Source organism: Rosenbergiella sp. YN46 (assembly GCF_036620675.1).
Classification (GTDB): Bacteria; Pseudomonadota; Gammaproteobacteria; order Enterobacterales; family Enterobacteriaceae; genus Jejubacter.
Genome location: NZ_JAZHEE010000013.1, coordinates 1 through 104,010, shown reverse-complemented (window position 1 = coordinate 104,010; position 104,010 = coordinate 1). Strand labels below are relative to the sequence as shown.

At 56.2% G+C, this 104,010-nt stretch carries 94 protein-coding genes and 1 pseudogene; 61 read left to right on the top strand and 34 right to left on the bottom strand.

Annotation, left to right across the window (positions count from 1 at the left end):
- Positions 1 to 62: 62 nt before the first annotated feature.
- Complete coding sequence (locus V3W49_RS11860) at positions 63 to 758, top strand: EAL domain-containing protein (RefSeq protein ID WP_500145674.1); 696 nt, start codon at positions 63 to 65, stop codon at positions 756 to 758.
- Positions 759 to 1,337: 579 nt separating this feature from the next.
- On the opposite strand, the gene V3W49_RS11855 is transcribed toward V3W49_RS11860, so the two are convergent.
- On the bottom strand, positions 1,338 to 1,487 hold the full coding sequence (locus V3W49_RS11855) for a biotin/lipoyl attachment domain-containing protein (RefSeq protein WP_500145673.1): 150 nt from the start codon (positions 1,485 to 1,487) through the stop codon (positions 1,338 to 1,340).
- Between the two features lie 587 nt (positions 1,488 to 2,074).
- On the opposite strand from V3W49_RS11855, the gene V3W49_RS11850 reads away from it, so the two are divergent.
- The 3 genes from V3W49_RS11850 to V3W49_RS11840 are packed head-to-tail and all read left to right on the top strand — an operon-like array spanning position 2,075 to position 5,381.
- Complete coding sequence (locus V3W49_RS11850) at positions 2,075 to 3,334, top strand: MASE1 domain-containing protein (protein WP_500145672.1); 1,260 nt, start codon at positions 2,075 to 2,077, stop codon at positions 3,332 to 3,334.
- Between the two features lie 2 nt (positions 3,335 to 3,336).
- Entirely contained in the window at positions 3,337 to 4,629 is a 1,293-nt protein-coding gene (locus V3W49_RS11845) for an MFS transporter (RefSeq protein ID WP_500145670.1), read from the top strand.
- Positions 4,629 to 5,381 carry an Lnb N-terminal periplasmic domain-containing protein gene (locus tag V3W49_RS11840; RefSeq protein WP_500145669.1) on the top strand — a complete coding sequence of 251 codons (753 nt, stop codon included), beginning with the start codon at positions 4,629 to 4,631 and terminating at the stop codon, positions 5,379 to 5,381. The genes V3W49_RS11845 and V3W49_RS11840 overlap by 1 nt, the downstream gene beginning before the upstream one ends.
- A gap of 5 nt (positions 5,382 to 5,386) precedes the next feature.
- On the opposite strand, the gene V3W49_RS11835 is transcribed toward V3W49_RS11840, so the two are convergent.
- Together V3W49_RS11835 and V3W49_RS11830 are read right to left on the bottom strand one after the other, a co-directional pair.
- The gene (locus V3W49_RS11835) at positions 5,387 to 6,514 is read right to left on the bottom strand and encodes an MFS transporter (protein WP_500145668.1); all 1,128 of its coding nucleotides are present in this window, start codon (positions 6,512 to 6,514) and stop codon (positions 5,387 to 5,389) included.
- Between the two features lie 136 nt (positions 6,515 to 6,650).
- A complete protein-coding gene (locus V3W49_RS11830; protein WP_500145667.1) occupies positions 6,651 to 6,941 on the bottom strand; it encodes a pentapeptide MXKDX repeat protein in 291 nt (96 codons plus the stop codon).
- A 139-nt stretch (positions 6,942 to 7,080) separates the two neighbouring features.
- Here V3W49_RS11830 and V3W49_RS11825 point away from each other — a divergent pair, with 139 nt between their 5' ends.
- The 5 genes from V3W49_RS11825 (at position 7,081) to lpxP (ending at position 11,254) form a co-directional block, all read left to right on the top strand.
- Positions 7,081 to 7,794, top strand: a complete 714-nt coding sequence (locus V3W49_RS11825; RefSeq protein WP_500145665.1) for a response regulator transcription factor — start codon at positions 7,081 to 7,083, stop codon at positions 7,792 to 7,794.
- Positions 7,791 to 9,263 carry a sensor histidine kinase gene (locus tag V3W49_RS11820; RefSeq protein WP_500145663.1) on the top strand — a complete coding sequence of 491 codons (1,473 nt, stop codon included), beginning with the start codon at positions 7,791 to 7,793 and terminating at the stop codon, positions 9,261 to 9,263. Before V3W49_RS11825 ends, V3W49_RS11820 begins: the two co-directional genes overlap by 4 nt.
- Positions 9,264 to 9,603: 340 nt before the next feature.
- Entirely contained in the window at positions 9,604 to 9,816 is a 213-nt protein-coding gene (gene cspG / locus V3W49_RS11815; protein WP_500145661.1) for a cold shock protein CspG, read from the top strand.
- Positions 9,817 to 9,821: 5 nt separating this feature from the next.
- The gene (ymcF, locus tag V3W49_RS11810; RefSeq protein WP_500145688.1) at positions 9,822 to 9,995 is read left to right on the top strand and encodes a cold shock small protein YmcF; all 174 of its coding nucleotides are present in this window, start codon (positions 9,822 to 9,824) and stop codon (positions 9,993 to 9,995) included.
- Between the two features lie 335 nt (positions 9,996 to 10,330).
- Positions 10,331 to 11,254 carry a kdo(2)-lipid IV(A) palmitoleoyltransferase gene (lpxP, locus tag V3W49_RS11805; protein ID WP_500145660.1) on the top strand — a complete coding sequence of 308 codons (924 nt, stop codon included), beginning with the start codon at positions 10,331 to 10,333 and terminating at the stop codon, positions 11,252 to 11,254.
- 4 nt (positions 11,255 to 11,258) lie between these two features.
- Here the strand turns inward: lpxP and V3W49_RS11800 are convergent, their stop codons facing one another.
- The 3 genes and pseudogenes from V3W49_RS11800 to V3W49_RS11790 all read right to left on the bottom strand — a co-directional run bounded on the left by V3W49_RS11800 (position 11,259) and on the right by V3W49_RS11790 (position 14,049).
- Complete coding sequence (locus V3W49_RS11800) at positions 11,259 to 12,389, bottom strand: GGDEF domain-containing protein (RefSeq protein WP_500145659.1); 1,131 nt, start codon at positions 12,387 to 12,389, stop codon at positions 11,259 to 11,261.
- Between the two features lie 124 nt (positions 12,390 to 12,513).
- A pseudogene (locus V3W49_RS11795) lies at positions 12,514 to 12,756 on the bottom strand (transposase); the annotation flags it as partial.
- A gap of 174 nt (positions 12,757 to 12,930) precedes the next feature.
- On the bottom strand, positions 12,931 to 14,049 hold the full coding sequence (locus V3W49_RS11790; protein WP_500145658.1) for an LA_2272 family surface repeat-containing protein: 1,119 nt from the start codon (positions 14,047 to 14,049) through the stop codon (positions 12,931 to 12,933).
- Between the two features lie 858 nt (positions 14,050 to 14,907).
- On the opposite strand from V3W49_RS11790, the gene V3W49_RS11785 reads away from it, so the two are divergent.
- Both V3W49_RS11785 and V3W49_RS11780 read left to right on the top strand, forming a co-directional pair.
- The gene (locus V3W49_RS11785; protein WP_500145657.1) at positions 14,908 to 15,072 is read left to right on the top strand and encodes a hypothetical protein; all 165 of its coding nucleotides are present in this window, start codon (positions 14,908 to 14,910) and stop codon (positions 15,070 to 15,072) included.
- 292 nt (positions 15,073 to 15,364) lie between these two features.
- A complete protein-coding gene (locus V3W49_RS11780; RefSeq protein ID WP_500145656.1) occupies positions 15,365 to 17,761 on the top strand; it encodes a glucose/quinate/shikimate family membrane-bound PQQ-dependent dehydrogenase in 2,397 nt (798 codons plus the stop codon).
- A gap of 95 nt (positions 17,762 to 17,856) precedes the next feature.
- On the opposite strand, the gene V3W49_RS11775 is transcribed toward V3W49_RS11780, so the two are convergent.
- Positions 17,857 to 19,323 (bottom strand): catalase, encoded by a 1,467-nt coding sequence (locus V3W49_RS11775; RefSeq protein WP_500145655.1) that lies wholly within the window; start codon positions 19,321 to 19,323, stop codon positions 17,857 to 17,859.
- A gap of 198 nt (positions 19,324 to 19,521) precedes the next feature.
- Between V3W49_RS11775 and V3W49_RS11770 the strand changes: the two genes are divergently transcribed.
- From V3W49_RS11770 to V3W49_RS11725, 10 genes are all read left to right on the top strand, one after another.
- Positions 19,522 to 20,811 carry an alpha/beta hydrolase gene (locus tag V3W49_RS11770; RefSeq protein ID WP_500145686.1) on the top strand — a complete coding sequence of 430 codons (1,290 nt, stop codon included), beginning with the start codon at positions 19,522 to 19,524 and terminating at the stop codon, positions 20,809 to 20,811.
- Between the two features lie 69 nt (positions 20,812 to 20,880).
- Positions 20,881 to 21,360 carry a MarR family winged helix-turn-helix transcriptional regulator gene (locus tag V3W49_RS11765; RefSeq protein WP_500145654.1) on the top strand — a complete coding sequence of 160 codons (480 nt, stop codon included), beginning with the start codon at positions 20,881 to 20,883 and terminating at the stop codon, positions 21,358 to 21,360.
- 284 nt (positions 21,361 to 21,644) lie between these two features.
- A complete protein-coding gene (locus V3W49_RS11760) occupies positions 21,645 to 22,769 on the top strand; it encodes an amidase family protein (protein ID WP_500145652.1) in 1,125 nt (374 codons plus the stop codon).
- A 55-nt stretch (positions 22,770 to 22,824) separates the two neighbouring features.
- Positions 22,825 to 23,406, top strand: coding sequence for a nuclear transport factor 2 family protein (locus tag V3W49_RS11755; protein ID WP_500145651.1), 582 nt, complete (start codon positions 22,825 to 22,827; stop codon positions 23,404 to 23,406).
- Positions 23,378 to 24,679: an aromatic ring-hydroxylating oxygenase subunit alpha gene (locus V3W49_RS11750; RefSeq protein ID WP_500145650.1), complete on the top strand. Its 1,302-nt coding sequence runs from the start codon at positions 23,378 to 23,380 to the stop codon at positions 24,677 to 24,679. Before V3W49_RS11755 ends, V3W49_RS11750 begins: the two co-directional genes overlap by 29 nt.
- Positions 24,676 to 25,152, top strand: a complete 477-nt coding sequence (locus V3W49_RS11745; protein WP_500145649.1) for an aromatic-ring-hydroxylating dioxygenase subunit beta — start codon at positions 24,676 to 24,678, stop codon at positions 25,150 to 25,152. The genes V3W49_RS11750 and V3W49_RS11745 overlap by 4 nt, the downstream gene beginning before the upstream one ends.
- A gap of 15 nt (positions 25,153 to 25,167) precedes the next feature.
- On the top strand, positions 25,168 to 25,908 hold the full coding sequence (locus V3W49_RS11740; protein WP_500145684.1) for an SDR family NAD(P)-dependent oxidoreductase: 741 nt from the start codon (positions 25,168 to 25,170) through the stop codon (positions 25,906 to 25,908).
- Between the two features lie 10 nt (positions 25,909 to 25,918).
- Positions 25,919 to 26,878, top strand: coding sequence for a PDR/VanB family oxidoreductase (locus V3W49_RS11735; RefSeq protein WP_500145648.1), 960 nt, complete (start codon positions 25,919 to 25,921; stop codon positions 26,876 to 26,878).
- Between the two features lie 91 nt (positions 26,879 to 26,969).
- Complete coding sequence (locus V3W49_RS11730; protein ID WP_500145646.1) at positions 26,970 to 28,289, top strand: MFS transporter; 1,320 nt, start codon at positions 26,970 to 26,972, stop codon at positions 28,287 to 28,289.
- 36 nt (positions 28,290 to 28,325) lie between these two features.
- Positions 28,326 to 29,549 (top strand): flavin reductase, encoded by a 1,224-nt coding sequence (locus V3W49_RS11725; RefSeq protein ID WP_500145645.1) that lies wholly within the window; start codon positions 28,326 to 28,328, stop codon positions 29,547 to 29,549.
- Here the strand turns inward: V3W49_RS11725 and V3W49_RS11720 are convergent.
- On the bottom strand, positions 29,530 to 30,345 hold the full coding sequence (locus tag V3W49_RS11720) for a sulfite exporter TauE/SafE family protein (protein ID WP_500145644.1): 816 nt from the start codon (positions 30,343 to 30,345) through the stop codon (positions 29,530 to 29,532). The genes V3W49_RS11725 and V3W49_RS11720 overlap by 20 nt on opposite strands.
- Before the next feature lie 109 nt (positions 30,346 to 30,454).
- Here V3W49_RS11720 and V3W49_RS11715 point away from each other — a divergent pair, with 109 nt between their 5' ends.
- From V3W49_RS11715 to V3W49_RS11695, 5 genes are all read left to right on the top strand, one after another.
- Positions 30,455 to 31,228, top strand: a complete 774-nt coding sequence (locus V3W49_RS11715) for an AraC family transcriptional regulator (protein WP_500145643.1) — start codon at positions 30,455 to 30,457, stop codon at positions 31,226 to 31,228.
- 324 nt (positions 31,229 to 31,552) lie between these two features.
- Positions 31,553 to 32,716: a polysaccharide export protein gene (locus V3W49_RS11710; RefSeq protein ID WP_500145641.1), complete on the top strand. Its 1,164-nt coding sequence runs from the start codon at positions 31,553 to 31,555 to the stop codon at positions 32,714 to 32,716.
- Entirely contained in the window at positions 32,704 to 33,165 is a 462-nt protein-coding gene (locus V3W49_RS11705) for a low molecular weight protein-tyrosine-phosphatase (protein WP_500145640.1), read from the top strand. The genes V3W49_RS11710 and V3W49_RS11705 overlap by 13 nt, the downstream gene beginning before the upstream one ends.
- 81 nt (positions 33,166 to 33,246) lie before the next feature.
- Positions 33,247 to 34,794 (top strand): GNVR domain-containing protein, encoded by a 1,548-nt coding sequence (locus V3W49_RS11700; RefSeq protein ID WP_500145639.1) that lies wholly within the window; start codon positions 33,247 to 33,249, stop codon positions 34,792 to 34,794.
- On the top strand, positions 34,776 to 35,327 hold the full coding sequence (locus V3W49_RS11695; protein WP_500145683.1) for a polysaccharide biosynthesis tyrosine autokinase: 552 nt from the start codon (positions 34,776 to 34,778) through the stop codon (positions 35,325 to 35,327). Before V3W49_RS11700 ends, V3W49_RS11695 begins: the two co-directional genes overlap by 19 nt.
- 35 nt (positions 35,328 to 35,362) lie before the next feature.
- On the opposite strand, the gene hemB is transcribed toward V3W49_RS11695, so the two are convergent.
- Positions 35,363 to 36,340 carry a porphobilinogen synthase gene (hemB, locus tag V3W49_RS11690; protein WP_500145637.1) on the bottom strand — a complete coding sequence of 326 codons (978 nt, stop codon included), beginning with the start codon at positions 36,338 to 36,340 and terminating at the stop codon, positions 35,363 to 35,365.
- 188 nt (positions 36,341 to 36,528) lie between these two features.
- On the opposite strand from hemB, the gene adhP reads away from it, so the two are divergent.
- A complete protein-coding gene (adhP, locus tag V3W49_RS11685) occupies positions 36,529 to 37,542 on the top strand; it encodes an alcohol dehydrogenase AdhP (RefSeq protein WP_500145636.1) in 1,014 nt (337 codons plus the stop codon).
- A gap of 80 nt (positions 37,543 to 37,622) precedes the next feature.
- Here adhP and V3W49_RS11680 read toward each other — a convergent pair whose 3' ends face one another.
- Both V3W49_RS11680 and V3W49_RS11675 read right to left on the bottom strand, forming a co-directional pair.
- On the bottom strand, positions 37,623 to 38,021 hold the full coding sequence (locus tag V3W49_RS11680) for a helix-turn-helix domain-containing protein (RefSeq protein WP_500145635.1): 399 nt from the start codon (positions 38,019 to 38,021) through the stop codon (positions 37,623 to 37,625).
- 120 nt (positions 38,022 to 38,141) lie between these two features.
- On the bottom strand, positions 38,142 to 38,564 hold the full coding sequence (locus V3W49_RS11675) for a MarR family winged helix-turn-helix transcriptional regulator (protein ID WP_500145633.1): 423 nt from the start codon (positions 38,562 to 38,564) through the stop codon (positions 38,142 to 38,144).
- A gap of 472 nt (positions 38,565 to 39,036) precedes the next feature.
- On the opposite strand from V3W49_RS11675, the gene V3W49_RS11670 reads away from it, so the two are divergent.
- Genes V3W49_RS11670 through V3W49_RS11660 form a run of 3 tightly spaced genes read left to right on the top strand, consistent with a single transcriptional unit; the run spans position 39,037 to position 41,311 of the window.
- Positions 39,037 to 39,639, top strand: a complete 603-nt coding sequence (locus V3W49_RS11670) for a non-oxidative hydroxyarylic acid decarboxylases subunit B (protein ID WP_500145632.1) — start codon at positions 39,037 to 39,039, stop codon at positions 39,637 to 39,639.
- A 1-nt stretch (position 39,640) separates the two neighbouring features.
- Entirely contained in the window at positions 39,641 to 41,068 is a 1,428-nt protein-coding gene (locus tag V3W49_RS11665) for a non-oxidative hydroxyarylic acid decarboxylases subunit C (protein WP_500145630.1), read from the top strand.
- Between the two features lie 21 nt (positions 41,069 to 41,089).
- Positions 41,090 to 41,311: a non-oxidative hydroxyarylic acid decarboxylases subunit D gene (locus tag V3W49_RS11660; RefSeq protein WP_500145629.1), complete on the top strand. Its 222-nt coding sequence runs from the start codon at positions 41,090 to 41,092 to the stop codon at positions 41,309 to 41,311.
- Positions 41,312 to 41,352: 41 nt separating this feature from the next.
- Here V3W49_RS11660 and rdgC read toward each other — a convergent pair whose 3' ends face one another.
- On the bottom strand, positions 41,353 to 42,264 hold the full coding sequence (gene rdgC / locus V3W49_RS11655) for a recombination-associated protein RdgC (protein WP_500145628.1): 912 nt from the start codon (positions 42,262 to 42,264) through the stop codon (positions 41,353 to 41,355).
- A gap of 278 nt (positions 42,265 to 42,542) precedes the next feature.
- On the opposite strand from rdgC, the gene mak reads away from it, so the two are divergent.
- On the top strand, positions 42,543 to 43,454 hold the full coding sequence (mak, locus tag V3W49_RS11650) for a fructokinase (RefSeq protein ID WP_500145626.1): 912 nt from the start codon (positions 42,543 to 42,545) through the stop codon (positions 43,452 to 43,454).
- Between the two features lie 27 nt (positions 43,455 to 43,481).
- On the opposite strand, the gene sbcC is transcribed toward mak, so the two are convergent.
- A complete protein-coding gene (gene sbcC, locus V3W49_RS11645; protein ID WP_500145624.1) occupies positions 43,482 to 46,625 on the bottom strand; it encodes an exonuclease subunit SbcC in 3,144 nt (1,047 codons plus the stop codon).
- Positions 46,622 to 47,824, bottom strand: coding sequence for an exonuclease subunit SbcD (sbcD, locus tag V3W49_RS11640; protein WP_500145622.1), 1,203 nt, complete (start codon positions 47,822 to 47,824; stop codon positions 46,622 to 46,624). Before sbcD ends, sbcC begins: the two co-directional genes overlap by 4 nt.
- 340 nt (positions 47,825 to 48,164) lie before the next feature.
- Between sbcD and phoB the strand changes: the two genes are divergently transcribed.
- From phoB to malZ, 5 genes are all read left to right on the top strand, one after another.
- Positions 48,165 to 48,854: a phosphate response regulator transcription factor PhoB gene (phoB, locus tag V3W49_RS11635; RefSeq protein ID WP_500145681.1), complete on the top strand. Its 690-nt coding sequence runs from the start codon at positions 48,165 to 48,167 to the stop codon at positions 48,852 to 48,854.
- A 23-nt stretch (positions 48,855 to 48,877) separates the two neighbouring features.
- Positions 48,878 to 50,170 (top strand): phosphate regulon sensor histidine kinase PhoR, encoded by a 1,293-nt coding sequence (gene phoR / locus V3W49_RS11630; protein WP_500145620.1) that lies wholly within the window; start codon positions 48,878 to 48,880, stop codon positions 50,168 to 50,170.
- A gap of 365 nt (positions 50,171 to 50,535) precedes the next feature.
- Positions 50,536 to 51,852, top strand: a complete 1,317-nt coding sequence (gene brnQ / locus V3W49_RS11625) for a branched-chain amino acid transporter carrier protein BrnQ (protein WP_500145618.1) — start codon at positions 50,536 to 50,538, stop codon at positions 51,850 to 51,852.
- Positions 51,853 to 51,917: 65 nt separating this feature from the next.
- Positions 51,918 to 53,270, top strand: coding sequence for a proline-specific permease ProY (gene proY / locus V3W49_RS11620; protein WP_500145617.1), 1,353 nt, complete (start codon positions 51,918 to 51,920; stop codon positions 53,268 to 53,270).
- Positions 53,271 to 53,405: 135 nt separating this feature from the next.
- Positions 53,406 to 55,268, top strand: a complete 1,863-nt coding sequence (gene malZ / locus V3W49_RS11615; RefSeq protein WP_500145616.1) for a maltodextrin glucosidase — start codon at positions 53,406 to 53,408, stop codon at positions 55,266 to 55,268.
- Here malZ and acpH read toward each other — a convergent pair.
- Positions 55,226 to 55,807 (bottom strand): ACP phosphodiesterase, encoded by a 582-nt coding sequence (gene acpH / locus V3W49_RS11610; RefSeq protein ID WP_500145614.1) that lies wholly within the window; start codon positions 55,805 to 55,807, stop codon positions 55,226 to 55,228. The two genes, malZ and acpH, sit on opposite strands and share 43 nt — an antisense overlap.
- A gap of 98 nt (positions 55,808 to 55,905) precedes the next feature.
- On the opposite strand from acpH, the gene queA reads away from it, so the two are divergent.
- From queA to secF, 5 genes are all read left to right on the top strand, one after another.
- Positions 55,906 to 57,003: a tRNA preQ1(34) S-adenosylmethionine ribosyltransferase-isomerase QueA gene (gene queA / locus V3W49_RS11605; RefSeq protein ID WP_500145612.1), complete on the top strand. Its 1,098-nt coding sequence runs from the start codon at positions 55,906 to 55,908 to the stop codon at positions 57,001 to 57,003.
- Positions 57,004 to 57,340: 337 nt separating this feature from the next.
- Complete coding sequence (gene tgt, locus V3W49_RS11600; protein ID WP_500145611.1) at positions 57,341 to 58,468, top strand: tRNA guanosine(34) transglycosylase Tgt; 1,128 nt, start codon at positions 57,341 to 57,343, stop codon at positions 58,466 to 58,468.
- Positions 58,469 to 58,489: 21 nt separating this feature from the next.
- On the top strand, positions 58,490 to 58,822 hold the full coding sequence (yajC, locus tag V3W49_RS11595; RefSeq protein WP_138095984.1) for a preprotein translocase subunit YajC: 333 nt from the start codon (positions 58,490 to 58,492) through the stop codon (positions 58,820 to 58,822).
- Positions 58,823 to 58,849: 27 nt separating this feature from the next.
- Positions 58,850 to 60,697 (top strand): protein translocase subunit SecD, encoded by a 1,848-nt coding sequence (gene secD, locus V3W49_RS11590; RefSeq protein ID WP_500145610.1) that lies wholly within the window; start codon positions 58,850 to 58,852, stop codon positions 60,695 to 60,697.
- Between the two features lie 10 nt (positions 60,698 to 60,707).
- Positions 60,708 to 61,679, top strand: a complete 972-nt coding sequence (gene secF / locus V3W49_RS11585; RefSeq protein ID WP_500145608.1) for a protein translocase subunit SecF — start codon at positions 60,708 to 60,710, stop codon at positions 61,677 to 61,679.
- Positions 61,680 to 61,753: 74 nt separating this feature from the next.
- Here secF and V3W49_RS11580 read toward each other — a convergent pair whose 3' ends face one another.
- Entirely contained in the window at positions 61,754 to 62,611 is an 858-nt protein-coding gene (locus tag V3W49_RS11580) for a nucleoside-specific channel-forming protein Tsx (protein WP_500145679.1), read from the bottom strand.
- A 286-nt stretch (positions 62,612 to 62,897) separates the two neighbouring features.
- Positions 62,898 to 63,473: a SadB/YajI family lipoprotein gene (locus V3W49_RS11575; protein ID WP_500145678.1), complete on the bottom strand. Its 576-nt coding sequence runs from the start codon at positions 63,471 to 63,473 to the stop codon at positions 62,898 to 62,900.
- Positions 63,474 to 63,631: 158 nt separating this feature from the next.
- On the opposite strand from V3W49_RS11575, the gene nrdR reads away from it, so the two are divergent.
- From nrdR to pgpA, 6 genes are all read left to right on the top strand, one after another.
- Positions 63,632 to 64,081: a transcriptional regulator NrdR gene (gene nrdR, locus V3W49_RS11570; protein WP_138095988.1), complete on the top strand. Its 450-nt coding sequence runs from the start codon at positions 63,632 to 63,634 to the stop codon at positions 64,079 to 64,081.
- Between the two features lie 5 nt (positions 64,082 to 64,086).
- Positions 64,087 to 65,196, top strand: a complete 1,110-nt coding sequence (gene ribD / locus V3W49_RS11565) for a bifunctional diaminohydroxyphosphoribosylaminopyrimidine deaminase/5-amino-6-(5-phosphoribosylamino)uracil reductase RibD (RefSeq protein ID WP_500145607.1) — start codon at positions 64,087 to 64,089, stop codon at positions 65,194 to 65,196.
- Between the two features lie 300 nt (positions 65,197 to 65,496).
- Positions 65,497 to 65,967, top strand: a complete 471-nt coding sequence (gene ribH / locus V3W49_RS11560; protein WP_500145605.1) for a 6,7-dimethyl-8-ribityllumazine synthase — start codon at positions 65,497 to 65,499, stop codon at positions 65,965 to 65,967.
- Between the two features lie 19 nt (positions 65,968 to 65,986).
- On the top strand, positions 65,987 to 66,406 hold the full coding sequence (gene nusB / locus V3W49_RS11555) for a transcription antitermination factor NusB (RefSeq protein ID WP_500145604.1): 420 nt from the start codon (positions 65,987 to 65,989) through the stop codon (positions 66,404 to 66,406).
- Positions 66,407 to 66,464: 58 nt separating this feature from the next.
- On the top strand, positions 66,465 to 67,442 hold the full coding sequence (thiL, locus tag V3W49_RS11550) for a thiamine-phosphate kinase (RefSeq protein WP_500145602.1): 978 nt from the start codon (positions 66,465 to 66,467) through the stop codon (positions 67,440 to 67,442).
- On the top strand, positions 67,420 to 67,929 hold the full coding sequence (pgpA, locus tag V3W49_RS11545; protein ID WP_500145600.1) for a phosphatidylglycerophosphatase A: 510 nt from the start codon (positions 67,420 to 67,422) through the stop codon (positions 67,927 to 67,929). The genes thiL and pgpA overlap by 23 nt, the downstream gene beginning before the upstream one ends.
- 39 nt (positions 67,930 to 67,968) lie before the next feature.
- Here the strand turns inward: pgpA and V3W49_RS11540 are convergent, their stop codons facing one another.
- The 4 genes from V3W49_RS11540 to xseB form a co-directional block, all read right to left on the bottom strand.
- The gene (locus tag V3W49_RS11540; RefSeq protein ID WP_500145598.1) at positions 67,969 to 68,943 is read right to left on the bottom strand and encodes an aldo/keto reductase; all 975 of its coding nucleotides are present in this window, start codon (positions 68,941 to 68,943) and stop codon (positions 67,969 to 67,971) included.
- A gap of 61 nt (positions 68,944 to 69,004) precedes the next feature.
- Entirely contained in the window at positions 69,005 to 70,870 is a 1,866-nt protein-coding gene (gene dxs, locus V3W49_RS11535; RefSeq protein WP_500145597.1) for a 1-deoxy-D-xylulose-5-phosphate synthase, read from the bottom strand.
- 22 nt (positions 70,871 to 70,892) lie between these two features.
- Positions 70,893 to 71,792 carry a (2E,6E)-farnesyl diphosphate synthase gene (gene ispA, locus V3W49_RS11530; protein ID WP_500145595.1) on the bottom strand — a complete coding sequence of 300 codons (900 nt, stop codon included), beginning with the start codon at positions 71,790 to 71,792 and terminating at the stop codon, positions 70,893 to 70,895.
- The gene (xseB, locus tag V3W49_RS11525; RefSeq protein ID WP_500145593.1) at positions 71,792 to 72,034 is read right to left on the bottom strand and encodes an exodeoxyribonuclease VII small subunit; all 243 of its coding nucleotides are present in this window, start codon (positions 72,032 to 72,034) and stop codon (positions 71,792 to 71,794) included. The genes ispA and xseB overlap by 1 nt, the downstream gene beginning before the upstream one ends.
- 393 nt (positions 72,035 to 72,427) lie before the next feature.
- On the opposite strand from xseB, the gene thiI reads away from it, so the two are divergent.
- The gene (gene thiI / locus V3W49_RS11520) at positions 72,428 to 73,876 is read left to right on the top strand and encodes a tRNA uracil 4-sulfurtransferase ThiI (protein WP_500145591.1); all 1,449 of its coding nucleotides are present in this window, start codon (positions 72,428 to 72,430) and stop codon (positions 73,874 to 73,876) included.
- A 114-nt stretch (positions 73,877 to 73,990) separates the two neighbouring features.
- On the opposite strand, the gene yajL is transcribed toward thiI, so the two are convergent.
- Together yajL and panE are read right to left on the bottom strand one after the other, a co-directional pair.
- The gene (gene yajL / locus V3W49_RS11515; protein ID WP_500145590.1) at positions 73,991 to 74,584 is read right to left on the bottom strand and encodes a protein deglycase YajL; all 594 of its coding nucleotides are present in this window, start codon (positions 74,582 to 74,584) and stop codon (positions 73,991 to 73,993) included.
- A complete protein-coding gene (panE, locus tag V3W49_RS11510) occupies positions 74,547 to 75,458 on the bottom strand; it encodes a 2-dehydropantoate 2-reductase (RefSeq protein WP_500145589.1) in 912 nt (303 codons plus the stop codon). The genes yajL and panE overlap by 38 nt, the downstream gene beginning before the upstream one ends.
- 134 nt (positions 75,459 to 75,592) lie before the next feature.
- Between panE and V3W49_RS11505 the strand changes: the two genes are divergently transcribed.
- A complete protein-coding gene (locus tag V3W49_RS11505; RefSeq protein WP_500145588.1) occupies positions 75,593 to 76,084 on the top strand; it encodes a YajQ family cyclic di-GMP-binding protein in 492 nt (163 codons plus the stop codon).
- Positions 76,085 to 76,117: 33 nt separating this feature from the next.
- Here V3W49_RS11505 and V3W49_RS11500 read toward each other — a convergent pair whose 3' ends face one another.
- From V3W49_RS11500 to V3W49_RS11465, 8 genes are all read right to left on the bottom strand, one after another.
- Positions 76,118 to 77,488, bottom strand: coding sequence for an MFS transporter (locus V3W49_RS11500; RefSeq protein ID WP_500145586.1), 1,371 nt, complete (start codon positions 77,486 to 77,488; stop codon positions 76,118 to 76,120).
- A gap of 147 nt (positions 77,489 to 77,635) precedes the next feature.
- Positions 77,636 to 78,523, bottom strand: a complete 888-nt coding sequence (cyoE, locus tag V3W49_RS11495) for a heme o synthase (RefSeq protein WP_500145585.1) — start codon at positions 78,521 to 78,523, stop codon at positions 77,636 to 77,638.
- A 10-nt stretch (positions 78,524 to 78,533) separates the two neighbouring features.
- Complete coding sequence (locus tag V3W49_RS11490) at positions 78,534 to 78,863, bottom strand: cytochrome o ubiquinol oxidase subunit IV (protein WP_500145584.1); 330 nt, start codon at positions 78,861 to 78,863, stop codon at positions 78,534 to 78,536.
- Complete coding sequence (locus V3W49_RS11485) at positions 78,863 to 79,471, bottom strand: cytochrome o ubiquinol oxidase subunit III (RefSeq protein ID WP_500145583.1); 609 nt, start codon at positions 79,469 to 79,471, stop codon at positions 78,863 to 78,865. The genes V3W49_RS11490 and V3W49_RS11485 overlap by 1 nt, the downstream gene beginning before the upstream one ends.
- Positions 79,461 to 81,452, bottom strand: coding sequence for a cytochrome o ubiquinol oxidase subunit I (cyoB, locus tag V3W49_RS11480; RefSeq protein WP_500145582.1), 1,992 nt, complete (start codon positions 81,450 to 81,452; stop codon positions 79,461 to 79,463). The genes V3W49_RS11485 and cyoB overlap by 11 nt, the downstream gene beginning before the upstream one ends.
- 4 nt (positions 81,453 to 81,456) lie before the next feature.
- Complete coding sequence (gene cyoA, locus V3W49_RS11475) at positions 81,457 to 82,428, bottom strand: cytochrome o ubiquinol oxidase subunit II (protein WP_500145580.1); 972 nt, start codon at positions 82,426 to 82,428, stop codon at positions 81,457 to 81,459.
- 436 nt (positions 82,429 to 82,864) lie between these two features.
- The gene (gene ampG / locus V3W49_RS11470; protein WP_500145579.1) at positions 82,865 to 84,349 is read right to left on the bottom strand and encodes a muropeptide MFS transporter AmpG; all 1,485 of its coding nucleotides are present in this window, start codon (positions 84,347 to 84,349) and stop codon (positions 82,865 to 82,867) included.
- A gap of 51 nt (positions 84,350 to 84,400) precedes the next feature.
- Positions 84,401 to 84,979: a lipoprotein gene (locus V3W49_RS11465; protein ID WP_500145578.1), complete on the bottom strand. Its 579-nt coding sequence runs from the start codon at positions 84,977 to 84,979 to the stop codon at positions 84,401 to 84,403.
- A gap of 287 nt (positions 84,980 to 85,266) precedes the next feature.
- On the opposite strand from V3W49_RS11465, the gene bolA reads away from it, so the two are divergent.
- The 11 genes from bolA (at position 85,267) to V3W49_RS11410 (ending at position 99,411) form a co-directional block, all read left to right on the top strand.
- Entirely contained in the window at positions 85,267 to 85,587 is a 321-nt protein-coding gene (bolA, locus tag V3W49_RS11460) for a transcriptional regulator BolA (RefSeq protein WP_138096011.1), read from the top strand.
- A 418-nt stretch (positions 85,588 to 86,005) separates the two neighbouring features.
- A complete protein-coding gene (gene tig / locus V3W49_RS11455) occupies positions 86,006 to 87,304 on the top strand; it encodes a trigger factor (RefSeq protein WP_500145576.1) in 1,299 nt (432 codons plus the stop codon).
- Between the two features lie 293 nt (positions 87,305 to 87,597).
- Positions 87,598 to 88,221 carry an ATP-dependent Clp endopeptidase proteolytic subunit ClpP gene (clpP, locus tag V3W49_RS11450; RefSeq protein WP_500145575.1) on the top strand — a complete coding sequence of 208 codons (624 nt, stop codon included), beginning with the start codon at positions 87,598 to 87,600 and terminating at the stop codon, positions 88,219 to 88,221.
- 137 nt (positions 88,222 to 88,358) lie between these two features.
- A complete protein-coding gene (gene clpX, locus V3W49_RS11445) occupies positions 88,359 to 89,636 on the top strand; it encodes an ATP-dependent protease ATP-binding subunit ClpX (protein WP_500145573.1) in 1,278 nt (425 codons plus the stop codon).
- Between the two features lie 176 nt (positions 89,637 to 89,812).
- Positions 89,813 to 92,167, top strand: coding sequence for an endopeptidase La (gene lon / locus V3W49_RS11440; protein ID WP_500145571.1), 2,355 nt, complete (start codon positions 89,813 to 89,815; stop codon positions 92,165 to 92,167).
- A gap of 223 nt (positions 92,168 to 92,390) precedes the next feature.
- The gene (gene hupB / locus V3W49_RS11435) at positions 92,391 to 92,663 is read left to right on the top strand and encodes a nucleoid-associated protein HU-beta (RefSeq protein WP_500145569.1); all 273 of its coding nucleotides are present in this window, start codon (positions 92,391 to 92,393) and stop codon (positions 92,661 to 92,663) included.
- A 228-nt stretch (positions 92,664 to 92,891) separates the two neighbouring features.
- A complete protein-coding gene (gene ppiD, locus V3W49_RS11430; RefSeq protein ID WP_500145568.1) occupies positions 92,892 to 94,763 on the top strand; it encodes a peptidylprolyl isomerase in 1,872 nt (623 codons plus the stop codon).
- A 151-nt stretch (positions 94,764 to 94,914) separates the two neighbouring features.
- Positions 94,915 to 95,259 (top strand): helix-hairpin-helix domain-containing protein, encoded by a 345-nt coding sequence (locus V3W49_RS11425; protein WP_500145566.1) that lies wholly within the window; start codon positions 94,915 to 94,917, stop codon positions 95,257 to 95,259.
- 153 nt (positions 95,260 to 95,412) lie between these two features.
- Positions 95,413 to 95,814 (top strand): YbgC/FadM family acyl-CoA thioesterase, encoded by a 402-nt coding sequence (locus V3W49_RS11420; RefSeq protein ID WP_500145676.1) that lies wholly within the window; start codon positions 95,413 to 95,415, stop codon positions 95,812 to 95,814.
- Positions 95,815 to 95,978: 164 nt separating this feature from the next.
- Positions 95,979 to 97,262: an HlyD family secretion protein gene (locus tag V3W49_RS11415; protein ID WP_500145564.1), complete on the top strand. Its 1,284-nt coding sequence runs from the start codon at positions 95,979 to 95,981 to the stop codon at positions 97,260 to 97,262.
- On the top strand, positions 97,252 to 99,411 hold the full coding sequence (locus V3W49_RS11410; protein WP_500145562.1) for a peptidase domain-containing ABC transporter: 2,160 nt from the start codon (positions 97,252 to 97,254) through the stop codon (positions 99,409 to 99,411). Before V3W49_RS11415 ends, V3W49_RS11410 begins: the two co-directional genes overlap by 11 nt.
- A 294-nt stretch (positions 99,412 to 99,705) precedes the next feature.
- Here V3W49_RS11410 and queC read toward each other — a convergent pair whose 3' ends face one another.
- A complete protein-coding gene (queC, locus tag V3W49_RS11405) occupies positions 99,706 to 100,401 on the bottom strand; it encodes a 7-cyano-7-deazaguanine synthase QueC (RefSeq protein ID WP_500145560.1) in 696 nt (231 codons plus the stop codon).
- Between the two features lie 61 nt (positions 100,402 to 100,462).
- A complete protein-coding gene (locus V3W49_RS11400) occupies positions 100,463 to 102,163 on the bottom strand; it encodes an SgrR family transcriptional regulator (protein ID WP_500145559.1) in 1,701 nt (566 codons plus the stop codon).
- Positions 102,164 to 102,260: 97 nt separating this feature from the next.
- On the opposite strand from V3W49_RS11400, the gene cof reads away from it, so the two are divergent.
- Positions 102,261 to 103,082 carry an HMP-PP phosphatase gene (cof, locus tag V3W49_RS11395; RefSeq protein ID WP_500145557.1) on the top strand — a complete coding sequence of 274 codons (822 nt, stop codon included), beginning with the start codon at positions 102,261 to 102,263 and terminating at the stop codon, positions 103,080 to 103,082.
- Positions 103,083 to 103,237: 155 nt separating this feature from the next.
- Here cof and V3W49_RS11390 read toward each other — a convergent pair whose 3' ends face one another.
- Positions 103,238 to 103,366, bottom strand: coding sequence for a SymE family type I addiction module toxin (locus V3W49_RS11390; RefSeq protein ID WP_500145556.1), 129 nt, complete (start codon positions 103,364 to 103,366; stop codon positions 103,238 to 103,240).
- Positions 103,367 to 104,010: the final 644 nt, after the last annotated feature.

The following is a 104,010-nucleotide window of genomic DNA, read 5'->3' as shown; positions in this document are numbered from 1 at the left end:
GGTCTGACGCCGGATGAATCAGAACGATTGTTCTGGAAAAACTCTAAAGCTGTGGCCAGTTTTTGTTGACCACTACAGATGGTGATACATTGGTTGGGTGTGAAGTACTTTTGCGAGTGAGAAATAGTAAAGGATGTACATCACCTATCTCGTACATCAAGTATCTTGAAAGTAGTGATTACATGAATTATATCTCAAGAAAAATGCTCAGGGATGTAGCAGATTTCTTTGTAAGCCACGACAATAATCTGCCGGATAACTTTTATTTTTCGTTCAATATATTTGCTCCACAACTTAACTCTAAGGAGCTGGTTCAGGACATGATATTATTTTGCGAAAGGTTTAAAGGTAAGGCTGGTCTGGTTCTGGAAATCGTTGAGCGTGGAACCTTGCAACTGGATGAAGAGACTATGGACATCATGGAAGAGCTAATGAGTAAAGGGATCCGTTTTGCGATTGATGATTTTGGCGCAGGAACATCTTCCCTCAAATACATTGAGCATGTTGGCTTTTCTACCATTAAGATTGACCGTGAATTAACATTGTCTTCCGGTAATACACTTATTTATCAGAAAGTTATCGATGCTATTGTGGCGCTTTCTACACAGCTTGGCCTTTCGGTAACGGCCGAGGGCGTAGAGAATCCTGTTCAGCTTGAACAGTTACATAAAGCAGGGGTTAACTCTATGCAAGGATACTATCTGGCAAAGCCCATGGAAATGCCAAAATTTATAGAGATGTACCTGCGCTATGAATAACAATATATCTCCAGGAGAAAACGACGTAGATTATGGCCGGTGTTGTAGGATAGTGGGATAATCGTTCCTGTGCCGCTCACCTTTGATGTGAGCCGGTCACTATGTAGCAATAGCTTCTCAGGTGTGAGATGTCATAGACATTGCAGGTTAATGGCTAAGAGAGAAAAATATGACTTTAGCCCCCCTTGCTGCTGTACACTTTTTCCTCCCGGATACCGGTTCCGGACTGTTTCCGGGGAAATGCTATTTTTTAGTAATACGGGGCTTTTTCATGGTGCAGTTGCCTCTTTGTGATATGAAAAACAGAGCGGAGTTTTTGGTTTATCCCGACACTGTTTGCAGGGAAAAAAGCAGTGGGGCAACAGGCAACAGCGCCCGGAAGGGCGGGTGCGTAGTGACATAAGATTTATCCACTATGGTGTTTGTGGTAGCTTTCCGGCGTGGTGCCGGAAATTTTGTTAAGCATTCAGATAAACGCCGGGGAGGCGGCTCTGGCGGCTGTTTCTGACTTCTTCGCTGCTGAGCAGCGATGTTCCAGGATGGGCGCGACGCTTCGCCATTTCTCTCATCTGATTCATTTTAGCCCGCGCTGAACGTAGAACGCAGCGCGGCCTCCATCTCCGCTACCGATACGGCATAGTTGCCAAACGGCGGATCGCCTTTATGGGCATACTGGTTGTCCTTCACGTTAAGATGCAGCAGGCGCCCGCCAGCCTGGAGCTTGACCATATCGGCGCGAATTCGACCATCGCGGGGCCATTTTTGCCCGGTTTCACGCTGCCTGGCCAACTACAGCGAGGTTACAAAATAAGAGCGTAAAAAACATCTTCTGAATACTGTTCATAATAATGTGTCGTTATATTAAGAAAGTTTCCGTGGCCGGATAAGTATCCACGGCCACCAGGCTATAAAGCGTGAAGTAAAATAAAGGGTGGTGCCATATTTTATTCCAGAACGGGGCGACAGCAGATATGCAATTATTAGCCAGACGATGCAGCCAAAAAATGAGGGTGAAAAACGAAAGGGAATGACATTCCAGGCAGAATGTAATCACACATTTTTACTGACTATTTAATATTCAGGTTCAGGATATTTCCCGGTAACGGAAAGGCTTCTGACCGGCGGAAAGCAGTATGCCACGGCTATATCTGTCGATATAACGAAATGGCAATAACCCATACCGAAAAGCAGACAAGATGATTCGCAAAGCTAAAAGCGTAACGGTTTTTTCAGCGCGCAGGCGCCCACCCATGACGGATGTTCTAAGCTTAATGTCGCGATAGCCGTTTCCCTTAAGCCTGTTACTGGAGGCTGATGTGTCTTCCTGGCGTCTGTACTTATCGATGATTATCTGGTGTGTGCTCTATTTTGCTACCGGGTATCTTTCTCTGTATCTGGATGACCCGGTTAGTCGGGTCTCTTTTGTCTGGTTTCCGGCCGGTATTGCGGTTAGCGCATTTTTAATTGTCGGTCGCTCTTACTGGGCGGCGCTTTTTATCGCGCTGTTTATGGTGCGCACGCTGCTGGATGTGACGACGCGTCACAGTCTGGAAACCTCGCTGATTCATTCCGCCATTTCACTAACTAACGATGTCGCTATTGCATGGTGTGTGCGACGACTGGCCAGACCCAACGATCGACTGCATGGCGTGCTGATCTGGCTGCTGGCGACGCTGGTGGTCAGCGCCATCGCCGCGTTGCTGGGCTGCGGCTGGCTGGCTATGCGTCATGAGATTGATTTCCGTCAGACGCTGTGGATTTGGTGGGCTGCTAACGTCGTCGGCACCATTCTGCTAACCACAATCGTGATGGGGCTGTGCTGGCAGCCGGAGCCCTTTACCCCGGGAAGGTGGCTGGTGGGCGGCCTGCTATGGCTATTGCTGTGCGCCAGCGCGTGGTATGTGTTCCATCAGCCCATCGTCGGCCCGCGCGGCCAGGCGGCGTTGTTCGGCCTGGCCTGTATTCCGGTGGCGTTGACGATCGCGATTCCGGTGCTTGGCGGCAACCGGATGGGGGCGTTTTCTCTGCTCTGTTTCAGCGCCATTGTGCTCTACTACTCCTGGCATCGGCTCGGGCCGTTTTTCATCCCCGGGCTGCGCCATGGCGAACCGCTGTTACTGGCCCAGTGCTATCTTTCCGGCACGGCACTGCTGCTAAGTTTCGTCTACATACAAAAGCGCATTGTGGCGGACGGGCGTATGCGACAGCTACAGGGGCCAGGCCATGGCAGGGCGACCTACTACCTGGAGCCGCAAAGCGGGCGCCTGACCTGGGATGAAAACCTGAATACGCCGCTCAGCCAGCAACTTTCGGCGATCGAGCGGGCGGATCAATTACTGGCGTTGCTCTCCCCCGGGGAGCGCGAAGCGATGCAGGCGCGCTGGCAGGCCGCCCGGCGCGGCGAGTCGACTGACGAGATCTTTCATTTCCACCTGATTCTGACGCCGCCTCATCGGATCGGGCTGCAGGAAAGTAAGCTGGTTGCGTTACGTGGGCCCGGAGGAATGGCGCTGGTTGGCTACTGGGAGGAAGCGCCGCACAGCAAGATCTCTATTCACCGACCCCGGGAGGCCTGACGATGCTACAGCTTGCACTGTTACTGACCGGTGCCGGTTTTGTCCGGCGCAATGCGCCGCTATTGGGGATTCTTGGACTTCTGTGGGGTGGGTTAGGGGGTGCGATTTTTATCGACGGATTGCAGGGAGAGCGCCATTTTCCGCTGCATATCTTCGGTGGGCTACTGCTGGTGGAAAGCCTGGCGACTCTGCTGCTGGCGCCGGGCGGCGTGGGTACCCAGAAGGCAGTGCTTTACTTTAAAGGTAGTATCTTCTGTTTTGTCGCGCTGCTGATCCTTTCCGGGCGAGAGAGCAGCAATGTGCTGTTGGCTATCGTCTTCGGGTTTGCCTTTTTTATTACCGGCCTGTTTATGATGGCCTCCGCCTGGGTGGTGCGCTATCGACACTGGCGGCAGGCTTTTTGCGGCGGTTTCGCCCAACTGCTTTTCGGACTGTTTCTGTTCTTTCCTTATCCCACTCATCACCACGGTACCGTTTCGCAGTTTATCGGTATGATCATGATTCTCGGTGCTCTTCAGTGCCTGCGTCTGGCGCTGCGCGCTTTCCGGTTACGGGACGGGGTGTCGGTGTTTATGCTGCTGGCTCCCGGCGGGCTGCTGCCTGAACAGCAGGATACGCCCGAAGAGCCGCTACCGGCACCGGCAGCCGCCGGCGATACGCTGATCGTGCATATCTGGACGCCGGAAGGTTCGGCGGCCAGCCCGCCGGTGCCGCGCCCGCTGTTTAACCGCTATATTGCGGCGGTCGATGCTAGCGGAGTGATCTCCACCGGCCATGCGGCGCTGGAGATGCCGCCGGATCTCTATATCAGTCTCTATCCGGCTGAAGATATCGATCGCTCGCCATCGGAGTTTTTTAACACCCTGAAGGCGATTCAGGAAAACAATGTGCTCGGGCAGTTTCAGAAGAGCTACCCCAGCGAGGCGGCGGCGTGGTGCGAATCGGATCGCAAAGTCGTCTTTCGCGACTTTAATCCGGATGCGCTGCGCCGATACTGGGCGGGCTACCGCCAGGTGGAGATCTATAATCTGACCTGGCGTAACTGTTCCAGCAGCGTGGTGTATGGCCTGGAAGCGGCGCTGGATGGCGTGCTGGCACGACGCTGCGGCTGGCTGGGCTTTTTGCGCCTGTTTCTGATTCCGGAATTGTGGATCGCCGCCCAGTTGCGCAAACGTGCCACCACCATGGCATGGACCCCAGGGCTGGCGCTGGATTATGCCCGGGCGCTGCACGCTATTGTGCATCCGGTACGGTTGTCGTGGTTTCGGCGCCGTCGTCAGGATGAAGCGCCCTGATGGTGCGCCGCTCGGTCGCTCCCTGGCTGGCGGAGTATGAGCGGTTGGCCACCGTCCGCTGGCTGGATAGCGATCGTTTTCAGGTGCGTGATGTGCGTAACTTTCGCTATCGCGGCGTGGGGAAACCGCTACCGGCCTGGGACGATCGCCTCTTTCGGCTGAGCGAAGCAAGCCAGACCGATCTGGTGCTCTCATACTGGGGCGGTAACGCTATCGCGCACGTTTTTCTGAGCTTTGGATTTAGTAACGGTGAGTGGCTGGCGATTTCGATTGAAACCCGGCGTCGGCAGAATCAACCCTGGTCGGCTTTTGGCGGCTTCCTGCACAACTATCCGGTGGTTTATGTGGTCGCCGATGAGCGTGACCTGATCGGCGTGCGTAGCGATGTGCGTCGGGAGCGGGTCTGGATTTATGAACTAACGCTAACGCAGGAGCAACGTCAGCGGCTGCTGCGCGACTATCTGCAACGCATTCAGCAGGTGAATGCGCATCCAGAATGGTACAATACGCTGTTCAATAACTGTACGACCAATATTTTACGTCACGGTCGGGCGGTTTCTTCGGCCGTAAAATATGACTGGCGGATCCTGCTGAGCGGCTATGCCGATCGCTATTGCTATCGTATGGGATTGCTGGATACCCGGCTGCCGTTTAAGAGACTCAGGCAGAATAGCCGCCTGATGCGCCCGACAGACGCCATTATCGATGGTCATTTTTCCCGGGACATCCGGCGCCAGCGGGGACAGCCCTGAGGCTGTCAGTTAACGTCCGGCGCCGCCTGTTTGCGTAATGAGAGCGCCGCGAACAGGGCACACAGCAGGGCGGTCAGCCACGGCAAACCGTGGGTAGTGGCTTCCATCGCAGCGCCACCCAGCAGTGGCCCCATCAGGGCGCCAGCCCCCCAGGCCACCGACATAGTGGCATAGATACCCGCCAATTGAGCGCCGCGAAACTGCGACCCTACCCAGGCGATAGCGACGGTATAGATGCCGACAAAGACGCCGCCCCAGATAAACAGCAGGCAGTAGGCCAGTAGCGGCGTTGTCAGCAACAGCGGCCAAATCAGGGCGCCGACAGCGGAGATAACCGCCAGCACGCTTATCAGGCGGCGGCGATCCACTTTATCCGCCAGCCAGCCCAGCGGCAGCTGGAGCACGATAGCGCCAAACATCAGCACTGAAATCAATAATGTCGCCCGGGATTCGCTCCAGCCCAGATTCATGGCGTAGAGCGACAGGAAGTTCATGCCAGCCACTTCGATCGCCGCATTCAGAGCGGTAGCCACTATCGCCAGGAAGGCCAGCCGCAGGCTCTGACGCAGACTGGTGGGGGTTATCGCATCGCCTGGTTGGCGGGGCATTCCGGCTCTGGCGATAAGCAGTATCGCAGCCAGGGCAATTAACGTACCGACCACAAAAGGGCCAGCGCTGTCGCTGCCCATGAGCGTCAGAATCAGCGGGCCGGAGGCGAAACCCAGCGACAGCCCGGCGGTATACAACGCTATGGTTTTGCCCCGCGCCTGCTCGACGGTGGCGTCATTCAGCCAGGTTTCGGTCAGCACCATGATGATTTCGGTGAAGATACCCAGCCCGAAACGCAGCGCGAACCAGACTGGCACCGGGGTCCAGGGAAACAGCAAAAACAGCAGGGCGATGGCCGACAGTGAAACGCACATCAACGTCAGCGGCGAGAAACGGCGGAACAGTCGTGGCAGCAGAGGGGCGATAGCGAACACCCCCAGGGCGTGCATGGCGGCGTTCAGGCCGATGCTGGTTTCGCTGTAGGCTTTATCGGCCAGTTGCAGGGCAATCAGTGGTGCGCTCAGGCCGTATGTCAGACCGAAGACCGACACGGAAAAGATGACGGCCAGAATGTGTTTATTCACCTGAAGCATCCGTATTTGATCCTGTCTGCTGAGGGGCGATAGGAAAAGTCACTGTAGTATAGAGCGCTTTTTAACGCGGCGCCGGGCAGAGCGCGACGCCGTGGAGGAGAGAGGGAATAACTGAGGGGGGAGGGGGTCAGCCGCCTGATTTCGCGTCGTTCATGACATCGCGCTGCTTCAGGGCGTCTTTCTTCATCATCTTATCTCCCTGCATCTTTTTCCCCTGCTTTATATCGTCATTTTTCATCATGCCGTCATGGCTCATCTTATCGCCACGCTTCATCATGTCGTCATGACTCATCTCCGGTTTTTTCATGGCGTCGCTTTGATTCATCGGTTGTTTTGCCACGCCATCGGCAGCCAGTGCGTTGGCGGCGCCCATCAACAGGGCCGTGGCGGTGAACGGGGCTATCAGCATTTTTTTCATGGTTCATCTCCTGTGGGTTGTCGTGGAGCAGTATGGCGGGTGGGTGGTCGCCGAATCCTCACGGAGAGTTAAATAAAATGTGATAACTTGCGATCCCTACGCCGTGTAGACTGAAGGGATAAGACTCACGGAGAGCTTCATGGACACCGCTAAAAAGATCTTGATCGTGGAAGACGATGCCGATATTGCCCGGCTCCTGCAGCTGCATCTGAGATCCGAAGGCTATCAGATTACCCACGCCGCCGACGGCGTTCAGGGCATGGCGCTGCTGGATGAAGGCGACTGGGACGCGCTGATTCTGGATCTGATGCTGCCCGGCGCCGACGGGCTGGATATCTGCCGTCACGCCCGCACCATGACGCGCTATACGCCGATCATCATCATCAGCGCCCGCTCCAGCGAAACCCACCGGGTGCTGGGGCTGGAGTTGGGGGCTGATGATTATCTGGCCAAGCCCTTCTCGATGCTGGAACTGGTGGCGCGGGTTAAGGCGCTGTTCCGGCGCCAGCAGGCGATGGTGAACAACCTGCGTATGGATGCCGGGATCCTGTACTTTGGCGAACTGATCATTAATCCTCTCTCGCGGGAAGTGAATCTGGCGGGGAGCCCGGTGGAATTAACGCCGCGCGAATTCGACCTGCTCTATTTCTTTGCCCGTCACCCTAATCGGGTATTTTCGCGCCTGGAGCTGCTTAATCAGGTGTGGGGCTACCAGCATGAAGGCTACGAGCATACGGTGAACACCCATATCAATCGCCTGCGCATTAAGATTGAAGCCAGTCCAGCGGAGCCGCAGCGGATTCTGACGGTCTGGGGCAAAGGCTATAAGTTTCACGCGCCGGGGGCCTCATGAACTTTCTTACCCGACGCATGACGCTGACCGGGCGCCTTACCTGCGTCTTTACGCTGCTGCTGGCGCTGTTCGCGTCAGGGCTGCTGGGGCTTCAGCGTTATTCAAATGAACGCTATACCCAGGCCATGGTGCAGGAGCTGTCGGCGGGGCTGGCGACCCACATTGCCGACAGTTATCCGCTGCTGAGCGGTCAGGGGGTAAATCAGAATTCACTCCGTTCGCTGTTCGATCATCTGATGGCGGTGAATCCAAGCGTGGAAGTGTATCTGCTGGATAAAGCAGGGCGCATTATCGGTGATGCCGCGCCACAGGGGCATGTTCGTCGCAGACAGGTGGATATTGAACCCATTACCCGGTTTCTGTCCCGGCCCCGCTATCCGCTATATGGCGACGATCCGCGTAGCCCGGACGGCCGCAAGGTGTTCAGCGTTGCACCACTGCGTTATCAGGGGCAGCTTCAGGGATATCTGTATGTGATCCTGTTGGGAGAAGATTACGCCCGGTTACGTAATGGAGCCGAGCACGGCTCGCTGCTGACGCTGGCCGGCGGCGCGACGCTGCTGGCTATTGTGCTGCTTGGCGTGCTGACGGTACTGGCCTTTAGCTGGGTAACTCGCCCGCTGCGCCGCCTGTCGACCCGGGTACGAAGCCTGGAGAGCGGCGGACTGGCCGGCATGCAGGCCGTTGCCGCTCAGGCGCCACCGGATGCGGGAAGCGCCGACGAAATTCAGCAGTTGCAGCGCGGAGTTATCGCCATGGCAGAGAAGATCGCCGCCCAGTGGGAAAGTCTGGCGCGTCAGGAACAGCAGCGGCGTGAATTTATTGCCAATGTTTCCCATGATCTACGCACGCCGCTGACCGCGCTGCATGGTTATCTGGAGACGCTGCTGGTGATGTCTGGTTCCCTTAGCGAGGAAGAAAAGCGCCATTACCTGGAAACGGCGCTGGCGCAAAGCCGCAAGGTCGGGACTTTGGCCCAGTCGCTGTTTGAACTGGCGCGCCTGGAATATGGCGTGGTGAAACCGCAGAAGGAACGGTTCTCGCTGCCGGAGCTGGTTCAGGACGTATTTCAGAAGATGGAGCTTACAGCCCGGGCGCGTGAGCAGCAACTGGTGCTGGATATTGTCCCTGATTTGCCGATGATTAACGCCGATCTCGGAATGATCGAGCGCGTTCTGACCAATCTTATCGATAATGCGTTGCGTCATACGCCGGAACGAGGCACCGTCAGCGTTCAGCTGTGGCGGGAAGCAGGCAGGGTGCTGGTTCGGGTGAGCGATACCGGGCCTGGCGTGCCGGAAGCGCTTAAAGCCACGCTGTTTTTGCGCCCGTCGCTGCTGAATCATCAGCGTCTGACTTCGGGGGGGCTGGGGTTAATGATTGTGCGCCAGATGTTACAGTTGCATGGTAGTGATATCCGGTTGCTGGAAGGGCCGGGCGGGCGCTTTGAATTTGGCTTTCAGATTTAAGCCCGCTTTGTTATGTATACTGTGCCGCCGTTGTGTAAAGAGTTACGCCTTTTATTCGCTTATTTTTTTTGCCAGTATGCTGTTTTTTATACCTTTGATGACGGGAGCGGCGTATTTTTTATGTAAATATTTCGATATAGCTTGTGTTGGTTAGGCTTGTATGCGTTAATGACCATGTCGGTTTGATACTCAGATAACATCTCAAGTCGTTTATAAAGCAGTCCTCATTTCTATAGAGTACCCGTCAGGTATCCTTCTTTTTGAGTCCCTCTTTAAGCACTGATTCATGTCTGTCATTCAGACCATTATATGCCGGAAGGCTCATTAATAAGGTAACAACATGTCTGATAAAATTACTGGTATCGTTAAATGGTTTAACCCGGATAAAGGGTTTGGTTTTATCACCCCGGATAACGGTAGCAAGGACGTTTTCGTCCATTTTTCTGCGATTCAGAGCAATGAATTCCGTACTCTGAATGAAGGCCAGCAGGTTGAGTTCTCTATCGAGAACGGCCAGAAAGCCCCGGCCGCTGCTAACGTGGTGCCGCGTTGAGTCTGATGTTACGCTGTCCGTGCTGTCACGGTTCCCAGTTTAGGACATCGCACTTCGATGTTTCTGAAAGAAACCCGTACGGCGCTAAGTGTATATTCTGTAAATCGGTGATGATCGCGGGTATCCGAAGTGATTTTCGGAATAATCCAACCACAGTCTGTTACAGACATACGCGCTAATTTGGCGATCAATACCTGGAAAAGCCTTCATATTTTTATGAGGGCTTTTTGTCATGTACGTTAAAAAACCATAAGACTAAAAATAATCGGTCTGGAATGATTAAAAAACGCAGTTTTATGCTGACGACAGCTGTGCTGTAAAGGTTTTTACAAAAAACGACGTAAATAGCAGAAGAATCTTATGGGGCGGATAAATAATGAAGAAAATGTGGATACGTGTCGATATATTATTTTTCCGATAGCGAACTCTCATTAATAAAGGCAGTCTGAAGAGTGACGAGGCGATTTACTACGTTGCCTCACCTGTACTGAACTGCTGTCGCAGAAGGTAATTTATGAATCAAACCCAGCGATTTTCGATGGCGTATCTCCACCCGCGTTACTGGTTAACGTGGTTCGGGCTGTTTTGCCTGTGGTCCCTGGTGCAACTTCCTTATCCTGTCCTGACCCGTATCGGAGCCTGGGCGGGGCGTAACTCGCGTCGTTTTTTACGCCGTCGCGAAGATATCGCCCGACAAAATATCGCGCTGTGCTTTCCCGATCTCGGCCCCAGCGAGCGTGAAAAGCTGATTACTGATAATTTTATCTCTCTTGGTATGGCGCTGGTGGAAACCGGTATGGCGTGGTTCTGGTCGGATCGCCGCCTGCGTCGCTGGTTTGATGTTGAAGGGCTTCATAACCTGATGGCCGCCCAGCGCGGTAATCGCGGCGTACTGGTGGTCGGCGTTCACTTTATGTCTCTGGAGCTGGGCGGTCGCATGATGGGGCTGTGTAAGCCGATGAGCGCGGTATATCGGCGCCATAATAACGCGCTGCTGGAATGGGCCCAGACCCGTGGGCGGATGCGCTCTAATAAAAAGATGATCGACCGGCGTCATCTGAAAGAGATAGTCGGAGCCCTGAAGCAGGGGGAAGCGGTGTGGTTCGCACCGGATCAGGACTACGGCGCAAAAGGCAGCAGCTTTGTACCGTTCTTCGCCGTTCCCCGGGTGGCGACTACTAATGGTCCCTTTGTGATTTCACGCCTGTCGGGTGCCGCCATGCTGACCATCACGCTGATTCGCAAGCCGAAAGGCGCAGGCTACCGGCTTATTATCGAACCGGAGCTGGAAGGTTTTCCGAAAGAGGACGGCGTGGAAGCGGCTTCCTGGATGAATCGGGTGATCGAGCGTGAGATTATGCGCGCCCCCGAACAGTATCTGTGGATCCATCGCCGCTTTAAGACCCGTCCGCCCGGCGCCGCGTCGCTTTACGTCTAGTCGGTTACTGCGTCGCCCGTGAATTGAAAGCGATTCGGTCACGGCCGGCGCGTTTGGCGTTATAGAGTTGACGATCGGCCGCTTCCAGAAGCTCTTCCAGCGCCATTTCTGGCTGTCTGCGGGCAATGCCCACGCTTAACGTCACCCAGGGGGAGACGTCCGAACCTGAATGAGGAATCTGTGCCCCCGCCAGGTTCTGACGAATGCGTTGCGCAATCGCCTGCGCCTCTTCATCTTTTTCACACAGCGCCACCACAACGAACTCCTCGCCGCCGTAACGAAATGCGGCATCTTCCGCTTTGCGCAACGATGCTTCAATACAGCGCGCCACCCTCACCAGGCATTCGTCGCCCGCCACGTGGCCGTATTTGTCGTTGTACTGCTTAAAGAAATCGATATCCATCACCAGCAGGAACAGTTGTCGCTTCCCATCGTTACTGCGTTCACTAACGTAATCCTCCAGGCTGCGCCGATTGTAAAGGCCGGTCAGGGCGTCGAAGTGCGCCAGTCGGGTCAGCTTTTTTATCAGCAGACTCTTTTCGTATTCGCTGCGCCGGGTGCGCTGATACCACTCCAGCAGGATATAGCGGGCGGAATAGACCACCAGCAGAATAATAACCATGCCCAGGTTTTGTAACAGATCGAAACGATGATCGGACAGATACTCGCCGTAGATTAGCGAAAGCACCACCGGTGTACAGAGCAGCAGCAGCAGGGAGGTGGACATATAGAAGGTGATAACCGCCGGCAACAGTATGATGGCGGCCAGGGTCAGCGTGAGTAGCGGTGTGGCATAGTGCAGCAACAGGTTAAAGAACACCAGGGCCCAGCCGACGCCGAAGATCAATACGATGGCGGGAAGCACCTTCGGATACAGATCGTCATTAATACGCGGATGGATTTTGAGCGCGGCGATCAGGTTCAGGGCGGCAAACAGCGCAATGAACAGCGTCAGGGCATTAACCCCGGCCGGCTGGCTCATTGGCGTGCCCTGTTTGAGATCGTGTAGCAGCAGCCAGCCGCTAAACAAAATGTTCAGCGCCAGAAACCAGATATAACCTCGGGTCGCCGTGATGGAGGGGGTGCTGTCGTCTTGCCTGCCGTTCAAGTCGCGCCTCTGCGATTGCTTCATCATTTTCTGATTTATTGTAACCGCTACTGTACTAAGTGCGACTTATTAGTGAGTTATTGAAAATTTTCTCTCGTCAGGCGTTCCGGTTCCTGCACGACGGCTTTTCAGGGCATCCTGATCCTGCTCAATTGACCCAGTTTGTCAGCCAGCTTCGGCTTATTTGTGGATAGCGGCTGTCCCAGACAGTGGCGAACCCTTCCAGCGCCTGTAAGTCAGCTTCTTCTGTGGGGGCCCGATAGATAGTTTTCAGGCCGCGGGTGACCGCCTCGCAGCCCTTCCAGGAGGAGAACCGTAGACTGTTGCGCACCATATGCACGATGCATAACGGGATACGAGCTTCCGGGTACACTGTGTTGATGGTGTCAGAAAATGTGCGAGAGATGTATCGAGAGCTATTGTTTTGGTATCTGCGCTCTGCTGTAGCCAGTTACCCGGTTAAGTCGTTCCCCAACTGACTTAACCTTCGATCAAACCGCCCCTTGGGGGTTTTCTATATACAAAAAAAAGGGTCTGTATAACAGACCCTTTCTCGCTCGTCGGCCAATCAGAATGAGCGATGGAAGTTAACGATCGGCAATACCGGCACCGCGGCGTTTGTCGCCACGTTAATGACACCAATCTGCAAACCTTCCAGATGTTTGGTGGCGTTGATCAGACCAAACTGGAAGCTGGTGCTGTCGGCATAGTTAATGATGCCGATATCGCTGGTGCTGTCGCCGGCAGAGACGTTAATTCCCCCCAGGTTAAGGCCTTCAACGTTATGTGAAACGTTGATGCCGCCCAGGTTCAGACCGGTAACATCGCCGCCGTTAAAGTTTACCGCGCCCAGATTCATACCCTGAACGTTGTTGGCTACGTTAAAGCCGCCCATATTGAAACCGACCATATCGTTGGTGCGGTTGATGGCGCCAAAGTTGAAACCGGTGGTGTTTTCAGACCAGTTGATGGCGGTGATATTGGCGCCTGTGGTATCGCCGGATTTGTTGATCGGCGCAACGTTCAGGCCGGTCAGATTGTTAGAGACGTTGACTGCCGCTACGTTCATCCCGGTAATATCGCCTTCGCTCCAGTTTGCGATAGCGCCTGCATTCAGTCCTTCCACGTTGCCGGTGTGGTTAAAGACGCTGATATTGGTGCCGTAGGTGTCTTGTTCAGTCCAGTTGAAGGGGCTGACGTTGACGCCATAGACCGAGCCGGTGCTGTAGTTAGCGATACCGCCAATATTCAGGCCGTTCACGTCGCCGTTGGTGGTGACCGCGGCCAGGTTAACGCCGTTAACGTTCTGTGCGCCGCTGTATATGCCCAGGCTGGCGCCGGCCAGAGAGCCCAACTGGTTGGCGATGCCGATGTTCAGGCCGTTGTCGTAGCCGCCGTGCCAGTTGAACAGGCCGATTGCGGCACCGTTCATACCGTTACGGATGTGGGAACCGGCCGCGGCGCCAATCTGCAGGCCGTTAAGCTGATCCATTTCGGTGTAGCCCAGGAGCGGCAGATCGAAGCCATTTACCGTACCGGTCTGGCCGTAGAACAACGCTCCATGGAAGCCGTTGACTTCAGTATCATCAGGAAGATTATTAAAGGATGATAACTGCAAAGGCGTTGCATAGCTCGCTGCGGAAAACATCGCGCATGACAGTAATAAACCTGGTATAGAAAGTTTCATTTTTTATCCCGACTTGCTTGTGATTCAGTAAATTATCCGGTCGGTAGGCTTTTAGAATGCCGGATAATATCGATTTATTCACCGTCATAAATTAGCAATTGATGCTGATTTATGAATGGTCACAAATAAGTTGAATCCTATTCCGATAAGCTTGATGGTTATTAACTTACTGTTTTTCATATGTTTATCTTTGCAAAAAGTGCTTCTAAGTAGCGCGTGCATAGAACGATTTTATTTTTTTATTGTCAGGCTTGAGCAATTTTTATTTTTTGGGGTGACGAGCGTTTAGTTTATTTATTTATTTCCAACGAATATTTTATTAATGATTGTTATTTTTTTTATTTGTTTTTCTTGAGGTGTTTTTTTTTGCTGTCTGTTATAAGGAGGGGATATTGAGGTTAAAATAGAGCAGAGCCTGCTAAATAGCTGGCTGAAAAATTCAGAAAATCCTTTGAGGACTCCAGGCCGGGCGCGAATAAAAAGCCGGATAGTTACCTATCTGAATGATTTGTTAAGAAAATTTAATGACTTTTTTGCCCGGAAAACGCCCTGAGTAACAAGCCAGATATTATTCTGAATATACGTTCAGACTGATTTCATTCGTTCTTCTTTTGCCGGCCTGCTGCGGCGATAAAAAACGGAGAATAGTCTTAATTTAGTCTGTCCGGCTGCATTATCAGACTCTGCGCATTTATCTTCGCGTTGATAACAGGGTGGCAAATCAGGAATAGATGAGACGGATTGCGGCTGGCGGCGTTGTTAAGCGTCAGCACTATATGCTACAGACCGGAAAGTTATTCTCCGGGAATTTTACCGGTGCGCCTGCCTGAATCCTTTGTGACAGGAAAATGCGCGCTTTTGCTGAACAGTGTCGGCCCGGCCGCGCCTCATATCGCCTGGCTTTCCGGCTGGCGTAAGCAACGGATCAGCCTGCCGCACCTGGCGATCCGCTGCCTGTTGCCTTTGCTGCTGAATATCCCCACTAAGCCGAGTAGGGGCATAGCGACTCGCCTCACATCCTGACGCCTGGGCCTGGATAATTAATTTCGGACAGTAAAAGAAAGGCGCGATTTGCCCCCCCTTTTCATTGCATCACGCTTTGTGACTACCTCTTTATCGTTGCCTTGACGTGCGGACTTGTCACCTGATTGGCTAAAAAATTAACATTGCGCCCCCATCGATCGCACGAAAAAGGAATAATTTTGAAAATAAAAATATACAATAGATTTACATTTCTTTGACTTGTAAAACACCAGGTAAACAGGCGCTGCTTTTTTAGCCGCCTGCATTTGTTTCACTCGATTTGGAGTCTCTGATGAGCGCAACAAGGCCATCTTCTCTTTTTTGGCTGCGGCTTGCAGCAATAGCGAGCCTGATACTGGGCCTGGCTTCGGCCTTTGGCGGTATCTGGTTGCTGAGCCTGGGCGGCTCGGCCTATTTTTTAATTGCTGGATTACTGGTTATCGCGACCGGTGTGCTGTTGCTGAAAGGCAGACGCAGTGCACTGTGGCTGTATGCATTAATGCTGTTTGGCAGCACCCTGTGGGCGCTGTATGAAGTTCGTCTGGACTGGTGGCAGCTGCTGCCGCGTCTCGACATCTGGTTTGTCCTGGGACTGCTGATTGCCCTGCCTGTTGTCAGCCGTCATCTGGGCACTTCCGACCAGCGTGGCGCGGGGGTAAAAACCCTGTGGGGCGCGTTGGCGATTACGCTGGCGGTTGGCGTGGTCAGCCTGTTTACTGACCCCTACAGTATCAACGGCAGTCTGGAGCGTCAGGCCGCCCTGGCTGAAAATGCGGCGCCGGCGCAGCCCGACGGCGACTGGCAGCAGTGGGGCGGCGACCATTTTGGTCAGCGCTACTCTCCGCTGAAACAGATTACGGCGGATAACGTCAGCAATCTGGAAGTGGCCTGGAGCTATCGTACCGGCGACATGCCTGGCGATATCGATCCGGCGGAGATTACCGATGAAAATACTCCGCTGAAAGTGGGCAATATGCTCTATCTGTGCACTCCGCACAGCAAGGTGATTGCACTGAACGCTACTACGGGTAAGGAAGTCTGGAAGTTCGATCCGAAAATTAAGAGCGACAACGGCAGCTTTAAAGGATGGGAGCATATGACCTGCCGCGGCGTCTCTTACTACGATCTGAACGATAATGCGGCTGGCGCCCGGAATGCGGACGCGCAGCCGAAAATGTGTCAGCGTCGTCTGTATCTGCCCACTGCCGATGGTCGCCTGATTGCGCTGAACGCCGATGACGGTAAAGTGTGTCGCGACTTCGGTCATCAGGGGGCTGTGAATCTGCTGACCGCTAATCTGGGGGGCACCAACCCGCCTGGCGGCTACTATTCCACTTCGCCGGCCACCGTAGTCGATGGTCTGGTGATTATCGGCGGTCACGTTAGTGATAACGTTTCTGTCAACGAACCATCCGGCGTAGTGCGCGCATTTGACGCCCGCGACGGGCACCTGGTCTGGAACTGGGATGCCGGTAACCCGACGGAAACCCGCCCGTTGCCGGAAGGCCAGCACTATACGCCGAACTCCCCCAATATGTGGTCGGTAATGAGCGTCGATCCCAAACTGGGTCTGATCTATCTGCCGTTGGGCAACCAGATGCCTGACCAGTGGGGCGGTAAACGTACCCCGGAAACGGAAAAATACAGTGCTGGCGTCGTGGCGCTGAACGTGAAGACCGGTCAGCCGGTATGGAACTATCAGTTCACTCACCATGACCTGTGGGATATGGACGTGGGCGGCCAGCCGACCCTGACCGATATCAAGACCAAAGACGGGGTGAAACCGGCGCTGGTCGCTTCGACCAAGCAGGGCAGTATTTATGTCCTCGACCGTCGCAATGGCGAGCCCATTGTGCCGATTACCGAAGTACCGCGTCCGGCCAGTAATGTGGAAGGGGAGACAGCATCGCCGACCCAGCCGCTTTCGGCGCTGAACTTTACGCCGGATCCGCTGAAGGAATCCTCGATGTGGGGAACCAACCCCTTCGATATGCTGTACTGCCGCATTAAGTTTAAGTCGCTGCGTTATGAAGGCACCTTTACGCCGCCGTCGACTCAGGGCTCTATCGTTTATCCGGGGAACTTCGGGGTGTTTGACTGGGGTGGCGTTTCCGTCGATCCCGAGCGTCAGATAGCCTTTGTTAACCCGAGCTACATGGCTTTCTACGATACCCTGATTCCGGCTTCCGAAATCAACGCGGAAGACAAGGCTGAAAGCGAAACCTCAGGCGTTCACAAAAACACCGGCGCGCCTTATGGCGTAACCATGTCGCCGCTGCTGACGCCGTGGGGCATTCCCTGTCAGTCTCCGCCGTGGGGCTATGTGGCGGCGGTCGATCTGACCACTCACAAGGTTATCTGGAAGCATAAGAACGGTACCGTTCGCGACTCCGCGCCGCTGCCGATTCCGATGCCGCTGGGCGTACCTTCTCTGGGCGGTCCGATTGTTACCGCCGGGGGCGTCGGCTTCCTGAGCGGAACTCTGGATTACTACATCCGCGGTTACGATATGCGTAACGGTAAAGAGTTGTGGAAGGCCCGTCTGCCGGCAGGCGGCCAGGCAACGCCGATGAGCTATAAAGGCTCAGATGGTCGTCAGTACATCGTCGTGGTTGCAGGTGGTCATGGTTCGCTGGGCACTAAGCTGGGCGATTATGTCGTGGCCTATGCGCTGCCGGAGAAAAAATAAGGTCTGACGGTGCCGTAAGGCATTAACAGAACGCCTGAATGCTAAAGGCCAGGATGTCACCCATCCTGGCCTTTTCGTATTAATGAACGCTTGCGTCAGGGTTGATTGCGGGCAGCTTTAACCTTCTGTTCAATACGATCGCCGATATTTTTATCGATATTGCGCCAGTATTCGAAAGCGCGCGACAGCACCGGTTCTTCCACGCCGTTCAGCAGATGACCGCTGACGTTGTTAACCAGACGTTCGCGGGCGGCGTCATCCATCACCTTATTGACCAGAATATTGGCCTGGCCGAAGTCGTCGTCATCTTTACGCAAGGTATAGGGCTGGCGCACCATCTGCCCCTGGGACTCCCACACGGCATCTTCCGGATAACGCTGACCGTCTGCGACGGGGCCGCCCTTCGAGTTCGGCGCGTAGACAGGATCGGACACCGGATTGATGCGCATAGCGCCATCTTTACTGTAGCTGTTAACTGGTGCTTTCGGGGTGTTGACCGGAATCTGCTTATAGTTAACGCCCAGGCGATGACGGTGGGCGTCGGCATAGGAGAATACGCGGCCCAGCAGCATTTTGTCGGGACTCAGACCTATGCCCGGCACCAGGTTATTAGGCTCGAAGGCCGCCTGTTCAATCTGGGAATGGTTATCGGTAGGATTCCTGTCCAGCACCATCTTGCCGACCTTAATTAGCGGATAGTCGCTGTGCGGCCAGACTTTGGTCAGGTCGAAAGGGTTGTAACGATAGGTTTCCGCCTCATGAAACGGCATGATCTGCATATACAGCGTCCAACTGGGGAAATCGCCTTTCTTAATGGCGTCGTACAGATCCCGGGTATGGTAATCCCCGTCCTGGCCGGCCAGCAGGTCGGCTTCGTCCTGGGCCAGAAATTCCACGCCCTGGTCGGTTTTGAAGTGATATTTAACCCAGAATTTCTCGCCGCTGGCGTTCACCCACATATAGGTATGACTGGAATAACCGTTCATATGGCGCCAGCTTTTCGGGATCCCGCGATCCCCCATCAGCCAGGTGACCTGGTGCGCCGATTCCGGTGACAGAGTCCAGAAATCCCACTGCATATCGTGATCGCGCAAATTATTGTCGGCGCGTCTCTTCTGAGAACGGATAAAGTGCTGAAACTTCATGGGATCGCGAATAAAGAACACCGGAGTGTTATTCCCGACCATGTCGTAATTGCCTTCGCTGGTGTAAAACTTAATGGCAAAGCCGCGCGGATCGCGCCAGGTGTCCGGGCTACCGCGTTCACCGGCAACGGTCGAAAAACGAATGACCAGATCCGTTTTGGCGCCAGGCTGGAACAGCGCCGCTTTGGTGTAACGGCTGACGTCCTCGGTCACTTCAAAGTAGCCGAATGCACCGCTGCCTTTGGCATGAGGCTGGCGTTCCGGAATACGTTCCCGGTTAAAGTTTGCCATTTGTTCAATAAGATAGTGATCCTGCAATAGCAGCGGGCCATCCGGGCCGACGGACAGCGAATGTTCGTCGCTGGCGACAGGTATGCCTGCATCGGTCGTCGTGGGTTTGCGGTTATCATTGCTCATTGCATGCTTCTCCGACTTGTTTCTGGTGTGTGCAGAGAATAAGCGTAGCGTATAAATTCCCTATTGGTTGTGGGGCATGGGAGAAATGGGTAAATCGATCAATCGTCTTATCGACAGGGGGCCATAGTGCGGCGTAGCGGATTGATTAAGTGGGGACGGCGCCTTTTGCTGCTCTTTCTGGGGCTGCTGGCGGGCGCCATGATTGGCCGAATCTACGATACTGAACGCGGCCCGGCGCTACAACCCTGGCATACGCTGGTACCGCAGGAGATGACGGCCGACCAAATCGATCGAACCGACTGGCAGGGCTATGTGGCGACGGAAGAGCGACTGTTTCGTGAAGTGGACGGTAAGCTTAGCGTGCGGCTCCCGGCGGAGAGCCGCACGCTGTTAAATCGCTATTACCCGGGAAGCCTGGTCTGGCCTGAGCGCTTTTCCCACAACTGGAATCGCTCCTGGATAATGAGGCCGGATGGTAAGGTACGCGGCGCTGTTGTGCTGCTGCACGGTCTGACGGATTCTCCTTATAGCCTGCGTCATATTGGGGAGCGCTATCGGAAACGGGGATATGTGGCGGTGGGAATACGGCTTCCGGCCCACGGTACCGTACCGGGAGCGCTAACCGATGTGGAATGGCCGTCGTGGATGGCCGCTGCACGCCTTGCGGTACGAGAGGCAACGGCACAGAGCGGCCCCGGTTTGCCCCTGCATATCGTGGGTTACTCCAATGGCGGGGCGCTGGCCATGAAGTATGCGCTGGATGCGTTGCAGGATAAGCGGCTGCGCATGCCTCAGCAGATCGTGCTGATTTCACCAATGATCGGCATTACCCGTTTTGCCCGCTTTTCCGGTCTGGCGGGCTGGCCCGCTATTTTCCCGGCTTTTGCTAAAGCCGCCTGGCTCGATATCGTGCCGGAATATAACCCTTTTAAATATAACTCGTTTCCGGTTAACGGCGCCCGTCAGTCCTGGCGCCTGACCCGGGCATTACAGCAGGAGCTTCAACAGGCGGTGCGCGACAACCGGCTGGCAGGGTTGCCGCCGGTACTGACCTTTCAGTCAGTGGTGGATTCCACGGTACGCAGCCAGGCGGTGGTGAGCGGTCTCTATCGTTACCTTCCGGCTAACGGCAGTGAACTGGTGCTCTTCGATCTGAACCAGTCGGCGCTGTTTCGTCCGCTGCTGAGCGAAGCGTCGGCTTCTGCGCTTTCCCGGCTGTTGCCTCCTCCACCCCGGCGCTATGCTACAGCGATCAGCTTTTCGCTGTCGCACATTGCTTTGCCGTTTCCGGTAACGGATTCGCTCTACGGTAGCCAACCGGCGTTGCCGGATGAGTATGGTATCAGCCTGGGAACGGTCGCTCTGCGCGGTGAAACCCAGGTGTTGATTGTCGAGATGAGTACGCTGATGCGGATCGCCTCGAATCCGTTCTTTCCCTGGATGATGAAAAGAATCGAACACCGTATTCCGCAGGGGCCGGATGGATAACATTGTCTTTCACCCAGGCGATTAGCTACTATCAAGGCTGTTCTGAGAACCGCGGTAATGGAACCGGGAATGGATATAAAGAAAAACCGTTTCGATTCGGATATGGATGCAGGCCATGAGCACCGCTTCTATCGTGAAGAGTATCCCTTTTTCTGGATTGTGAATGTTCATGCCCGCTACAGCCAACTGCTGGAAATTGAGCTGAAAAAAGTCGGGCTGGATGTTTCACGCTTTCGGGTGCTGACCCTGGCCTGGAAATATCGCACCGCTACGGTCAGCCAACTGGCGGAGTATGCGGTGATCAAAATGCCTACGGTGACTAAAATCCTGGCGCGCCTGCGTCAGGACGGGCTGGTGATTACCCGCGCCAGCGAGGCGGATGGTCGTGTGACTGAAGTTCTGCCAACGGCGGAAGGGATCGCCAGAGCGGAACAGGCCAATGAACTGGCCAGCGCGATTTTTCATCGCTCATTTAAGGGAATACGCCCGGCGCAGGTAAATAAAATGAATCAGACGCTGGCGTTGATCCTGTCTAATCTCAGCGACTGAGCTCGCTGTTCCTCCCTTCCTGAGAGCGATTTTTTTTGCTTTTTTATGCAGAGAAATCGCGCATTCTTATCCATGAAACATTTATAAATACCGCTTTTTTTATCCGGTTTATTTTTCTTATTTTATTGATTTTTATTATTGTTTTTTGATTTTTCTCTGTGATTGTGATTTGCGCTGTATATTGAATTTATATGATACAAATCACTTGAATTTTCAAGTAATATGCTCAAAAATGAATCTGACTAAAAAGTGACGGCGATGACCGCACGAACAGGACAGACAATATGAGCAAACTCAATCGCACTCCCTGTACGCCACAGGGCTACATTGCTACTGGCACCATCGGCGACGGTGACCTTACCTTTGCGGTGAAGGACACGCTGGATGTCGCCGGTTATCCCTCCCGGGCAGGCAGTCTGGCGCTGGAAAACGCCCCGCCTGCCGCTCGTCATGCCCGGGTGGTGGCCCAACTGCTGGCGGCTGGCTGTCGGCTTACCGGCAAGACCACGCTGCATGAACTGGCCTTTGGCGTTACCGGCATTAACCCCGGAGCAGGAACGCCCGTAAATTCCCTCTATCCCCGCCTGATTCCCGGAGGATCCTCCAGCGGCTCCGCCACCGCGGTCGCCAGTGGCAGTGTCGATTTCGCCATCGGCACCGATACCGGTGGCTCCGTGCGTATGCCTGCCGCCTGCTGTGGCGTCGTGGGACTTAAACCCGGTTTTGACCGCGTCTCCCGTGAAGGCGTGCTGCCTGCCGTCAGTTCCCTTGATTGCGTGGGGTTTTTCACCCGCGACCTTGCCACGCTTGACGCGGTGCTGGAGCGCCTGGGTCTGGAGGATTCCGCTGCGGAAGATGGGCCGCTGACTCCGGTTTTTATCCGCGGCCAGGCGCTGCCGGAGATCGATTCTCTGCTGCTTAAACGATTGGGAGACAACGTTGAAACGGCGGCGCTACTGGGGCTGGCTGCGGCGCATGAAGCCGGTCTGCACATCATCAGCCACGAAAACTGGCTGGCGTTTTCCGGGCTGTGTGACCATCCGGCGCTGTCGCCGGATGTGCGTCAGCGCATTGCCGGCGGTGCTGAGGTCACGCCCCGGATGCTGGCCAGGGCAGAAGCGGTGCGTGTGGATTTCAGCCGTGAGGTTGATGCGCTGCTGAAACGTCATAGCTTGCTGCTTTTGCCTGCGTTGCCCGCACTACCACCAACCCTTGAAGAAGCACGGGATCCCCTGGCCGCAGTGACGCTAACCCGGCTGTTGCGACCATTCAATCTGAGTGGCCATCCGGCGCTGGTTATTCCGGCGGGTGAGATCGACGGGCGCCCGGTAGCGCTGCAAATCGTTGCGGCCAGGGGGCAGGAAAGGATGCTGGTAGGCACTGCCGGGCGGCTGTTGCGCCAGCGTTAATTACCGCGATTCGTTAACCGACTGATTCGGGCGATAAGCCTGAAGGGGGATCCCTATGCCTGAAATATGTCACCAGGCCCTGCTGGACAGGCTGGTACGCCTTGAAGCGGAGCAGTCTGTACGCTGGATCATCAGCGAATACATGCACCTGTGCGACGCGCTGGACAGTTCGCAGACCGTGGCGCGTATTGCCGCACTGTTTTGCGAAGATGCGCTCTGGGAAGGGGTGGGAAAACCTTATGCCGAACGGTTGGGGCGCCACCAGGGGAGAGCCGCCATCGCTGCCATGATGGGCAGCTACATACGCCAGCCCGCTCACTTCACCACCAATGTTCATTTCCTGTGCTCGGAGCAGATTCAGGTTGACCAGAGTGCTCAGGGGGCCACAGGGCGCTGGAAGATGCTGCAAACCTCCACCTTTCATAGCGGTATGTCGCACCTGAACTGCGCCGAATTAGTGATTCATTTTCGCCGTTGCGCGGACGATAAGTGGCGCATTTGTCACTTTACGACCCGCAATTTGTTTAGTCGCCCGGTGGATTACTGGCATGCCGATCGGACATTTCCCGTGCCGCGCAGTACGCCGCCGTTCCAGTCAGGAGAAAACGATGGAAACGATACCCGTAACGAATATTGACCCCGGTCTGAGCCACAAAGCGATTGCCGGACTGGTACGCCACGATAGGGTGCATACCTCGCTCTATACTTCTCCGGCGCTGTTCGAGCTGGAGATGGAACGTATTTTTTCCCGTACCTGGGTGTGGGTGGCCCACGAAAGCGAAGTACCGGAGCCCGGTAGTTTTAAGTCTTCGTTTGTCGGCACCCAGCCGGTGATTGTGGTGCGCGATCGCAAGCGCAATATCAACGTGCTGCTTAACCGCTGCCGCCACCGCGCCGCCACGGTCTGCGAACACCGCCGCGGCAAGACCAACAACTTCGTCTGCCCCTATCACGGTTGGGGCTACGGACTGGATGGCAGTCTGCGCGGCGTACCGCATCCTGAAAGCTATGGTGACGCCCTGGATAAAGCCGAACTAGGCATGGTGCGGCTGCGTACCGAAAGCTATGGCGGCATGATCTTCGCGACTTTTCAGGAAGATATCGCGCCGCTTAGCGATTTTCTGGGGCCAGCGAAGAAGTGGATCGATCTGTTTATGAAGCAGGGGGCCGGTTATCCCATTCAGGCCACTCAGGCGCACCGTTTTCGCTTTCCCGGCAACTGGAAAATCCAGCTGGAAAACACCACCGATGGCTACCACTTCCCCATCGTGCATAAGTCGTTCCTGAGCTCGGTGGATAAACAAACCGAAGAGATGCTCAATTTTGTGGATGGCGGTGGCTATGTCGAAGATCTCGGTAATGGGCATAGCGTGATGGTGATGATACCAGACCTGGTGGATCTGGAGGAAAACCTGGAGGCCGATATTCCGGAGCGCTTCCTGAGCCTTGCCCAGGCGTTGCGTGACGAAGGTCATGAAGAGATGCAGGTGCGGCGTATTGTTCGCGCCGTAGGCGGCAGCGGCTTTAACCTCAATCTGTTTCCCAATGTGGCCTGTTCAATGGCCTTCTTCCGGGTGTTACAGCCCATTTCGGTACGGGAAACCGAAATTCACCATGTGGCGATTGAAATGAAAGGTGGGCCAGCTATCGCGAACCGCGCCCGGCTGCGACTGCACGAACATTTTCAGGGGCCAATGGGTTTTGGCACGCCGGACGACGCCGAAGCCTGGGAACGGGTGCAGCGCGGCGCCGGATCCGGTGACGATTTGTGGATCATGCTTAACCGCGGCCTGCCCGGAGAGCGTCCGGGAGCCGATGGGCCGCGTAGCGATGTCAGCGCCGAAACCGGTATGCGCGCCGCCTATCAACAGTGGAAAAACTACATGACTGAAGGGGGACAGGGCGTATGAGTGCACAGCGTATTAACGAGGTGGTGAGCTTCCTTAATCTGGAGGCCGATATGCTGGATCAGGGCGAATTTGATAGCTGGCTGACGCTCTGGCATCCCGACGGCCGCTATATCGTTCCCATCGAACCTCATTGCGACGATTTCGAAAATATCCTGAACTTCGCCTTTGATGACGACGCCATGCGCCGCAAGCGGGTGCAGCGTCTCTACAGCGGTGAATCGATTTCCACCACGCCCAGAGCGCGCACCATTCGTATGCTGGCCCGCCATCGAATTCTGGCAGATACCCCGTCGCGGCTGGAGGTGCGCTGTGCCCAGTCGCTGTGGGAATACCGCAAAGGAAAGGCGCAACACTACGTGGCCGATCTTCATTATCAGCTGCTGCCGCAGCCGGAGGGGTTCCTGATTGAGCGCAAAGTGGTGCGACTGCTGAACAGCGACGGCTACCTCAGCAGCATTGGCTACATCCTGTAAGGCGCGGAGGTAATGATGAGTGATGCAGTATTAGTGACCGGCGCGGCTGCGGGTCTTGGGCAAACCATCGCCGGGCATTTGCTGGCCCAGGGATTCCGGGTGATATTCGCCGATCTGAACGGCGAACAGGCTCAGGCGGCGCTGGAGGCCGCTGGCGGTGAGCGGGAGTGCGCGCTGGCGCTGGAACTGGATATTCGAGATCCCGAAAGTTTTCGGCGGGCCATCGACCTGGCTCATCGCCACTTTGGTGCGCTACACGGGCTGGTAAATAACGCTGCCCTGACCCTGACGACGCCAGTGATGGAGATTTCGGTCGAGGAGTTCGACCAGGTGATGACCACCAATCTGCGCGGTACTTTCGTCGGCTGCCAGACCGCAGGTCGCTACTTCAGCGATCGGGGCTACGGGCGAATCGTCAATCTGGCTTCGCTGGCCGGGCAGAACGGGGGAACCGCCTCTGGCGCGCACTATGCCGCTTCCAAGGGAGGCATTCTGACGCTGACCCGGGTATTCGCCAGAGCGCTGGGCGGCGCGGGCGTGACGGTCAATGCCGTGGCGCCCGGCCCGATGGATCTGCCATCGGTTCATGCGGCGGTGCCGCCTGAACGAATGGCGGCCTTGCTGGCGATGATTCCGGTAGGGCAACTGGGGGAGCCGGGCTTTGTGGCCAGAGCGGTAGCGCTGCTGGCGTCGCGCGACGCCGGTTTCGTGACGGGCGCTACCTGGGACATCAACGGTGGTATCTACATGCGTTAATGGAGGAGCTATGGATGATGTCATGACGCTGCGGATAGCGGCGCGGGAAGAGCAGGGGGAGGGGGTTGTACTGCTGACGCTGACGTCAACAAGCGGCGATGAGCTCCCCCCTTTCAGTGCCGGGGCGCATCTTGATTTGCACCTGGCGGATGGGCTGGTACGTCAGTATTCGCTGTGCGGCGATCCCCGGGATCGTCGGCACTATCGTCTGGGGATCCTGCGTTCGCCGACATCGCGTGGCGGATCGATGGCGGCCTGGGCGCTGAGCCCCGGTGATGAAGTTCAGGTTAGCGCGCCGCGTAACCTGTTTCCGCTGGCTGAGGAAGGCGAAAACGCGCTGCTGGTGGGTGGGGGGATCGGGATTACGCCGCTGCTGGCGATGGCTCACACGCTGCACCAGGCCGATCGGAGGTTCACGCTGCACTACTGCGGTCGTCGTCGCGAGAGTATGGCGTTTCTGGCCGAACTGGCGGCGGTGCCATGGTCTGGTCGGGTGGTGCTGCATATCAGCGACGAGGGCAGTCGGCTCGATCCAAAGAGATTACTGAACGATGCACCTGAAGGCAGCCACCTCTACACCTGCGGGCCGGAAGGGTTAATGCAGGCGCTGACCGATGCCGCTGAACGTGCGGGACTGGCGGCTGAGTGCCTGCACCAGGAAAGCTTTACCCCTGCGGCGCCCGGTGGCGGTGAGGCGTTTGAGGTATCGATACCGGCGCTGGATGTCACCGTGCAGGTGGGGGAGTCCCAGAGCATCGTACAGGCGCTGGCGCAGGCTGGCGTGCGGGTCAAGGTCTCTTGCGAACAGGGTATTTGCGGCACCTGTCTGGCCAATGTGCTGGAAGGTACGCCTGAGCATCGCGACCAGTATCTGACGCCAGAAGAAAAGGCCGACAACGACCAGGTCATTCTCTGTTGTTCGCGGGCCCGCAGCGCAAGGCTTGTGATCGAAGTCTTCGAAGTGGAATAGACGCTCGGGTGCGAGGAGCGCGCCATTTCAGTTGCTGTTTTCCGATTTTTGCGGGCAGGCGCCCGCGTGACGAATAAAGGGGCAGAACGATATGAAGACGCAAAACTTACCGCCGGGCGCTAATGCCGGTCCGGGTCAGATGCGCAAGCTGGTGATCAGTTCATTGTTGGGTAACTCGCTGGAATGGTATGACTTTTTTCTTTACGGCACGGCGGCGGCGCTGGTGTTCGGCGATCTGTTTTTTCCCGACCAGGGGGGCGGGCTGGAAGGTGCCATGCTGGCGTTTTCCGGCTTTGCGGTGGGCTTTCTGGCCCGACCGTTAGGCGGCGTTATCTTCGGCCATATGGGGGACCGGTATGGCCGTAAACGGGCGCTGGTGATTACCCTGGCATTAATGGGGAGCAGTACCTTTATTATCGGATTGTTGCCGGGATATCAGAGCATCGGGGTGCTGGCGCCGGTGGCGTTGATTTCACTACGCTTTTTGCAGGGGATGGCCTCTGGCGGCGAGTGGGGCGGCGGCGTGCTGATGCTGAGCGAAAATGCAGATCCGGCGCGTAAAGGCTTTTATACCGCCTGGAGTCAGATGGGGGTTGCTGGCGGTTTCGTACTCTCTTCGCTGGCCTACTGGCTGGCCCAAAAACTCCCGGAAGCTGCCTTTATGGACTGGGGCTGGCGCCTGCCGTTTCTGGCCAGCGTGGTGTTATTTCTGGTGGCGATGTACATCCGTAAGAATATCGAAGAGAGCAGCGCCTTCCTTGCCGAGCGTGACAGGAATCCACCGCATCAGGAACAGCAGACACCCTTGAATCAGGTGTGCCGGGAACACTGGCGGGAGCTGTTGCAGGCTATCGCGCTACGACTGCCGGAAAATGGCGCCGTCTATCTGTTTTTCACCTTTTCCATTGTCTACTGCAAGCACGTGGGGATTTCGACCGAGCACATCATTGCCTGCGTCACCCTGGCGATGATTGTGGAATTCTTTTCAATTCTGTTCTGGGGAGCGCTGGCCGATCGCATTGGTTTTCGGCGGGTCTATCTGATAGGCGTTCTGGGGGTTCTGCTGGTGGCTTTCCCTTTCTTCTGGCTTATCGAAAGCGCCAGCTTTGGCAATGTGCTGCTGGCGATGATGCTGGGGCTGCCGGTGTGTCATGGCGCGATGACGGGGTCACAGCCGCCGATAATGGCAGATCTGTTTCCTGCCACGGTTCGTTATACCGGCCTGTCTCTGGGACATGAGATTGGATCGATCCTGGCGGGCGGTATTGGGCCAATGCTTGCCGTAGCGCTGTTGATCGCTTTCGATTCGGCCTGGCCGGTCTCGCTAATGCTGATTGCCTGGTCGCTGTGCGCGCTGGTGGCGCTCTGGTCGCTGAGGCGTGGGGGGGCGCGGCATGTGGCCGTGGCCTGATGTGCCTGAAGCGGAATATTTCACGAGGAAACCGCTATGAAACCACTGTTATCGCAGAGCCATTGCGCAACCCCCGGTGTTGGGCAAGCGTCGCTGGATACTTTACTGGCCGATATTCGTCGCCGTTCCGGGGAAGGCGAGTTCGACCGGCTACGTCATATACCGAAGGAGATAGTCGAAGGATTTCGCCGGCAGGGGATTTATCGCGCGCTGGTGCCTCGCCGCCTGGGAGGGGAAGAGTGCAGCGCCGCCGAATTTTGTCGGCGTATCGAACAGATCTCCCAGGCTGATGGCTCCGCAGGCTGGGTCGCCAGCTTTGGTATGGGGATTGTTTATCTGGCGGCGCTGCCGCTGGAGACCCTGAAAATGCTCTATCGTTCCGGGCCGGATCTGATTTTCGCGGGGGGGATTTTTCCGCCTCAGTCCGCTCCGGTGGTGGAAGGTGGCATGCGGGTGAGTGGCCGCTGGAAGTTTTCCAGCGGCTGTCTGGGGGCGGATATCGTCGGTGTGGGTATTACGCCGGTAGAGGGCGACAGCCGCGGTCTGCCGAGAATGGCGGTGATGGCGCGCGAACGGCTGGCCCTGGACCACCTATCTGCTGGCGGACGTGCCGGATCTGGAAGGGGTACACGCTGCCTGCAATCTGTTTCGCACCACGCCCGTGGGCGACGGTACGCACCGACTGTGGCGTTATTGCCGGGTAGAGGCGCGCACCGGTCGGGAACTGATTATTCAGGCATAGGGGTAGAAATGGATAATTCAATCGATAAAGAGGCCTTTCGGGACGGGATGGCGATGCTGGGCGGCGCCGTTTCCATTATTACCAGCGCCGGGGTGTCGGGTCGTGTGGGTATGACGGCTTCCGCTGTCTGTAGCGTAACCGATGCGCCGCCGACCCTGCTGGTCTGTATTAATCGCAACGCCTGGACCCACGGGCAGTTTGTGGATAACGGCGTGCTGTGTGTCAATGTGCTGGGGGCCGATCAAGCCGCGCTTTCCGGGCGTTTCGCCAGTCGGGAGATAACCATGCCGCAGCGCTTCCTTTCCCACAACTGGAGCGAACTGGCGACCGGTGCGCCGGCGCTGGACGATGCGCTGGTGAATTTCGACTGCCGTATCGTCGCTGGTCACGATGTCGGGAGCCACACGGTGTTTTACGGTGAAGTGCAGGCGATTCGCCGTGGTGAAAGGCGCGGCGGCCTGGTGTGGTTTAACCGCGACTATCATCAACTGGCGCCGGTTACCCCGCTACGACCATGACCACGATGACCAGCGCCAGTAGCACAGGGTAGATACGGGCGTGCAGGGCGTCGGGCAGGCGTCCGATATAACGCGACGTCATAGTGATGCCAGCCCATGCGCCAGCAGCCAGCAGGAGCGCGGCCCGTAGGTTGATGGCGCCGATAAAGCCTGGGCCGTCGGCACCGGGCAGGTGGCGCGCCAGTCCCAGCCAGACCAGGGTGCCGATGGCGGCTATGGGGAGCGACAGCGGGTTGGCCATGGCGGTGGCGCCGGTCATGCTGGCGCCGCGACGGCGCATCAGCGGTACCGTCATGACGCTACCTCCCACGCCAAGCAGCGCGGCAATCAGACCGATAATCACCCCAATGCCTGCCGTGACGCGGCCGGATACTCGCTGTGTTGGAACCGGAGCCCGGCGCAGAAAACCCGGGCGTAGCAGGCAGTCGGCGATGGTAATGAGCAGATAGGTGATAAAAGCGTAGCGCACCAGTTCGCCGTCCAGCCCGATAGCGCAGATGGCGCCAATAGCCGCGCCGGGAATAATGCCCGCTACCAGCGGTCGGACGCTGCGCCAGTTGAGAGAGCCGGCTCGATGATGGTGCAGGGTGCTGAGCCCGGCACTGAAAATCATCACGCAGGTCGAGGTGGCGACGGCTACCTGCATCGCCGCCAGGCCGTCGGGCGATGCGGTGCCATATTGCGTTATCATCAGCGTATAGATTAGCGGTACGGTAAAAAAGCCGCCGCCGAAGCCGAACAGAACCGTGGTGACGCCGCTCAGGGCGCCGCAGGCCAGCAGTAGAATCGTCATCATTTCTCTCTTGTGACAGGGGAACCCGCAAGAGCCTATACTGAACGAAGCTGGCCGGCTTACGCGTAATGGCCATCAGTTTGTTTATTTCGGCCAGTTCGGGAGGGGAAATATGCATAATGTCGCGCTGGACAGGGTAGACGGTACCCCCAGAGCGGTCGTAGCCATCGGTACTGATTATCCACCGGGAACGCTGCTGACGCGGCACAGCCACCGCCGGGCGCAGTTCCTGTATGGCATCAGCGGAGTGATGGAGGTCAGTACCGACGATGGTGCCTGGGTGGTGCCGACCCGCTGCGGCGTGTGGATCCCCGCGGGTAAGCCGCATCAGGTGCTGATGGCGGGAGTCAGTACCCGCAGTCTCTATATCGAGTCGGATAATGCGCCGCGTCAGAGCTCATGCTGCGAGGTGCTGTCGGTTTCGCCTCTTCTGCATCAACTGCTGCTGGAGGCGGTGGATCTGGAACCGCTGTATTCTCTGCATGGCCGGGATGACGCGCTTATCCGTTTGCTGCTGTGTGAACTGAATATCGCGCCGGTGCTGCCATTTTTTGCGCCGCTTCCCCGTGATGCCGTTCTGGCCCGACGCTGCGGCGAATTTATGAAGGCGCCTTCTGTGCGCAGTCAGCCGGAAACCTGGGCCGCAGCATTGAATAAAAGCCAGCGCAGCTTTTCGCGTTTTTTCCGTCAACAGACCGGAATGGCCTTTAGCCAGTGGCGCCAGCGCGCCTGCCTGCTCTATGCTCTGCCCGCCATTGCCTCGGGACGTTCGGTTACTGCCGTTGCGCTGGATCTGGGTTATGAAAGCCCGGCCGCTTTTTCTGCGATGTTTCGCCGCTGTATGGGAACTGCGCCTTCGTATTTTTCTGAGTATCGCCAGAGATAAATACGATTCTGTTTTTATAACTGATTATTTTATCAAGTTATTTTCGGATTCTAATTATTGACAGCGGTACTTTGTGATTTTAAATTTACGCGCGATCTTTTTATATACTCCTGAAACTAATGTGTTATTTCATAAAATCTTCTACTTTCTGATTTTTTTGAATTGATGATTTAAATGGCAATATTTTATGTTATTGATATAGTTTGCTTTGTTTCTTATGTGTTTGGTAGGAATTCTCCTGGCTAATTTAGGAAAATACACTGATGCATAGTCGGAAAAAGGAATAAATCTGAACAAGATAATTGACAGGGATTGGTGTTTTAAATGAAAAATCTTAGTGTAATAGTTGTCGCAATATTATTAAATGGTTGCGTGCTTTCTTCTGCGCCTCATCTTTCAACCAGCGGTAAACAGTCCGTTGCCGTTGAAGATGCCGATTTTAATATTAATTCCATGGTGACTCTTTATCCGGTAACGCCTTCGGTTATTGCCGGGCTGCGTCCGGCGGAGATTGTTGCGCGCAACTCCCCCCAACTGGATGAAGAAATTCGTCACTACGAATACCGCATTGGCGTTGGCGATGTCCTGATGGTGACAGTCTGGGATCACCCGGAGCTGACGACTCCGGCGGGGACCTACCGCAGCGCCAGCGATACCGGAAACTGGGTTAATGCGGACGGTACCATTTTTTATCCGTATATCGGCAAGGTAAAGGTGGTAGATAAGACCATTAGCGAAGTTCGGGATGAGATTATGCAGAGCCTGGCGCGCTATATCGAATCTCCGCAGGTGGATGTTAGCGTCGCGGCATTCCGCTCTCAGAAGGTGTATGTGACGGGCGAAGTCACAACATCCGGCAAGCAGCCAATCACCAATGTTCCGTTGACTCTGCTGGATGCCATTAACCAGGCGGGCGGCCTGACGGCGACGGCGGACTGGCGCAACGTGGTGCTGACCCGGAATGGTAAGGCGCAGCACCTTTCGTTGCAGGCGCTGATGCAGAAGGGCGATCTTACCCAGAACCGGCTTCTGAGGGCGGGCGACATTCTGTATGTGCCGCGTAATGACGATCTGAAAGTGTTCGTGATGGGCGAGGTCAACAAGCAGACCACGTTGGTGATGGATCGCAGTGGAATGACGCTGACGGAAGCGTTGGGGCGTGCTGAAGGCGTTTCGCTGACGGACAGTGATGCTTCCGGGATCTTCGTGATTCGCCCCCGTCATCCGAAGGATAACGTACCCGGCACGGCGCAGGTGGCCAACGGAGCGGCGGGACAGAAACTTGCCGATATCTACCAGCTCGATCTGTCCGACGCCACGGCGCTGGTGTTAGGCGCAAACTTCTTCCTTGAACCTTATGATGTGGTGTATGTCACTACGGCGCCCGTTGCCCGCTGGAATCGGGTCATTAATCAACTGCTGCCCACGGTGGTGGGGATCAACAGTCTGACTGAAACTACGCACTGGGCCAGAACATGGGGGAAATAACTCTGCGCCATATTCTGGTGGTGTGCACCGGGAATATCTGCCGCTCTCCCGCAGCGGCCGGCCTGCTGGCCGCTCAGGTGGACGGCGATGTGGAGTCGGCGGGGATCCATGCTCCGATCGGTCATCGGGCGGACGTTCGGGCTATGCGGCTGGCCGAACGGTACGGCGTCTCTCTTTACAAGCATCGAGCCAGGCAGTTAACCCGGCAGATGTGCAGCCGAAGCGATCTTATTCTGGTCATGGAAAGAGGCCATATTAGCGATGTTGCCAACCTGGCGCCGGAGGCGCGCGGTAAAACTTTACTGCTGGGCCATTGGCTGGATCGTGCGGAAATTGCCGATCCCTGGCAGGAAAGTGACTCCCGCTTTGAGCAGATTTTCGCTCAGATAGAGCACGCCGTCTGTCGGTGGGCTTCGGTACTTAATGCGTCATTTCAACATCAGGGATAGAGGTAACAGGGCATCCTGGAACAGAAAAACGAACGGGGTGGTAAGGGTGAAGAGATCGATCTTATCCAGCTTCTTTTTTCATTGCTGGATTGTAAGGGAACGATCCTGGGGATTATGTTGGCCACTTTTCTGGTGGGGGTGCTATGGGTTATGGCGCAAACGCCAGTGTGGCAGGCTAATGCGTTGGTTCAGGTGGATAAAAACAGCGGGGTTAATCTACTGGCCAGTTTTTCTGAGCTGATGCCTGACAGTGGGCCTCAGTCCAGTACTGAAGCGGAAATCATTCGCTCGCGTATGGTGTTGGGGAAAACGGTGACGGAGATGGGGCTGGACACGATAGTGACGCCAGATGCTCTTCCGCTGATAGGCTCCATCGCCTCGCGCCTGTTTCAGTCGGCGCCGCAGCGACTGACGCTGACCTGGAAAGCACCGGACGATCTGCTTAATGAACGAGTTATGACGCTGGAAGTGCTCAAGGGGGGACGCTTTCGCATCACGCCCGAGCGGGACAAGCCGCAGGAAGGGGTAGCGGGAAAACCTCTGCGTTTTTCCGATATGCAGTTGACCGTTAATGCGATAGACGCGCCTGTGGGCACAACCTTTACCCTGCGTAAACTGCCTCTGCAGGCGGCAATCGAACGAGTTCTGCGAGATTTCAACGTGCAGGAGCAGGGCAACGGCACCGGTGTACTAAAGCTGACCTATCGGGGTACCGATCCGGTGTATATTCGCGACGTTCTGAATAGCCTGGCGCTTAACTATCGGCGTCAGCATATTGCCTGGCGTTCGGAGGAGGTGGGAAGGAGCCTGCTGTTTGTCGATGAGCAACTGCCAAAGATTCAGGAAAAACTTAATCAGGCGGAAGAGCGGCTGAATAATTTCCGCCGTAAGAATGATTCGGTGGATCTCTCTCTGGAAGCGAAAAGCACGCTGGATAGCATGGTGACCGTTGAGACAGGACTCAACGAACTGGCGTTTAAAGAGGCTGAGCTATCCAAGCTGTATACCCACGAACATCCGGCTTATCGGGCGCTGGTCGAGAAGCGGCGGACGTTAACGGAAGAGCGCCGTAAACTGAACCAGCGCGTCTCTTCCATGCCGGGCACCCAGCAGGAAGTACTGCGTCTGACCCGGGATATGGAATCGGCGCAGCTTATCTACACGCAATTGCTGAATAAGCAGCAGGAGCTGCGCATCAGTAAGGCCAGTATCGTGGGGTATGTGCGGATTATCGATTTGGCTGCGACCGAAAGCCGGCCGGTAGCGCCCAGAAAAGCGCTTATTCTGGCGCTGTTTTTGGTGTTGGGCGGCGTGCTGGGCTGCGGCGTGGCATTGCTTAAAAGCGCTTTCCGCCATGGGTTGCATAACGTGCGCGAGCTGGAGTCTATGGGGCTGCTGGTTTATGCCAGCATTCCCCTGAGTCGGAAACCGCATGGAACCTTGCGTCTGTTTAACCGAAATCGCAGTGTATCTGCGGTTGCCGGGCCGCTGGCGTTCAGCCAGCCGGACGATCTGGTCGTGGAATCTTTTCGGAGTCTGCGAACCAGTCTGCACTTCGCGCTGATGGAAGCGCCTAATAATATCCTGATGGTCGTGGGCCCCCCCCCGAACTGGGGAAAACGTTTGTAAACGCTAATCTGGCCACGGTATTTGCCCAGAGCGGCCAGCGTGTTCTGCTGGTGGATTGCGATTTGCGACGCGGCGATGTGCATCAGCTATTTGGGTGCGACGAAGCGCCCGGCCTTGGGGAAGTATTGCGAGGCGAGGCGTCGATCAATCAGGCCATCGTACAGGGTATGGTGCCGGGACTTTTCGTACTGCCCCGTGGCAAAGGCGGAAATGGCGTACAGGAATGGTTGATGAGCGACAATTTTTCGGCGCTGCTGGCGGAGGCATCACGGCAGTACGATTTGGTGATTCTGGATACGCCACCGGTACTGGCGGTTTATGATGCGCTGATTATCGGCCGCCATGCAGGCAGTACGCTTATGGTGACTCGCTTTGAAACCACCACCCGGGCGGAGCTGGAAACCAGCCTGCGGCGCTTTGAGCAGAATAATATCAAGGTGAGCGGCGTCATTCTGAATGCCACGCGACGGCGCAGAGGGGAATTCTACGAATACGGCCTGTTCCAGCACTATGCCTATGAGAGCAAACCGTAATTGAACCCCATGCCCGAGTGGGCATGGGGAAAGCGTTACAGTACCTTCTGTTCGGCCAGATCGAGAGCGAAGTAGCTCATGATCAGGTCGGCGCCGGCGCGCTTCATGGCGCCCAGGCTTTCCAGCACGATGTTGCGTTCGTCAATGGCGCCTGCCTGGGCTGCGAATTTAATCATCGCGTATTCGCCGCTAACCTGGTAGGCCGCCAGCGGCAGTTCGGTACGCTCGCGGATATCCCGCAGAATATCCAGATAAGGGCCCGCTGGTTTTACCATCAGGCAGTCGGCGCCCTGAGCTTCATCCAGCAGCGACTCACGGATTGCCTCGCGACGGTTCATCGGGTTCATCTGATAGGTTTTACGATCGCCTTTCAGCGCAGAGCCAGCGGCTTCGCGGAATGGCCCGTAGAACGATGAAGCGAACTTGGTGGAGTAGGACATGATTGCCGTCTCGGTGAAGCCTTCGGCGTCCAGCGCAGTGCGGATAGCCTGTACCTGCCCATCCATTGCCGCTGAGGGCGCAATAAAATCAGCGCCGGCCCGGGCGGCGGTTACCGCCTGACGCCCGAGGTTGGCCAGGGTCGCATCGTTATCCACGCCGTGGTCGCACAGTACGCCGCAGTGGCCGTGGGTGGTGTATTCGCAGAAACAGGTATCGGACATCACGATCATTTCAGGTACGGCGTCTTTGGCGATGCGTGACATGCGCGCTACCAGGCCGTTTTCATTCCAGGTATCGCTACCGGTTTCGTCAGTATGATGAGAGATACCGAAGGTCATGATCGAACGAATGCCCGCCTTAGCAAAACGTTCAACTTCAAACGCCAGGCGTTTTTCCGGAATGCGCACCACGCCCGGCATCGCCTCGATGGGCGTATAGTCATCGGCGCCTTCTTCAACAAAGATTGGCAACACCAGGTCGTTCAGGGAAAGGGTGGTCTCTTCGAACAGCGCACGCATCGCCGGGGTCTGGCGCAGGCGGCGCGGGCGATTGATTAATGAAAAATTGGACATAGCACCAACTCTGTTCTGGGTGAATTTATCTGGACACTGGCTCATATATTACCCGATTTTTTCCGCCAGGGTTTTGCGATTATCGCCCTTCAGATAAAACGGTTCAGCTATCCACTACGGCGTGTTGCAAAATATCATTTTGAGTTCTACTTTGTGGGTAGGGTATTTCACTGATAAAAGGAATCAAAATGAAAGCTGCCGTGGTAACCAAAGATCATAGCGTCGAGGTAGTGGACAAAACATTGCGTCCTCTGGAGCATGGTGAAGCGTTACTGAAGATGGAATGTTGCGGTGTTTGTCATACCGATCTGCACGTTAAGAACGGGGATTTCGGTGATAAAACCGGGGTTATTCTGGGGCACGAAGGGATTGGCATTGTCGAGAAAGTCGGCCCTGGCGTAACCACCCTGAAGCCTGGCGATCGCGCGAGCGTGGCCTGGTTCTATGAGGGCTGCGGGCATTGCGAATACTGTAATACCGGTAATGAAACCCTGTGTCGTTCGGTGAAAAACGCGGGCTACACCGTGGATGGCGGGATGGCCGAAGAGTGCATCGTGAAGGCCGATTATGCCGTTAAGGTGCCGGAGGGGCTGGATTCCGCCGCGGCCAGCAGCATTACCTGCGCTGGGGTTACAACCTACAAAGCGGTGAAAATTTCCCATATTCATCCCGGCCAGTGGATAGCTATCTATGGCCTGGGGGGCCTTGGAAATCTGGCGCTGCAGTATGCCAAAAATGTCTTTAATGCCAAAGTGATAGCTATCGACGTGAATGACGCCCAGCTGGCTTTCGCCAAAGAGATGGGGGCGGATATGACGATTAACTCCCGTAATGAAGATGCGGCGAAAATCATTCAGGAAAAAGTGGGTGGCACCCATGCCGCAGTGGTGACGGCGGTCGCCAGGGCGGCTTTCAACTCCGCGGTAGACGCGGTACGCGCCGGTGGCCGCGTGGTGGCCGTTGGTCTGCCGCCGGAGTCAATGGATTTGAATATTCCCCGTCTGGTGCTGGATGGCATCCAGGTGGTGGGGTCTCTGGTCGGAACGCGTAAAGATCTGGAAGAGGCGTTCCAGTTCGCCGCAGAAGGCAAAGTGGTGCCGAAGGTGACTAAACGCCCGGTCGCTGATATTAACGCCATTTTCGAAGAGATGGAGCAGGGTAAAATCAAAGGCCGCATGGTGATCGATTTCGCTGCACGCTAACTCCGCGACAGGAAAGCACTCTCTTCGCGTGGGGGGCTTTCACCGTTAACACGACAGATGGGCCGAAGCCCGTCTGTCGTTTAGTCGTATAACTGGTGACAGGCTTTGCACAGCTCTTCGCCTTCCAGACCGTTGAACAGGTGATTTCTCCTGGCGCGGCACTGGGACGGAGTACAGGTCAGTACGTGCTTAAACGTGCGAGTATAGGATTGCTGGGAACTGAAACTATACTTCTCGGCAATTTCGATGATGCTACAGTCGCCGAATTTCAGATCGCGAATGGAGCGGTGTAGCTTATCGTGACGAATATAGCTGGCTGCGGTAATCGACATCTGGTCGTAAAACATTCTCTGCAGGTGCCACTTGGAGTAGCCGGCAATACGCGACAGATCTTCAAGCGTAATTTTTTCGTGAATATGCTCATCTATCCAGTGAAGAATCTGATGGATAACACCTGCAGAAAAATGATCCCTTCTCATCCCTGACATCCTCCTTGTTGAGATTTTTCCTATTATGCATAGCGTAGTTTATGAAAATGTGTACGTTTCGCAAATTTAGGTTTTTTTTTTCAAGTTATGCAAAGAGGAGGGAACTTTTGATTATTTATCAATCATCTTGATGATTAACTGGGAAAACATTTCTTGCTGCTTTGGTGTTAATTTGTTTAGAAATTCCTCATCCACCATTGTCCCTTTGGGTTGTGATTGCTGAAGCAATTTTTCGCCTTCTTCCGTTAGCCAGATAAAACGTCGTCTTTTGTCGCCGGGATCGCTTTCTCTGCGTACCAGTCCCCGGCTTTCCATACGGCTTAGCATCTCGGCCAGCGTTGCTTTGGTGCTGACCGCGACGTCAATCAGTGCCACCTGTTCAATGCCTGGATTTTCAGCAATAGAGCGCATAACGGCGTATTGCGGTTTGGTGATTTCCGGCAGGATCTGTTGCCAGCGCGAAGTGTGGCGCTGGAACAGCTGGCGCAAAAGGTGGAAAGTTTCGTCTCTGATCGGTTGCATATTTTGCTCCATGGCGGTTTATTAGCCTGCTCATCATAACTGCAGCCGCGTAAAAAATTAATTGATGAATGAATGGAATTTCTGTTGTCCGCCAGCCAGGAAATATCACCTTACTGGTCAGTAATTGTTATTGAGTTTTTGCTTATTGTTACTTATGCCTGTTTTGGTCTGTTATTCTGGTATTTGTTTTTATTATAGCTATATGTGCCATTTTTTTATTATTTTCTGTTTGCTTATGCTGATCTCTGGCGTTATTCCTGAAGCGTAAATGGTGCAGAGCCTGCGCCAGGGCGGGTTTGGTGAGTCTGATTTTTGAATGATGTGACTTAGGTCGTTTTGCCATATTTTCGTCTACCTTCAGTAACTGGGACGTTCGTCCGAGTGGATTTTTTGTGCGCATTTTGACAGGAGAGATTGTCCGCTGCCATCAATCATGGCACATTAAATAACAACGTTCGTATGCGAACAAATTTCAGGAGATACTATGAGGTTGATTGTCGGCATGACGGGGGCCACGGGCGCGCCGCTGGGTGTGGCGCTGTTACAGGCTCTGAAAGCGCTGCCGCAGGTAGAGACGCATCTGGTGATGTCAAAGTGGGCTAAAACCACCATTGAACTGGAAACGCCCTGGCAGGCGCATGATGTCGCCGCTCTGGCTGATGTGGCGCATAGCCCGGCCGATCAGGCCGCCACTATCTCATCCGGCTCCTTTCGTACCGACGGCATGATCATCATCCCCTGCAGTATGAAGACGCTGGCCGGTATTCGCGCCGGATACGCAGAAGGGCTGGTGGGGCGGGCCGCAGACGTGGTGCTGAAAGAGGGGCGTAAGCTGGTTCTGGTTCCCAGAGAAACGCCGCTTAGCACTATTCACCTGGAAAATATGCTGGCGCTTTCCCGTATGGGCGTGGCGATGGTTCCCCCTATGCCGGCTTACTACAACCACCCACAGACGATTGATGACGTCACCCACCATATTGTGGCCCGGGTGTTGGATCAGTTTGGTCTTGAGCCTCCGCTGGCCCGGCGCTGGCGGGGGTTACGTCACGCACGACAGCAGGCGCAATCTGTTTATAAGGAGGAATAGCATGGCTTTTGATGATTTACGTGGATTTCTGCAGGAGCTGGACGAACAGGGACAGCTCCTGCGCATCGACGAACAGGTGAAAGCGGAACCGGATATCGCCGCCGCCGCTAACGCCACGGGACGTATCGGCGAAGGCGCTCCCGCCTTGTGGTTTGATAACATTGAAGGGTTTACCGATGCCCGGGTTGTGATGAACACCATTGGTTCCTGGCAGAACCACGCCATCTCTATCGGTCTGCCTCCCAATACACCGGTGAAGGAGCAGATCGATACCTTCATCAAACGCTGGGATGACTTCCCGGTGGCGCCGGAGCGCCGCATCAATCCGCCGTGGGCGGAAAACAGCGTCGATGGCGATGAGATTAACCTGTTCGATATTCTGCCGCTATTTCGTCTGAACGACGGCGATGGCGGCTTCTATCTGGATAAATCCTGCGTGGTTTCCCGGGATCCGTGCGATCCGGATAACTTCGACAAGCAGAATGTCGGGATCTACCGCATGGAAGTCAAAGGCAAGCGCAAGCTTGGCCTGCAGCCGGTGCCGATGCATGACATCGCCCTTCATCTGCATAAGGCGGAAGAGCGGGGCGAGGATCTGCCGGTGGCTATCACTCTGGGCAACGATCCCATTATTACCCTGATGGGCGCCACGCCGCTGCGCTATGACCAGTCGGAGTATGAGATGGCTGGCGCCCTGCGAGGCAGCAGTTATCCCATCGCCACCGCGCCGCTAACGGGTTTTGATGTGCCCTGGGGATCGGAGGTGATCCTGGAAGGGGTGATCGAAGGGCGTAAGCGCGAGATCGAAGGGCCTTTCGGCGAATTTACCGGCCACTACTCCGGCGGTCGTAACATGACCGTAGTACGCATCGATAAAGTCAGCTACCGCAGCAAACCGGTCTTTGAATCCCTCTACCTGGGCATGCCATGGACTGAGATTGACTACCTGATGGGGCCTGCGACTTGCGTACCGTTGTACCAGCAACTGAAGGCGGAATTCCCTGAAGTACAGGCGGTAAACGCCATGTACACTCACGGGCTGCTGGCGATTATCTCTACGAAGAAACGCTACGGTGGTTTCGCCCGGGCCGTTGGCCTGCGGGCGATGACTACGCCCCACGGCCTGGGCTATGTGAAGATGGTTATCATGGTGGATGAAGATGTCGATCCCTTTAACCTGCCGCAGGTGATGTGGGCGCTGTCGTCCAAGGTGAATCCGGCAGGCGATCTGGTACAGTTGCCGAATATGTCGGTGCTGGAGCTGGATCCCGGCTCAAGTCCGGCAGGGATCACCGAAAAATTGATCATCGACGCCACCACGCCGGTAGCGCCGGATACGCGCGGGCATTACAGCCAGCCGGTAAAAGATCTGCCGGAAACGAAGGTCTGGGTAGAAAAACTGACCGCCATGCTGGCGGAGCGTCGCTAAACAAACCGAAGGAGGTAACCGATGATTTGTCCACGCTGTGCCGATGAGCACATTGAGGTAATGGCGCTTTCCCCGGTGAAGGGCGTCTGGACGGTGTATCAGTGCCAACACTGCCTGTACACCTGGCGTAATACCGAACCGCTGCGTCGTACCAGCCGGGAACACTATCCGCAGGCGTTTCGGATGACCCAGCAAGATATCGATAACGCGCCTCAGGTACCGACCATTCCGCCGCTGCTATAGCGTTAATTTCCCTCTCCCTGTCAGGGAGAGGGAAAAGGGCGTTACTTCCGGGCTTCGCCGCCCAATCCTTCCACCAGGCTTTCAATCAGCGCCGTCAGCTCGCCGGTCATCAGGGTGAAGTCAGCATCGAAACGCTGTGCCACATCTTCTCTGTCGATATCATCATTCCGATCGCGCAGTTCGTCGCAGAACTTCAGGCGCTTGAGCGATCCATCGTCGCAAATGACAAACTGGATCCGCTGCTGCCAGTCGAGCGCTAGTTTAGTGACCACTTTGCCGGCTTCAATATGCACGGCGATCTCGTCGCTCACCAGATCCTGCTTTTTGGCGCGAATGACGCCGCCGTCTTCCAGCAGCGCTTTAAGCTCCGCTTCATCCAGCAACTGGAAGCCCTGGGGAACGCTGCCGCCGCGAACCCATTCGGTCAGGGTCAGCTCAATGGGATTTTCCATCGACAGCGGCACTACCGGCAGAGATCCCAGGCTTTTACGCAGCAGAGCCAGCGTATCTTCCGCTTTTTTGGCGCTGGCGCAGTCCACATAGATCAACCCGTTGACGCTGTCTATCCACATCATGGTCTGACTGAAGCGGCTGAAAGCGCGGGGCAGCAGGTCGTGCAGCACTTCGTCTTTCAGGGAGTCTTTTTCGGTCTTCTTCAGCTTACGCCCCTGATCCGCTTCCAGCTTGCGGATCTTTGAATCCAGCGCCTGTTTGACCACCGGCGATGGCAGGAGCTTCTCTTCCTTGCGGGCACAAACCATAATCTGCCCGTTAACGGCGTGGGTTAGCGCATCGCTCTGTGGCCCCATTGGCGGTACCCAGCCGGTTTTTGCCATATCCTGGCTGCCGCAGGGAGTAAAGCTGAAGAGTGCCAGCTGTTTTTCCATCTCTTCGGGTAGCAGACTGATGTCGCGGCTGAGACGGTAAACCATTACATTTTTGAACCACAGCATGATCGATAACCTTGATAAGCCAAACGCAGCGGGCATGATAGCGAATTGCCGCGCGGGTTTCATTGTCTTTCCCTGGGCGGCACTCTATTCTGTTGATTATCCCCGTAATACTTCAGGCTGCAGGTGCGTTGGCTACGCTCAGTTATTCGGCCCATCCATGGGACTCGCCCCTTCGGGGCCGTGCTGAAGCAGGTTCATATCTATCTGTAGCAGATATGTCCTGCAACTCGAATTATTTAGGGGAATCTCTAAAATATAACGATTTAAGGAGACCCGCCGTGCGTATCGGTATCGATCTCGGGGGAACTAAAACAGAGGTCATCGCACTGGCCGATGACGGGCGTCAGCTTTATCGTCACCGTCTGCCCACGCCGCATGATGACTACTCACAAACCATTGAGACCATCGCCGCGCTGGTGGCGATGGCGGAAGAACATATCGGTGAGCGTGGCAGCGTTGGGGTGGGCATCCCCGGCGCGATTTCTCCTGCCACTGGTCTTGTGAAAAACGCTAACTCCACCTGGCTTATCGGTCAGCCTTTCGATAAGGATCTGGCCCGGCGACTGGGGCGCGAGGTAAGAATCGCCAACGACGCTAACTGTCTGGCGGTTTCTGAAGCGGTAGACGGAGCCGCCGCCGGCGCGCAGAGTGTTTTTGCCGTGATTATTGGCACCGGCTGTGGTGCGGGGCTGGCGTTGAACGGGCGCTGCCATGACGGCCGCAATGCGGTGGCCGGGGAGTGGGGCCACAATCCGCTGCCGTGGATGGACGATGACGAACTGCGCTACCGCGACGAAGTGGCCTGTTATTGCGGGAAGGCTGGCTGTATCGAAACCTTTATCTCCGGCACCGGATTCGCCAGAGATTATCAGCGCCTGAGCGGCAACGCGCTGCGTGGCGCTGAAGTAATGGCCCTGGCGGAGCAGGGGGACGACAGGGCCTCGCTTGCGATTCAGCGCTACGAACAGCGGCTGGCGAAATCGCTGGCGCATGTGGTGAACATCCTCGACCCGGACGTGATTGTGCTGGGTGGTGGCATGAGCAACGTTTCGCGTCTGTACCGCACGGTGCCGCCGTTGATGAAATCCTGGGTATTTGGCGGCGAATGCGCAACCCCGGTGCTGCAGGCGCAGCACGGCGATTCCAGCGGCGTACGCGGTGCCGCCTGGCTGTGGCCGCTTAACGGCTGAGCATTTGGCGACGCCTGCGGGGCGCCGCTACTTCACGGCAAACTGACTTTCCAGACGGCTGATGCCCAGCCCGTTGATCTTCCTGACTCTGACCTGCACCGGGATGCGCTCCTTCATGGCCTCTACGTGGCTTATCACCCCAATGATTTTGCCGCTGGCGTTCAGGGCGTCCAGTGCATCGAGAGCGATATCCAGGGTGCGGGCGTCCAGGGTGCCAAACCCTTCATCAAGGAACAGCGAGTCGATGCGGGTGCGGTGGCTAACCAGATCGGAAAGGGCCAGCGCCAGCGCCAGGCTCACCAGGAAGCTTTCTCCTCCCGACAGGGTACGGGTGTCGCGCACCGCATCACCCTGCCAGGTATCCACGACTTCCAGCTCCAGGGAGTCGCTCTCTTTGCGCTGCAGCAGATAGCGGCCATACAGACGGGTTAACTGGCGGTTTGCCAGCCAGACCAGGTTATCCAGCGTCAGCCCCTGGGCAAAGCGGCGGAATTTATCGCCTTCCCGGGAGCCAATCAGATGATTCAGGTGGCTCCACTCTTCCTGCGTCTGTTGAGTTGCCGCGATTTGCGCCATCAGACTCTGGCGACGCTGGCGATTTTCATCATCGTGGCGCAGCTGCTGGCGCAGTTCCCCCTGGCGGGCCGCGTTGGCGCGAAGCTCGCCGGCCAGCGCCTCCAGCCGCCGGGCGATAAGCGCAGGATCGTCCTGTTCGCTGGCCTGTTCCGGGCGCTGTTCCCGGCTGTCGCGCAGCGCGCGTTCGGCTTCGTCCAGCAGGGTTTGCTGTTGATGACAGGCCCTTTCCAGGGCGATTTTGCGTTGCTCCAGCGCCTGCAGGTTATCGTCGTCCAGCCGGGCGGCAAGGAACGCCGCTTCATTGGCAAAATCGCTGGCGTCAAGCCGCTGGCTGAAGTCGCGACTGGCGGTTTCCAGGTGCTGGCGTTGCTCTTTTTCCTGATGCGCCAGGCTCTGGCTTCTGCCTGCCAGTGACAGGCAATCATCGTGAACTTTATGCCAGTCGTCCGGCACCTGAACGGGCTCGACGTCGTTTTCCTCCTCTTCCTGGGGCAGGGTAGCGAGTACCTGCTCCATGCGTTGTAGCCGGGTCTGGAGCTGAGGAAGCTGTTCCTGATGCTGCTGCCACTGGCGGCTTTCCGACTCGCGGGCCTCAAGCCACGCCGATTCATGGCCGGTATCGGGCCAGGTCAGGCCCAGCGTCGCCAGATTCTGTTGGATTGTCTGCAACTGACGCTCCTGCTCTTCGGTTAGCGACAGGTGCTGTGCCTGCGTCGCTTTATACTGCGTTTCCAGCTCAATGCGTTGCAGCAGCGCGCGCAGCCGCAGCTCTTCCTGTTCCTGTTGTTCCAGCCAGGGGCTAACCGGTTCCGTCGTGGCAAAACTGGTGCCGAGTTCGCTATTGAGCTGGCGCCACGCTTTTTCCAGTTCGTTCTGCTCTTCCGTCAGCCGTTTGCCATCGACTTCCAGCTGGGCGCGGCGCTGCTGCCAGGCCTCCAGCTGGCCGCGCAACGCGGCGCCCTGATCCGCCAGCGCGCTTGTTTCACGTTCCAGCTGTGCCAGACGCTGCTGATTCTCTCCGGGCTCCAGAGACTGATAGCGTTCGACGGCGGGATGTTGAGTGGAGCCGCACAGCGGGCAGGGCTGCTCCGGCTGCAACCGGGCACGCTCGTCATGAAGCCTGACGATGGTTTGTTCCAGGGCGCAAATCTTCTGCACCTCTTCCGCCAGCTGTTTTTTGTGGCGAAAGGCTGTGCGTTTCTCTTCCAGCGTTTTTTCCTGTTCGGTGATTCGGGCGATGAGGCTCTGCCGTTCTTTATGCAGCTCCTGTTGACGCTGGGTCAAAGGGGCGAAGCGCGAGTGGAGCAGCGCTAGACGGCTACGCAGCGGGCGCTCCGTCGCCATCTTTTGTAAATGCTCACTCACCTGGACGTGCCCGTCGTTGGGGCCGGCTTCAGGAAGTTGACTGAGTCGTTCATCCAGCTCTTTCAGGGTATTGGCGAGGGCGGTAAGTTGCTGCTGATCCCGCTGCCGCTGGTTGAACGCGGCGCGCCAGCCCGCCAGTTCATCGCGCCAGCGGGAAAAATGTGAGTGCTCGCTTAGCCAGTTTTCCAGCGTTTTATGGCGCTGGCGAAGGTCATCGGCCTGATGCCGGGCGCCGCGGCGAATCTGGCGGCGGCGGGTCTGCCGCTCCAGAAGCTGTGTTGCTATCTGACGCTGCTGCTGCTGGGTGGCCTCCAGCGTTTGCGCCTGCTGCTGACGCTGCTGCCACAGGGGCTGTAGGCGGGCGGCGGGCAGCGCTCGCGCCAGTCGGGCGAGATCCGGCCCGGCCTGTTCCAGCGCCTGGCGGGCCTGGTTCAGGGCATGCTGCGCCTGTTCCCGCCGCTGGCGAAGCCTAGCTAATTGCTGTAGCCACTGATGATGGCGCTGGCGCTGCTGCTGTTCGCCGGACAGGACTTTCTCTTCGTCAGTGAGCGCCTGCAAACATTGAGTTAACTGCTGCCGCTGGATTTCGTCAAGCAAAGTGACGCCGCCTGCCTGGGCTTCCAGCTGTTCCAGTTCGCTTTTGGCCTGGCGGTGCTGTTCGAAAACCCGGGCTGACAGGCGACCGTAGATTTCAGTGCCGGTCAGCTCTTCGAGCAGCGCCGCCCGGGTGTTGGCATCGGCATTGAGGAAGGCGGCGAACTGCCCCTGAGAGAGCAGCATCGATTTGGTGAAACGATCGTAGTCCAGCCCGGAAAGTTGTTCCTGAAGCTCCAGTTTGTCTTTGACCTTGTCCGCCAGAATTTCGCCGCTGTCACAGCGCGCCAGCTCTACTCTGGGAGCCTGGAGCTTGCCGTCCGCCTGGCCTCTGGCCCGGTTCTGGCTCCAGAAAGCGCGATATGCTACGCCCCGGACTTCAAATTCCACCTCGGCCAGACAGTCGGCGCAGTCCCGGGTCATCAGCTCGTTCTGGCTCTGGGAGATGCCGCTCAGGCGCGGCGTTTTGTGATATAACGCCAGGCAGATGGCGTCCAGTAGGGTGGTTTTCCCGGCACCGGTCGGCCCGGTAATGGCAAACAGGCCGTTACTGACGAAGGGTTCGGCGCTGAAATCAATCTTCCATTCGCCGCGCAGCGAGTTCAGGTTGCGCAGGCGCAGGGTTAAAATTTTCATGCTTCATCCTCCTGATGCAGGGTTTCCAGAGTCTGGGCGAACAGCAGCCGCAGCTGCGTTTCCCGCTCGGGATCCAGCCCTTCCTGCGCCAGGCGGCGGCTAAAGACATCGTCTACGCTCAGCTCGCTCAGGGTCTCTTTGTGTTGATTGTCGATAGCCCGCTGACGCTGTTCGCGGCTGCGGCGAATCAGCACCACTTCCAGCGGCAAATCTTCCGTCAACTGGCGAATGTGGCGCTGCATATCATGCAGGTATTCGTCGCTGGTCACTTCAATGTCCAGCCAGGTGATTGGCTGTTTGGGGGCGTCGCGCCAGGCCTCAAGCTGCTGTTCTATCTGCGCCAGCGAGCCTTTTATCAGCGCCAGCGGCTGGGTGACGGGAACCGGAAGTGCTTCGATTTCGCTCAGGGCGGCGTCCTCAAAACTGACCAGGCTGACACTCTTCTCTTTGCCCGTTTCGTCAAAACTCAGGGCGATGGGAGAACCGCTGTAGCGTATATGCGCCATGCCGCCTACGCTCTGGGGGCGGTGGATGTGGCCCAGGGCGATATAATCGGCCGGAGGAAAGTTCCGGGCCGGAAAAGCATCCAGAGTGCCGATATAGATATCGCGCACCGAATCGCTGGCGGTTACGCCGACGGTGGTCAGATGGCCGGTGGCGATGATGGGGAGGCTGCGCTGACCGCGCAGCGATAGCGCCGCATTATAAAGGCACTGATAGTGCTGGCTGATGGCCTCCAGCAGCGAGAGCTGCTTGTCGTGACCATCTTGACCCGCCTGGCTTTGTAGCAGATCCCGCGGTCGTAAAAAGGGAATGGGGCACAAAATGGCGCCGACGGAGCCATCGCGGCGCGTCATCTCCAGCGGTTTATCGCCAGGCGTTGCCACCACGCAGGTATTCAGGCAGGCCAGTAACTCCCGGGATTCATTCAGGGTCGCGACCGAGTCGTGGTTACCCGCCAGAATATAGAGTGCGCAGCCGGTCTGCTGCAATTTGACCACGAAGCGGTTATACAGCTCGCGAGCGTAGCTGGGCGGCGAGCCGGTATCGAAAATATCACCCGCCACAATAATGGCGTCCGCCTGACGATGTTCAGCCTGCTCCAGCAGCCAGTCGAGAAATGCCTGATGTTCGGCAGCCCGGCTTTTGGTATAGAAATTCTGGCCGAGGTGCCAGTCAGAGGTGTGAATGATCCGCATAATTCCCTTCATCCTTCAAGCTACAGGTGCGTTGGCGACGTTCGCTTATTCTGGTCACATAGCTTATCTATGCTCCCGGGGATACGCTATCTTGCCGCCTTCCTGTAACGCGAATGATTTTGGGGCATTTCGGTTCCGGTGGCAAAAAAGCGCGAGGGGGATTATAAACAACCTGGGAGCCTGCGCGCCTCTTCTGTGACGGCATCCGGGAATGAGCGCGTCATTAAAGGGCTGTGTTTTTCATAAATCTGTCATAAAAGTGACGCATAATGGCGCGCATTACAAAATGGCAACCCGAACCCTCGCGACGAGGGCAAGAAAAAATCAGACAGGGCGAATGATGGCGCGACGTATTCTGGTGGTAGAAGATGAGGCTCCAATCCGTGAAATGGTCTGTTTCGTGCTTGAGCAGAATGGTTTCCTGCCGCTTGAAGCGGAAGATTACGATGCCGCTGTGGCACGGCTTAACGAACCCTGGCCTGATTTGATCCTGCTGGACTGGATGTTGCCCGGCGGCTCCGGACTTCAGTTGATTAAGCATCTGAAGCGCCAGCCGATGACCCGGGACATACCGGTGGTGATGCTGACTGCCCGGGGCGAAGAGGAAGACCGGGTGCGTGGGCTGGAAACCGGCGCTGACGATTATATGACCAAACCCTTCTCACCTAAAGAGCTGGTGGCGCGAATTAAAGCGGTAATGCGGCGCATCTCTCCCATGGCGGTAGAGGAGCCTATCGAAATTGAAGGGTTAAGCCTCGATCCCACTTCTCATCGGGTGATGAACGGCGAGCGTCCGCTCGATATGGGCCCCACCGAATTTAAGCTTCTGCACTTTTTTATGACGCATCCCGAACGGGTATACAGCCGCGAACAGCTTCTGAACCAGGTCTGGGGCACTAATGTTTACGTCGAAGACCGGACGGTGGATGTTCATATCCGTCGCCTGCGTAAGGTGCTGGAAAGCAGCGGCCACGATCGCATGGTGCAGACGGTACGTGGTACCGGCTATCGTTTTTCTACCCGTTATTAACCGGTTATTCAGGAGTAAGGCTTTTGCTGGAACGGCTGTCGTGGAAAAGGCTGGCGCTTGAGCTGGCGCTGTGCTGCCTGCCGGCGCTGCTGCTTGGCGCTTTGATGGGGCACCTGCCGTGGTTTTTACTGGCCGCTGTCACGGGGCTTCTGATTTGGCACTTTCATAATCTGCTGCGGCTCTCCTGGTGGCTGTGGGTGGATCGCAGCATGACACCGCCGCCGGGGCGAGGCAGTTGGGAGCCTTTGCTCTATGGCCTGCATCAGATGCAGATGCGCAACAAGAAGCGGCGCAAGGAGTTAGGGAATCTGATCAAACGCTTTCGCAGCGGCGCCGAATCGTTGCCGGATGCGGTGGTGCTGACCACCGAAGAGGGCACCATCTTCTGGTGTAACGGGCTGGCGCAGCAGTTGCTTAATCTGCGCTGGCCAGATGATAACGGCCAGAACATTTTGAACCTGCTGCGCTATCCGGAGTTCAGCCATTATCTGAAACAGCGTGATTTTTCCCGACCGCTGAATCTGGTGCTGAACAGTGGCCGCCATCTGGAGTTTCGGGTGATGCCCTATAGCGATAGCCAGTGGCTGATGGTAGCCAGGGATGTGACCCAGATGCATCAACTGGAAGGGGCTCGTCGTAACTTTTTCGCCAACGTCAGCCACGAACTGCGCACGCCGCTGACCGTGCTTCAGGGCTATCTGGAGATGCTGCGCGACAGCGAACCGGATGGCGCGTTGCGTGATAAGGCGCTGTTGACCATGGAAGAACAGACCCAGCGGATGAGCAGTCTGGTACAGCAATTGCTGACGCTGTCACGCATTGAAGCATCGCCCTCCCTGGATCTGAGTGAAAGCGTGGATATCCCGGATATGCTGCGCCAGGTGGAGCAGGCCGCCCGCTCGCTGGGGCCGGAACACCACTTCACTTTCGATGTGGATGCGCAACTTAAGGTGCGGGGCAATGGCGAACAGTTACGCAGCGCCGTCTCGAACCTGGTCTATAACGCCATCAATCATACGCCTGCCGGGTCTAATATTGCAGTGTGCTGGCAGCGTACTCCGCTGGGGGCGCGCTTTAGCGTCAGCGACGATGGCCCGGGGATAGCGGCCCATCATCTGCCGCGCCTGACGGAGCGCTTCTATCGGGTGGATAAGGCCCGATCGCGTCAGAGCGGCGGTAGCGGCCTGGGACTGGCCATTGTTAAACACGCCCTGAGCCATCATGATACCCGGCTGGAGATAGAAAGCGTTCCCGGGCAGGGCTGCTGCTTTTCGTTTCAGATTCCCGCGCGATTGCTCGTTGAACCCAGACATTAACGCACGAAGGGGGAATTTTCCCGGTAGCGCAGGAAAAGGCCCCGGCGGCTGTTCGCTTTTTATTCGAATGATAAACCGGACTAAAGTTGAAGGATTGGTGTATATCTCTGGTTGTAATTATATATTTGGCATATTGCTCTGGTTTTGGGATCGCTTCTTGCCTTCAAACGCTATAAGCGTTTTAATTGGCCCCCATTATCGTCAGACTGACCAGAATTGCGTGGTATATCGATAAACAATTCTTCGCCGCGCTTGTTGAGAAGTGTTTCTCACTGTCATTTTCTGATAAGACCGCTTTTTCACCACCTGGTCGTGGTGGAAAAATTTGCTGAAATCAACACCACATCCACAGGCAACCCGAATTTATGACCCATCGTTTAACTTCGCGTGACATCATCGCTCTGGGCTTTATGACCTTTGCGCTGTTCGTTGGCGCGGGCAACATCATCTTTCCGCCCATGGTGGGCTTACAGGCCGGCGAGCACGTCTGGTGGGCCTCTTTTGGCTTTCTGATAACCGCCGTTGGTCTGCCGGTAATGACCGTTGTGGCGCTGGCCCGGGTCGGTGGCGGGGTGGATAGCCTTAGCTCCCCCATTGGCCGTCGCGCCGGCGTTCTGCTGGCCACCGTCTGTTATCTGGCAGTGGGGCCGCTGTTCGCCACGCCGCGTACCGCGACCGTCTCCTTTGAGGTCGGCATCGCGCCGCTGACTGGTGATGGCGCCATGCCGCTTCTGATCTACAGCCTGATCTACTTTGCGCTGGTGATCATCGTGTCGCTCTATCCGGGCAAGCTGCTGGATACCGTGGGCCATTTCCTGGCGCCGCTGAAGATTCTGGCGCTGATCGTTCTGGCGATAGCGGCAGTGGTGTGGCCGGCTGGCGGCATCAGTACCGCGACCGAGGCTTACCAGAATGCGCCGTTCTCGAACGGCTTTGTGAACGGCTATCTGACAATGGATACGCTGGGCGCCATGGTGTTTGGTATCGTTATCGTGAACGCGGCTCGTTCCCGCGGCGTAACGGAAGCGAAACTGCTGACCCGTTACACCATCTGGGCTGGGCTGATTGCCGGTGTTGGCCTGACGCTGCTTTACCTGGCCCTGTTCCGTCTGGGATCCGACAGCATGGCGCTGGTAGACCAGTCCGCTAACGGTGCCGCCATCCTGCATGCCTATGTTCAGCACACCTTCGGCGGTTTCGGCAGCTTCCTGCTGGCAGTGCTGATTTTCCTGGCCTGTCTGGTCACTGCGGTTGGTCTGACCTGCGCCTGCGCTGAGTTCTTCGCTCAGTATCTGCCGTTTTCGTATCGCACGCTGGTCTTTATTCTTGGCCTGTTCTCCATGGTTATCTCTAACCTTGGGTTGAGCCATCTGATTCAGATCTCCATCCCTGTGTTGACGTTGATCTACCCCCCCTGTATCGTTCTGGTCGTGCTGAGCTTCACCCGCTCGCTGTGGCACAGCTCCACCCGGGTCATTGCGCCGGCTATGCTGGTCAGCCTGGTGTTTGGAATTATGGATGGGCTAAAAGCCTCTACGCTTGCCTGGCAGCCTGAGTGGGTGACACACCTGCCGCTGGCCAGTCAGGGACTGGCGTGGCTGCTGCCGACAGTGGCAGTGCTGGTTATTTGTGCCATTTGGGATCGCGTGGCAGGACGCCCGACGACGTCTGCTGTGCAGTAACCAGAAAGGTTTGTTGTTAACCACGGGCTTAGCCCCGTGGTTTTTTATTTTAGTGGATTGGTTCAATGGAAAAAAATAAGCTCAAACGTGGCCTGAGTACCCGGCATATACGCTTTATGGCGTTAGGGTCGGCGATCGGCACCGGATTGTTCTATGGTTCGGCCGATGCCATCCGAATGGCGGGGCCGAGCGTACTGCTGGCCTATATTATCGGCGGCGTGGTGGCTTATATCATCATGCGCGCATTGGGTGAGATGTCGGTTCATAACCCGTCGGCCAGCTCCTTTTCCCGCTATGCCCAGGAGAACCTGGGGCCGCTTGCCGGTTATATCACCGGCTGGACCTACTGCTTTGAGATCCTGATAGTGGCGATTGCCGACGTAACGGCATTTGGTATCTATATGGGGGTCTGGTTCCCGACGGTGCCGCACTGGATTTGGGTATTGAGCGTGGTGTTGCTGATTTGCGCCATTAACCTGATGAGCGTGAAGGTGTTCGGCGAGCTGGAGTTCTGGTTTTCTTTCTTCAAGGTTGCCACCATTATTGTGATGATCGTAGCCGGTTTCGGCATCATCATCTGGGGGATTGGCAATAGCGGCCAGCCGACCGGCATTCATAATCTGTGGACCAATGGCGGCTTCTTCGCCAACGGCTGGCTGGGGATGGTTATGTCGCTGCAGATGGTGATGTTCGCTTACGGCGGGATAGAGATTATCGGCATCACCGCAGGCGAAGCGAAAGATCCGGCGAAGTCGATTCCCCGGGCCATTAATTCTGTGCCGATGCGTATTCTGGTGTTCTATGTCGGAACGCTGTTCGTGATTATGTCCATTTATCCCTGGAACCAGGTGGGCACCAACGGCAGCCCCTTTGTCCTGACCTTCCAGCATATGGGTATCGCCTTTGCCGCCAGTATCCTGAACTTCGTGGTGCTGACCGCCTCTCTGTCGGCGATTAACAGCGATGTGTTCGGTGTAGGCCGTATGCTGCACGGTATGGCGGAGCAGGGCAGCGCGCCGAAGATATTCGCGAAAACTTCGCGCAACGGAATTCCCTGGGTAACGGTGGTGGTGATGACGGTGGCGCTGCTGGTGGCGGCGTACCTTAACTACATCATGCCGGAGAACGTGTTCCTGGTCATTGCTTCGCTGGCGACCTTCGCGACCGTCTGGGTGTGGATTATGATTCTGCTGTCGCAGATAGCCTTCCGCCGCCGACTGCCCGCCGACGAAGTTAAGGCTTTGAAGTTTAAAGTGCCTGGTGGAGTCCCTACCACGCTGGTGGGTCTGGTGTTCCTGGCCTTTATCATTGCGTTGATTGGCTATCATCCGGAAACCCGCATCTCGCTGTATGTCGGTTTCGCCTGGATTCTGCTGCTGCTGGTTGGCTGGTGGGTTAAAGGACGCCGCAGTAAATAATCTCTGATCTGGCCGCCAAAACCGGGCGGCCGGACTCCTCCTCTTGTCTCCTCCCCCGAATCTTTTTGTAGTGATGAGCTATCACCGTTTTCCTTATGGCAAGGTGAGGCCAATTTCTGATACGGGGAATTCATCATGTTACAGGCCTGGCATTTGCCGGTCGCGCCCTTTGTGGCCGTCCGGGAGCAGAAAATGACGATTACGCTGTGGCTGGCGGGAGATGCGCTGCCGCAGCGCGTGATGCTGCGCACCGAAATTGATAACGAAGAGACGCCGTTGAAAATGACCCGCCTGGCGCAGGAGCCTCGTCCTGGCGTTGCCGCGTGGCGTGCGACGATCGATTTGAGTCGTGGACAACCGCGTCGCCGTTACTGCTTTAAGCTGCTGTGGGCCGAGCGCCAGCGGTGGTTTGCGCCGCTGGGCTTTAGTGATTTTCCGCCGCCTCGCCTGGAAATGTTTGCCGTGGATGAGCCGAATCATGGCCCTGACTGGGTGGCCGATCAGATCTTCTATCAAATATTCCCGGATCGCTTCGCCCGTAGCGCCCGACGCAAACCGGAACAGGATCGGATATATTGGCATCATGCGGCAAACGGCGAGATTGTGCGCCGCGAATGGCATGAGCCATTAACGGCAGAGGCGGGAGGATCCACTTTTTACGGCGGCGATCTGGACGGAATCAGCGAAAAACTGCCCTGGCTGAAAGCGCTGGGGGTGACGGCGCTGTACCTGAATCCGGTGTTTGTGGCGCCCAGCGTACATAAATACGATACCGAAGATTATCGCCGCGTCGATCCCGCTTTCGGCGGCGATGAGGCGCTGCTGCGCCTGCGCGACAATACCCGGGAGCAGGGAATGCGTCTGATCCTCGACGGCGTGTTCAACCATACCGGCGACACTCATCGTTGGTTCGATCGTCACAGCGAATCGGCGAGCGGCGCCTGCCATAACCCCGCGTCTCCCTGGCGCGACTGGTACAGCTTTTCTTCAGAAGGCAAGGCGCTGGACTGGCTGGGATACCCCAGTCTGCCAAAGCTTGACTACCGAGCCAGCGGCGTAGCGGATGAGATTTATCGCGATGAGAACAGCGTCGTACGCCACTGGCTGCGTGAACCGTGGAATATGGACGGCTGGCGGCTGGATGTGGCTCATATGCTCGGCGAAGGCGGCGGGGCGGGCAATAATCTGCGTCACGTGGCGGGCATACGCCAGGCGGCGAAAGAGACCCGGGCGGACGCTTTCGTCTTCGGCGAACATTTTGGCGACGCGCGCCAGTGGCTTCAGGCCGATGCTGAAGATGCCTCGATGAACTATCGCGGTTTTACCTTCCCTGTGTGGGCGTTTCTGGCGAATACCGATATCTCATACGATCCGCAGCAGATCGACGCCCAAACCTGCGCGGCCTGGATGGAGCAGTACCGCGCCGGGCTGTCGCATCAACAGCAGCTTCGCATGTTCAACCAACTGAACAGCCATGATACGCCGCGCTTTATCTCTCTACTGGGCGACGCTCGGGCGCGTTTGCCGCTGGGCGTGGTCTGGATGTTCTGCTGGCCGGGCGTGCCCGGTATCTACTACGGCGATGAAGTCGGCGTGGAGGGCGATATGGATCCGATGTGTCGTCGGCCATTCCCGTGGGATAAAGCGCAGCAGGACGGCGAGCTGCTGGCGCTCTATCAGCGGCTGGCGAAGCTGCGCCATCAGAGCATGGCGCTACGGCACGGCGGCTGTCAGGTGGTGTTTGCCGAAGGTGATATCCTGGCCTTTGTGCGAGTCTTGCAGCGTGAACGCGTTCTGGTGGTCATTAATCGCGGCGCGGCTTCTAAGATTACGTTGGCGCCATCGCCGCTGTTGGCGGACTGCGAGTGGCGCAGAGCGTTGGGGGGAGGAGCGATTAACGACGAAAGTCTGGAACTGCCCAACTGTTCGGTGACCGTCTGGCGAGGTCGTCAGGGCTATAACCGGCGTTCGCGGGCCAGCGCCATCATACGCGGATAAAACTGCCAGAACAGCCGTTCGAGCGCTTCGTAGTGGTCGTCGAGATCCTGCCAGGAATCGCGCAGCGCCGCCAGCTTCGGGCGGCGGTTTGCCATGCCATTCAGTACCCGGGCGATAAATGCCATATCGGCGTAGCGTTCCAGCCAGCGTTCGGGCCACAGGTAGCGGTTCAGATTGACGAATCGTTCAGGTGCCTGCGGCAGGATAGGAGTGATAGCCGCTTCGGCGCGGGCGACAAACTGCGCTAAGGGTTGGTCGGGACAGATACGCGGCCAGTGGCGCGACAGGAAGTGATCCCAGACCACATCCAGGGTAATGGGGGAAACCCGGCGGGTTTGCGGGCGGAACCATTCCCGGGCGATGCGCACTTCTGGCAGGCCGTCGGTCATGGCGTCGACGCGGCGGTGCATCCAGATGCCAGCAGCCACTTCCGGCGACCACTGCTCATCCGGGTTGCCGCGTACAAAATCGGCCAGCAGATTTCCCGCAAGGGAACTGCGGGCCAGAGTGGCGAGATGCAGGTGGGCGAGAAAGTTCATAAGATCCTTATTTCGTGGTGTAGGGTGGGTTAGCAGTTGCAGGGAAAGCGCCCCGGCACTAGACTAGGCCGCCTGTTTTTAAGCCTGAGTTTCCTGTCATGCGTCTTGCCGATTTCTCTTTCGAACTTCCTGAATCCCTGATCGCCCACTATCCGCAGCCTAATCGGAGCGCCTGTCGCTTATTGTCACTCGATGGGCCGACCGGGCAGCTTACGCATGGCACTTTCACCGATCTGCTCGATAAGCTCAACCCCGGAGATCTGCTGGTCTTTAATAATACCCGGGTGATTCCGGCGCGCCTGTTTGGTCGTAAGGCGAGCGGCGGGCGGATCGAGGTGCTGGTCGAGCGGGTGCTGGACGAGCATCGGGTGCTGGCCCATATCCGTGCCTCCAAAGCGCCGAAGCCGGGTGCCGAACTGCTGCTTGGCGAAGATGAAAGCATCCAGGCCACTATGCTGGCGCGCCACGACGCGCTGTTCGAAGTTCAGTTTAACGACCCGCGCCCGGTACTGGAAATTTTAAATGCGATTGGGCATATGCCGCTGCCGCCCTATATCGACAGACCGGATGAAGAAGCGGACCGTGAACTCTATCAGACGGTCTATAGCGAGAAGCCCGGCGCCGTGGCCGCGCCAACGGCGGGCCTGCACTTCGATGAGCCGCTGCTGGAGGCTCTGCGTCGTAAAGGCGTGGAGATGGTTTTTGTGACCCTGCACGTGGGGGCAGGCACCTTTCAGCCGGTACGGGTAGAAAGCATTGAAGATCATGTGATGCACTCTGAATATGCAGAAGTGCCCCAGGATGTTGTAGATGCGGTGCTGGCCTGTAAGGCTCGCGGCAATCGGGTTATCGCGGTGGGTACCACCTCAGTACGTTCGCTGGAAAGTGCGGCCCAGGCGGCGCAGCAGGATATCATCGCGCCGTTTTTCGACGACACGCAGATCTTTATTTATCCCGGCTACCAGTACCGGATTATCGATGCGCTGATCACCAACTTCCACCTGCCGGAGTCCACGCTGATTATGCTGGTTTCCGCTTTTGCGGGATATCAGCACACCATGCACGCCTATCAGGAGGCGGTAAAAGCGGAATACCGATTTTTCAGCTATGGCGATGCGATGTTTATCACGTACAATCCGCAGGCCATTAATGATCCCCTCACCCTGACCCTCTCCCCAGAGGGGAGAGGGGATTAACAGCCATGGTTTCTCCCTCATCCGGAGGGAGAGGGGATTAAAAGCCATGGTTTCTCCCTCATCCGGAGGGAGAGGGGATTAAAAGTCATGGTTTCTTTCTCATCCGGAGAGCGAAGGGGATTAAAAGCCATGGTTTCTCCCTCATTCCGAGGGAGAGGGGATTAAAAGCCATGGTTTCTCTCTCATCCCGAGGAGGGGATTAAAAGTCATGGTTTCTCCCTCATCCGGAGAGCGAGGGATTAACCCCCCTGGTTTTGACCTTCCCCCTCTCCCTCAGGGAGAGGGCCGGGGTGAGGGGCGTTTTAACCGTCAGACTGTGTATCTGATTGGAGGATAAGTGAAATTTGAACTTCAGACCACCGATGGTCGCGCACGTCGCGGTCGTCTGGTGTTTGAACGCGGTACGGTGGAAACCCCCGCGTTTATGCCAGTAGGCACCTACGGCACCGTTAAAGGAATGACGCCGGAAGAGGTGGAAGCCACCGGCGCGCAAATAATCCTGGGCAATACTTTTCACCTGTGGCTGCGTCCTGGCCAGGAGATTATGAAGCTGCATGGCGATCTGCACGACTTTATGCAGTGGAAAGGGCCGATTCTGACCGATTCCGGCGGTTTTCAGGTCTTCAGCCTGGGGGATATTCGTAAGATCACCGAAGAGGGCGTGCACTTCCGTAACCCAATCAACGGCGATTCTATTTTCCTGAGTCCGGAAAAGTCGATGGAGATTCAGTACGATCTCGGCTCCGATATCGTGATGATCTTCGACGAATGCACCCCGTACCCGGCGGACTGGGATTACGCTAAACGTTCGATGGAAATGTCCCTGCGCTGGGCGAAACGCAGCCGCGATCGCTTCGACCAGTTGAATAACCCGAATGCGCTGTTTGGTATCATTCAGGGCAGTGTTTACGAAGATTTACGAGATATCTCGGTTAAAGGGCTGGTAGAGATAGGTTTTGATGGCTACGCTGTCGGCGGCCTGGCTGTCGGCGAACCGAAAGCGGATATGCATCGCATTCTTGAGCATGTCTGCCCGCAGATTCCGGCGGACAAGCCGCGGTACCTTATGGGCGTGGGGAAACCGGAAGATCTGGTGGAAGGGGTGCGCCGCGGTATCGATATGTTCGACTGCGTGATGCCGACCCGTAATGCGCGCAACGGCCACCTGTTTGTGACCGATGGCGTGGTGAAAATTCGCAATGCGAAGCATAAGAGCGATACGTCGCCGCTGGATCCGGAGTGTGATTGCTACACGTGTCGCCATTATTCGCGCGCTTACCTGCATCATCTTGATCGCTGTAATGAAATTCTGGGCGCGCGGCTCAATACCATTCATAATCTGCGTTACTACCAGCGTTTGATGGCCGGTTTACGCCAGGCTATCGAAGAGGGTAAATTAGAGCACTTCGTCGCGGACTTTTACACACGTCAGGGTAAACCGGTCCCAGCGTTATCTGTTGATTAATCTAAAAATGAGGGAAAATTAATGAGTTTTTTCATTTCTGATGCTGTTGCCGCTACCGGCGCTCCGGCTCAGGGTAGCCCAATGTCGCTGATTCTGATGCTGGTGGTTTTCGGCCTGATTTTCTACTTTATGATCCTGCGTCCGCAGCAGAAGCGTACCAAAGAGCATAAAAAACTGATGGACTCCATCGCCAAGGGTGATGAAGTGCTGACCAACGGCGGTCTGGTTGGGCGCGTTTCTAAAGTGGCGGAAAATGGCTACATCGTTATGGCGCTGAACGACACCACCGAAGTGGTCATCAAACGTGACTTCGTCGCAGCTGTCCTGCCGAAAGGCACTATGAAGGCGCTGTAATTTTCCGTTTTCCCAAAGGGAACTGCCGTGTTAAACCGTTATCCTTTGTGGAAGTACATCATGCTGATCGTCGTTCTTGTCGTCGGTCTGCTGTATGCGCTCCCCAACCTGTATGGTGAGGATCCGGCCGTTCAGATCACTGGCGCGCGCGGCGTCGCCGCCAGTGAGCAAACGCTGAACCAGGTCCAGAACACCTTAAAAAAAGAACAAATTTCCGCGAAGTCGATAGCGCTGGAGGATGGTTCAATCCTTGCCCGCTTTGACTCCACTGATACACAGCTGCGCGCCCGAGAATCCCTGATGGAAGTACTGGGCGACCAGTACGTTGTGGCGCTCAACCTTGCTCCCGCCACCCCACGCTGGCTGTCGGCCATTGCTGCCGAGCCGATGAAACTGGGGCTTGATTTGCGCGGTGGCGTTCACTTCCTGATGGAAGTGGATATGGAAACCGCTCTGGGCAAACTTCAGGAGCAGAATATCGACAGCCTGCGCAGCGATTTGCGCGACAAGGGCATTGCCTGGAGCAACGTACGTAAAGCCAGCAACTATGGCGTGGATATCTCTTTTCGCAGCGGCTCCGCGCGTGATGAAGCGGTTTCTTACCTGCAGGGCCGTCATCGTGACCTGGTGATTAGCGGCCAGGGCAGTAATGGCCTGCGCGCCGTGATGTCTGACGACAGGCTGCGCGAAGCGCGTGAATATGCGGTACAGCAGAACATTAACATCCTGCGTAATCGTGTAAACCAGTTGGGTGTTGCTGAACCGCTGGTACAGCGACAGGGCGCCGATCGTATCGTGGTCGAACTGCCGGGTATCCAGGACACCGCACGTGCTAAAGAAATTCTTGGCGCCACGGCGACCCTGGAGTTCCGTCTGGTGAACACCAGCGTCGATCAGTCCGCTGCCGCTTCCGGCCGCGTACCGGGCGATTCTGAAGTGAAGAAAACCCGCGAAGGGCAGCCGGTTGTGCTGTACAAGCGCGTGATTCTGACCGGCGACCATATCACCGACTCCACCTCCAGCCAGGATGAGTACAACCAGCCGCAGGTGAATATCTCGCTGGACAGCGCTGGCGGTAACATCATGTCTAACTTCACCAAGGACAACATCGGTAAGCCGATGGCGACCCTGTTTGTGGAGTACAAGGATAGCGGTAAGAAAGATGCCAATGGGCGCGCCATCCTGGCGAAGCAGGAAGAAGTGATCAACGTGGCGAACATTCAGTCGCGTCTGGGCAACAGCTTCCGTATTACCGGTATCAGCAACCCGAATGAAGCCCGTCAGCTTTCCCTGCTGCTGCGCGCCGGTGCGTTGATTGCGCCGATTCAGATTGTGGAAGAGCGCACTATTGGGCCGACCCTGGGGATGCAGAACATCAAGCAGGGCCTGGAAGCCTGTCTGTGGGGGCTGGCGGCGTCCATCATCTTTATGGTCTTCTTCTATAAGAAGTTCGGCATCATCGCCACCTCTGCGCTTATCGCTAACCTGGTGTTGATCGTTGGGGTAATGTCGCTGCTACCGGGAGCCACGTTAACCATGCCGGGGATCGCCGGTATCGTTCTCACGCTGGCGGTGGCGGTGGATGCCAACGTACTGATTAATGAACGTATTAAGGAAGAGCTTAAGAACGGGCGTTCGGTACAGCAGGCGATTCACGAAGGCTATAAGGGCGCGTTTAGCTCCATTATCGACGCCAACATTACCACGCTGATTACCGCCATCATTCTTTACGCCGTCGGTACCGGCTCCATCAAGGGCTTTGCCATTACCACCGCTATTGGTGTGGCGACCTCGATGTTCACCGCTATTGTCGGCACGCGCGCCATCGTCAACCTGTTGTACGGCGGCAAGCGTATTAACAAGCTGTCTATCTGAGGAGTGAGTTGTGGCACAGGAATATACCGTTGAACAACTCAACCACGGCCGTAAAGTCTATGACTTTATGCGCTGGGACAATGTCGCCTTTGCCATCTCCGGGCTGTTGCTGATCGCCTCGATTGCTATTATCGGCGTGAAAGGCTTCAACTGGGGATTGGACTTTACAGGCGGTACGGTCATTGAGATCAACCTGGAACAACCGGCGCAGATGGATGTGATGCGTGAAGCGCTGGAAAAAGCGGGCTTTGCCGAACCGCAGCTGCAGAATTTTGGCAGCAGCCGTGACGTGATGGTGCGTATGCCGCCGGCGGAAGGCGAAGCTGGCGGTCAGGCGCTGGGTAACAAAGTCGTTAGCGTGATTAACGAAGCGACCAGCCAGCATGCAACCGTGAAGCGTATCGAGTTCGTCGGGCCCAGCGTAGGGGCCGATCTGGCCCAGGCCGGGGCCATGGCGCTGCTGGTGGCGCTGATCAGTATCCTTATCTATGTGGGGTTCCGCTTTGAGTGGCGTCTGGCGCTGGGGGCGGTGATCGCGCTGGCGCACGATGTGGTGATTACTCTGGGGATTCTGTCGCTGTTTCATATCGAGATAGACCTGACCATCATTGCTTCGCTGATGTCGGTTATCGGTTACTCGCTGAACGACAGTATCGTGGTTTCCGACCGTATTCGTGAGAACTTCCGCAGAATTCGTCGCGGTACTTCTTACGAAATCTTTAACGTGTCGCTGACCCAGACCCTGAGCCGTACTCTGATGACCTCCGGAACCACGCTGGTGGTGGTTCTGATGCTCTATATCTTCGGCGGCGCGATGCTGGAAGGCTTTTCGCTGGCGATGCTGATCGGGGTATCCATCGGAACCGTCTCTTCCATCTATGTGGCGTCGGCTCTGGCGCTGAAGCTGGGGATGAAGCGCGAGCACATCCAGCAGCAGAAGGTGGAAAAAGAGGGAGCGGATCAGCCGTCGATTCTGCCATAAGCGGCATCAGCCCAAAAAAAAACCGCGACGTTTCTGGCGTCGCGGTTTTTTTTTGGCCAGGTAATGCCCGGCGCTTAGAAGTTGTACCCCACCACCAGGTAGTAACCCCAGCCGGTAGAGCGAACCCGGAAGTCGCCCTTACCGAAGTTCATCTCCGGGCCATCCTGCCACTGGCCGCCGTTATGGAAGTAACGGGCGACAAATGAGTAGTGCCAGTGGTCGTAGTTCAGCGCCAGAATGTGGCTGGAGGCGATGGAATTACTGGTGCGATTCGGTTCATCGCCCAGATCGGAACCCCAGTCGAAGTTGGTAAAGCCGATGTAGCTCAGCTTGCCGCCCCACAGATCGGTGATAGGCACAAAGTATTTAATTTTGAAGCGGTAGCCATCCCAGCTGTCTTCGTTAGCCGCGCCGTAGTTTTCCCACTGATATTTGGCGTAGACGTTAAGCGACAGGCTCATCGGCAGGCCAGTATCGATATCGGTACCCAGGCCCATATACCAGGTATTCTGTCGGTTAGCGCTGTTACGGCCCATATCGTAGATATAGTTGTTGGCAAAGTACCACTCTTTAAACGGGCCGACGCTCAGATCCAGACCGGTCAGTTTGTCGATGGAAAAACGCGGTTCGATCTCCATAAACAGCGGAGATCCGTGATTCCAGATACCGGTGGAATTGCCGTCGCCGCCGAAGAAACGCGGGGCGTCGATATAGCCGTAGAAATCAAACCAGTCCTTCTTCGCAAAGGCTTCGTATTCCAGGTAGGTATCGTTACGCAGTTGAGGCCCGAAGCGGGTGTGGTAGCTACCCACCACGTTGACGCTCTGATGCCACCAGTCCGAGATGTATTCGCTATTACCATCCGCAGCGCTTGCGGAAAAGGAGCAGGAAAGCGCTGCTGCGGCACCTGCCGCTAACATTATTTTTTTCATCATTTCGCCACTGTTTTCGGTTGTCCGGGAACATTTCCGGGAAGCCGGCGCATCTCAGCGCGCCGTAGCAAGGCTGGCTATTATAAATAAGCCTTTCTCACAAAAATGTGTCTTTTTTCACGCGATTATCATTTAGGTAATCGATTGCCTTCACAAATAAGTGATAAAGACGCCGGAATTCTACGCATTCCGTCAGATTTATCCAGTCCGGGGGCACATTAGCAATAAAGGATTTTTGTATGGCGGGGAAGGCGCCCGTCCATCCGTCGGATGAACGGGCGGAAGCTTAGCTGGCGAAAGGGGATTTGGCCGGCGGCTGATAGCTGGGATCCGACGGAACAATATCGTGTACCCGGATAAAGCCCAGTTGATCCGGCGTGATACCCGGCAAATCGAGTGGGATATCGACATCACTTGGCACCAGCACGCTTTTCGGCACATTAATTGGGTGGGTCTGCACGTTAACTTCCTGGTAGTTTTCCAGGGTGCCCTGTAACTGACCCCATTCTACCTTGCCGCTAAAGGCGGGCAGCGGTGCGCTGTTACCACCGTGAATGGTGAGTGTGGCGCGGGTGCCATTATTGGTCGCGACTACATTGCTTAGGGTCATGGTCAGGGTGCCTATCTGGCTATCCAGTTGGGCGGCGGCTTTCGAATCCGGCAACAGGTAAGCGCCGCTGGTGGAACTGGCGTTCAGGGCGTTCTGCTGGGTTAGCTTCACTGACTGCTGGCTCAGCTTATTCATTTGCTGATTCATTGCCTGCACCTCATTGCTGACCTGGCGCACCTCTTTTTGGGCGGCGCAGGCAGTGAGCGTGAAAAGACTTCCTGCCAGAATCAGCTTCAGGCAACGTGTTGTCATCATAAAAAGGTTCCTTGTGTTCAGTGAGTTACTGTAATAGTAGAAGCTGTGTGACGGAAAACATAGATCCTTTGTCTCAAAGCCCTGGCCTCTTTGTTGTCCCGGGCGTTACAGGGTAAACTGTAAAACAGTCATCATTTCCGGATACAGGTAGCCCTATGCATTGCCCATTTTGTTTCGCTGTGGACACCAAAGTGATCGATTCCCGCCTGGTGGGCGAGGGATCGTCGGTACGTCGCCGCCGTCAGTGCCTGGTGTGCCACGAGCGCTTTACCACTTTCGAAGTGGCGGAGCTGGTTATGCCACGGGTGATAAAAAGCAACGATGTCCGCGAGCCTTTTAACGAAGACAAACTGCGCAGCGGCATGCAAAAAGCGCTGGAAAAGCGGCCGGTCAGTTCTGATGACGTCGAAATGGCGTTAAATCATATTAAATCCCAGCTACGCGCGACCGGTGAGCGCGAAATTCCCAGTAAAGAGATCGGCAATCTGGTCATGGAACAGCTTAAAAAGCTGGATAAAGTGGCCTACATTCGTTTTGCTTCTGTTTATCGCAGCTTTGAAGATATTCGCGAATTTGGCGAAGAGATTGCCCGTTTACAGGACTGATGCTCATGCAGGACCAAATCTATATGGCGCGTGCGCTGGAGCTTGCGCGCCGTGGGCGCTTTACCACTCATCCTAATCCCCGGGTTGGTTGCGTTATCGCCCGCGATGGCGCCGTTGTCGGTGAAGGCTTTCACTACCGCGCCGGTGAGCCACACGCTGAGGTTCATGCCTTGCGTATGGCAGGAGAGCAGGCGCGTGGTGCCACCGCATACGTGACCCTGGAGCCTTGCAGCCATCACGGACGCACGCCGCCGTGCTGTGAAGCGCTGATCGCCGCAGGCGTCGCCCGGGTGGTGGTGGCGATGCAGGATCCCAACCCCCAGGTGGCCGGACGCGGTATGCATCGCCTGCGTGAAGCCGGTATCGAGGTTAGTCACGGCCTGATGATGAATGAAGCCGAGGCGCTCAATCGCGGCTTTTTAAAGCGGATGCGCACCGGTTTTCCCTGGGTACAGCTTAAGATGGGCGCTTCTCTGGATGGCGGTACTGCCATGGCCAGCGGCGAAAGTCAGTGGATTACGTCCCCTCAGGCGCGACGCGATGTGCAACGTCTGAGAGCGCAGAGCGCGGCGATTCTGACCAGTAGCGCAACGGTGCTGGCGGACGACCCATCCCTGACGGTGCGCTGGAATGAGCTGGATGAAGCTACCCGGGCGAGCTACCCGAAGGCTAACGTACGTCAACCCATCAGGGTAGTGGTAGACAGCCGTAACCGGGTGACGCCGCAGCATCGACTGGTACAGCAGCCCGGTGAAACCTGGCTGGCGCGTCTGGCGCGCGATGACGCTGACTGGCCCGGGGAGGTTGACCAACTGCTGTTGCCGGAGCGTCAGGGGCATATCGATCTGGTGGCGCTGATGATGCAGCTTGGTCGACGTCAGATAAACTCAGTATGGGTTGAAGCCGGCGCTACCCTGGCTGGCGCGCTGTTGCAGGCCGGGCTGGTGGACGAACTGATCGTCTATCTGGCGCCAAAGCTTCTGGGTGACGGCGCCCGGGGGCTGTGTCGCCTGCCTGGGCTTGATCGACTGGCCGATGCGCCAGGCTTTGAGTTCAGCGAAGTACGGGCGATAGGGCCCGATCTGCGCATGACGCTGACTCCTGCTGGCGCATAATATATCCGTTATGATTCAGGCAGTGGGGGCGTTGGCGGTACTCGTTCGCCCCGGCCACATAGTACGGCTATGCTCTCGGGGTTATGAGCCTGCGGGCCAAAGCAAGGGGTGTTCAAACCGGTAAACTGGTTTGTCACTTCCTTGCCGCGTTACGAGTCCGGCGGGATCATGCTAAAGCACGTTTATGATGCCCCGCTGCTCGAATTATTTAGGGTATACAAAGCCTGAGCAGAGCGTTGAACTTTATGATAGAATCCGCCCCCCTGTATCGGGGGATAACTGAACCCGTAAAGGACAAGTATGAACATTATTGAAGCTAACGTCGCAGCGCCGGATGCCCGCGTTGCCATCACCATCGCGCGTTTTAACAACTTCATCAACGACAACCTGCTGGAAGGCGCGATCGATGCTTTGAAGCGCATCGGTCAGGTAAAAGATGAAAATATTACCGTGGTGTGGGTTCCGGGCGCGTACGAACTGCCGCTGACGGCGGGTGCGCTTGCTAAAACCGGTAAATACGATGCGGTTATCGCGTTGGGTACGGTTATTCGCGGCGGTACCGCTCACTTCGAGTACGTCGCCGGGGGCGCCAGCAACGGCCTGGCTCACGTGGCGCAGGAGTGTGAAATCCCGGTCGCCTTTGGCGTACTCACTACCGAAAGCATCGAGCAGGCCATTGAGCGTGCTGGAACCAAAGCCGGTAATAAAGGCGCCGAAGCGGCGCTGACCGCGCTGGAAATGATTAATGTGTTAAAAGCCATTAAGGCTTGATTTTAGTAAGGGGAATTCCGTGAAACCTGCTGCTCGTCGTCGTGCCCGTGAGTGTGCCGTCCAGGCGCTGTACTCCTGGCAGTTATCCCAGAACGACATCGCCGATGTTGAATACCAGTTCCTGGCGGAACAGGACGTCAAGGACGTTGACGTAACGTACTTCCGTGAACTGCTCAGCGGGGTGGCGACCAACAGCGCGTATCTCGATAATCTGATGGCGCCTTATCTTTCCCGCCAGCTCGATGAGCTGGGGCAGGTGGAAAAGGCGGTACTGCGCCTTGCGCTGTATGAGCTGTCCAAACGTGACGATGTGCCGTACAAAGTGGCGATCAACGAAGCGATTGAACTGGCGAAAACCTTCGGCGCTGAAGATAGCCACAAATTCGTCAATGGCGTGCTGGATAAAGCCGCTCCCCATATTCGTCCCCGTAAGAAGTAGCCTGAAAGGCTGGCAGTGCCAGCCTTTGTTCTTTATCCCCTGAGTTGAGGCATTCCCTATGGCAAGCGGCGAATTTTCTCTGATTGCCCGTTATTTTGATCGCGCCCGCACGCTGCGACGCGATGTGGAAACCGGCATTGGCGACGACTGCGCACTGCTGGCGGTGCCGGAAAAACAGTGGCTGGCTATCAGTACCGATACCCTGGTGGGCGGCACGCATTTTCTGGCGGATATTGATCCTGCCGATCTGGCCTGTAAGGCGCTGGCGGTAAATCTTAGTGACCTGGCCGCGATGGGGGCCGATCCTGCCTGGCTGACTCTGGCGCTGACGCTACCGTCGGTGGATGAGGCGTGGCTACAGGCCTTCAGCGATAGCCTGTTCGAACAGCTTAACTACTATGATATGCAGTTGATTGGCGGCGATACCACCCGTGGCCCGCTTTCTATGACCCTGGGCATTCACGGCTATGTGCCTGCCGGGCGTGCGCTGAAACGCAGCGGCGCGCAGGCGGGCGACTGGATTTATGTGACCGGAACCCTGGGGGATAGCGCTGCCGGTCTGGCGATTTTGCAGGGTGAGTTATCAGCGGAGAATCCGCAGGATGCCCGCTATCTGGTACAGCGCCATCTGCGGCCGACGCCCCGTATTTTGCAGGGCAAGGCGCTACGAGACCTGGCTTCCAGCGCGATAGACATCTCTGATGGTCTGATTGCCGATTTGGGGCATATCCTTAAAGCGAGCGACTGCGGCGCTCGTCTGGAGCTGGAAAAACTGCCGCTATCACGTGAACTGCAACAGAGCGCAACGCCGGATCAGGTGCTGCGCTGGGCGCTTTCCGGCGGTGAAGATTATGAACTGTGCTTTACCGCGCCGGAGCGCAACCGCGGCGCGCTGGAAGTGGCTTTAGGCCAGACCGGCGCCCCCTGGAGCTGTATCGGACAGATGACTGCCGCAGCGGATGGACTGCGTCTTACCCGGGAAGGACGGGTCGTTACGCTGGAATGGAAGGGCTATGACCACTTTGCGAGAGAGTAATGCGGCCGCGAAGCGCCGTCTGAATTTACGTAATCCCTGTCACCTGCTGGCAACGGGATTTGGCAGCGGGCTGAGCCCGGTGGTGCCGGGCACCATGGGCTCGCTGGCTGCGATTCCCTTCTGGTGGCTGTTTCACCGGCTGCCGACGGATCTTTATGCGCTGCTGCTGCTGTCAGGCATCTGTATCGGTGTCTGGCTGTGCCACCGAACCGCCCGGGATATGGGAGTTCACGATCACGGCAGCATCGTCTGGGATGAGTTTATTGGAATGTGGATTACCCTGATGGCGATCCCTGTCGCTGACTGGCGCTGGATAGCCGCGGGTTTTGTGCTGTTCCGGATTCTGGATATGTGGAAACCCTGGCCGATCCGCTGGTTTGATCGCAATGTGCACGGCGGAATGGGGATTATGGTGGATGATATCGTGGCCGGAGTGATCGCCGCAGCGATCCTCTGGTTTGCAGGTTATTACTGGCCACTGCTGTAATTTGTCGGCGCCCCTGACTTCAGTCAGGGGCGCCTTCTGCTATTTAAATCCCACCACGTGATGCGGTTGGTAGAGCATCTCCAGTTCGGCAATCTCTTCTTCCGTCAGTTTTACCTCCACTGATTTCACCAGCTCGTCCAGTTGATCGGGGCGCGAGGCGCCGATGATCGGGGCAGCGATACCCGGTTTGCTCATCAGCCAGGCCAGCGCCACCTGCGCCAGACTGGCGTTTTTATCCTGGGCGATACGGGCCAGGCGTCTGGCTACCTGTTCATCGTTCTCTTCGCTGTCGGTATAGAGCGTTTTCCCATATTCGTCAGAGGCCTGGCGGGCGGTGGTTTCCCCCCAGGGGCGCGCCAGGCGGCCGCGAGCCAGCGGGCTCCAGGGGATGACCGCCACTTTTTCCGCCGCGCACAGCGGCAGCATTTCCCGCTCTTCTTCGCGCTGAATCAGGTTGTACTGATTCTGCATGGTGACAAAACGGGCCCATCCCCGATACTGCTGCGTATAGAGCGCTTTGGCGAATTGCCAGGCATACATCGATGAAGCGCCGATATAGCGCGCCTTGCCCGCCTTCACTACTTCGTCCAGCGCTTCCAGCGTCTCTTCCAGCGGGGTAAAGGGATCCCAGCGATGTATCTGGTACAGATCGACATAGTCCATGCCCAGTCGCCGCAGGCTATCGTCGATAGCGCGACGGATCTGGGCCCGGGAGAGTCCGGCGCCCTGATCGCTAACCGGAAAATAGACCTTGGTGGCGACCACTACGTCGTCACGTCTGGCAAAATCCCGCAGCGCCCGGCCGACAATCTCTTCGCTGCTGCCGTCGGAATAGCTGTTGGCGGTATCGAAAAAGTTGATGCCTTTTTCCAGAGCCTGCTTAATCAGCGGCCGGCTACTCTCTTCCGGCAGCGTCCAGGGATGGTTGCCGCGACTGGGCTCGCCAAAGGTCATACAACCCAGGCAGAGTGAGGATATCTTAAGATCGGTGGTTCCCAGGGTCTGGTAGTGCATGCTGTGCTCCCGCTGTTATCTCTGGTGAATTAAGGATAGCAGCGGGAGAAAAGGAGGGGGGTTAAACGGCCAGCCAGTCGCGGATGCGCGTTTCCATACCTTCGGCATTTAGCCCGATATCGGCTCGGGCCTCGTCCTGGGTGCCCTGGGGAATAAAATGATCAGGCAGGCCCAGATTCAGAACCGGAGTCGCTTTATGGTGGGCCATCAGCGTCTCATTTACGCCGCTGCCGGCGCCGCCCATAATGGCGTTTTCTTCCACGGTAATAAGCGCTTCATGGCGTTGCGCCATATCAAGAATCAGCGCTTCGTCCAGCGGCTTCACAAAGCGCATATCCACAAGCGTAGCATTCAGGCTTTCCGCTACCTTTTCCGCTTCCGGCAGCAGGGTGCCGAAGTTCAGGATCGCCAGTTTTTCCCCTTCGCGCTTCACGACACCTTTACCGATGGGTAGTGGAACCATCGGCGTCCGCTCCACGCCGCGCACGCTGCCGCGCGGGTAGCGCACCGCGCTGGGCCCGTCGCTGTAGTGATAGCCAGTATGCAGCATCAGACGGCATTCGTTCTCGTCGCTGGGCGTCATAATCACCATGCCGGGAATACAGCGCAGGAAGCTAAGGTCGAAGGCGCCCTGGTGCGTCTGACCGTCGGCGCCGACAATACCGGCACGGTCGATGGCGAACAGTACCGGCAACTGCTGAATTGCCACATCGTGGATCAGCTGATCGTAGGCGCGTTGCAGAAAGGTGGAGTAGATAGCCACCACGGGTTTGTAGCCGCCGATAGCCAGCCCGGCGGCGAAAGTTACCGCGTGCTGTTCCGCAATGGCAACGTCAAAATACTGATCCGGGAAACGACGGGAAAATTCCACCATGCCCGAACCTTCGCGCATCGCCGGAGTTATCGCCATTAGCTTTTCGTCTCCCGCAGCGGTTTCACACAGCCAGTCGCCGAAAATCTGGGAATAGCCCGGCAGCCCGCCGCCCGATTTGGGCAATTTCCCGCTGCTTGGATCGAACTTCGGTACCGCATGCCAGGCGATAGGATCTTTTTCTGCCGGCTCGTAGCCGCGGCCCTTTTTGGTCATGATATGCAGGAACTGCGGCCCCTTAAGGTCACGCATATTCTTCAGCGTGGTGACCAGTCCTGACACGTCGTGGCCGTCCACCGGGCCGATATAGTTAAAGCCCAGCTCTTCAAACAGCGTACCCGGCACCACCATGCCTTTAAGATGCTCCTCGGTGCGCTTGAGCAGCTCTTTAAGAGGCGGAACCCCGGAGAAAACTCGCTTGCCGCTTTCACGCAGCGAAGAGTACAGCTTGCCGGAAAGCAGTTGCGCCAGATGGTTATTCAGCGCGCCAACGTTTTCCGAAATCGACATTTCGTTATCGTTCAGTACCACCAGCATATCGGGACGAATATCCCCTGCATGGTTCATGGCTTCAAAGGCCATACCGGCGGTAATGGCGCCGTCGCCGATCACGCAGACCGTGCGGCGATTTTTATCTTCTTTCGCTGCCGCTACCGCTACGCCGATACCTGCGCTGATAGAGGTGGAAGAGTGGCCCACGCTCAGCACGTCATATTCGCTTTCTCCGCGCCACGGGAAGGGGTGCAACCCGTCTTTCTGACGGATAGTACCAATTCTGTCCCGACGCCCGGTCAGAATCTTGTGCGGATAGGCCTGGTGACCCACGTCCCAGATCAGTCGATCAAACGGCGTGTTATAGACGTAATGCAGGGCGACGGTCAGTTCAATCGTGCCAAGCCCGGAGGCGAAGTGCCCACTGGAACGACTTACGCTGTCAAGCAGGTAGCGACGCAGTTCGTCGCACAGTTGCGGCAGGCTCTCTTTCGGCAGCAGGCGCAACTCCAGGGGGGATTCCACCAGCGCCAGTGTCGGGTATTTGGCTGTATCAAAACTCATCTGGGACTCATCATGATGTCGGTTATTTATCGCGCTGAATGATATAGCACGCCAGCGCTTCCAGCGCAGAGGTGTCCAGCGACGCGGCTTTCAGTTCCGCCAGCGCGTCCAGCGCCCGATCGCAGAGATCCCGGGCCTTGGCCTGGGCCTGTTCCAGCCCGAGCAGGGCGGGATAGGTGCTCTTTCCGAGCTGCGGATCGCGCCCCTGGCGCTTACCGATTGTGGCGGTGTCGCCGATGATATCCAGGATATCATCCTGTACCTGGAAGGCGAGACCAATAGCGGCGCTGTAGCGATCGAGAGCCGACAGCGCCTGACGACCCGCTTCGCCGGCGCAGAGCGCACCAAGACGTACCGCGGCGCGAATCAGGGCTCCGGTCTTCAGCGCATGGATCTGTTCAAGGGTCGCCAGACTTACCTGGTGGCCTTCGGCTTCCAGATCCTTCGACTGACCGGCGCACATGCCTGCAGCACCGCTGGCCTGGGCCAGTTCTGACACCATCGCGATGCGCTGGGCGGGGCCAACGCCTGTCATCGGCGCATCACTCAGTATAGAAAACGCCAGCGTTTGCAGTGCGTCTCCGGCCAGAATCGCGCCCGCCTCGCCGAATTTTATATGGCAGGTGGGCTGGCCGCGGCGCAGATCGTCGTCATCCATCGCCGGCAGGTCGTCATGAATCAGCGAATAGGCGTGAATACACTCAATGGCCGCCGCCGGGGCATCCAGGGTCTGTTGGCTGACGTTAAACATCTCGCCGGTGGCATAGACCAGGAACGGGCGCAGCCGTTTGCCCCCCAACAGTGTGCCATAGCGCATGGCATCTACCAGAGGAGTGTTCTGAAAGGGCAGCGGCGTTAAAAAGCGCAGCAGCGCCTGATTAGCCTGCTCTACGCGGGCCTGAATCTGTTGAGAGAAATCCATTACTCGGCATCCGGGGTGAAGGGATCGAGCGGCGCCTCTTCGCTTTCGCTAAGTAAGATTTGCACCCGCTGTTCGGCCTGCTGTAGTTTGCTCTGGCCCAGGCGTGCCATCTGTACGCCGCGCTCAAATTCGTTCAGCGCCTCTTCCAGCGGCAGGTCGCCGCTCTCCAGACGAGTCACGATCTGCTCCAGCTCCGCCAGCGCGGTTTCAAAGCTGGCGGTTTCAGGTTTCTTTTTAGGCATGGTGCGTCTGGCCCTGTTTAGTTATTTTCGCGAATCCGTTATGGTAACGGAGGCCTGCGGAGAATCAAATAAGTCATACACACTTCATCTTTCAGGCTGCCTCTTTCGTTAACTGCAATATTCGGCCCATCCCCTGGCTTGACTCCTTTAAGGCCGTTGCCGGCAGGGTTCAAATCTGCACCGGCAGATTTCGCTATGCTCCCGGGGCTTCGTTCAGTTGTTGCCCTGATGCAGCCTGAATGATTTTGTGTACGCGGGTTAGCGAGCAGTTTCACTATCCTGGTGGTATACTTGCGCGTCCTGGTCGCAGGGGCCCCTGGTCGCCTGCGGTACTGATTTTCTCTCAGCTCGCGGCATCACTCAGGCGGAGCTGACCAACTAACCTTTGTCGCCATGAAGTTTATCATTAAATTGTTTCCGGAAATCACCATTAAAAGCCAATCGGTACGTTTGCGCTTTATCAAGATGCTGGCCGGTAACATTCGTAACGTCCTAAAACACTATGATGAGAGCCTGGCGGTGGTCAGACACTGGGATCACATCATTGTACGCGCAAAGGATGAGAGCCAGCGTCCCGCCATTCGTGATGCGCTGACCCGGATTCCCGGCATTCACCATATTCTTGAGGTTGAAGAGTCTCCCTTTACCTCGATGCACGACATTTTCGAGCGTGCGCTGGATCATTATCGCTGTGAGCTGGAGGGGAAGACCTTCTGCGTGCGCGTGAAGCGTCGCGGTAAGCACGAGTTTACCTCCATTGAGGTGGAACGCTATGTGGGCGGCGGTCTGAACCAGAACATCGAAAGCGCGCGAGTAAAGCTGACCAACCCGGATGTGACGGTTAATCTGGAAATTGAAGACGACAGGCTGCTGTTGGTCACGGGCCGTTCCGAAGGGATAGGCGGTTTCCCTATTGGCACTCAGGAAGATGTGATGTCGCTGATTTCCGGCGGCTTTGATTCTGGCGTATCCAGCTATATGCTGATCCGTCGCGGCTGTCGCGTGCACTACTGCTTCTTTAATCTTGGCGGTGCCGCCCATGAAATCGGCGTGCGCCAGGTGGCGCATTATCTGTGGAACCGCTTTGGCAGCTCGCACCGGGTGCGTTTCGTCGCCATCAACTTCGAGCCGGTGGTGGGTGAAATCCTTGAAAAAGTGGATGATGGCCAGATGGGGGTGGTGCTGAAGCGCATGATGATTCGCGCTGCGTCAAAAATCGCCGAACGCTATGGCGTGCAGGCGCTGGTAACCGGTGAAGCGCTGGGGCAGGTTTCCAGCCAGACCCTGACCAATCTGCGGTTGATCGACAATGTCTCCGATACCTTGGTGTTGCGTCCGTTAATTGCCCACGATAAAGAACACATCATTAATCTGGCGCGTCAGATCGGCACTGAGGACTTCGCTCGCACCATGCCGGAATATTGCGGCGTGATTTCGAAAAGCCCGACGGTGAAGGCGGTGAAAGCGAAAATTGAGGCCGAAGAGGCGAAGTTCGATTTCGCAATTCTCGATAAGGTTGTGGAAGCGGCCACCAATATGGATATCCGCGATATCGCCGAGCAGGCGCAGCAAGAGGTGGTTGAGGTGGAAACTGTCTCCAGCTTCGGCCCGAACGACGCCGTGCTGGATATCCGCGCTATCGATGAGCAGGATGATAAACCGCTGACCCTGGAAGGGGTTGAGGTAGTTTCGCTGCCGTTCTACAAGCTGAGCACCCAATTCGGCGACCTCGATCAGAGCAAAAATTATCTGCTGTGGTGTGAGCGCGGCGTAATGAGCCGCCTGCAGGCGCTGTATCTGCGCGAGCAGGGCTTTAATAATGTGAAGGTATGGCGCCCCTGATGCCATCCTTTGGGCCTCCTGCCGTGGAGGCCCATCTTCCCTGCCTGGCCCCCGGCTAAGACAGGCTCCAGGACGTCTGAGGCTACGGCGGGATCTGTCCGCCGCCCCGTTTGATCACTCCTGATAGTAGTTATAGATTCCTGCCGCCATGACCAGCTGGCTGGCGACTTCATGGGCTTTTTCCGTTCCTTTTAGCAGGTCGATAATTTTCAGCGCGAAGTCGATAGCGGTACCCGGCCCCTGGCTGGTCAACAAATTAAAGCGTGAATCCCAGACTACGCGCCGTTCCTGCCACTGTGGTGCCGGAATGGTCTCTTTCAGGCCCGGAAAACCGGTCATATTAGCGCCGGGAAACAGATCGTGGGGTACCAGCACGGTGCCTGCGGCGGCGCATATCGCTGCCACGATGCGCCCGGAAAGATGAAACTGACGTACGGTTTCCACCAGCAGCGGGCTGTCGCGAAAGCATTGCGCGCCGCCAAGTCCGCCGGGCAGAACAATGACATCGAACTCGCCGTCAGCCACTTCAACCAGCGGCGCATCCGCCAGCAGCCTGACGCCGCGCGAGCAGGTGATGGTTAAATCTCCGTCGCTGGCCACGCTGGCAGTCGTGACCTGAATCCCCGCCCGTACCAGCAGATCGATAGTGGTGACGGCTTCCGTCTCTTCGCTACCAGGCGCCAGGCAAACCAGAGCCGATGCGCTCATAGTTATTCTCCTTACGTTTTATCTGTTCAAACAGGCGGCTGTTATGCGGCGTTTCCAGGCCATGGGCCCGGGCGCGTTTTAACAGGTAGCCAGTGATGTAGTCGATTTCGGTATGACGGTGCGCTCGCACGTCCTGCAGCATCGAGGAGGTATTTCCGGCGGTAGCGCCTATCACCTGCCAGACGTAGTCGAGCAGCCCTTCCCGGGAAGTATGGTGTCCTTCGCGAGCCATGACCAGAGCCACTTCATTGCAGATGAGCTCGACTTCGCCAGGCCGCGCGCGCAGCGCTCCGTTATTGCATTCGTGCAGGGCCGTCAGGGGATTAACGGCACAGTTTACCGCCAGCTTTTTCCAGGCAATGGCGCTGATGTTATCGTGCCAGGCGACATCAGGCAGGGCATGCTGTAGCGTCACCGCCAGCCCGCTATGCTGTTGCCCGGCCTCATTGCCGGGGCCAATGTGCGTCAGGCCACTGGCGACGTGAATTATTCTGGCACCTTCGCGCTTTGCCGCCTGGGTCGTCACGCCTACCAGCAGTGGCTGACGCAGCCCCTTAAGCTCCTCCAGAGTGCCCATACCGTTATGCAGCAACAAAATCGGGCAGTTTTCCGGTAATTCCGCCGCCAGATGGCGTACGGCGTCGGAAACCTGCCAGGCTTTCAGCGTCACCAGTAGCAGGTCGCTGTGGGCCAGAAAGTCGTGGCTGTTGGCGGTAAGCGTCAGGTTTGCCTGAGTGCCGTCTGTCTCTGTCAAAGCGACAGCGCATGAGGCCTGGGGGACGCGCAACCAGCCCTGTAGTTGATGGTGCTGTTTGTACAGGGCTGTAAGCCACAGCTGGCCCAGCGCGCCGCAACCCAGTACGGTAATTTTCATTATTCCTCCCCACCAGGCCGCAGTCCGGTGTTATGCATTAATGACACGCAGTCGGGACGATTCCCGACTGCGTGTTGTTTTGTGCAGCTTAGTGGGTATTATGCAATGCAACAAAACAGGAGGGAGATAAAAACATGCCATCTTTTGACATTGTATCCGAAGTCGATATGCAGGAAGTGCGTAACGCGGTGGATAACGCCAGCCGTGAGCTGGAGACCCGTTTTGATTTCCGCAACGTGACTGCCAGCTTCGAACTGAATGATAAGAATCAGACGATTAAGGTCGTCAGCGAGTCCGATTTTCAGGTTAACCAACTGCTGGACATTCTGCGTGGCAAGCTGCTCAAGCGCAATATCGACGGCGGTGCGCTTGAGGTGCCTGAAAACTTCGAGCACAGCGGTAAGACCTGGAGCGTGGACGCGAAGCTGAAACAGGGGATCGATACTCCGCAGGCGAAGAAGATTGTGAAGCTGATTAAAGACAGCAAGCTCAAAGTACAGGCTCAGATTCAGGGCGAACAGGTACGAGTAACCGGCAAGTCACGTGACGATTTGCAGTCGGTAATGGCGCTGGTACGCGGCGGTAATCTGGGGCAGCCTTTCCAGTTCACCAACTTCCGCGATTAAAGCGAGCGGGGGAGGGCGACTCCCCCGTGACTGTCAGGCTGCGGTACCGTTGATGACCTGTTCAATATCGAAACGGTTGGTCACTTTGCTGTCGATTTTCACGTAAGCGCTGCCTTCATCCGCAACGATAATCGCCTCGCTCACGCCGGGAGCCGCCAGTAGGCGACGCTGTAGATCGGGATCCCGAATCGCCGCATCGCTCAGCTCCACGCGCAGGCTGCTTACATAGGGCGGTTCGCTCATGGTCATGCTGACCAGTAACCAGAACGTTGCCAGCAGCGCACCGCACAAAAAGACGGTCTGAGAATCGAGCCAGCCGGCCAGCGAGCCGCCGAGCGAACCGCCAATAGCGACGCCGATAAACTGACTGGTGGAGTAAACCCCCATCGCCGTTCCCTTATAGCCCGCCGGAGACTCTTTACTGATAAGCGACGGTAACAGCGCCTCCATCAGGTTAAAGGCCAGGAAGAATAGCTGTACCCCTAACGCCAGAGTCCAGAAGCCGGTACCGGCGCCCCACAGGACAATCTCGGCGATAATGATCAGCGCCACGCAGCCGACAAAGACGCGCTTCATGCGGCGCTTCACCTCAGCATAAATAATCAGCGGCAGCACTGAAGCGAAAGCGATAAGCATGGTACACAGATAGACCTTCCAGTGCTGTTCGGCGGGAAGCCCCGCTTGCTCCAGTTCGCCAGGCAGCGCCACGAAGGTGGACATCAGCAGGATATGCAAACACATAATGCCGAAGTTCAGCTTCAGCAACTTAGGGTTGCTCAATACTTTGCTGAAACAACCGCGCACCATGCCGGAATCACGGTTCAGCACATGGCTTTTACTGGAAGGCACAATCAGCAGGGTAATGATGATGCCCAGGGTGGCGAGCAGGGCTATCATCCAGAACAGCCCGTGCAGTCCAATGGCGTGAGTGATGATGGGCCCCATCACCATCGCGATAGCAAAGGTAATACCGAAGCTAATACCAATAAATGCCATCGCTTTGGTGCGGTTCTGCTCGCGGGTGAGGTCTGACAGCAGCGCCATGACCGCGGCGGCAATAGCGCCAGAACCCTGCAGGGCGCGGCCGAGAATAACGCCCCAGATTGAGTGGGAGAGAGCGGCAATAACGCTACCCAGCACGAATATCAGCAGACCGCCGACAATCAGCGGCTTACGGCCAATGCGATCGGAAAGCAGGCCAAAAGGAATCTGGAAGATAGCCTGAGCCAGGCCATAAATGCCGATAGCCAGGCCGATGAGCGCCTCGCTGGCGCCCTGGAGCGCCATGCCCCATGTGGTCAGCACCGGCAGCACCATAAACATGCCCAGCATGCGTAGTGAAAAGACCGTCCCTAACCCCCAGGTGGCGCGCCTTTCCTGGGGCGTCATTTTATAGTCGTTCATTAGTACCTCGGAATAAAAGCCGGACATAGTGTAGTGTGCGGCACAGGGAGGGGTAAATATCAGCTTGTTTAGCAAATATTACAGGAGGTTATCTGCAATATATTGATAAAAAAGGCCGCTTGCGCGGCCTTTTAGTGATGCAGTGTGTTACCAGACGTATGTCAGCAGGTTACCTGACTCCGGTACCATAAAGTCGACTGACATCATAACGCTTAGCGAAGTGATAGCGACAATGGAGAAGACGAACAGCTTGCGGGCCCAGACGCGATCGTTTTCGGTCTTATAGCCTGAAAGCGCCATCCCCAGCCACCATACGCTGACCGCCGCCGCCACAATCAGATACTTGTAACCGGCGTAGCCGCCCAGCGACAGCATCAATGTGGCCACTGCAAAAGCGATGATGTAGAGCGTGATGTGGTTCTTCGCTACCGGAACGCCTCTCACTACCGGTAAAACCGGAATGTTAGCGGCCTGGTAATCCTTAAAGCGGAAAATGGCAATCGCGTAGGAGTGCGGCATCTGCCACAGGCTAAAGATTGCCAGCAGGATCAGAGCGCCGGCGTCGAACTCGTTGGTGACGGCGCAGTAGCCGATCACCGGCGGCGCCGCGCCGGAGAGACTGCCGATAAGCGTACCGTAGACGGACTTACGCTTCATATACAGGCTATAGACGCCCACATAAACCACGAAGCCCATCACCGCCAGCCACATGGCTAACGGATTGGCGCCAAACCACAGCATCATGAAGCCAGCAATACCCAACAAGGTGGCGTATACCAGCGATACTTTCGGTGAGATCAGGCCTTTTACCAGCACCCGATTCTTCGTTCTCTCCATTTTCTGGTCGATGTCGCGGTCGATCACGTTGTTGTAAACGCAACCAGACGCCACCACCAGCGATACGCCCATCAGGGTGTAAAGGAAGAGGGGATAGTCAATACTGCCCTGTGAGGCCAGTAAAAATCCCCCTATGACAGAAATTAAATTCCCGAAAATAATTCCTGGTTTCGTGACTTGCAGGTATTGCTTAATCATTTTGCCGCTCTTAGTGAAGCATCATATTGTGGTTAAGATTCCACATAATCCAAATCGAGCCTACCACCACGATGGCGATGATCAGCACGGTAAAGACAAAGGCAATCATGTTCCAGCCGCCCTCCGAAGAGGTATTCAGGTGCAGGAAGCACGACAGATGAACCAGAAGCTGAACCACCGCAGTGATTACCACCACCCAAATCAGCGTTGATGGGGCGGCGCTGCCATTCATTACCATCCAGAAGGGGATTACCGTCAGGATGATAGAAAGAATGAACCCGGTCATGTAGGTCTTAACGCTGCCGTGATGTGCGCCGGCGTGTTCGTTGGAATGACTCATTACATCGCCCCCATCAGGTAGACTACAGAGAAGACACAGATCCAGACCACATCCAGGAAGTGCCAGAACATGCTCAGGCACATGACGCGGGTGCGGTTAGTGCTGGTCAGGCCGCGACGAGAAATCTGAACCATCAGCACCAGCATCCAGATAAGACCCGAGGTCACGTGCAGGCCGTGGGTACCGACCAGCGTGAAAAACGCTGACAGGAAGCCGCTGCGATCCGGACCGAAGCCTTCGGCGATCAGATGATGGAATTCGTAGATTTCCATCCCAATAAACCCGGCCCCGAACAGGAAGGTCAGGGCAAGCCAGGTCATAACCTGGCCCTGGTTTTTGTTGTTCATGGCGATAACCGCCATGCCGTAGGTGATGGAACTAAACAGCAGCAGGAACGTCTCCACCAGCACGAAAGGCAGTTCGAAGATGTCCTTGCCGCTCGGGCCACCGGCAGTGCCGTTCACCAGAACGGCATAGGTTGCGAACAGCGTTGCAAAGATAATGCAATCGCTCATCAGGTAGATCCAGAAGCCAAAGACCTTATTGGCGCCTGCATCGTGGTGCCCGTGATCGTGGGCGTTCGCGTGAGACAGAGTATCAGTTGACATTTTTCAGCCCCGCCTTGCTAATTTCGTCAAAATGCTGGTTTTCCAGTTTTTCGATCTCTTTAACCGGCACGTAGTAATCCACGTCCTCGTCAAAGCTTTTCACAATCCAGGTGACGATCATGCCAGCGAAACCAACGATGGCCAGCCACCAGATGTGCCAGATCATGGCAAAACCGAAAACCGTAGCGAATGCAGCGATGACGATACCCGCGCCGCTGTTTTTCGGCATATGAATTTCTTCATACTGGGTCGGCTGCTTGTAAGCTTCGCCTTTTTCTTTCATTTCCCAGAACGCGTCACGCTCGTGGATCTGAGGTACTTTCGCGAAGTTGTAGAACGGCGGCGGTGAAGAGGTTGCCCACTCCAGGGTACGGCCACCCCACGGATCGCCGGTCAGATCGCGGTTCTGATCGCGGTCACGGATAGAAACGTAGAACATGATCAACTGACACAGGATACCCAGTGCGATCAGTGCAGCACCGCCAGCGGCAACCATCAGCATTGGATGGAACTGCGGGTCGATGTTCTGGCTCAGACGACGAGTCATCCCCATGAAGCCCAGCACGTACAGCGGCATAAAGGCAACGAAGAAGCCAATAATCCAGAACCAGAAGGCGCGCTTGCCCCATTTCTCGTTCAGGGTAAAGCCAAAGGCTTTCGGCCACCAGTAAGCCAGACCTGCGAAGCAACCGAAGACCACACCACCGATGATAACGTTATGGAAGTGGGCAATCAGGAACAGGCTGTTGTGCAGTACGAAGTTGGCGCCAGGTACGGCCAGCAGAACCCCGGTCATACCACCAATGGTAAAGGTAACGATAAAGCCCACGGTCCACAACATGGAAGAGTGGAAGGTGATACGGCCCTGATACATGGTAAACAGCCAGTTGAAGATCTTCACCCCGGTCGGGATGGCGATAATCATGGTGGTGATACCGAAGAAGGCGTTAACGTTGGCTCCTGAACCCATCGTGAAGAAGTGGTGCAACCACACGATGAAGGAGAGGATGGTGATACATACGGTCGCCCACACCAGCGAGGTGTAACCGAACAGACGTTTTTTAGAGAAGGTCGCGGTAATTTCAGAGAAGACCCCGAATACCGGCAGAACCAGGATGTACACTTCCGGATGGCCCCAGGCCCAGATCAGGTTGATGTACATCATCATGTTGCCGCCCATATCGTTGGTAAAGAAATGGGTACCCAGATAGCGGTCCAGGGTCAGCAACGCGATAGTCACCGTCAGAATCGGGAATGAAGCGATAATCAGGATGTTGGCGCACAGCGATGCCCAGGTGAAGACCGGCATCTTGAACATGGTCATGCCCGGAGCGCGCATCTTCATAATGGTCACGAAGAAGTTAATACCGGTCAGCGTGGTACCAATACCCGATAGCTGTAGGCTCCATATCCAGTAATCGACCCCGACCGTTGGACTGTACTCTATGCCCGACAGCGGCGGGTAGGCCAGCCAACCGGTCTGAGCGAACTCACCCACCCCGAGAGAAAGGTTAACCAGAACCACACCGACAACCGTAAACCAGAAGCTCAGGTTGTTCAGGAAAGGAAATGCCACGTCGCGCGCGCCGATCTGCAGCGGAACCACCAGGTTCATCAGACCGATAACGAACGGCATCGCCACGAAGAAGATCATGATAACGCCGTGGGCGGTAAAGATCTGGTCGTAGTGATGAGGTGGCAGATAACCGGCTTCACCGGCTGAAGCCAGCGCCTGCTGGCTACGCATCATGATGGCATCAGAGAAGCCACGAATCAGCATGACGATAGCCACGATGATGTACATGATGCCTAAACGTTTGTGATCCACCGAAGTGAGCCACTCTTTCCACAGGTATGACCACTTACCGAAGTAAGTGATGGCGGCTAATAGCGCCAGCCCCCCGATAATAATTGCCGATATGGTAACCATGATAATAGGTTCATGGTACGGAACGGCATCCAGTGTCAATTTTCCAAACATCGTATTATTCCTCGGCGCCCTGATGAGAGGTTTCCGCATTGCTCATGGTCATGCCCTCAACGCCGGAAGCATGGCTTGCATGCCCGCCCTCTGCGTGGTTCATGTTCATGTCCTGGCCGTGGGCCATGAATTTGTTAATGACTGCTCGGAACAATTCAGGCTTCACGCTGGAGAAGTACTCGACCTTGTTGTTTTCGCTGGGGGCTGCGATTTTCTCGTAAGCCGCCATATCGTTGATCGCCTCAGGAGACTGTTTAACTTTGTCTACCCACTGGTCGAAAGCCGCACGGTCGGGTGTTGCAATGGCTTTGAATTTCATGCCGGAGAAACCTGGGCCGCTGTAGCTGGAGGAGATACCGTTGTAAGTCCCTGCTTCGTTGGCGATCAGGTGCAGTTTGGTCTGCATTCCTGCCATGGCGTAAATCTGGCTGCCCAGACGCGGAATAAAGAAGGAGTTCATGACCGAGTTAGACGTTATCTTAAACTCTACCGGTGTATTGGCCGGGAAGGCTATCTCATTGACCGTCGCGATACCCTGCTCCGGATAGATGAAGAACCACTTCCAGTCCATAGAAACAACTTCAATGGTGACGGGTTTTTCGTCTTTTTGCGCTGCCAGCGGCTTGTATGGATCCAGCGAGTGGCTGGTTTTCCAGGTTAGCACGGCAAGGAAGACGATGATAAGGATGGGAACGATCCAGACGACAGCTTCGACTTTGTTGGAGTGCGACCAGTTAGGCGTGTATTTAGCATCCTTATTGCTCGCACGGTATTTCCAGGCAAAGGCGACTGCCATCAGAATGGCCGGAATCACGACAATCAACATCAGGCCAAATGCCGTCAGTATCAGGGAACGTTGCTCCAGGCCTACCTGCCCTTTGGGGTCTAACAATGCCGCATCACAGCCGCTGAGTAATACAGTGCCTGCGATTAACGACAGCAGTCCCAAACTTTTATTGTATTTCCTGAGTCTCATTTAACGACCTCAATTCCACGGGGATCTGGTGGCGTTTAAAGTGTGAGGGCATTTTACGGGATGGTTACATTACTGTAAACATGGGTGGGGATGTGTCAGGTGGCTGTTACCGGGTTCTGTTGGTAGTGTCACATGAAATGCAACAAAATGTAAAATGACAGAGGTGACAGGCACATGACGGGGATTATAACCAAATTCTATGTAAAGAAACGTCAATGAGGCGCATTGGTATAACCATTCGGATAAAACCAACAACTAATTAACAAACAGGCATCAAATACTAAACAAAAAAAGGCGAAAAATAATTTCTCACCGTGCTGAACCGTTTAATTTCCTGCGCACGTAATGACAAAACAGAATTATTTTCGCCGCCCTTTTTGTTAACCATAAATATTCAAATTGAGGGCTGTTTGGCCAAAAAATGCCCATCCCGCATTTACGTCGTGATATGTCTGGCGCTGCGGCGCAGTGCCAGCCAGTCCAGAACGCCACCGAACAGGATGCCGACAGCTGCGAGTCCCGCTCCCCACTCCAGAAGGAGGGGATCGAAACCGAGTGCTGTCATATCCAGCGCATTCAGGATCAGCACCAGCAGCCAGGCACCCAGCAGAAGGCAGCCTGCGCCCAATAGCCGTAGCGCGAAGCGATAGCCCCTGGCGAAGGCGTCGCGGGCCATAAAGTCGCCGGTACGTTGGGTATACTCAAGCGTGCTGCGGCACAGTATCAGCAACAGAATACCGGGCACTGCGGCCGCAACGGAAAAAAGATAAAAAACAGGCCAGCCGTGAGATTCGACAAACCAGCCGGCGATGGGGCCGACATAGACTCTTCCCACCGCAGAGAGTGCTGAAAGCAGGGCAAACTGGGTGGCGGAAAACGACTTATTGCATAGCGTCATCAACAGCGCGACAAAAGCCGAGGTACCCATACCGCCGCACAGGTTTTCGAAGAAGACGGCTCCCGCCATGCTGAACAGATGTTTATCAGTAATGGAAAGCAACCAGTAGCCTGCATTGGAAACGCCCTGCAGGATGCCGAAGATCAGCAGCGCCCGGAACAGGCTCATTCGCTGCATCAGAACGCCGCCGTACAGCGCTCCGATAATCGTGGCGAGCAGGCCCAGCGTTTTGTTCACTACGCCTACTTCGCCGGCATCGAAGCCGACGCCGCGGATCAGGAATGTGGTGGTCAGGCTCATGGCGAAGGCGTCGCCAAGTTTATACATCACGATTAATAGCAGTATCAGCCATGCATTGTTGCGGCCGAAGAAATCACGCAGCGGCGCCACGACCGCCTCTTCCAGGCTTTTGGGAGCCGGAATGGCGTCTGTGGGTTCTGGCGCCAGCCAGGTGGCGATAAGACAGGGAATCAGCAGAGCGGCCATCAGCCAGTAAGTGGCATTCCAGCCCAGATATTTATCGGCCAGCCATAGCGCCAGCCCGCCTGACACCAGCATCGCCAGCCGGTAGCCCAGGACGCTGATGGCAGCGCCGCTGCCTCGCTCTTCCGGTGGTAGTACGTCGGTTTTCCAGGCGTCGAAAGCGATATCCTGTGATGCGGAACAGAAGGCGATCAGTACCGCCAGCGCCGCCATCCAGCGCAACTGGCTGGCGGGATCCAGAAATCCCATCCCGGCAATGGCAGCCAGCAACAGCAGTTGGGTAATCAGCAGCCATCCGCGACGTCGGCCGAACAGCGGTGGGCAATAGCGATCCATGGCCGGTGACCACAGAAATTTAAAGACGTAGGCCTGACCTACCAGCGAGAAGAAGCCGATGGTTTTAAGGTCGATATTCTCCACCGTCATCCAGGCCTGGAGAGTGCCGGAAGTCAGGGCGAGGGGAAGGCCGGAAGCAAAGCCCAGAATCAGTAGGATGGCTGACTTAGGTTGCTGGAATAGACGAAGGTAGTGACTGCTCATGAGAAACCTGGTGGCGGGCCCGGCGGTGTCGCCGGGCCGTAAATGCGGCGATTAACGGGCGTTCTTCTTAATAAAGTCGTGAACGCTGGTGTCCTGCGCCATTTCGGCAATGGTGTCGGTCAGTACGGTGTTGACCGCATTGGCGATATTTTTGTTAGATGCCTGGAACGCGCCTTCCACGGTATAGGTGGAGCGGTACTGTTTAGTCATCGTGTTGCCGTTGCGAGCGGTCGCGATAATTGAGATATCGGCTTTGGTCGCAATGTTGTAACGCACGTTCCCCTGAGAGACATCGGCGAATAGCTGATTAACAACGATCTGCAGATCGACCGGCGCGCTTGGGCCAATCATATAGCCGCGGGCGGTCATCTGTTTTTCCAGTACTTCCTGCAGCAGAAAACGCAGATCGCGGGATGGCGTCAGAGTCACCAGCTGGTTGTCGCGGTTGACCTTAGCTAGCGCTTGATCGGTACGCTTGTCGGCACCGTTAATGCTGACGGTCACGCCCATCAGGCTGGGATCCTGCTGGGGCAGGGCGATTTTAGGGGAGACTTCGATGGTGTTGGACTGCGAAGCACAACCAGCCAGCATAACCAGCGCCATTAGCGGAAAGAGTATTTTCTTGAACATGTTTACTTGTCTCGAATGTCACAAAGGCAGCAAAATTCTTGCCATCATATCATTGCTGCCGGTAAGAGGAAGTGCCAAACGCAGGTATTGCCTCCAGATTTCTCCGTTTTAGGTCTCAGCGTCGGGATATGCCTGTTTTTGCACAGGTGACTGATGTCGCTACTATGTTAGGATTCTTCCCCCAGAAAGAGGCCGAGTTTTTTATTGTTTAAACGCAATGGAAGCGGTAAAAGCGGCTAATATTGAAAGGGATGGATGACATCCCCTGCGCTGTCGAGGTAAGCATTATGATGGTACGCGAGCGAATAGAAGCAAAATTAAGAGCAGCCTTTGACCCCGTCTTCCTGGAAGTCGTTGATGAGAGCTATCGTCACAATGTCCCCGCGGGCTCTGAAAGCCATTTTAAAGTCGTTCTGGTAAGCGATCGCTTCGCCGGAGAACGTTTTTTAAACCGTCATCGTCTGATTTATGGAGTATTAACCGAAGAACTGGCGGGTAGCGTTCACGCGTTAGCCCTGCATACGTACACCCATAAAGAGTGGGAAGGTTTGCAGGATACCGTGGTGGCTTCGCCGCCCTGTCGTGGGGCAGGCAGCAGTATTGCCTGACGCAGAAGCCGGGCCCCCACAGGGGGCGCCACAAATACATGCTGTAAAACAGCGCCAGCCACGTCAGTGGCTGGCGCTGTTTTATTACTCAGGCATCGGGGTCAGAATGGGTTCCGGGAACTGTGACAAAGGCTGCGGATGACAAACTTGCGCCGTCCTCGACTCACTACAGCGATGCCGCTATAATGCTGCGTCTTAATTTTCGGAACGTCTTCGGGATGATTCTGGCGACAGGGAGTGTGACTCTGGCTTCAGAGGGGCATCCCGGTATGGAGAAGCGTGTATACCCTTCATACTTCAGGTTGCAGGTACGTTGGCTGCGTTCACTTGCCGGCTTTCTGCAGCTCAAATTATTTGGGGTATGAGTAGAACGGGCTTCCAGAGTTGACCGAGTACTGTGATTTTTTGAGGTATAAAGATGCAAGTTTCAGTTGAAACCACTCAGGGCCTTGGGCGCCGTATCACGATTACTATCGCTGCTGACAGCATCGAGAACGCTGTGAAGAGCGAGCTGGTCAACGTGGCAAAGAAAGTCCGTATTGACGGCTTCCGCAAGGGTAAAGTACCGATGAACATCGTTGCTCAGCGTTATGGCGCCTCTGTTCGCCAGGACGTTCTGGGCGACCTGATGAGCCGCAACTTCATTGATGCGATCGTTCAGGAGAAAATCAATCCGGCCGGCGCACCGAAGTACGTGCCGGGCGAATACAAGCAGGGTGAAGACTATACCTACTCCGTAGAGTTTGAAGTCTACCCGGAAGTTGAGCTGAAAGGCCTGGAAGAGATCGAAGTTGAGAAGCCGGTTGTTGAAGTAACCGACGCCGATCTCGACACCATGCTGGACACGCTGCGTAAGCAGCAGGCGACCTGGAAAGAGAAAGAAGGCGCCGCAGCCGCAGAGGATCGCGCGACCATCGACTTCACCGGCACCGTTGACGGCGAAGAGTTTGAAGGCGGTAAAGCGTCTGACTTCGTACTGGCCATGGGTCAGGGCCGCATGATCCCGGGCTTTGAAGAAGGCATCGTGGGTCACAAGGCTGGCGAAGAGTTCACTATTGACGTGACCTTCCCGGAAGAGTACCACGCAGAAAACCTGAAGGGTAAAGCGGCGCAGTTTGCCATCACCCTGAAGAAAGTCGAAGAGAGCGAGCTGCCGGAACTGACCGAAGAGTTCATCAAACGCTTTGGCGTGGAAGATGGCTCCATCGAAGGCCTGCGCGCTGAAGTGCGTAAGAACATGGAGCGCGAGCTGAAAGGCGCGGTACGTAACCGTATCAAGTCTCAGGCTATCGAAGGTCTGGTAAAAGCCAATGAAATCGACGTTCCGTCTGCGCTGATCGACGGCGAAATCGACGTTCTGCGCCAGCAGGCTGCGCAGCGCTTTGGCGGTAACGCGCAGCAGGCGATGGAACTGCCGCGCGAACTGTTCGAAGAGCAGGCTAAGCGCCGCGTCGTCGTGGGCCTGCTGCTGGGCGAAGTTATTCGCACCAACGAGCTGAAAGCTGACGAAGATCGCGTTAAAGGCCTGATTGAAGAGATGGCTTCCGCTTACGAAGATCCGCAGGAAGTTATCGAGTTCTACAGCAAAAACAAAGAGCTGATGGACAACATGCGCAACGTTGCGCTGGAAGAGCAGGCGGTTGAAGCCGTGCTGAATAAAGCGAAAGTGACTGAGAAAGCCACTTCCTTCAGCGACCTGATGAACCAGCAGGCGTAATCGCATCTTAAGCTGAAGAGCCCGTCACCCAACAGGTGACGGGCTTTTTTTATCCCGCGTAAATGGTTCAGAAACAGGCTAAAAAGCGTAGCGGTGGGTTAGCGGACGGGAAAAAGGTTGTTATGCTTGAAACAGGGTATGATCGTCCCCACCTTTACGGGACGGTTGTCGGTAACGACCCTGGCTGATTATCCGTCTATGCGTAAGCCGGGCGAGCGCTGTAGTCAAGGCGCAGGCGCCCTGGTAAAATCAGAACCAAAGGTCAGTAAGATCGAGAATTCAAGGAGACGGAAATGTCATACAGTGGCGAACAAGATAAATTTGCACCTCATATGGCGCTGGTGCCGATGGTGGTCGAGCAGACCTCCCGCGGCGAGCGCTCTTACGATATTTTCTCCCGTCTGCTCAAAGAGCGCGTCATCTTCCTGACCGGTCAGGTGGAAGACCACATGGCCAATCTGATTGTGGCGCAGATGCTGTTTCTGGAAGCGGAAAACCCGGAGAAAGATATTTACCTGTACATTAACTCGCCGGGCGGGGTCATTACCGCGGGGATGTCTATTTACGACACCATGCAGTTCATTAAGCCGGACGTCAGCACCTTCTGTATGGGGCAGGCGGCTTCTATGGGGGCATTCCTGCTGACCGCTGGCGCGAAAGGCAAGCGTTTCTGCATGCCGAACTCCCGCGTTATGATCCATCAGCCGCTGGGTGGTTTCCAGGGCCAGGCGACGGATATCGAAATCCACGCCCGCGAAATCCTGAAAGTGAAGTCGCGCATGAATGAGCTGATGGCGCAGCATTCAGGTCAGCCTCTTGAAAAAATAGAGCAGGACACCGAGCGCGATCGTTTCCTCTCTGCCGAGGAGGCAGTAGAGTACGGTCTGGTCGATTCTGTCCTGACCCACCGTAATTGATGCCCGTACGAGGGTGTGTCGCTATACTATAGAGAAAACGCGGCACACCAGCGTGTTCTGGTATCGGCTGCGCCAGCAATATTCGGGCACTTGCGTCGTCGCGTGCGGCACAAAGCAACAGAGAAGAGGTTTGACTCATGACAGATAAGCGCAAAGACGGTTCAGGAAAACTGCTGTACTGCTCTTTTTGCGGCAAAAGCCAGCATGAAGTGCGCAAACTGATCGCAGGGCCGTCAGTGTATATCTGCGACGAATGTGTCGATTTGTGTAACGACATCATTCGCGAAGAGATAAAAGAGGTGGCTCCGCATCGCGAACGTAGCGCATTGCCGACGCCCCATGAAATTCGTCACCATCTGGATGACTACGTTATCGGCCAGGAGCAGGCCAAGAAAGTGCTGGCGGTGGCGGTGTACAACCACTACAAACGTCTGCGCAATGGCGACACCTCGAACGGGGTTGAGCTGGGTAAAAGCAACATTCTGCTGATTGGGCCTACCGGTAGCGGTAAGACGCTGCTGGCGGAAACCCTGGCGCGCCTGCTGGATGTGCCCTTCACCATGGCGGATGCCACCACCCTGACCGAAGCCGGTTACGTGGGGGAAGATGTGGAGAACATCATCCAGAAGCTGCTACAGAAGTGCGACTACGACGTGCAGAAGGCGCAGCGCGGTATCGTCTATATCGATGAAATCGACAAGATCTCCCGTAAGTCGGATAACCCGTCTATCACCCGTGACGTTTCCGGCGAAGGGGTTCAGCAGGCGCTGTTGAAACTGATCGAAGGCACCGTGGCCGCAGTACCACCTCAGGGCGGGCGTAAGCATCCCCAGCAGGAGTTTTTGCAGGTCGATACCTCTAAAATTTTGTTCATCTGCGGCGGCGCATTTGCCGGGCTGGATAAAGTTATCGCCAATCGTGTTGAAACCGGATCCGGTATTGGTTTTGGCGCTACGGTGAAGGGGAAATCCCAGAAAGCGACCGAAGGTGAGCTGCTGGGCCAGGTTGAACCGGAGGATCTGATCAAATTTGGTCTGATTCCGGAGTTTATCGGCCGTCTGCCGGTGGTTGCGACCCTGAACGAACTGAGCGAAGACGCGCTGATTCAGATCCTGAAAGAGCCCAAAAACGCCCTGACTAAGCAGTATCAGGCGCTGTTTAATCTGGAAGGGGTCGAGCTGGAATTCCGCGACGAAGCCCTGAAGGCGATCGCCAAAAAAGCGATGGCGCGTAAAACCGGCGCTCGCGGTCTGCGTTCTATCGTGGAAGGCGCGCTGCTGGAAACCATGTATGACCTTCCTTCCATGGAAGACGTGGATAAAGTGGTCATTGATGATTCGGTTATCGAGGGTCAGTCCGAACCGCTGCTGATCTACGGAAAATCTGAAGCAACCCAGCAGGCGTCTGGTGAATAATTAACCAGGTCAGACAGTAAGTTATCGTCATAATGGGGGATTTTATCCCCCATTTTTTTTTCCTGCATTCTCGCCGTTGAATGTCCGGGAAACATCCCCATATACTGACTTAACTAGCTTTGGAGATGCCGTGAAGGCTCCATAAGCCTGCGGAAACTAAACTAAGAGAGAGCTCTATGAATCCTGAGCGTTCTGAACGCATTGAAATCCCCGTATTGCCTCTGCGCGATGTGGTGGTTTATCCGCACATGGTCATTCCGTTATTTGTTGGGCGGGAGAAATCCATTCGCTGTCTGGAAGCGGCTATGGACCATGATAAAAAAATCATGCTGGTGGCGCAGAAAGAAGCTTCGACGGACGAGCCTGGGGTTAATGACCTTTTCTCCGTGGGGACCGTGGCCTCTATCCTGCAAATGCTCAAACTGCCGGATGGCACGGTAAAAGTGCTGGTGGAAGGCCTGCAGCGTGCGAAGATCGCCACGCTTGCCGACAACGGCGACTACTTTTCCGCCCAGGCGGAGTACCTGGACTCTCCGGCTATTGAAGAGCGGGAGCAGGAGGTGCTGGTACGCACCGCGGTTAACCAGTTTGAAGGCTACATTAAGCTCAATAAAAAAATTCCTCCCGAGGTGCTGACGTCGCTTAATAGCATCGACGATCCGGCGCGCCTTGCGGATACCATCGCTGCCCATATGCCGCTTAAGCTGGCGGATAAGCAGTCGGTGCTCGAAATGTCCGACGTCAATGAACGTCTTGAGTATCTGATGGCGATGATGGAGTCGGAAATCGATCTGCTGCAGGTTGAGAAACGGATTCGCAACCGCGTTAAAAAGCAGATGGAAAAGAGCCAGCGCGAGTACTACCTGAATGAGCAGATGAAGGCCATTCAGAAGGAGCTCGGCGAAATGGACGACGCGCCGGATGAAAACGAGGCGCTGAAGCGTAAGATCGAAGCGGCGAAAATGCCGAAAGAGGCGCGCGAGAAGACCGAAGCCGAACTCCAGAAGTTGAAAATGATGTCGCCGATGTCGGCGGAAGCCACCGTGGTTCGCGGCTACATCGACTGGATGGTGCAGGTGCCCTGGAATACCCGCAGCAAGGTGAAGAAAAACCTGCGTCAGGCTCAGGAAATTCTGGATACCGACCATTATGGTCTGGAGCGCGTCAAAGATCGCATTCTGGAATACCTGGCGGTGCAGAGCCGCGTTAATAAGCTGAAAGGGCCGATACTGTGTCTGGTGGGGCCGCCTGGGGTGGGTAAAACCTCTCTGGGACAGTCCATCGCTAAAGCGACCGGGCGTAAATATGTGCGTATGGCGCTGGGGGGAGTTCGCGATGAAGCGGAGATCCGCGGCCACCGTCGTACCTACATCGGTTCTATGCCGGGCAAATTGATCCAGAAAATGGCGAAAGTGGGCGTAAAAAACCCGCTGTTCCTGTTGGATGAGATCGACAAAATGTCTTCCGACATGCGCGGCGATCCGGCTTCAGCGCTGCTGGAAGTTCTGGATCCCGAACAGAACGTGGCCTTTAACGACCACTATCTGGAAGTGGATTATGACCTCAGCGACGTGATGTTTGTGGCGACCTCTAACTCCATGAACATTCCTGCGCCGCTGCTGGATCGTATGGAAGTTATTCGCCTGTCGGGTTACACCGAAGATGAAAAACTGAATATCGCCAAACGCCACCTGTTGCCGAAGCAGATTGAGCGTAACGCCCTGAAAAAAGGGGAACTGGTGGTAGATGACAGCGCGATTGTCGGTATCATCCGTTACTACACCCGTGAAGCGGGGGTACGTAGTCTGGAGCGTGAAATTTCGAAACTGTGCCGTAAGGCGGTAAAACAGCTGTTGCTGGATAAGAGCCTGAAGCATATTGAGATTAACGGCGAAAACCTGAAAGAGTTTCTGGGCGTTCAGCGCTTCGACTATGGCCGCGCCGACAGTGAAAACCGCATCGGTCAGGTGACCGGTCTGGCCTGGACCGAAGTGGGTGGCGATCTGTTGACTATTGAAACCGCCTGCGTGCCCGGCAAGGGCAAACTGACCTATACCGGTTCGCTGGGCGAGGTTATGCAGGAATCGATTCAGGCTGCTTTAACAGTGGTACGCGCACGCGCGGAAAAACTGGGAATTAATTCTGATTTCCACGAAAAGCGCGATATACATGTGCACGTCCCCGAAGGCGCCACGCCGAAAGACGGCCCGAGCGCTGGTATCGCCATGTGTACCGCACTGGTTTCCTGCCTGACCGGCAATCCGGTACGCGCTGATGTGGCGATGACCGGTGAGATAACCCTGCGCGGCCAGGTATTGCCCATTGGCGGTCTGAAAGAGAAACTGCTGGCGGCGCACCGTGGTGGGATCAAAACGGTGCTGATTCCGGATGAAAATAAGCGCGATCTGGAAGAAATTCCCGATAACGTGATTGCCGATCTGCAGATTCATCCGGTAAAAACCATTGAAGAAGTGCTGTCTCTGGCGTTGCAGGAAGCGCCTTCCGGAATGCGTGTGGTAACCGAAAAATAGTGACCTGACGCAAAGAGAAGCGATAAAAAGCAGGCTGGCAAGTAAATTCTCACTTGCCAGCTTTTTTTTGACTGGCTACTTTAGATACGGTCTGGCTTATTTTTCAGACGAAGGCATGCTACAACGGGTGTTGTAAGGGTATAACATGCCTGTTATAACTGCTGCGCGGTCGTACCGTGAAGGACTAAGGTGCGATATAAAAAAGAAAGAGAGGAAGAAAATAGTGAATAAATCCCAACTGATCGACAAGATTGCCGCTGGCGCTGATATTTCCAAAGCCTCGGCTGGACGTGCGTTAGATGCGTTACTGGCATCGGTTACTGAATCTCTGCAGAAAGGAGACGACGTAGCGCTGGTTGGTTTCGGCACCTTTGCTGTTAAAGAGCGTGCCGCCCGTACTGGTCGTAACCCGCAGACCGGTAAAGAGATTAAAATCGCTGCCGCTAAAGTACCGGGCTTCCGCGCCGGTAAAGCGTTAAAAGACGCGGTGAACTGATCGCTGCGCTCATCCGGGCATCGCGATTTTAAATGTATACAGAGAGGCGCATCGTCAGATGTGCCTTTTTTATTGGCTGAAAACGTCTTTAATGCGCGATTCGGGCTGACAATGACCCTGATTTCTTGTCAAAATAGCCCTTTGCGTGCGCTGTCTTATCTCTTTGGCCGCGCAGGGTAAACCAGATTCCCCTAAACGGGATAGATTACAGCGGAGTGCTGCGACACCATGATGGAAAATTTACGCACGGCAGCCAACAGCGTCGTGCTCAAGATCGTACTGGGTCTGATTATTGTCTCATTCGTACTGACTGGCGTGGGTAACTACCTGATTGGCGGGAATGGTAACTACGCAGCGAAGGTTAACGATCAGGAGATAAGCCGGGGTCAGTTTGAGAACGCCGTAATGGGCGAGCGCAACAAACTACAGCAGAAACTGGGTGAGCGCTATTCCGAGCTGGCAGGTAACGAAGGTTACATGAAAGCGATGCGTCACCAGGTGCTGCAGCGCATGATCGATGAAGCCCTGCTGGATCAGTATGCGAAACACCTGGGCCTCGGCATCAGCGACGATCAGGTTAAGCAGGCCATCTTCAACGAGCCGGCCTTCCAGAGTGACGGCAAATTCGATAACGCCCGCTATAACGCGCTGATCAACAACATGGGCATGAGCGCCGATCAGTATGCCAGCGCGCTGCGCCGTCAACTGACCACTCAGCAATTGATCAATGCCGTTATCGGCAGCGACTTTATGCTGCCTGGCGAAACCGACTCCCTGGCGGCGCTGGCGGCCCAGAAGCGGGTAGTGCGTGAAGCCACGATTGATACCGGCGCGCTGGTTGCGAAACAGCAGGCGACGGATGCGGAAATTTCCAGCTACTACGAGCAGCATAAAAATAACTTTATGCTGCCGGAGCGGTTCCGCGTTAGCTATATCAAGATGGATGCGGCACAGATGCAGCCAGAGGTTAACGATGCCGACATCCAGTCCTGGTACGATCAGAATCGCGACCAGTACACCCAGCCGGCCCGCTATCGCTACAGCATCATTCAGACCAAAACCGAAGCTGAAGCGCAGGCGGTGCTGGATGAACTGAAGAAAGGTACGGACTTTGCCACCCTGGCGAAAGAAAAATCCAGCGACATCATCTCTGCCCGTAAAGGCGGCGATATGGGATGGCTGGAGCCATCAACCACGCCAGACGAGCTGAAAAACGCCAATCTGAAAGAGAAAGGCCAGATTTCGGGGGTTATTAAATCCAGCGTCGGCTTCCTGGTCGCGCGCCTGGATGACCTGCAGCCGGCCAAAGTGAAGCCGCTGGCTGAGGTTCATGATGCCATCGCCCAGAAACTGAAGCAGGAGAAGGGGCTGGATGCCTTCTACGCTCAGCAGCAGAAAGTGGGCGACGCTGCGATGAACGACACGGAATCGCTGGCGGGTGCCGAGCAGGCGGCGGGGGTAAAAGCCGTAGAGAGCGGCTGGTTCGATCGCAACAGCCTGCCGAAAGAGCTGGACTTTAAGCCGGTTGCCGACGCCATTTTCGGCGGCGCTCTGCTGGGTGAAAACGGTACGCCGGGCAGCAACTCTGACATCATCACTGTCGATGGCGATCGCGCTTTCGTATTGCGTATCGCTGAACATAAACCGGAAGCCGTGAAGCCGCTGGATGAAGTGCGCGACCAGGTGGTGGCGGCTGTGAAACAGCAGAAAGCCGAACAGCAGGCGCAGCAGCTGGCGAATAAACTGCTGGCGGCGCTGAACAAAGGCGAAGGTGATACGGCGCTGAAAGAGGCGGGTACCCGCTTTGGCGCGGCGAAAACGCTGAGCCGCAGTCAGGATCCGCTGTCTGTGAAGGCCTTCGATATGCCGCTGCCGGAGAAAGGCAAACCTGCTTATGGTGTCAGCACCGATACGAAAGGTAATAGGGTTATTCTGGCGTTGGACGAAGTCCAGGCCGGTAAAATGCCGGAAGAGCAGAAGAAAGTGATGGTCAGCCGCATGACCGAAAACAATGCCGAACTGGCTTTTGAGGCGCTGATGAGCAACCTGCGCAAAGAGGCGAAAATTAAGCTGGGCGACGTGGTGGATCAGCAGCAGTAATCCGGGGATCGCTTCCACTTTTTTGCATTCTGATGCAACAGACAAAGGCCGCTTACGCGGCCTTTTCCATATCTGAAATCCGGAGATTGCTCACCTGGGTCGGGGGCGGATAGGGTGTCGATACTGTTAACCAAAAGGAGAAGGAAACAGCATGAAGACCATACTAACCCCGCTGTGGCTGGCAATGACCATGGCGTTCAGCAGTGGCGCTGTTTATGCGGCGCCAGAGCCAGCAAAACCCCTGGCGCCAGCCAGGGCGCATAGTACGACGTCTGAGCTGCTCGTACCGGAGCCGGTCTCGCTACAGGTCAGCATTAATACGGCTTCGGCAGAGGAGCTGGCAGAGGCGCTTAATGGCATCGGTCTTAAGAAAGCGCAGTCGATCGTGCGTTACCGGGAAGAGAACGGCCAGTTTGCCAGCATTGACGATCTGCGTTCAGTGCCCGGGGTGGGAAATGCGCTGGTAGAGCGGAATTTATCACGTCTTAAGCTTTAGCTCTCTGACCACCGCCGGGTAGGGGGAAATTTCTGCTACGCTTTTGAGGTCATACCAGTTGGGTGTGGCCTTATAATAGCCCGTTCCCTGGGCCCGGGGGAGAGAACCGTGGAAAAGAGACAAGAAAACGTTCCCCACATCAGTGGGGATAACCTGCCACGAGCGCAGATCAAAGTTCGCGGATATCATCTTGATGTTTATCAGCATGTGAATAACGCGCGTTACCTGGAGTTTCTGGAAGAGGCGCGCTGGGAAGCGCTGGAAAGCCAGCCGGGGTTTCGCTGGATGGTGGAGCAGGGGCTGGCTTTTGTGGTCGTAAACATCAATATCAGTTACCGGCGCCCGGCACTGCTGGGGGATCGTCTGACGGTCACCAGCGAAATGCAGAAGCTGAATGGCAAAAGCGGGGTACTGAGCCAGGTCATTACCCGCGACAGCAACGGTGATGTGGTTGCTGATGCGTTAATTACCTTTGCCTGCGTCGATTTACATAGTCAGAAAGCGCAGCCGCTGGAAGGCGAACTGCGCCGTCATCTGGAAATGATGATGAACTAAATATTTCCTGGTACGAAACGACAGAATTCCCCGGATGTTTATACGGGGTAAAATGGCGCTTTTCCTTATCATTTACATTGTTTATCAATGTGTTATTGCACTGGCGACTTAGCGAAGCGGCATCTACACTTTGAAAACCTTGAGGCTGTGATGACCGGATAATAGTGCTTTTTCGTAAAGAGGTAAGTGAGTATCAGCAGGCATTTCGCTCGGGGCAGGTTTTGCTGCTGCGTGGCTGGCCTGCCTGGGTAACGGTGAGCGGTACCGTGCTGATAATGTTGAGTTTGTTGTTGCTGCTGATTTTTGGCAGCTATACCCGCCGCATTAATGTGAGCGGCGAAATTATCACTCTTCCGCATACGATAAATTTATTTGCGCCCGAACAGGGAATGATTGCCCGCCTGCTGGTTCATAACGGCCAGGTGGTCAAAGCCGGAACGCCGCTGTATCAGCTGGATATCGGCCGGGTGACCCGTAACGGCAGCCTTAGCGCAACCACGCTCGCCGTGCTGGAAAAGCAGCGTCAGCGAACGGAATCCATTATTCGGGAGATCGAAAACAACAAGAAGGCCACTCTGGAAGGGCTACGACTTCAGCTGGAGCGCTATGACGAAGCCAGAAAAAGCACCAGCCAGATGGTGGATTCCGCCTCGGTGGGCCTGCGCGCTATGCGGGAAAGCATGAAAGATTATGGCGAATACCGGCGGCGCGGCCTGGTGACCACTGACCAGCAGAATAACCAGCGTTATCTCTTCTACCAACAGCAAACTGGCTGGCAGAGCCTGAATGCTCAGCTCATCCAGCAGGATCTGCAAATTTCCAGCCTGCGGAGTGAACTGATTGTCCGGGAGGCTGAATTCGATAGCCAGATCGATCAGTACCGCATCCATATCGACGATCTACAGCGCCAGATGGCGGAAGCTGATGCCAGCGGAATGCGGCTGGTGACCGCGCCGGTTGCGGGGCGCGTCTCTTCTCTGGGGGTCACCGAAGGTGAGATGGTTGGCGCGGGCGACAGCCTGGCGCAACTGGTACCGGTGAATAAAGACGCCTGGCGGATGGTTATCTGGATCCCCGGGGAGGGTATCCCCTGGGTACATCCTGGCGATGGCATTAATCTTCGTTATACCGCTTTTCCATTCCAGAAATATGGCCAGTTCCCCGGGCGTATTGAGTCAATTTCTAAAGCGCCAGTCCCTGCTCGTGAGCTCCAGCGTTATGCCAGCGCCCCCAGAACCCCGGCGGGCAATGTAAGCGATGGCTGGTTCAAAGCGGTGGTCAAACCGGATCTCTCGGGCCTGACTCCGCAGGGCAAACCGCCGCCGATAAGCAGTGGTATGCAGGCGCAGGCCACGCTGTTTCTGGAAACGCGTTCGCTCTGGCGCTGGATTTTGTCGCCATATTACTCATTAAAAAGCAGCATAACAGGGGAAGTACATGACCGCTGAAGGACTCAAGGCGCTGGCAGGGCGTCTGGGATTATCGCTACGCCGTCGAATACCGGTTATCCTCCAGACAGAAGCCGCCGAGTGCGGTCTGGCCTGTCTGGCGATGATTTCGGCGGCGCATGGGCAGCCTGCCGATCTGTTGGAGCTGAGAAGGCGTGTGGGGCTCTCTTCCCGAGGTTCCACCCTGCGCCAGATTATGGAGGTAGCCAACGCCAGCGGCCTTAAAACGCGCGCGTTGCGGCTCGATCTGGAAAACCTGAACGCTCTGAAAACCCCCTGCATTCTGCACTGGGATATGAACCACTTCGTGGTGCTGGCTGCAGTTCGGCGTGGGCAGGCGATTATCCACGATCCCGCTGCCGGTCGGCGGGTTATGGCGATGAGCGAGGTATCCCACCACTTTACCGGCGTGGCGCTGGAGCTCTGGCCTACGGAGCGGTTTAATGAAAAGGAAGAAACGCCGCGTAATGTCCTGAAGATACGTACGCTGACCAAAACCATTAGTGGACTCTGGGGAGCGTTAACCAAACTGTTCTGCTTTTCCCTGCTAATTGAGTCGGTCAACCTGCTGCTGCCGGTAGGGATGCAGCTGGTCATGGATCACGTTATTCCTGCCAGCGATACCGGCTTGTTGACGCTGATTTGTCTGGGGCTGCTGTTTTTTGTGCTGTTTCGAACCGCAGTCAGCATGACCCGTGGCTGGACGTCGCTGGTGATCGGCACGCTTATCGACATTCAGTGGAAATCCCGGCTATTTGACCATTTGCTGGCACTGCCGCTCGACTACTTCGAACGCCGTCGGCTTGGCGATATCCAGTCCCGCTTCGCTTCGTTGGATACCCTGCGCACCACGCTGACCACCAATGTGGTGAACAGCATTATCGACGGCATCATGTTCATCGGCCTGCTGGTCATGATGGCGCTTTATGGTGGCTGGCTGGTGTGGGTGGTACTGGCTTTCACCGTGGGGTGGGTTATCTTCAGGATGATGACCTACAGTGCCTGGCGCAGAGTGTCTGAAGAGCAAATCGTCAGAACGGCCCGTTCGTCTTCCCACTTTATGGAAAGCCTTTACGGTATGGGCACGTTAAAGGCGCTGGGCCTTTCCGGGCAGCGCGCCCAGTCGTGGATGAATCTGAACGTCGAAAGCGCGAATGCGACAGTGCGCAAGACCCGCTATGAGATGCTGTTTTCCGGCGGCAATGCCCTGATTTCAACGCTGGAGCAGATAACACTGCTGTGGCTGGCGGCGAATCAGGTGATTCAGGGGCACATCACGCTGGGGATGTTTGTGGCGTTTAACACCTACCGCGGCCAGTTTTCTGAACGGGCTGCCAGCCTGCTGGATATGGCGCTGCAATTGCGTATGCTGTCGCTACATACCGACAGGGTGGCGGATATCGCCATGACGCGCGTTGAGCCTGGCAGCGAACAGATAAGCGGGCAGGATCTCCCGCTGGTGCCTTTGGGGCAGCCGGCCTCCCTGACTATTCACAATATGAGCTTTCAGTTCGATGCGCTGTCGCCGCCATTGTTTCAGGAGCTGGAGCTATCCGTTGCGGCAGGCGAAAGCCTGGCGATAACCGGCCCTTCCGGGCAGGGAAAAACTTCTCTGATGAAGATTATGGCGGGGCTGGCGCAGCCCGGCAGCGGTGAAATCAGGATCAACGGCATTAATATTCATCAGGCGGGTTTTGCGCGTTATCGTGCCTGTATCGCGACGGTATTGCAGGATGACACGCTGTTTGCCGGATCCGTTCGCGAAAACATTACCGGCTTCGACAACGAACCGGACGAGCAATGGATGCTGGAATGCGCCATGCGTAGCAATATCCACGAAGAGATACAGCGTATGCCGATGGGCTATGAAACCTTAATCAGTGAACTGGGCAGTAGCCTGTCGGGCGGTCAGAAGCAGCGCTTGCTGATAGCCCGCGCGCTTTATCGGCGGCCGGCGATTTTGTTTCTTGATGAGGCGACCAGCCACCTGGATCAGGAGAACGAAGCGCAAATTAACGCGGCGATAAAAGAGATGAATATTACCCGCGTAATGATTGCTCATCGCCCGTCTACCGTAGCCTCTGCGGATCGGGAGGTGAATATTCTGGCGCTGAAACAAAAAACGGGCGTTTCCCCGCAAGGAGGCTAATCCTGGCGGGAGGTTTTTCGCGCGTTCCCCGGTAGCTGATAAGCTTCCGCCTGCTCGCTTCTTAGCCGTTGGCAACCGGGGCATTGTTGGGTTTTTTGGCAGGCAAGCAGAAGGGGGAATACCCACCAGGGAATAGGGGGAGAAGGCGAATATATGTACTGGTGGCTGACAGAGATGCCCGGCATCGACGATGAAACCCGCTCCATCGACTGGCTTAAGAGGCGTGCTGCCCGCAGGAATTCGACTCCGCCTGCGATGAGCCGGGCAGCTCTTTGTTGACAGGCGGAGGTTGATTCAGGCCAGACCGGTTTTTTCTTTCATTTTGGCCATCACGCTGCCCTTCTCGTTCAGGTAGCCGTTCAGACCCTTGGCGCGAAGAGTGCAGGCAGCGCATTCGCCACAGCCGTCGCCGCGAATCCCGTTATAGCAGGTCAGGGTGTGCTTGCGTACTAAATCCAGCCGGCCCCAGTAGTCGGCCAGCGCCCATGTTTCCGCTTTGTTAAGCCACATTAGCGGCGTCTCAAAACGAATATTTCGGGCCATCCCCAGCGTAACGGCATGATTCAGCGCCCTGACGAATTCGTCGCGGCAGTCGGGATAGCCGGAAAAATCAGTTTCGCATACCCCGGTAATCACCGCTTCGGCGTTGACCTGATAAGCGTAAATAGCCGCCAGGGTCAGGAACAGAATGTTACGGCCCGGAACGAAGGTATTGGGGATGCCATCGGCATCCGGCTCGTAATCCGGAACCGGGATGTTGTCACGGGTCAGGCTGCTAATCGCCAGCTCGTTCAGAAGCGTTACGTCCAGTACTTTGTGTGCGGCGGCGCCCAGTTCCAGCGCCAGTTCGCGGGCGACATCGATCTCCGCGCGATGACGCTGACCATAATCGAAAGTGACGCAGTGGACTTCGTCATACTGCGCCTGTGCCTGGATAAGGCAGGTGGTGGAGTCCTGGCCACCGCTGAAAACGACAACTGCGCGTTTCATTATTCACCTGGTAATGGTTAGTGGAACAGGGGCGTCATGGTACGCCATCGGCTGCCTGGCGTCACGCCCCCGGCGGTGGCAGCCAGGCTCGGGAAAAATCGAACCAGCCCCAGGCGTTCAGCCGAATGCCCTGAACTCCCGGTGGCGCGCTTATCTGATAGCGATAGTTAAACAGCGGCGTGACGATGGCCTGTTCCACCAGGTGGCTAAACAGCCTGCGCAGGCCGTCGTTGCGATCCCGTACCTCTGGCGAACGCTGCAGGGCGTCCAGCGTCGCCTGAATATGGGCCTGCTGCGGTCCGCTCAGAATAAAAGACCACAGCGGATCGCAGCGCAGCCACTGTTCCAGAGTATATTCTGCGGCCTCGCCGATAAGCCGATCGCCCATAACCAGATCGGCTTCCTCCGTCGTCAGTCCCTCGTCCCAGCTTTTTACATTGCGGTACACCAGTTCCAGCTCACAGCCCAGTTCCGCCAGGCGATAGCGTAGCTTTTGCGCCATGGCGTGAAGCTCCACCGGCAGCCGGTAAAGCAGTCTGAGTCGCGGCGGTAGCGGAACGGGGATGACATCGGAAAAATCGGGCAGTTGCTGGCCTGGCAGCAGCGTATGGCTTGGAGTGATAAGCTCAGGATCCAGCGGCAGGGCATCGAGCATGCCATGCTGGTGGATCAACGCCATCAGATAGCGGGCCTGGGGCGCCGACAGCCGCCCCTGCTGGCGAATCGCCAGCCAGCTGAATCCCAGACTGACGCTGCGGCTTACCGGGCGCAGTTCGGGAAACTGTGCCTGCTGGCCGATGGCGATCTGTACCGGGTGGCGACAGCTGGTACCCAACTGCTCATCGAACAGACCTGGCGTTATCCAGAATTCAATGGCCCGCAGTAGCGGGTGTGCCAGGTGGTAGCCGTCGTGGCTTTCCAGACGCACCAGGCGGCTGTCAAAGTGGGTCAGGCTAAAGGGGCCGCAACCTGACCGATCGTCATCAGGATGGGCGATTCGGCTGCCGTAGCTGGCCAGTCGCCACGGGAGCCAGTAATCAGGACGATGGAGCTGAAACCGCAGGCACCAGGCATGGGGCGCATCGACTTGCGCTACGCTGGCAAACAGACGGCTGAACATAGGCTGTGCCATCAGATTGTGCAGGCGACGCAGAATCTGTTTGGCGGTGACCGGCTCGCCGCCATGCCAGCGCAGGGTAGGGCGCAGGAAAAAGTGCCAGCAGGTACCGCTGTCGTCCGACTGCCAGCGATGCGCCATATCGGGCTGCGGTAACGGGCTGTCGTCACGAAAGCTTGCCAGACCGGCGAAGATCTGTCCGGCCAGGTGTTGTTCGGCCCGTCCGGGTAAAAATCCAGGTGTGAGCGGCTCCAGGGAGCGGTAGTAGGGAATTCGCAGGGTAGGAATATCATTCTGCCACTGGCCGCCTAGCAGGGGCTGTAAAACGTGGCGTAGCTGTTCCGGCGCCAGCTGGGCCAGCGCCAGCGCGCTTTGCTGTTGCCCTTTATCCAGCGCCTGGCGCATGAGCGAAGCCCGAACTTCGTCAGGACTAACCAGAAACTGAAGATTGCCGCGGCGTCCGCGTCCGGCGCTGGCGCGCCAGCGTAACCACCCCGCGTTTTCCAGATGTCCCAGCAGCGTTCGGACATGACGCTCGCTACAGAAGCAGCGCGCCGCCATCTCGGCAACGGTAACCTGCTGGGGGGCGCCGTTAGAAGGCTGCCACAGACGCTGAAACTGATTGAGTCGATTTAGTTGACGCATGGATAAATACGGAACACTTTTTTGCAAGTATTCACTATTTGTTCCGGATAATCCAGGCAATACTGCCGGTCATCGCAGCAGACTCACCGGAGGTTTTATGGCGCGACTGGCAGCTTTTGATATGGATGGCACGTTACTGATGCCGAATCATAGGATGGGAGAGGTCACGCGGCGTACGCTTGAACGCCTGCGCGAACGGGATGTGATTCTGGCCTTTGCTACCGGGCGCCATTTGCTGGAAATGCGCCATATCGCCAGTGAATTGCTGAACGGTGTTTTTCTGATTACCGGAAACGGCACCCGGGTTCATGATATTCGCGGCGAGCGCCTGTGGGGCAACGATCTCGCCCCGGATGTTGCAGAGCGGGTACTGCATGGTCACTGGGATACCCGTGCCAGTATGCACGTATTTAACGATAGCGGCTGGCTGACTCAGCATGATATCCCGGAGCTACTGAAGGCTCACGTCTATAGCGGCTTTCGCTACCAGCTGGTGGATCTGAAACGACTGCCGGCCCATGAGGTGACTAAAATTGCCTTCTGTGGCGATCACGACGATCTGGTGCAGCTACGGATTCAACTTAATGATTCGCTGGGAGAGCGGGCACATCTCTGCTTTTCCGCCGTAGACTGTCTGGAAATTCTGCCCCATGGCTGTAACAAGGGCGCGGCGCTGGCGGTGCTCGGCGCGCATCTGGATGTGCCCCTTGCTGAATGTATGGCTTTCGGCGATGCGATGAACGATCGTGAAATGCTGGATGCCGTAGGCCACGGAGTCATTATGGGCAACGCCATGCCTCAGCTCCGGCAGGCGCTGCCGCACCTGCCGGTGATCGGTCACTGCGACAGAGAAGGGGTGGCCCACTATTTAACCCATTGGCTGGATACGCCCCACCTTTCATATTCCCCCGAAGGGTGAGCGGCACTACGGCAGGCCCGCTCTGGCGGGCCTTTTTTATGGTTCATTGCGGATTAGCGTAAAGTTGAAGTAAACCGGGGAGCGATATACTTTTGGCCAGGTATATTGCGGTGAAGAAAGCGCTGTTTACCCCCCGTGAATTCGGGATATCGCATTTACCCCGGACAAATAATGATGTTGCCGGATTCAATGATGACCTTTACCGAACAGCCTGTTTTAAATCCGGTCTTGCCCCGCCAGTCGCCATTCAGGTGCAGACTGTGGCGGTTGTAGTATGTGGTCATGCCGGTTGCGCTATTTTTGCTCCAGAGCCGTGTTCTGGGGGGGAATATGTCACGTTGGCGAAGGTTCCGTTCACCTTAAGGTTATTTTTATATGCCGGTTTCGGAGCCGGTGAACGGGCCAGGGGCTCAAATGCCGCCCCTGACAACCCGGCTTTCCGGCGTGAAAATCGCCCTTCGGGCTCCCTCCGCTATGCCGTGTTCTGGAGGAATATGTCACGTTGGCGAAGGTTCCGTTCACCTTAAGGGTATTTTTATATGTCGGTTGCGGAACCGGTGAACGGGCCAGGGGCTCAGATGCCGCCCCTGACAACCCCGCTTTCCGGCGTGAAAATCGCCCTTCGGGGCCCCTCCGCTTTTCCCGTCCGCCGGACGGGTCGGGCATAACGGCACCTCCCTGTGCCGCACGCCCTCAGCCCGACGTCCTGTCGGGCTGACCCTGGCGGTCGTGAACGCTGCGGCGATTTTCAGGCCGGAGAGTCACCGCCCTGAATCTTCTGCCCTGATTGACAGCAAAGAATGGTGCTGGTTGTATTTGAGCACCCCGTTTGAAGCGACGAGGGTGTAGCCTCCCGGCTTAAAAAACGCCGTAGCGTTCACGCAGGGCCGGAGGAGCGACAGGATGTCGCGACAGGGCAAGGTCGCCA

Coding starts and splice junctions, on each gene's coding strand:
- V3W49_RS11855 (WP_500145673.1), bottom strand. CDS start 1,487: ATGGTCAAGCTCCAGGCTGGCGGGCGCCTGCTGCATCTTAACGTGAAG.
- V3W49_RS11845 (WP_500145670.1), top strand. CDS start 3,337: ATGCTACAGCTTGCACTGTTACTGACCGGTGCCGGTTTTGTCCGGCGC.
- V3W49_RS11840 (WP_500145669.1), top strand. CDS start 4,629: ATGGTGCGCCGCTCGGTCGCTCCCTGGCTGGCGGAGTATGAGCGGTTG.
- V3W49_RS11830 (WP_500145667.1), bottom strand. CDS start 6,941: ATGAAAAAAATGCTGATAGCCCCGTTCACCGCCACGGCCCTGTTGATG.
- V3W49_RS11825 (WP_500145665.1), top strand. CDS start 7,081: ATGGACACCGCTAAAAAGATCTTGATCGTGGAAGACGATGCCGATATT.
- V3W49_RS11820 (WP_500145663.1), top strand. CDS start 7,791: ATGAACTTTCTTACCCGACGCATGACGCTGACCGGGCGCCTTACCTGC.
- cspG (WP_500145661.1), top strand. CDS start 9,604: ATGTCTGATAAAATTACTGGTATCGTTAAATGGTTTAACCCGGATAAA.
- ymcF (WP_500145688.1), top strand. CDS start 9,822: ATGTTACGCTGTCCGTGCTGTCACGGTTCCCAGTTTAGGACATCGCAC.
- lpxP (WP_500145660.1), top strand. CDS start 10,331: ATGAATCAAACCCAGCGATTTTCGATGGCGTATCTCCACCCGCGTTAC.
- V3W49_RS11800 (WP_500145659.1), bottom strand. CDS start 12,389: ATGATGAAGCAATCGCAGAGGCGCGACTTGAACGGCAGGCAAGACGAC.
- V3W49_RS11790 (WP_500145658.1), bottom strand. CDS start 14,049: ATGAAACTTTCTATACCAGGTTTATTACTGTCATGCGCGATGTTTTCC.
- V3W49_RS11780 (WP_500145656.1), top strand. CDS start 15,365: ATGAGCGCAACAAGGCCATCTTCTCTTTTTTGGCTGCGGCTTGCAGCA.
- V3W49_RS11775 (WP_500145655.1), bottom strand. CDS start 19,323: ATGAGCAATGATAACCGCAAACCCACGACGACCGATGCAGGCATACCT.
- V3W49_RS11770 (WP_500145686.1), top strand. CDS start 19,522: ATGATTGGCCGAATCTACGATACTGAACGCGGCCCGGCGCTACAACCC.
- V3W49_RS11765 (WP_500145654.1), top strand. CDS start 20,881: ATGGATATAAAGAAAAACCGTTTCGATTCGGATATGGATGCAGGCCAT.
- V3W49_RS11760 (WP_500145652.1), top strand. CDS start 21,645: ATGAGCAAACTCAATCGCACTCCCTGTACGCCACAGGGCTACATTGCT.
- V3W49_RS11755 (WP_500145651.1), top strand. CDS start 22,825: ATGCCTGAAATATGTCACCAGGCCCTGCTGGACAGGCTGGTACGCCTT.
- V3W49_RS11750 (WP_500145650.1), top strand. CDS start 23,378: ATGGAAACGATACCCGTAACGAATATTGACCCCGGTCTGAGCCACAAA.
- V3W49_RS11745 (WP_500145649.1), top strand. CDS start 24,676: ATGAGTGCACAGCGTATTAACGAGGTGGTGAGCTTCCTTAATCTGGAG.
- V3W49_RS11740 (WP_500145684.1), top strand. CDS start 25,168: ATGAGTGATGCAGTATTAGTGACCGGCGCGGCTGCGGGTCTTGGGCAA.
- V3W49_RS11735 (WP_500145648.1), top strand. CDS start 25,919: ATGGATGATGTCATGACGCTGCGGATAGCGGCGCGGGAAGAGCAGGGG.
- V3W49_RS11730 (WP_500145646.1), top strand. CDS start 26,970: ATGAAGACGCAAAACTTACCGCCGGGCGCTAATGCCGGTCCGGGTCAG.
- V3W49_RS11725 (WP_500145645.1), top strand. CDS start 28,326: ATGAAACCACTGTTATCGCAGAGCCATTGCGCAACCCCCGGTGTTGGG.
- V3W49_RS11720 (WP_500145644.1), bottom strand. CDS start 30,345: ATGATGACGATTCTACTGCTGGCCTGCGGCGCCCTGAGCGGCGTCACC.
- V3W49_RS11715 (WP_500145643.1), top strand. CDS start 30,455: ATGCATAATGTCGCGCTGGACAGGGTAGACGGTACCCCCAGAGCGGTC.
- V3W49_RS11710 (WP_500145641.1), top strand. CDS start 31,553: ATGAAAAATCTTAGTGTAATAGTTGTCGCAATATTATTAAATGGTTGC.
- V3W49_RS11705 (WP_500145640.1), top strand. CDS start 32,704: ATGGGGGAAATAACTCTGCGCCATATTCTGGTGGTGTGCACCGGGAAT.
- hemB (WP_500145637.1), bottom strand. CDS start 36,340: ATGTCCAATTTTTCATTAATCAATCGCCCGCGCCGCCTGCGCCAGACC.
- adhP (WP_500145636.1), top strand. CDS start 36,529: ATGAAAGCTGCCGTGGTAACCAAAGATCATAGCGTCGAGGTAGTGGAC.
- V3W49_RS11680 (WP_500145635.1), bottom strand. CDS start 38,021: ATGAGAAGGGATCATTTTTCTGCAGGTGTTATCCATCAGATTCTTCAC.
- V3W49_RS11675 (WP_500145633.1), bottom strand. CDS start 38,564: ATGGAGCAAAATATGCAACCGATCAGAGACGAAACTTTCCACCTTTTG.
- V3W49_RS11670 (WP_500145632.1), top strand. CDS start 39,037: ATGAGGTTGATTGTCGGCATGACGGGGGCCACGGGCGCGCCGCTGGGT.
- V3W49_RS11665 (WP_500145630.1), top strand. CDS start 39,641: ATGGCTTTTGATGATTTACGTGGATTTCTGCAGGAGCTGGACGAACAG.
- V3W49_RS11660 (WP_500145629.1), top strand. CDS start 41,090: ATGATTTGTCCACGCTGTGCCGATGAGCACATTGAGGTAATGGCGCTT.
- rdgC (WP_500145628.1), bottom strand. CDS start 42,264: ATGCTGTGGTTCAAAAATGTAATGGTTTACCGTCTCAGCCGCGACATC.
- sbcC (WP_500145624.1), bottom strand. CDS start 46,625: ATGAAAATTTTAACCCTGCGCCTGCGCAACCTGAACTCGCTGCGCGGC.
- sbcD (WP_500145622.1), bottom strand. CDS start 47,824: ATGCGGATCATTCACACCTCTGACTGGCACCTCGGCCAGAATTTCTAT.
- phoB (WP_500145681.1), top strand. CDS start 48,165: ATGGCGCGACGTATTCTGGTGGTAGAAGATGAGGCTCCAATCCGTGAA.
- brnQ (WP_500145618.1), top strand. CDS start 50,536: ATGACCCATCGTTTAACTTCGCGTGACATCATCGCTCTGGGCTTTATG.
- proY (WP_500145617.1), top strand. CDS start 51,918: ATGGAAAAAAATAAGCTCAAACGTGGCCTGAGTACCCGGCATATACGC.
- malZ (WP_500145616.1), top strand. CDS start 53,406: ATGTTACAGGCCTGGCATTTGCCGGTCGCGCCCTTTGTGGCCGTCCGG.
- acpH (WP_500145614.1), bottom strand. CDS start 55,807: ATGAACTTTCTCGCCCACCTGCATCTCGCCACTCTGGCCCGCAGTTCC.
- queA (WP_500145612.1), top strand. CDS start 55,906: ATGCGTCTTGCCGATTTCTCTTTCGAACTTCCTGAATCCCTGATCGCC.
- yajC (WP_138095984.1), top strand. CDS start 58,490: ATGAGTTTTTTCATTTCTGATGCTGTTGCCGCTACCGGCGCTCCGGCT.
- V3W49_RS11580 (WP_500145679.1), bottom strand. CDS start 62,611: ATGAAAAAAATAATGTTAGCGGCAGGTGCCGCAGCAGCGCTTTCCTGC.
- V3W49_RS11575 (WP_500145678.1), bottom strand. CDS start 63,473: ATGACAACACGTTGCCTGAAGCTGATTCTGGCAGGAAGTCTTTTCACG.
- nrdR (WP_138095988.1), top strand. CDS start 63,632: ATGCATTGCCCATTTTGTTTCGCTGTGGACACCAAAGTGATCGATTCC.
- ribD (WP_500145607.1), top strand. CDS start 64,087: ATGCAGGACCAAATCTATATGGCGCGTGCGCTGGAGCTTGCGCGCCGT.
- ribH (WP_500145605.1), top strand. CDS start 65,497: ATGAACATTATTGAAGCTAACGTCGCAGCGCCGGATGCCCGCGTTGCC.
- thiL (WP_500145602.1), top strand. CDS start 66,465: ATGGCAAGCGGCGAATTTTCTCTGATTGCCCGTTATTTTGATCGCGCC.
- pgpA (WP_500145600.1), top strand. CDS start 67,420: ATGACCACTTTGCGAGAGAGTAATGCGGCCGCGAAGCGCCGTCTGAAT.
- V3W49_RS11540 (WP_500145598.1), bottom strand. CDS start 68,943: ATGCACTACCAGACCCTGGGAACCACCGATCTTAAGATATCCTCACTC.
- dxs (WP_500145597.1), bottom strand. CDS start 70,870: ATGAGTTTTGATACAGCCAAATACCCGACACTGGCGCTGGTGGAATCC.
- ispA (WP_500145595.1), bottom strand. CDS start 71,792: ATGGATTTCTCTCAACAGATTCAGGCCCGCGTAGAGCAGGCTAATCAG.
- xseB (WP_500145593.1), bottom strand. CDS start 72,034: ATGCCTAAAAAGAAACCTGAAACCGCCAGCTTTGAAACCGCGCTGGCG.
- thiI (WP_500145591.1), top strand. CDS start 72,428: ATGAAGTTTATCATTAAATTGTTTCCGGAAATCACCATTAAAAGCCAA.
- yajL (WP_500145590.1), bottom strand. CDS start 74,584: ATGAGCGCATCGGCTCTGGTTTGCCTGGCGCCTGGTAGCGAAGAGACG.
- panE (WP_500145589.1), bottom strand. CDS start 75,458: ATGAAAATTACCGTACTGGGTTGCGGCGCGCTGGGCCAGCTGTGGCTT.
- V3W49_RS11505 (WP_500145588.1), top strand. CDS start 75,593: ATGCCATCTTTTGACATTGTATCCGAAGTCGATATGCAGGAAGTGCGT.
- V3W49_RS11500 (WP_500145586.1), bottom strand. CDS start 77,488: ATGAACGACTATAAAATGACGCCCCAGGAAAGGCGCGCCACCTGGGGG.
- cyoE (WP_500145585.1), bottom strand. CDS start 78,523: ATGATTAAGCAATACCTGCAAGTCACGAAACCAGGAATTATTTTCGGG.
- V3W49_RS11490 (WP_500145584.1), bottom strand. CDS start 78,863: ATGAGTCATTCCAACGAACACGCCGGCGCACATCACGGCAGCGTTAAG.
- V3W49_RS11485 (WP_500145583.1), bottom strand. CDS start 79,471: ATGTCAACTGATACTCTGTCTCACGCGAACGCCCACGATCACGGGCAC.
- cyoB (WP_500145582.1), bottom strand. CDS start 81,452: ATGTTTGGAAAATTGACACTGGATGCCGTTCCGTACCATGAACCTATT.
- cyoA (WP_500145580.1), bottom strand. CDS start 82,428: ATGAGACTCAGGAAATACAATAAAAGTTTGGGACTGCTGTCGTTAATC.
- ampG (WP_500145579.1), bottom strand. CDS start 84,349: ATGAGCAGTCACTACCTTCGTCTATTCCAGCAACCTAAGTCAGCCATC.
- V3W49_RS11465 (WP_500145578.1), bottom strand. CDS start 84,979: ATGTTCAAGAAAATACTCTTTCCGCTAATGGCGCTGGTTATGCTGGCT.
- bolA (WP_138096011.1), top strand. CDS start 85,267: ATGATGGTACGCGAGCGAATAGAAGCAAAATTAAGAGCAGCCTTTGAC.
- tig (WP_500145576.1), top strand. CDS start 86,006: ATGCAAGTTTCAGTTGAAACCACTCAGGGCCTTGGGCGCCGTATCACG.
- clpP (WP_500145575.1), top strand. CDS start 87,598: ATGTCATACAGTGGCGAACAAGATAAATTTGCACCTCATATGGCGCTG.
- clpX (WP_500145573.1), top strand. CDS start 88,359: ATGACAGATAAGCGCAAAGACGGTTCAGGAAAACTGCTGTACTGCTCT.
- lon (WP_500145571.1), top strand. CDS start 89,813: ATGAATCCTGAGCGTTCTGAACGCATTGAAATCCCCGTATTGCCTCTG.
- ppiD (WP_500145568.1), top strand. CDS start 92,892: ATGATGGAAAATTTACGCACGGCAGCCAACAGCGTCGTGCTCAAGATC.
- V3W49_RS11425 (WP_500145566.1), top strand. CDS start 94,915: ATGAAGACCATACTAACCCCGCTGTGGCTGGCAATGACCATGGCGTTC.
- V3W49_RS11410 (WP_500145562.1), top strand. CDS start 97,252: ATGACCGCTGAAGGACTCAAGGCGCTGGCAGGGCGTCTGGGATTATCG.
- queC (WP_500145560.1), bottom strand. CDS start 100,401: ATGAAACGCGCAGTTGTCGTTTTCAGCGGTGGCCAGGACTCCACCACC.
- V3W49_RS11400 (WP_500145559.1), bottom strand. CDS start 102,163: ATGCGTCAACTAAATCGACTCAATCAGTTTCAGCGTCTGTGGCAGCCT.
- cof (WP_500145557.1), top strand. CDS start 102,261: ATGGCGCGACTGGCAGCTTTTGATATGGATGGCACGTTACTGATGCCG.
- V3W49_RS11390 (WP_500145556.1), bottom strand. CDS start 103,366: ATGACCACATACTACAACCGCCACAGTCTGCACCTGAATGGCGACTGG.